Source organism: Clostridia bacterium (assembly GCA_017554615.1).
In the GTDB taxonomy this organism is placed as follows: Bacteria; Bacillota; Clostridia; order UMGS1840; family HGM11507; genus SIG450.
The window spans coordinates 1-115,343 of the sequence record JAFZHY010000013.1; the positions used below are offsets into that span (position 1 = coordinate 1).

At 33.7% G+C, this 115,343-nt stretch carries 113 protein-coding genes, 3 tRNA genes and 1 pseudogene (1 of these 117 running past the window's edge); 26 read left to right on the top strand and 91 right to left on the bottom strand.

All coding sequences use genetic code 11. From position 1 onward, the window contains the following. Both ahpC and IKZ35_02635 read right to left on the bottom strand, forming a co-directional pair. Positions 1-542 (bottom strand): peroxiredoxin (ahpC, locus tag IKZ35_02630; protein ID MBR4892859.1); only part of this gene is annotated, 542 nt, incomplete at its 3' end. A gap of 17 nt (positions 543-559) precedes the next feature. Continuing rightward, positions 560-937: a desulfoferrodoxin gene (locus tag IKZ35_02635; protein ID MBR4892860.1), complete on the bottom strand. Its 378-nt coding sequence runs from the start codon at positions 935-937 to the stop codon at positions 560-562. A gap of 94 nt (positions 938-1,031) precedes the next feature. On the opposite strand from IKZ35_02635, the gene IKZ35_02640 reads away from it, so the two are divergent. Both IKZ35_02640 and IKZ35_02645 read left to right on the top strand, forming a co-directional pair. After that, complete coding sequence (locus tag IKZ35_02640) at positions 1,032-2,447, top strand: MFS transporter (protein MBR4892861.1); 1,416 nt, start codon at positions 1,032-1,034, stop codon at positions 2,445-2,447. Then, positions 2,444-3,241: an SDR family oxidoreductase gene (locus IKZ35_02645; GenBank protein ID MBR4892862.1), complete on the top strand. Its 798-nt coding sequence runs from the start codon at positions 2,444-2,446 to the stop codon at positions 3,239-3,241. Before IKZ35_02640 ends, IKZ35_02645 begins: the two co-directional genes overlap by 4 nt. Positions 3,242-3,286: 45 nt before the next feature. Here the strand turns inward: IKZ35_02645 and IKZ35_02650 are convergent, their stop codons facing one another. The 12 genes from IKZ35_02650 to IKZ35_02705 all read right to left on the bottom strand — a co-directional run bounded on the left by IKZ35_02650 (position 3,287) and on the right by IKZ35_02705 (position 17,201). Next, on the bottom strand, positions 3,287-3,808 hold the full coding sequence (locus IKZ35_02650) for a nitroreductase family protein (GenBank protein MBR4892863.1): 522 nt from the start codon (positions 3,806-3,808) through the stop codon (positions 3,287-3,289). 2 nt (positions 3,809-3,810) lie between these two features. Then, entirely contained in the window at positions 3,811-4,671 is an 861-nt protein-coding gene (locus tag IKZ35_02655) for a diacylglycerol kinase family protein (protein ID MBR4892864.1), read from the bottom strand. 94 nt (positions 4,672-4,765) lie between these two features. Next, positions 4,766-6,031 (bottom strand): O-acetylhomoserine aminocarboxypropyltransferase/cysteine synthase, encoded by a 1,266-nt coding sequence (locus IKZ35_02660; GenBank protein MBR4892865.1) that lies wholly within the window; start codon positions 6,029-6,031, stop codon positions 4,766-4,768. Between the two features lie 120 nt (positions 6,032-6,151). Next, positions 6,152-7,564 (bottom strand): pyruvate kinase, encoded by a 1,413-nt coding sequence (gene pyk, locus IKZ35_02665; GenBank protein MBR4892866.1) that lies wholly within the window; start codon positions 7,562-7,564, stop codon positions 6,152-6,154. 122 nt (positions 7,565-7,686) lie between these two features. Continuing rightward, complete coding sequence (locus tag IKZ35_02670; protein ID MBR4892867.1) at positions 7,687-9,459, bottom strand: phosphoenolpyruvate carboxykinase (GTP); 1,773 nt, start codon at positions 9,457-9,459, stop codon at positions 7,687-7,689. A gap of 374 nt (positions 9,460-9,833) precedes the next feature. Then, positions 9,834-10,670, bottom strand: coding sequence for a ParB/RepB/Spo0J family partition protein (locus IKZ35_02675; protein ID MBR4892868.1), 837 nt, complete (start codon positions 10,668-10,670; stop codon positions 9,834-9,836). A gap of 147 nt (positions 10,671-10,817) precedes the next feature. Further along, positions 10,818-11,522 (bottom strand): 16S rRNA (guanine(527)-N(7))-methyltransferase RsmG, encoded by a 705-nt coding sequence (gene rsmG, locus IKZ35_02680; GenBank protein ID MBR4892869.1) that lies wholly within the window; start codon positions 11,520-11,522, stop codon positions 10,818-10,820. A 21-nt stretch (positions 11,523-11,543) separates the two neighbouring features. Next, entirely contained in the window at positions 11,544-12,428 is an 885-nt protein-coding gene (locus IKZ35_02685) for a YitT family protein (protein MBR4892870.1), read from the bottom strand. A gap of 204 nt (positions 12,429-12,632) precedes the next feature. Next, complete coding sequence (rpoD, locus tag IKZ35_02690) at positions 12,633-13,715, bottom strand: RNA polymerase sigma factor RpoD (protein ID MBR4892871.1); 1,083 nt, start codon at positions 13,713-13,715, stop codon at positions 12,633-12,635. A gap of 57 nt (positions 13,716-13,772) precedes the next feature. After that, positions 13,773-15,518, bottom strand: coding sequence for a DNA primase (locus tag IKZ35_02695; protein ID MBR4892872.1), 1,746 nt, complete (start codon positions 15,516-15,518; stop codon positions 13,773-13,775). Positions 15,519-15,627: 109 nt separating this feature from the next. Further along, positions 15,628-16,620, bottom strand: coding sequence for a deoxyguanosinetriphosphate triphosphohydrolase (locus IKZ35_02700; protein ID MBR4892873.1), 993 nt, complete (start codon positions 16,618-16,620; stop codon positions 15,628-15,630). Beyond that, positions 16,617-17,201, bottom strand: a complete 585-nt coding sequence (locus IKZ35_02705; GenBank protein MBR4892874.1) for an XTP/dITP diphosphatase — start codon at positions 17,199-17,201, stop codon at positions 16,617-16,619. The genes IKZ35_02700 and IKZ35_02705 overlap by 4 nt, the downstream gene beginning before the upstream one ends. A 125-nt stretch (positions 17,202-17,326) precedes the next feature. Here IKZ35_02705 and IKZ35_02710 point away from each other — a divergent pair, with 125 nt between their 5' ends. After that, entirely contained in the window at positions 17,327-18,163 is an 837-nt protein-coding gene (locus IKZ35_02710) for a cell wall hydrolase (protein ID MBR4892875.1), read from the top strand. 82 nt (positions 18,164-18,245) lie between these two features. On the opposite strand, the gene IKZ35_02715 is transcribed toward IKZ35_02710, so the two are convergent. From IKZ35_02715 to IKZ35_02785, 15 genes are all read right to left on the bottom strand, one after another. After that, positions 18,246-19,076, bottom strand: coding sequence for a DegV family protein (locus IKZ35_02715; protein ID MBR4892876.1), 831 nt, complete (start codon positions 19,074-19,076; stop codon positions 18,246-18,248). Between the two features lie 12 nt (positions 19,077-19,088). Next, on the bottom strand, positions 19,089-19,535 hold the full coding sequence (locus IKZ35_02720) for a MarR family transcriptional regulator (GenBank protein MBR4892877.1): 447 nt from the start codon (positions 19,533-19,535) through the stop codon (positions 19,089-19,091). A 165-nt stretch (positions 19,536-19,700) separates the two neighbouring features. Continuing rightward, entirely contained in the window at positions 19,701-23,210 is a 3,510-nt protein-coding gene (gene nifJ / locus IKZ35_02725; protein ID MBR4892878.1) for a pyruvate:ferredoxin (flavodoxin) oxidoreductase, read from the bottom strand. Between the two features lie 92 nt (positions 23,211-23,302). Further along, a complete protein-coding gene (locus IKZ35_02730) occupies positions 23,303-24,625 on the bottom strand; it encodes an oligosaccharide flippase family protein (GenBank protein MBR4892879.1) in 1,323 nt (440 codons plus the stop codon). Between the two features lie 372 nt (positions 24,626-24,997). Next, positions 24,998-25,774 carry a hypothetical protein gene (locus IKZ35_02735; protein ID MBR4892880.1) on the bottom strand — a complete coding sequence of 259 codons (777 nt, stop codon included), beginning with the start codon at positions 25,772-25,774 and terminating at the stop codon, positions 24,998-25,000. 74 nt (positions 25,775-25,848) lie between these two features. Further along, a complete protein-coding gene (gene rsmI / locus IKZ35_02740) occupies positions 25,849-26,682 on the bottom strand; it encodes a 16S rRNA (cytidine(1402)-2'-O)-methyltransferase (GenBank protein ID MBR4892881.1) in 834 nt (277 codons plus the stop codon). A 51-nt stretch (positions 26,683-26,733) separates the two neighbouring features. Then, the gene (locus IKZ35_02745; protein MBR4892882.1) at positions 26,734-27,390 is read right to left on the bottom strand and encodes a protein jag; all 657 of its coding nucleotides are present in this window, start codon (positions 27,388-27,390) and stop codon (positions 26,734-26,736) included. Between the two features lie 12 nt (positions 27,391-27,402). Beyond that, positions 27,403-28,269, bottom strand: coding sequence for a YidC/Oxa1 family membrane protein insertase (locus tag IKZ35_02750; protein ID MBR4892883.1), 867 nt, complete (start codon positions 28,267-28,269; stop codon positions 27,403-27,405). A 23-nt stretch (positions 28,270-28,292) separates the two neighbouring features. Next, positions 28,293-28,502 (bottom strand): membrane protein insertion efficiency factor YidD, encoded by a 210-nt coding sequence (gene yidD, locus IKZ35_02755; GenBank protein MBR4892884.1) that lies wholly within the window; start codon positions 28,500-28,502, stop codon positions 28,293-28,295. Next, positions 28,474-28,836, bottom strand: a complete 363-nt coding sequence (rnpA, locus tag IKZ35_02760; protein MBR4892885.1) for a ribonuclease P protein component — start codon at positions 28,834-28,836, stop codon at positions 28,474-28,476. The genes yidD and rnpA overlap by 29 nt, the downstream gene beginning before the upstream one ends. 133 nt (positions 28,837-28,969) lie before the next feature. Then, a complete protein-coding gene (gene rpmH / locus IKZ35_02765) occupies positions 28,970-29,104 on the bottom strand; it encodes a 50S ribosomal protein L34 (protein ID MBR4892886.1) in 135 nt (44 codons plus the stop codon). Positions 29,105-29,234: 130 nt separating this feature from the next. Further along, a complete protein-coding gene (locus IKZ35_02770; GenBank protein ID MBR4892887.1) occupies positions 29,235-30,140 on the bottom strand; it encodes a hypothetical protein in 906 nt (301 codons plus the stop codon). Next, a complete protein-coding gene (gene hemZ, locus IKZ35_02775; GenBank protein ID MBR4892888.1) occupies positions 30,121-31,527 on the bottom strand; it encodes a coproporphyrinogen dehydrogenase HemZ in 1,407 nt (468 codons plus the stop codon). The genes IKZ35_02770 and hemZ overlap by 20 nt, the downstream gene beginning before the upstream one ends. Next, the gene (locus IKZ35_02780; GenBank protein ID MBR4892889.1) at positions 31,518-32,147 is read right to left on the bottom strand and encodes an MBL fold metallo-hydrolase; all 630 of its coding nucleotides are present in this window, start codon (positions 32,145-32,147) and stop codon (positions 31,518-31,520) included. The genes hemZ and IKZ35_02780 overlap by 10 nt, the downstream gene beginning before the upstream one ends. Positions 32,148-32,149: 2 nt before the next feature. Beyond that, positions 32,150-32,686, bottom strand: coding sequence for a DUF4364 family protein (locus tag IKZ35_02785; protein ID MBR4892890.1), 537 nt, complete (start codon positions 32,684-32,686; stop codon positions 32,150-32,152). A 138-nt stretch (positions 32,687-32,824) separates the two neighbouring features. Between IKZ35_02785 and IKZ35_02790 the strand changes: the two genes are divergently transcribed. After that, on the top strand, positions 32,825-33,319 hold the full coding sequence (locus IKZ35_02790; GenBank protein MBR4892891.1) for an ECF transporter S component: 495 nt from the start codon (positions 32,825-32,827) through the stop codon (positions 33,317-33,319). Here IKZ35_02790 and IKZ35_02795 read toward each other — a convergent pair. Together IKZ35_02795 and IKZ35_02800 are read right to left on the bottom strand one after the other, a co-directional pair. Then, positions 33,316-33,843, bottom strand: coding sequence for a spore maturation protein (locus tag IKZ35_02795; protein ID MBR4892892.1), 528 nt, complete (start codon positions 33,841-33,843; stop codon positions 33,316-33,318). The two genes, IKZ35_02790 and IKZ35_02795, sit on opposite strands and share 4 nt — an antisense overlap. Next, positions 33,844-34,407: a spore maturation protein gene (locus IKZ35_02800; GenBank protein MBR4892893.1), complete on the bottom strand. Its 564-nt coding sequence runs from the start codon at positions 34,405-34,407 to the stop codon at positions 33,844-33,846. It abuts the gene before it with no gap. 135 nt (positions 34,408-34,542) lie between these two features. On the opposite strand from IKZ35_02800, the gene IKZ35_02805 reads away from it, so the two are divergent. Continuing rightward, the gene (locus IKZ35_02805) at positions 34,543-35,529 is read left to right on the top strand and encodes a diaminopimelate dehydrogenase (GenBank protein MBR4892894.1); all 987 of its coding nucleotides are present in this window, start codon (positions 34,543-34,545) and stop codon (positions 35,527-35,529) included. A gap of 26 nt (positions 35,530-35,555) precedes the next feature. On the opposite strand, the gene recG is transcribed toward IKZ35_02805, so the two are convergent. The 7 genes from recG to IKZ35_02840 form a co-directional block, all read right to left on the bottom strand. Then, positions 35,556-37,580: an ATP-dependent DNA helicase RecG gene (recG, locus tag IKZ35_02810; GenBank protein ID MBR4892895.1), complete on the bottom strand. Its 2,025-nt coding sequence runs from the start codon at positions 37,578-37,580 to the stop codon at positions 35,556-35,558. Between the two features lie 8 nt (positions 37,581-37,588). Beyond that, a complete protein-coding gene (locus tag IKZ35_02815) occupies positions 37,589-38,242 on the bottom strand; it encodes a helix-turn-helix domain-containing protein (GenBank protein MBR4892896.1) in 654 nt (217 codons plus the stop codon). Positions 38,243-38,369: 127 nt separating this feature from the next. Continuing rightward, complete coding sequence (locus tag IKZ35_02820; GenBank protein MBR4892897.1) at positions 38,370-39,185, bottom strand: polysaccharide deacetylase family protein; 816 nt, start codon at positions 39,183-39,185, stop codon at positions 38,370-38,372. Between the two features lie 230 nt (positions 39,186-39,415). Beyond that, positions 39,416-41,683 (bottom strand): hydratase, encoded by a 2,268-nt coding sequence (locus IKZ35_02825; GenBank protein ID MBR4892898.1) that lies wholly within the window; start codon positions 41,681-41,683, stop codon positions 39,416-39,418. A gap of 60 nt (positions 41,684-41,743) precedes the next feature. Then, the gene (locus tag IKZ35_02830) at positions 41,744-43,126 is read right to left on the bottom strand and encodes a glycine--tRNA ligase (protein ID MBR4892899.1); all 1,383 of its coding nucleotides are present in this window, start codon (positions 43,124-43,126) and stop codon (positions 41,744-41,746) included. 21 nt (positions 43,127-43,147) lie between these two features. Continuing rightward, entirely contained in the window at positions 43,148-43,660 is a 513-nt protein-coding gene (locus IKZ35_02835) for a hypothetical protein (GenBank protein MBR4892900.1), read from the bottom strand. 21 nt (positions 43,661-43,681) lie between these two features. Further along, a complete protein-coding gene (locus IKZ35_02840; protein MBR4892901.1) occupies positions 43,682-44,413 on the bottom strand; it encodes a 16S rRNA (uracil(1498)-N(3))-methyltransferase in 732 nt (243 codons plus the stop codon). 192 nt (positions 44,414-44,605) lie between these two features. Between IKZ35_02840 and IKZ35_02845 the strand changes: the two genes are divergently transcribed. Further along, the gene (locus IKZ35_02845; protein ID MBR4892902.1) at positions 44,606-45,436 is read left to right on the top strand and encodes an Mrp/NBP35 family ATP-binding protein; all 831 of its coding nucleotides are present in this window, start codon (positions 44,606-44,608) and stop codon (positions 45,434-45,436) included. Between the two features lie 3 nt (positions 45,437-45,439). Next, complete coding sequence (locus IKZ35_02850) at positions 45,440-45,877, top strand: C_GCAxxG_C_C family protein (protein ID MBR4892903.1); 438 nt, start codon at positions 45,440-45,442, stop codon at positions 45,875-45,877. Positions 45,878-45,917: 40 nt separating this feature from the next. Here the strand turns inward: IKZ35_02850 and IKZ35_02855 are convergent, their stop codons facing one another. Continuing rightward, positions 45,918-46,478 (bottom strand): adenine phosphoribosyltransferase, encoded by a 561-nt coding sequence (locus IKZ35_02855; GenBank protein MBR4892904.1) that lies wholly within the window; start codon positions 46,476-46,478, stop codon positions 45,918-45,920. A 74-nt stretch (positions 46,479-46,552) separates the two neighbouring features. Further along, complete coding sequence (locus IKZ35_02860) at positions 46,553-47,908, bottom strand: NCS2 family permease (protein MBR4892905.1); 1,356 nt, start codon at positions 47,906-47,908, stop codon at positions 46,553-46,555. A 358-nt stretch (positions 47,909-48,266) separates the two neighbouring features. On the opposite strand from IKZ35_02860, the gene IKZ35_02865 reads away from it, so the two are divergent. The 4 genes from IKZ35_02865 to IKZ35_02880 are packed head-to-tail and all read left to right on the top strand — an operon-like array spanning position 48,267 to position 52,587. Beyond that, positions 48,267-48,719: a CtsR family transcriptional regulator gene (locus IKZ35_02865; protein MBR4892906.1), complete on the top strand. Its 453-nt coding sequence runs from the start codon at positions 48,267-48,269 to the stop codon at positions 48,717-48,719. A gap of 4 nt (positions 48,720-48,723) precedes the next feature. Continuing rightward, positions 48,724-49,197, top strand: coding sequence for a UvrB/UvrC motif-containing protein (locus IKZ35_02870; protein MBR4892907.1), 474 nt, complete (start codon positions 48,724-48,726; stop codon positions 49,195-49,197). A 3-nt stretch (positions 49,198-49,200) separates the two neighbouring features. Further along, positions 49,201-50,169: an ATP--guanido phosphotransferase gene (locus IKZ35_02875; protein MBR4892908.1), complete on the top strand. Its 969-nt coding sequence runs from the start codon at positions 49,201-49,203 to the stop codon at positions 50,167-50,169. Then, positions 50,170-52,587, top strand: coding sequence for an ATP-dependent Clp protease ATP-binding subunit (locus IKZ35_02880; GenBank protein ID MBR4892909.1), 2,418 nt, complete (start codon positions 50,170-50,172; stop codon positions 52,585-52,587). Positions 52,588-52,623: 36 nt separating this feature from the next. Here the strand turns inward: IKZ35_02880 and IKZ35_02885 are convergent, their stop codons facing one another. The 15 genes from IKZ35_02885 to mraZ form a co-directional block, all read right to left on the bottom strand. After that, on the bottom strand, positions 52,624-53,844 hold the full coding sequence (locus tag IKZ35_02885; GenBank protein MBR4892910.1) for a tyrosine--tRNA ligase: 1,221 nt from the start codon (positions 53,842-53,844) through the stop codon (positions 52,624-52,626). Positions 53,845-53,905: 61 nt separating this feature from the next. Continuing rightward, a complete protein-coding gene (gene ftsZ, locus IKZ35_02890; GenBank protein MBR4892911.1) occupies positions 53,906-55,066 on the bottom strand; it encodes a cell division protein FtsZ in 1,161 nt (386 codons plus the stop codon). 14 nt (positions 55,067-55,080) lie between these two features. Further along, positions 55,081-55,467: a small basic family protein gene (locus IKZ35_02895; GenBank protein MBR4892912.1), complete on the bottom strand. Its 387-nt coding sequence runs from the start codon at positions 55,465-55,467 to the stop codon at positions 55,081-55,083. A 12-nt stretch (positions 55,468-55,479) separates the two neighbouring features. Further along, on the bottom strand, positions 55,480-56,217 hold the full coding sequence (locus IKZ35_02900) for a DUF881 domain-containing protein (protein MBR4892913.1): 738 nt from the start codon (positions 56,215-56,217) through the stop codon (positions 55,480-55,482). An 82-nt stretch (positions 56,218-56,299) separates the two neighbouring features. After that, positions 56,300-57,076, bottom strand: coding sequence for an FtsQ-type POTRA domain-containing protein (locus IKZ35_02905; protein MBR4892914.1), 777 nt, complete (start codon positions 57,074-57,076; stop codon positions 56,300-56,302). A 16-nt stretch (positions 57,077-57,092) separates the two neighbouring features. Further along, entirely contained in the window at positions 57,093-58,346 is a 1,254-nt protein-coding gene (gene murA, locus IKZ35_02910) for a UDP-N-acetylglucosamine 1-carboxyvinyltransferase (GenBank protein ID MBR4892915.1), read from the bottom strand. Between the two features lie 65 nt (positions 58,347-58,411). Continuing rightward, positions 58,412-59,518 carry an undecaprenyldiphospho-muramoylpentapeptide beta-N-acetylglucosaminyltransferase gene (gene murG / locus IKZ35_02915; GenBank protein MBR4892916.1) on the bottom strand — a complete coding sequence of 369 codons (1,107 nt, stop codon included), beginning with the start codon at positions 59,516-59,518 and terminating at the stop codon, positions 58,412-58,414. A 5-nt stretch (positions 59,519-59,523) separates the two neighbouring features. Then, positions 59,524-60,621: a putative lipid II flippase FtsW gene (gene ftsW, locus IKZ35_02920; GenBank protein MBR4892917.1), complete on the bottom strand. Its 1,098-nt coding sequence runs from the start codon at positions 60,619-60,621 to the stop codon at positions 59,524-59,526. A 12-nt stretch (positions 60,622-60,633) separates the two neighbouring features. Continuing rightward, entirely contained in the window at positions 60,634-61,590 is a 957-nt protein-coding gene (locus IKZ35_02925; protein ID MBR4892918.1) for a phospho-N-acetylmuramoyl-pentapeptide-transferase, read from the bottom strand. A 4-nt stretch (positions 61,591-61,594) separates the two neighbouring features. Then, the gene (locus tag IKZ35_02930; GenBank protein ID MBR4892919.1) at positions 61,595-62,932 is read right to left on the bottom strand and encodes a UDP-N-acetylmuramoyl-tripeptide--D-alanyl-D-alanine ligase; all 1,338 of its coding nucleotides are present in this window, start codon (positions 62,930-62,932) and stop codon (positions 61,595-61,597) included. A gap of 5 nt (positions 62,933-62,937) precedes the next feature. After that, the gene (locus tag IKZ35_02935; protein ID MBR4892920.1) at positions 62,938-64,368 is read right to left on the bottom strand and encodes a UDP-N-acetylmuramoyl-L-alanyl-D-glutamate--2,6-diaminopimelate ligase; all 1,431 of its coding nucleotides are present in this window, start codon (positions 64,366-64,368) and stop codon (positions 62,938-62,940) included. Positions 64,369-64,402: 34 nt separating this feature from the next. Beyond that, positions 64,403-66,574, bottom strand: coding sequence for a PASTA domain-containing protein (locus IKZ35_02940; GenBank protein ID MBR4892921.1), 2,172 nt, complete (start codon positions 66,572-66,574; stop codon positions 64,403-64,405). Positions 66,575-66,659: 85 nt separating this feature from the next. Beyond that, on the bottom strand, positions 66,660-67,136 hold the full coding sequence (locus IKZ35_02945) for a cell division protein FtsL (GenBank protein ID MBR4892922.1): 477 nt from the start codon (positions 67,134-67,136) through the stop codon (positions 66,660-66,662). Next, positions 67,126-68,076, bottom strand: coding sequence for a 16S rRNA (cytosine(1402)-N(4))-methyltransferase RsmH (gene rsmH / locus IKZ35_02950; GenBank protein ID MBR4892923.1), 951 nt, complete (start codon positions 68,074-68,076; stop codon positions 67,126-67,128). Before rsmH ends, IKZ35_02945 begins: the two co-directional genes overlap by 11 nt. After that, positions 68,073-68,498 carry a division/cell wall cluster transcriptional repressor MraZ gene (gene mraZ / locus IKZ35_02955; GenBank protein ID MBR4892924.1) on the bottom strand — a complete coding sequence of 142 codons (426 nt, stop codon included), beginning with the start codon at positions 68,496-68,498 and terminating at the stop codon, positions 68,073-68,075. Before mraZ ends, rsmH begins: the two co-directional genes overlap by 4 nt. A gap of 254 nt (positions 68,499-68,752) precedes the next feature. Between mraZ and gdhA the strand changes: the two genes are divergently transcribed. Next, on the top strand, positions 68,753-70,102 hold the full coding sequence (gene gdhA / locus IKZ35_02960) for an NADP-specific glutamate dehydrogenase (protein ID MBR4892925.1): 1,350 nt from the start codon (positions 68,753-68,755) through the stop codon (positions 70,100-70,102). Positions 70,103-70,292: 190 nt separating this feature from the next. Here gdhA and IKZ35_02965 read toward each other — a convergent pair whose 3' ends face one another. The 8 genes from IKZ35_02965 to IKZ35_03000 form a co-directional block, all read right to left on the bottom strand. Then, on the bottom strand, positions 70,293-71,159 hold the full coding sequence (locus tag IKZ35_02965) for a DegV family protein (GenBank protein ID MBR4892926.1): 867 nt from the start codon (positions 71,157-71,159) through the stop codon (positions 70,293-70,295). Between the two features lie 84 nt (positions 71,160-71,243). Then, positions 71,244-71,645 (bottom strand): hypothetical protein, encoded by a 402-nt coding sequence (locus tag IKZ35_02970; GenBank protein ID MBR4892927.1) that lies wholly within the window; start codon positions 71,643-71,645, stop codon positions 71,244-71,246. Further along, on the bottom strand, positions 71,645-71,977 hold the full coding sequence (locus IKZ35_02975) for a hypothetical protein (GenBank protein ID MBR4892928.1): 333 nt from the start codon (positions 71,975-71,977) through the stop codon (positions 71,645-71,647). The genes IKZ35_02970 and IKZ35_02975 overlap by 1 nt, the downstream gene beginning before the upstream one ends. Positions 71,978-71,994: 17 nt before the next feature. Continuing rightward, the gene (locus IKZ35_02980; protein ID MBR4892929.1) at positions 71,995-72,216 is read right to left on the bottom strand and encodes a hypothetical protein; all 222 of its coding nucleotides are present in this window, start codon (positions 72,214-72,216) and stop codon (positions 71,995-71,997) included. Between the two features lie 184 nt (positions 72,217-72,400). Then, on the bottom strand, positions 72,401-72,673 hold the full coding sequence (locus IKZ35_02985; protein MBR4892930.1) for an HU family DNA-binding protein: 273 nt from the start codon (positions 72,671-72,673) through the stop codon (positions 72,401-72,403). A 257-nt stretch (positions 72,674-72,930) separates the two neighbouring features. Next, positions 72,931-74,526 (bottom strand): polysaccharide biosynthesis protein, encoded by a 1,596-nt coding sequence (locus tag IKZ35_02990; GenBank protein ID MBR4892931.1) that lies wholly within the window; start codon positions 74,524-74,526, stop codon positions 72,931-72,933. Positions 74,527-74,716: 190 nt separating this feature from the next. Beyond that, a complete protein-coding gene (locus IKZ35_02995; protein ID MBR4892932.1) occupies positions 74,717-75,079 on the bottom strand; it encodes a DUF4180 domain-containing protein in 363 nt (120 codons plus the stop codon). Positions 75,080-75,418: 339 nt separating this feature from the next. Further along, positions 75,419-77,059 carry an IS1 family transposase gene (locus IKZ35_03000; GenBank protein ID MBR4892933.1) on the bottom strand — a complete coding sequence of 547 codons (1,641 nt, stop codon included), beginning with the start codon at positions 77,057-77,059 and terminating at the stop codon, positions 75,419-75,421. Positions 77,060-77,734: 675 nt separating this feature from the next. Here IKZ35_03000 and IKZ35_03005 point away from each other — a divergent pair. From IKZ35_03005 to IKZ35_03030, 6 genes are all read left to right on the top strand, one after another. After that, on the top strand, positions 77,735-78,772 hold the full coding sequence (locus IKZ35_03005; GenBank protein MBR4892934.1) for a rod shape-determining protein: 1,038 nt from the start codon (positions 77,735-77,737) through the stop codon (positions 78,770-78,772). Between the two features lie 75 nt (positions 78,773-78,847). Next, positions 78,848-80,719, top strand: a complete 1,872-nt coding sequence (mnmG, locus tag IKZ35_03010) for a tRNA uridine-5-carboxymethylaminomethyl(34) synthesis enzyme MnmG (protein ID MBR4892935.1) — start codon at positions 78,848-78,850, stop codon at positions 80,717-80,719. Between the two features lie 2 nt (positions 80,720-80,721). After that, positions 80,722-81,429, top strand: a complete 708-nt coding sequence (locus IKZ35_03015; protein ID MBR4892936.1) for a response regulator transcription factor — start codon at positions 80,722-80,724, stop codon at positions 81,427-81,429. A gap of 8 nt (positions 81,430-81,437) precedes the next feature. Beyond that, on the top strand, positions 81,438-83,258 hold the full coding sequence (locus tag IKZ35_03020) for a HAMP domain-containing protein (protein MBR4892937.1): 1,821 nt from the start codon (positions 81,438-81,440) through the stop codon (positions 83,256-83,258). 76 nt (positions 83,259-83,334) lie between these two features. Continuing rightward, the gene (locus IKZ35_03025) at positions 83,335-83,613 is read left to right on the top strand and encodes a hypothetical protein (protein MBR4892938.1); all 279 of its coding nucleotides are present in this window, start codon (positions 83,335-83,337) and stop codon (positions 83,611-83,613) included. 2 nt (positions 83,614-83,615) lie between these two features. Continuing rightward, positions 83,616-83,867, top strand: a complete 252-nt coding sequence (locus tag IKZ35_03030) for a pro-sigmaK processing inhibitor BofA family protein (GenBank protein MBR4892939.1) — start codon at positions 83,616-83,618, stop codon at positions 83,865-83,867. A 281-nt stretch (positions 83,868-84,148) separates the two neighbouring features. Here the strand turns inward: IKZ35_03030 and IKZ35_03035 are convergent, their stop codons facing one another. From IKZ35_03035 to IKZ35_03065, 7 genes are all read right to left on the bottom strand, one after another. After that, positions 84,149-84,724: an ECF transporter S component gene (locus IKZ35_03035; GenBank protein ID MBR4892940.1), complete on the bottom strand. Its 576-nt coding sequence runs from the start codon at positions 84,722-84,724 to the stop codon at positions 84,149-84,151. Positions 84,725-84,785: 61 nt separating this feature from the next. Next, entirely contained in the window at positions 84,786-85,559 is a 774-nt protein-coding gene (locus IKZ35_03040) for a type III pantothenate kinase (GenBank protein MBR4892941.1), read from the bottom strand. A 21-nt stretch (positions 85,560-85,580) separates the two neighbouring features. Continuing rightward, positions 85,581-86,423: a haloacid dehalogenase-like hydrolase gene (locus IKZ35_03045; GenBank protein MBR4892942.1), complete on the bottom strand. Its 843-nt coding sequence runs from the start codon at positions 86,421-86,423 to the stop codon at positions 85,581-85,583. A 14-nt stretch (positions 86,424-86,437) separates the two neighbouring features. After that, positions 86,438-87,016 carry a hypothetical protein gene (locus IKZ35_03050; protein MBR4892943.1) on the bottom strand — a complete coding sequence of 193 codons (579 nt, stop codon included), beginning with the start codon at positions 87,014-87,016 and terminating at the stop codon, positions 86,438-86,440. 254 nt (positions 87,017-87,270) lie between these two features. Then, complete coding sequence (locus tag IKZ35_03055; protein MBR4892944.1) at positions 87,271-87,522, bottom strand: peptidoglycan-binding protein; 252 nt, start codon at positions 87,520-87,522, stop codon at positions 87,271-87,273. Position 87,523: 1 nt separating this feature from the next. After that, positions 87,524-88,963, bottom strand: a complete 1,440-nt coding sequence (locus IKZ35_03060) for a peptidoglycan-binding protein (protein MBR4892945.1) — start codon at positions 88,961-88,963, stop codon at positions 87,524-87,526. 14 nt (positions 88,964-88,977) lie between these two features. Beyond that, positions 88,978-89,364, bottom strand: coding sequence for a hypothetical protein (locus IKZ35_03065; protein ID MBR4892946.1), 387 nt, complete (start codon positions 89,362-89,364; stop codon positions 88,978-88,980). A gap of 289 nt (positions 89,365-89,653) precedes the next feature. Between IKZ35_03065 and IKZ35_03070 the strand changes: the two genes are divergently transcribed. From IKZ35_03070 to IKZ35_03085, 4 genes are all read left to right on the top strand, one after another. Beyond that, a complete protein-coding gene (locus IKZ35_03070) occupies positions 89,654-90,013 on the top strand; it encodes a four helix bundle protein (GenBank protein ID MBR4892947.1) in 360 nt (119 codons plus the stop codon). A gap of 11 nt (positions 90,014-90,024) precedes the next feature. Beyond that, positions 90,025-90,381, top strand: a complete 357-nt coding sequence (locus tag IKZ35_03075) for a hypothetical protein (GenBank protein ID MBR4892948.1) — start codon at positions 90,025-90,027, stop codon at positions 90,379-90,381. 175 nt (positions 90,382-90,556) lie between these two features. Further along, complete coding sequence (gene recO / locus IKZ35_03080; protein ID MBR4892949.1) at positions 90,557-91,303, top strand: DNA repair protein RecO; 747 nt, start codon at positions 90,557-90,559, stop codon at positions 91,301-91,303. A 1-nt stretch (position 91,304) separates the two neighbouring features. Further along, on the top strand, positions 91,305-91,604 hold the full coding sequence (locus IKZ35_03085; GenBank protein MBR4892950.1) for a hypothetical protein: 300 nt from the start codon (positions 91,305-91,307) through the stop codon (positions 91,602-91,604). Between the two features lie 37 nt (positions 91,605-91,641). Here the strand turns inward: IKZ35_03085 and IKZ35_03090 are convergent, their stop codons facing one another. Both IKZ35_03090 and IKZ35_03095 read right to left on the bottom strand, forming a co-directional pair. Next, positions 91,642-92,268 carry a flavodoxin family protein gene (locus IKZ35_03090; protein MBR4892951.1) on the bottom strand — a complete coding sequence of 209 codons (627 nt, stop codon included), beginning with the start codon at positions 92,266-92,268 and terminating at the stop codon, positions 91,642-91,644. Position 92,269: 1 nt separating this feature from the next. Continuing rightward, on the bottom strand, positions 92,270-92,683 hold the full coding sequence (locus tag IKZ35_03095) for a DUF523 domain-containing protein (protein MBR4892952.1): 414 nt from the start codon (positions 92,681-92,683) through the stop codon (positions 92,270-92,272). Between the two features lie 116 nt (positions 92,684-92,799). On the opposite strand from IKZ35_03095, the gene IKZ35_03100 reads away from it, so the two are divergent. Next, a complete protein-coding gene (locus IKZ35_03100) occupies positions 92,800-93,966 on the top strand; it encodes a cation transporter (GenBank protein ID MBR4892953.1) in 1,167 nt (388 codons plus the stop codon). A gap of 14 nt (positions 93,967-93,980) precedes the next feature. Then, positions 93,981-94,850 carry a hypothetical protein gene (locus IKZ35_03105; GenBank protein ID MBR4892954.1) on the top strand — a complete coding sequence of 290 codons (870 nt, stop codon included), beginning with the start codon at positions 93,981-93,983 and terminating at the stop codon, positions 94,848-94,850. 31 nt (positions 94,851-94,881) lie between these two features. On the opposite strand, the gene IKZ35_03110 is transcribed toward IKZ35_03105, so the two are convergent. The 9 genes and pseudogenes from IKZ35_03110 to scfA all read right to left on the bottom strand — a co-directional run bounded on the left by IKZ35_03110 (position 94,882) and on the right by scfA (position 104,948). Beyond that, positions 94,882-96,213, bottom strand: coding sequence for a phosphomannomutase/phosphoglucomutase (locus IKZ35_03110; protein ID MBR4892955.1), 1,332 nt, complete (start codon positions 96,211-96,213; stop codon positions 94,882-94,884). A gap of 18 nt (positions 96,214-96,231) precedes the next feature. Continuing rightward, on the bottom strand, positions 96,232-97,095 hold the full coding sequence (locus IKZ35_03115) for an LCP family protein (protein MBR4892956.1): 864 nt from the start codon (positions 97,093-97,095) through the stop codon (positions 96,232-96,234). A gap of 325 nt (positions 97,096-97,420) precedes the next feature. Then, a pseudogene (locus IKZ35_03120) lies at positions 97,421-98,078 on the bottom strand (site-specific integrase). Between the two features lie 74 nt (positions 98,079-98,152). Further along, complete coding sequence (locus tag IKZ35_03125; protein ID MBR4892957.1) at positions 98,153-101,224, bottom strand: leucine-rich repeat protein; 3,072 nt, start codon at positions 101,222-101,224, stop codon at positions 98,153-98,155. A gap of 390 nt (positions 101,225-101,614) precedes the next feature. Beyond that, positions 101,615-103,156, bottom strand: a complete 1,542-nt coding sequence (gene lysS / locus IKZ35_03130; GenBank protein ID MBR4892958.1) for a lysine--tRNA ligase — start codon at positions 103,154-103,156, stop codon at positions 101,615-101,617. A 23-nt stretch (positions 103,157-103,179) separates the two neighbouring features. After that, positions 103,180-103,653, bottom strand: a complete 474-nt coding sequence (greA, locus tag IKZ35_03135) for a transcription elongation factor GreA (GenBank protein ID MBR4892959.1) — start codon at positions 103,651-103,653, stop codon at positions 103,180-103,182. Between the two features lie 59 nt (positions 103,654-103,712). Then, positions 103,713-104,423 carry a hypothetical protein gene (locus IKZ35_03140; GenBank protein MBR4892960.1) on the bottom strand — a complete coding sequence of 237 codons (711 nt, stop codon included), beginning with the start codon at positions 104,421-104,423 and terminating at the stop codon, positions 103,713-103,715. A gap of 67 nt (positions 104,424-104,490) precedes the next feature. Then, entirely contained in the window at positions 104,491-104,670 is a 180-nt protein-coding gene (locus IKZ35_03145; GenBank protein MBR4892961.1) for a hypothetical protein, read from the bottom strand. Between the two features lie 131 nt (positions 104,671-104,801). Beyond that, positions 104,802-104,948 (bottom strand): six-cysteine ranthipeptide SCIFF, encoded by a 147-nt coding sequence (scfA, locus tag IKZ35_03150; protein MBR4892962.1) that lies wholly within the window; start codon positions 104,946-104,948, stop codon positions 104,802-104,804. Positions 104,949-105,143: 195 nt separating this feature from the next. On the opposite strand from scfA, the gene IKZ35_03155 reads away from it, so the two are divergent. Then, the gene (locus IKZ35_03155; GenBank protein MBR4892963.1) at positions 105,144-105,593 is read left to right on the top strand and encodes a YhcH/YjgK/YiaL family protein; all 450 of its coding nucleotides are present in this window, start codon (positions 105,144-105,146) and stop codon (positions 105,591-105,593) included. A gap of 52 nt (positions 105,594-105,645) precedes the next feature. Here the strand turns inward: IKZ35_03155 and safA are convergent, their stop codons facing one another. From safA to IKZ35_03185, 6 genes are all read right to left on the bottom strand, one after another. Continuing rightward, a complete protein-coding gene (gene safA / locus IKZ35_03160; protein ID MBR4892964.1) occupies positions 105,646-106,245 on the bottom strand; it encodes a SafA/ExsA family spore coat assembly protein in 600 nt (199 codons plus the stop codon). A gap of 212 nt (positions 106,246-106,457) precedes the next feature. Continuing rightward, positions 106,458-106,679, bottom strand: a complete 222-nt coding sequence (locus IKZ35_03165; GenBank protein ID MBR4892965.1) for a four helix bundle protein — start codon at positions 106,677-106,679, stop codon at positions 106,458-106,460. A 189-nt stretch (positions 106,680-106,868) separates the two neighbouring features. Next, positions 106,869-106,953, bottom strand: a tRNA-Tyr gene (locus IKZ35_03170). Further along, a tRNA-Thr gene (locus IKZ35_03175) sits at positions 106,954-107,029 on the bottom strand. A gap of 74 nt (positions 107,030-107,103) precedes the next feature. Then, positions 107,104-107,180 (bottom strand) — tRNA-Pro (locus IKZ35_03180). A 79-nt stretch (positions 107,181-107,259) separates the two neighbouring features. After that, a complete protein-coding gene (locus IKZ35_03185; protein MBR4892966.1) occupies positions 107,260-107,919 on the bottom strand; it encodes an ABC transporter ATP-binding protein in 660 nt (219 codons plus the stop codon). A 167-nt stretch (positions 107,920-108,086) separates the two neighbouring features. Between IKZ35_03185 and IKZ35_03190 the strand changes: the two genes are divergently transcribed. Continuing rightward, positions 108,087-110,294 (top strand): ATP-dependent Clp protease ATP-binding subunit, encoded by a 2,208-nt coding sequence (locus tag IKZ35_03190; GenBank protein MBR4892967.1) that lies wholly within the window; start codon positions 108,087-108,089, stop codon positions 110,292-110,294. A gap of 55 nt (positions 110,295-110,349) precedes the next feature. Here IKZ35_03190 and IKZ35_03195 read toward each other — a convergent pair whose 3' ends face one another. From IKZ35_03195 to IKZ35_03210, 4 genes are all read right to left on the bottom strand, one after another. Further along, entirely contained in the window at positions 110,350-112,410 is a 2,061-nt protein-coding gene (locus tag IKZ35_03195; protein ID MBR4892968.1) for a hypothetical protein, read from the bottom strand. 322 nt (positions 112,411-112,732) lie between these two features. Next, positions 112,733-113,488, bottom strand: a complete 756-nt coding sequence (locus IKZ35_03200) for a ZIP family metal transporter (protein MBR4892969.1) — start codon at positions 113,486-113,488, stop codon at positions 112,733-112,735. 9 nt (positions 113,489-113,497) lie between these two features. Continuing rightward, positions 113,498-114,280 (bottom strand): pyrroline-5-carboxylate reductase, encoded by a 783-nt coding sequence (gene proC / locus IKZ35_03205; GenBank protein MBR4892970.1) that lies wholly within the window; start codon positions 114,278-114,280, stop codon positions 113,498-113,500. A 67-nt stretch (positions 114,281-114,347) separates the two neighbouring features. Continuing rightward, on the bottom strand, positions 114,348-115,343 hold the 3' portion of the coding sequence (locus IKZ35_03210; GenBank protein MBR4892971.1) for a pyridoxal phosphate-dependent aminotransferase. Its footprint extends 207 nt past the window's final position; the window shows 996 of its 1,203 coding nt (coding positions 208-1,203); its start codon lies off the right edge, out of view; it ends in the stop codon at positions 114,348-114,350.

Genomic DNA, 115,343 nt, shown 5'->3' on the forward strand with positions numbered 1-115,343 from the left:
AGGCTTGGTTTAAGTGTTTCTGCTCCCGGTTGCCAGTTAGCAGGACAAACCTGATCTCCGTGAGCGTGTACAAACTGACATGCCTGAACTTTACGGAAAAGTTCTTCAGCATTTCTACCCACATTTCCTGCTGTTACCTCATAGCCTACAATTTTACCTTCAGGATTTATGATAAAGGTACCACGCTCTGCAAGACCGTCTGATTCGATTAAAACCTCAAAATCTTTTGAAATTTCATGAGTAGGATCGGCAAGCATAGGATAATTGATTTTTTTAATTCTTTCAGATGCGTCGTGCCATGCTTTATGAACAAAATGTGTGTCAGTAGATACAGAATATATCTCACATCCGACATTTTTAAAATCTTCATACTTATTTGCCAAGTCTTCTAACTCTGTTGGACATACAAAAGTAAAATCTGCAGGGTAGAAAAAGAATACACTCCATTTTCCTAAAATATCTTCTTTGGAAACCATCTTAAAATCGTCTCCGTGAAATGCGTAAGCTTTAAAATCCGAAATTTCTTTGTTAATTAAAGACATAATTATTTTCTCCTTTTTTATTTTGTTTTCCAAAGACTATGTTGATTACAAAAGGCATATACTGCTTTTATGTTATCTCCTTTGTGTAATAAAAAATTCGCCTTTGGAGGTGTGTTTGGTTTTAGTTGCTTGTAAGAAAAACCATCGTCGCTTTCAATACATACCCACTCAATATAATGTTCGGGTTCCATAGGATGTTCGACTGAACCGACTGAAACGATTACCGTATCGTCTTCTCTTTTATATACAGGAATATGTTTTTCTTCGGATGCTTCTTTAGTACCCGGAATTATTTTTTCCATATTTTCGCCGCAACATTGTATAGGAACACCACTATCCCTTATCATAGCAATAATATTTCCACAATGCTTACAAGTAAAAAACAGTTCCTTCAATACGATTCCTCCTTTCTATATAAAAGTATAACCAAATACTTTAAATAAATACATAAATAATGGTTATACTATGGATTGATTGGAGTGATATCTTATGGAAGTTAATGTTTCAAAACCCTATTTAAAAGATTTTGTACCATATGCACTTGCTGCATTTTTGGTAGGTGCTGTTGGTGGCTTTACTGCTGTACTCGGCCCTGCATTTGTCAGCAATTTAAATTTACCATATAACAATACAACATGGACCGCTTTATCTATGGCAGCCTCGACTGCAGCATTTGCTCCCATTCTTGGCAAACTGGGCGATGTAATAGGCAGAAGGATAACATTATTTATTGGTATAGCAATCTTTACTCTTGGCAACATTCTCACAGCAGTAGCACCATCATTATTTTTTATGATTATTGCCCGTTTTATTGTGGGAATAGGAAGCGCGGCTATTGCACCTGTTGTAATGTCCTACATTGTTACAGAGTTTCCGCCTGAAAAAATTGCAAAGGGTTTTTCATTATATATGCTTATTTCAAGCAGTGCAGTAATTTTTGGACCTACACTTGGTGGTTTGCTTATTGAATTTTATGATTGGCGAACAATGATGTGGGTATGCGTTGCAATTTCAGTAATTATTTTATTGCTTTGCATTGTTACACACAAAAAAGACGGAATAAGGTTAAAACCACTTACACATTTTGATAGCATTGGTTCTTTTTGGGTTTTAATTTTCTTTACTCTTATGCTGTGCCTACCGTCATTTGGTCAGAATTACGGAATAAGATCGGTATGGTTTATAATTATTTTAATCGCATCAGTTATCTCGTTTGCCGGTCTTATTTATGCTGAAAAAAAGGCTATAAATCCAATTCTTAGCTGGAAATTTATGAAAAGAAAAAAGTTTTTTCTTTCAGTTCTTGCTCTTTTTTTAACTCAAGGTCTTATGCAGGCAAATATGACAAATATAATTGTATTCATTAACTATACCCAGCCTGACAATACTATTATATCCAGTTATGCAATTTCAATTATGTATATTGGTATGTCTCTTGGTTCTGTTATTTTAGGACCATTGGCAGACCGTACAGAACCAAAAAAGATTTTAGCAGTTTCACTTGCACTTACAGGAATTGGCTGCGCAATAATGCTTTTATTTACTGCAAAAGCCTCAGTAATTTTACTTGCTGCTTCTCTTGGCATATTAGGCTTTGGGCTTGGAGGAAACGCTTCAATTTTTATGAAAATTGTACTGTCGGGTGTACCTAATGAAGTTGCCGGAGCAGGAACGGGAACATACGGGTTATTCCGTGATCTTGCCGCACCATTTGGAGTAGCAATATTTGTCCCTCTTTTTACAAACAGAGTAACAAATATTGTAAATAGTGGTGCAAATGAAATTACTGCTGCAATAAAATCGATAAAGTTTCTTGCAATAGCAGAAATTCTTTGCGTTATTGCAGGTATTACGATAGTATTGTTCCTACCTAAAATTTATATTAAAAAAGGAGAAAAAGCATGAAATTAAAAGACAAAGTTGTTTTAATCACTGCCTCAACCAGAGGAATAGGTCTTGCCATTAGTAAAGTCTTTGCCAAAGAAGGTGCTATAGTTTATATGGCGGCAAGAAATTTAGAACTGGCAAAAGAGGAAGCAAATAAACTTAATTCAGATGGATGTAGAGTAAAATATGTTTATAACGATGCAAGTAACCCTGAGTCGTATACAACTATGACTGATGAAGTAATAAAAGATGCAGGGCGTATTGATGTTCTGGTTAACAATTTCGGAACTTCAAATCCAGGGAAAGACCTTGACTTTTCAAACACTGATACAGATGTTTTTTTTGATATTGTAAATATCAACTTAAGAAGTGTATTTATGGCAAGTAAAGAAGTTGCCAAGCACATGGCAAAAAACGGTGGAGGAAGCATTATAAATATATCATCTGTGGGTGGTCTTGTTCCTGATATCTCCCAGATTGCTTACGGAACAAGTAAGGCGGCTATCAATTATCTTACAAAACTTATAGCTGTACACGAAGCAAAAAATAAAATACGATGTAATGCAATCTTGCCGGGAATGACAGCAACAGAAGCAGTATCAAAAAATCTTACAGAAAATTTTAAAGAACTCTTTATGCGACATATTCCCTTTAAAAGAATGGGTACTCCCGAAGAGATTGCTGCCGCTGCCGTATATTTTGCATCGGATGATTCTAAATATACCACAGGGCAGATATTAACCGTTTCGGGTGGTTTTGGTTTGGCAACACCATTATATGGAGATTTATCAGATAAAATTAACCGTAGATAGACAAAAAATATCCACCTTTACTCAGGTGGATATTTTTCTATTATTCTACAAATTCGATATTTCTTCAATCGTTTTTCTTTTTTTATTAACCTTTACATCTTCTTTTGCATAGCCTAATAAAATTACAAGGCGGACTCTGTCTTTAATTCCTAAAATTTGCTGCACTTTGTCTTCTTCAAACCAACCTAATATACATGAGTCGACGCCTTCATTTGCTGCGGCTAATGTAAGATGGGCAGTTGCTATTCCTATATCTATTGAACGGTAGTCGTTATTTTTAAGTTTTGAGCCTAAAAGGGCAGATTTAACATACGGCTTTTCGCTTACAACAATTAAACATGGGGCATCTAAAGAGAATTTATTCATACCCATTTTTGTTGTGGCTTTTGCTACTTCTTTTGCCATATCCCCTTTTAAGACTGTGAAATAATACGGTTGACCGTTACAAGCAGACGGAGCCAACCTTGCCGCTTCTATTATTTTTTTTATTATTTCATCACTTACTTCTTTGGTATTATCAAAATTTCTGCAAGAATATCTTTTGTTTATTACTTTTTCAAATTCCATATTTACACCTCGATATATTCCTTATTTGCTTCCAAATGACAGGAGGATATATTAGTATGAGTTTCTCCGTCTATCTGAAGATATGACGGTTTATCAAACTCTACTTTTATATCATAACCTTCTAAAATGGTAACGCTTTTTTTAAGTTTCGTATGCTTACCTTTAAAGACAAGCAAAAATGCATATAAAATTTTAAGTTTAGGAGCATTATGCACAACAATCAGTGAGAGTTTTCCGTCTTCTTCTAATCTGTTTTGCTTGGGTGTTAACATAAACCCTCCGCCGCAAAATCTTCCTTTCATTGTTGCTGCAAACCAAACATTTTTAAAGTTATGTTCTTTCCCATCTACCAAAACTTTAGCATTAGTTGTTTTATATTTTCCGAAAACTCCTTTTAATGCTACGCCTACATAATTAACTGACTTTTTAGTTTCCTGTCTTAAATCGTTTACTTTGGAGCAGACATATGCATCAAAGCCCATCCCCACTCCGTTTATAAATTTATAATTTTTACCGTTTATCATACAAACGGGAAGTTTTTTAGTATATTTTTTTATGGGTATTAATTTGTTATCCCCTTTTATATCCCTTGCAAAATCGTTTCCGTTTCCGCATGGGAAATAATATGTATTGTCGGTATAATTATCACACTCATTTACAAAATGGTTTAGCGTTCCGTCTCCGCCTATTATAATAACACTGTCCGTTTTATTTATATTATTAAAAAATGAGTTCCAGTTATTAACTGTTGTAATATCACAAATATCAAGGGTTTCGTTCTTTAAAATTTCCTTTACTTTTTCTAACCCCTTTATTCCCGTTTCGTTATTTGATTTTGGATTATAAAATACATACACTCTCATAATTTATCCCCTTTTTTATAGATTAGTGCAGTGTATCAACTTCTCATTTATATAAAGAAAATCTCAAAGAATTGAGATTTTCCTTTCGTTTTATTTATAGTAAATTAAGCGCCTGTTCAAAATCTGCGATTATATCTTCAACATTTTCAAGCCCAACTGAAACTCTTATAAGACCTGCATCAATTCCTGCTTCTTTAAGTTGTTCATCAGAAAGTTGTCTGTGAGTTTCACTTGCAGGATGAAGAACGCAAGTTCTTATATCTGCAACATGGACAACATTTGAAGCAAGTTTAAGATTATCCATAAATTTAACTGCTTTTTCTTTTCCGCCCTCGATTATAATTGCTATAACGCCACTTGCCCCGTCAGGAAGATATTTACTGCATAAATTATGATATTTATCTTCTTTAAGGCCAGGATAACTAACACTCTTAATTTCTTTGCGGGTTGTGAAAAATTCGGCAACTTTAAGAGCATTTTCACAATACTTAGCCATTCTTAAAGGCAAGGTTTCAATACCTAAATTAAGAAGAAAAGCACCGTTGGCGCTCTGGCACATTCCGTAATCTCTCATCATCTGCGCTCTTGCTTTTGCTATATATGCTGCCTTTCCAAAATGGTCGGTATATATTAATCCGTGATAAGATTCGTCAGGCTCATAAAGTTCTGTAAATCCGTTTTTCTTCCAGTCAAAATTACCTGAATCTATAATTGCTCCACCCACCTGGATAGCATGACCGTCAAGATACTTGGTTGTAGAATGAATTACAATATCTGCACCGTATTCTATCGGTCTGCATAAAATAGGGGTTGCAAATGTATTATCTATAATAAAAGGAACATTGTTATCGTGTGCAAGTTTAACAAACTTTTCAATATCTAAAACATTTATTGTAGGGTTAGAAATTGTTTCTCCGAAAACTGCTTTGGTATTAGGCTGAAACTTTTTCTGAAGTTCTTCTAACGGTAAAGACGGATCAACAAATGTAACATCAATGCCAAGTTTTCTAAGTGTTACATTAAACAGATTATATGTTCCACCGTAAATTGTGGCAGAACTAATAAAATGGTCTCCTGCTTTTAAAATATTAAGAAGAGAAATAGTAGTTGCTGCCTGACCTGAAGAAGTTAAAAGAGCGCCTATACCTCCTTCTAAATCTGCAAGTTTATCTTCTACTGCTGCAACGGTTGGGTTGGATAATCTTGAGTAGAAGTGAGCAGATGCGCTAAAGTCAAACAAATCACCTATAAACTCTGTTGAATCAAAGGTAAAAGTTGTACTCTGATATATAGGAAGAGCACGTGCTTCTCCGTTTTTAGGCTTATAGCCGGAATGTAAACATTTTGTTTCTATTTTCATTTTTAATTCCTCATTTCAATATAAATTCTCTAAATTTTATTTTAAAGCAACTATCTTTAAAAGTCAACAGTTGGCATAAAAAAACTGCTTTTACATAAAAAGCAGTTTTTCCCATTATTACTATATTTCTTCAACTTTTATAAGACTTGTATTACCCGACTGACCTGTTGTATTTCCGCCTGTAATAACAATTCTGTCTCCTTCTTTTAAATTAAGAGTCTCGGTTGCTATTTTTTTAGCATTATAAAATAATACATCGGTAGATGTGAATTTTTCACACATAGCAGGAATTACTCCCCAGGAAAGTGCAAGTCTTCTCCATGTGTTTTCATTGGTTGTAAGACCTATAATAGGCACTGACGAACGGAATCTTGATACCATTCTTGCTGTCATCCCTGAAATTGAACAAGCGACAATAACTTTTGCGTCAAGGTCGATTGCCATACCACAGGTGGAATGAGAAATAGCATCAACAGCATTTTTGATTTTAAACTCAAAATTATGAAGCCTTTTATTATATTTAATATTATTTTCGGTTGTTTCTGCTATTTTTGACATTGTTTCAACTGCTTTTACAGGATATTTTCCGACTGCAGTTTCTCCTGATAACATAATTGCACTTGTACCGTCATACACAGCATTTGCAACATCTGATATTTCTGCTCTTGTAGGGCGTGGGTTATAAATCATAGTTTCTAACATTTCGGTTGCAGTGATTATTCTTTTGCCGAGCAGTCTGCACTGAGTTATAAGTTTTTTCTGAATTGCAGGAAGTTCATTAAAAGGAACTTCAACACCCATATCTCCTCTGGCAATCATAATACCATCACACCAGTCGCAAATTTCTACGATATTATCTATCCCTGCCTGATTTTCAATTTTTGCTATAAGTTCAATATTTTTTGCATCTATTTCTTTTAAATATTCGTGGATATCTATTAAGTCCTGTTTGCTTGAAACAAAGGAACAGGCTATATAATCTATTCCGTTTTTTATCCCGAAGGCTATATCTTTTTTATCCTGCTCAGAAAGATATTTCTGCTTCATAACTTTACCAGGAAAACTCATACTTTTTCTGTCTGAAAGTTCTCCGCCTATTACAACCCTGCAGATAATATCTGTGTTATCCACTTCTTTAACTTCAAAACTTAAAAGACCGTTATTAAGAAGGACTGTGTCTCCTTTTTTAAGTTCATCTTTAAGGCCTTTATAACTAACAGAAACTATACTTTCATCCCCTATAATATCTCTTGTTGTAAAGGTAAATGTATCCCCTTCCAAAAGAGTTATTTTACCATCCTTAAATGTTTTTATCCTGTATTCAGGGCCTTTGGTATCAAGCATAATAGCGATAGGCAAATTAAGTTCTTTCCTGACACTTTTTATCATATCAATTCTTCTTTGGTGGTCTTCATAAACACCGTGAGAAAAATTTAATCTTGCAACATTCATACCCGCTTTACACATACCTACTAAAACTTCTTTTGTTTCACTTGCAGGGCCAACGGTACAAACAATTTTTGTTTTGCGCATAACTTTACTCCTTATTATAAAAACTGTTATACTTATTATATCAAAAATGCCTTTTAGTGTCAATCACACACTAAAAAAAGGACTGATATTCATTAAGAATATCAGCCCTGTTTTAAAAAATATTATTTTAAGTTTGATTCAAGTTTTGCTAACTGTTCAGCCATTTCTTTTGGAAGTTTATCGCCGAACTGTGCGAAGTATTCTTTGATGTTTTCTACATCTTCAAGCCATACTTTGTTATCGATTGAAAGTAATGCTTCGATTTCAGCAGTTGTCATATCAAGACCTGTAACGTCAACATCGCTAACGTTAGGAACGTAACCGATAGCAGTTTCCTTAGCGTCAACTTTACCGTCGCATCTGTCTAAAATCCAGTTAAGAACTCTCATATTGTCGCCGAAACCTGGCCACATAAAGTTATCATTTTCGTCTTTTCTGAACCAGTTAACATGGAAGATTTTAGGTGCTTTGTCGCCTAATTTTTTACCCATGTCTAACCAGTGCTGCCAGTAAGAAGCCATATTGTAACCAACGAAAGGTTTCATAGCCATTGGGTCACGTCTAACAACACCAACTGCTCCTGCTGCTGCTGCAGTAGTTTCAGATGCCATTGTAGCACCAACGAATGTACCGTGTTCCCAATCTCTTGACTGGTATACTAATGGAGCACATTTAGCACGTCTGCCACCGAATACGATTGCAGATACAGGAACTCCCATTGGATTTTCAAATTCAGAAGAAATACATGGGCAGTTAACTGCAGGTGCTGTAAATCTTGAGTTTGGATGAGCAAGTTTGTTACCTTCAGCAGTAAATTCTTTACCGTTAACAACTGAACCTTTCCATTCTGTTGCATTTTCAGGAGGGTTCTTATCTAAGCCTTCCCACCAAACTGTATTGTCATCGTTATTTATAGCAACGTTTGTAAAGATTGTATTTTTCTTTGTAGCTGCAAGAGCGTTAAAGTTTGTTTTTTCGCTTGTACCAGGAGCAACGCCGAAGAAACCTGCTTCAGGGTTAATAGCATATAATCTTCCGTCAGGACCGATTCTTAACCAAGCGATATCGTCCCCAACTGTCCATACTTTATATCCTTTTTCTTTTAGATATTCAGGTGGAATTAACATAGCAAGGTTTGTTTTACCACATGCTGAAGGGAAAGCAGCACAGATGTACTTAACTTCGCCCTGAGGGTTTTCTAAACCTAAGATAAGCATATGTTCAGCCATCCAGCCTTCCTGCATACCAAGGTATGAAGCAATACGTAGAGCAAAACATTTTTTACCAAGTAAAACGTTTCCGCCGTATGCTGAGTTAACAGACATAATTGTTTTATCCTGTGGGAACTGAACGATATATCTTTCTTCAGGATCAACATCTTTTTTAGCGTGTAAACATTTAACGAAATCAGGATTTTCGCCTAATGCTTCTAATACTTTATTGCCAACTCTTGTCATAATAGCCATGTTTAATACAACATAGATACTATCTGTAAGTTCTACACCGATTTTAGAGAATGGAGAACCAACAGGACCCATTGAGTAAGGAATAACATACATTGTTCTTCCTACCATAGAATCTTTGTATAATTTGTTTAATTTTTCATACATTTGGGAAGGTTCCATCCAGTTATTGATAGGACCTGCTTCTTCTTTTGTAGGTGTACAAATAAATGTTCTGTCTTCAACACGGGCAACGTCGTTTTCTGCTGTTCTGTGATAGTAACATCCAGGTAATTTTTCCTGGTTTAATTTAAGAATTTCGCCTGTTGCACATGCTTCTTCTCTTAAAGCTTCAAGTTGAGCTTCTTCCCCTGTAACCCAAACAATCTGGTCAGGATTACAAAGAGCTTTCATTTCTTCTAACCAAGTTAATACTGCTTGATTTTTTGTCATAATATTTTCTCCTCTCAAAAATATATTATAATTTTTAAATTAAATTGCATTATAAAATATTACAATCGTAATTATTATACAATAGTTTTTCAAAAAAATAAAGTATTTTTTTAAAATATTCATATTAAATTTACTTTTACTTATTTTTTGATAACTTATGCAAAAAACTCCGGCAGGCTGACCGGAGTTTTTTGTAAATAGATTTTTTCACCTGTTACGGATATTATATAAGGGGATTTACAATATCTTACAATTAAGAACACAAAAGGGGGTGTATTCTTAATTTAAACAGGTGTAATGGAGAATGGGGTTTTTTTAAATATTCCGTTTAGTTTAAAAGTTAAAACTAAAGATGCAAAAACGGAATATTTAAGTTATTTATTATTAGGTAGATTTTTATCTACTCTAATGACATATTCAATAAAGTCATCCGTTTCTTTCTTGTTTGACTTTATAAGCAGCCCTGACTGTCTTATTAAATCAACAGTCTGATTTATGGTGCTTGAAAAAATTCTTAAATCTTTAAACAGGCTTACACATCTTAATTTAGTGTGATTTTTTTTATTTTCTCTTTTTACCTCGCCCAAAAGTCCTAAAATAAGGCTTTCGGTCTGGGCTACATTTAAGTTTTTGCTTATTATTTCATTTATTGCTTTTTCTCTTAATTCATATTCATCAAGTTTAATTAAACATCTTGCATGGCGCTCGGTAAGGTTATTATCAATTATTATCTGCTTAAGGTCAGGCTCAAGTTTTAAAAGCCTTAATTTATTTGCAACGGTAGATTGGTTTTTGCCTAATTTTTTTGCAAGTTCTTCCTGTGTCAGATTACATTCTTCAATTAACTTTCTGTAACTGTCTGCTTCTTCAAAAAAGGTTAAATCATGCCTTTGTATGTTCTCTATAATTGAAAGAACCATTGATTCTTCTCTTGAAAATTTCTTAACAATAACAGGAACGGTTGCCAAACCTATAAGTTTTGCTGCCCTTAATCTTCTCTCTCCTGCTATTAATTCATATAAATCTTTTTCTATCTGCTTTACGGTTAAAGGCTGGAGTATTCCGTGCTCTTTTATTGAACGGGATAATTCATAGAGTTTGCTCTCGTCAAAATCTTTTCTCGGCTGATATTTATTTGGAACTATCATATCAGGCGAAATAAACATTAAACGAGGCTTGTCCACAACTTTTGCACTTATCATATTAAGCATAAAAAAATAACACCGTCCTTTCTTCATGGTACAGTGTTATTATATCCATTTTTTTCCAATTTGTAAAGAAAAAGCGTTCGCCAATTTGCGACAAACCCTGTCATATCTAAGGCTTAAGCTTAGATATGACAGGGTTTTAGATTTTTATTATAGTGGATTTTTAGTAGGTTTACCTGCCTGACGAGGGTATTTATCAGGTGTAGATTTAATCTTTTTAAATATGTAAATTTTTCTTTGATTATCCGTGCCAGGAAGAATAAACTCTTCTTTTTTAACAAGTTCGATATTTAAAATCTTCATAGCATTTTTCGCATTATCAAGTTCAATATCCCCGTCCTTTCCTTTAAGGGCTATAAAATAGCCATCACATTTAACAAACGGAGTGCAGTATTCCATAAGCACATTAAGCGGTGCTACTGCACGGGCAACGCATATATCATACTTTTGCCTGTAATTTTCCATATGCCCTGCGTCTTCTGCGCGGGAATGAAATGTTGAAATATCGGTTAGCCCTAATTCTTCAATTAATATATTTAAGAAGTTTATTCTTTTATTAAGGGAATCTAACAAGGTAAATTTAAGAGAGGGATTATAAATTTTAAGAGGGACAGAGGGAAATCCTGCGCCACACCCTACATCAATTACACTCATCCCATCTTTAAAGAAGCCTGACAGTACAGGCAGAACACTGTCTAAATAATGCTTAAGATTTATTTCGTCAGGGTCTAAGATAGAGGTAAGATTAACCTTATTGTTATAGTCTGTAAGAAGTTTTGTATATTTTTTAAACTTCTCTTCTTTAGTGTCATCTATTGTTAAACCCATTAAAGAAAATAGTTCTTTTAAATTCATAATTTATCCATTCCTTTACAATTAGTCAATATTAAATTTAAACACATCTGCGACTTCTGTAATAGTTATAAAAGCGCCTTTATCAATATTATGAACAATATTTCTCATTTTTGCAATCTGGAAACGGTCAAGGATAAAATAAATCATAGTTTTATCTTCATCCGAATATCCACCCCTAACGGATATTTTAGTTGCGCCACATTCAAATTCTTTCATAAGTTCATAGCAAATCTGTTCCGGCTTTGTGGTTATAATCATTGCTGCTTTTGAACGGTCAAGACCCTCTACGATAAAGTCTATTGTTTTAAGCCCTGCTCCGTAAGTAACGATTGAATACAAAGGAAGTATCCAGTTTTTAAGCACTATTCCGCATATAACATAGAGTATAACATTATACACCATTACAAATGTGCCAACTGTAACGCCCAATCTTTTGGCAAATACCACAGACATAACTTCTACACCGTCAATAGCGCCACCGAAACGGATAGTAAGACCGCTTCCCACCCCTGAGATAAGTCCACCAAAAAGAGCGCATAAAAGCAAGTCTTCCCCCGCAAGAGGAGATGCGAAAGACACATCTAAAGGCAATATATCTGTAATAAGCCATGCTCCCAATGCATACATAGAAATTGTATATAAAGAATAAATGGTAAAAAGTTTTCCTTGCTTTTTATAACCGAATATAAATAAAGGAATATTAAGTAAAAGCAGACATAAAGGCAAAGAAAGCCACTCGGGCGAAATCTGGGAAATAAGCATTGAAGTCCCTGAAATTCCACTGTCATATAACTTAACCGGAGTTAAAAAAACCGTAATACCGAATGCGTTTATAAAACCTGCTATTGTAAGCAACAATAACTTTGTTGCTTCAATTCCTCTAAAAAATTTTTTAATTAAATTCATTACCTTGCTCCTAAAACAATTACAATCTATTTATGTAATATATATTTATACACTTATTATAATTATAATTTAAAATCTTATTTTTTTCAAGTGATTAAACTTTAAAAATGCGAAGTGTTTTTTAAAAACACTTCGCTTTGATTTGAATTAAGGAAATCTTTTAACTTTTTGCGTTCCAGACTTTTTTAACATACCCACATCATTTTAATTAAGGAAATCTTTTAATTTTTTGCTTCTGCTTGGATGTCTTAATTTTCTTAATGCTTTTGCTTCAATCTGTCTTATTCTTTCACGGGTTACATTAAATTCTCTGCCCACTTCTTCCAATGTGCGCATCTGACCGTCTTCTAGGCCGAAACGAAGTTTTAGAACTCTTGCTTCTCTTGGGGTTAGGGTGCTTAGAACTTCCTGGAACTGTTCTTTTAAAAGAGTATATGCGGCAGCATCAGCAGGAGATTGAGCATCTGAATCCTGGATGAAATCTCCTAAGTGGCTGTCTTCTTCTTCGCCGATTGGAGTTTCTAAAGATACAGGGTCCTGACTGATTTTCTGAATTTCTCTAACCTTTTCAACTGACATATTAAGATGCTTTGAAAGTTCTTCAGGTGTAGGGTCTCTTCCAAGTTCCTGTAAAAGTTGTCTTGATACTCTTAACAGTTTATTGATAGTTTCAACCATATGAACAGGAATTCTTATAGTTCTTGCCTGGTCAGCAATAGCACGGGTAATCGCCTGTCTTATCCACCATGTTGCATATGTGGAAAATTTAAAGCCTTTTGTAAAGTCAAACTTTTCTACTGCTTTGATAAGACCTAAATTACCTTCCTGAATAAGATCTAAGAAAAGCATTCCTCTTCCTACATATCTTTTGGCAATAGAAACAACAAGCCTTAAGTTTGCTTCTGCAAGCATTTGCTTGGCAGTTTCATCCCCCTCTGCCATACGCTTTGCATACATAATTTCTTCTTCTGTTGATAAAAGAGGAACTTTACCTATTTCTTTTAAGTACATTCTGACATGGTCATCTATTCCAACACCGTCCTGAAGAATTATCTCTTCAACCTCGTGTTCTTTAAAGTCCATATCCTCAGGGTTTTCCCCTTCCCCATCATTTACGATTTCAACTCCCATTTTTTCGAGTTTTTCGTAAATCTTTTCGATATCTTCAACATTTAAGTCGATTTCACTAAGACGGTCATTAAGTTCTCCCAATGTGATTTTACTGTTGGCTTTGCCAAGTTCTAAGAGTTCTTTAATAACCGCTCTTTTACTCACTACTTCAGACATCTATTTTCTCCTTTCGGTATACGGAAAAATCTTTCCCATTTTATTATATATAATTTTTTATTTTTTATCTGTTTTTTCTTTCAATTTATGAAGTTGAGCGTTTAATTCTTCCAAAGAATCTGCTTTTACGACATTAAACTGATTTTTAAGATAATTTATTCTCTTTAAAAGGTCGGACACATTCTTTTCGTTAACTTCATAATTTAAACTTTTCATTTTAAGTTTTGCTATTTTTGATTTTTCTAAATCGGGCAGCCTGTCCAACACCATATTGACATCATATCCGCCTTTTTCCAAAAGAAGTTCGCCCAGTATTTTTACTGTCTTATTATAAAGGTCAAAAGAAAAATAGGAACAGGCAACATGGTCTTTTAATCTTTTAAACCAGGTTATACTGTTTATTAATATATTGATAAGTTCCCCCTCGCACACATCAAGGTTATTTCTTATCTTATCTTCGTTTGATTCGTTTCTTCTTTTTATGTTTTCTTTAACCTCGGTTTTTTTCTCTTCAAACTTCTTGTTTTTCGATGTAATCTTTTTAAGTTCGCTATAAATTAGTTCTTCGCTTATATCAAGTTCTCTTGACAGTTTTTTTATGTAAAGTTCACGTTCTAAAGAATCGGAAAGTTTGCTAAGATGCACGGTTGCAATTCTTGCGTAATTAATTTTCCCTTCGATAGATGTGATATCCACCTTTTCTTTTTCTATATCTAAAAGATATTCCATATATGTCGGCGCATCTTTTAAAAGTTTTAAAAAATATTCGCTTCCTGATTTTTTTAAAATTTCGTCAGGGTCTTTCCCACCTTTTAAAATAGCAACATTAACATCTATCCCCTCAAAGAGAAGATACTCTGCTGCTTTGGTTACAGCATTCTTTCCTGCCAAGTCGTTATCATAACAGATTATAACCTTTTTGGCATATCTTTTAATAAGTTTAGCGTGGTCTTCACAAAATGCAGTGCCAAGCGATGCAACTGCACTGTTAAAGCCGAATTTATGAAGTGCTATAACATCCATCTGCCCTTCGGCAAGAATGATATAATCGGCTTTGGAATTTTTAGCAAGGTTTAAGCCGAATAAGTTCTGCCTTTTTTTAAAGGCTTCGGTTTCGCCTGTGTTTAAATATTTAGGAAGACTATCGTCCATAACTCTTCCGCTGAATGCTATAACATTTCCCCTTAAATCTATAACAGGAAAAATAATTCTGCTTCTGAAAAAGTCATAAACTCTTGATTCCTTTTTAGATATAACTCCTGCCTTTAACATTGCCCATTCGGAAAACTTATTAAGTTTAAGATGATTATAAAGGTCGTCATATGTACTTTTGGCATAACCTAACCCGAAATTCTTGATAGTTTTCATATCAAGGCCCCTGTCGGTAAGATACTTAAGGGCATTTTCATCTTTCATTAAGTTATTATGGAAATAGATAGCCGAAGTTTTATTGATTTCATATATATCTTTTTTTAACTGATGTTCTTTGGATATTTCTCCGTTTTCTTCAGGGAGAGGAACTCCGCCTCTTTCTGCAAGAAATTTTACTGCTTCTATAAAATCAAGATTATTGATTTTTTCAACAAAATTGATTATATTTCCGCCCTCGTGGCAACCGAAGCAATAGTATAACTGGTCGTCTTTATTCACAAAAAAAGAGGGGGTTTTTTCCTTGTGGAAAGGACACAACCCCAAAAATCTATTACCGCTTTGCTTTAAATCGGTATACATAGAAACTAAATCTATAATATCATTTCTCTGCCTGATTTCTTCTAAAAGCATATCGTCGAAATACAGCGCCACTAACTATCACCCACATTTCTACTTTTTTATTTCGACAAAAAAAATAAAATTCCTTTTTTTAATATGATTTTGGTGCAAATTTAATCTAAACTCGTTTTGTAATTACAAATTATAAGATTTCTGATTTTAAAAATTTTTCTTCATATGTCGTTATTGCATACCTGTCTGTCATACCTGCAATATAATCACAAACGGTTACTGCCTTGCCGTCAGAGTCAAGTCTTTTTAAATATTCTACAGGGAGCAGGTTAACATTTTTATAAAAATACTCGTATAAAAATTTTACTATCCCTTTGCATTTATCCTCTTTTTTTCTTACTGCCTGTGATAAATAAACATTTTCAAACATAAAGTCGCGAAGTTCGTCGGTAAGTTCAGATATAGACTTACTCATTTTTATTTCTCCGTTTTCTGAGTTTGACAAAACATCTAAAATCATTGTATTTATTCTTATGCTGTGTTTACTGCCAAGGCTTTTGATAAACTTTTTTGGAATTGAGTCTTTTGATAAAATACCTGCTCTTATTGCATCGTCAATATCGTGATTTATATATGCAATTCTGTCTGCCAGACGCACAATGTTTCCCTCACTGGTTTTGGGAATATTTTTCCCTGTATGGTTAACTATTCCGTCCCTTACCTCATAGGTTAAGTTAAGACCGTTTTCCTTTTCAAAATAGTCCACCACTCTTAAACTCTGCTCATTATGGCAAAACCCGTTTTCGCATATTTCGTTAAGCACTTCTTCGCCTATATGCCCGAAAGGTGTATGCCCTAAGTCATGAGCGTATGCTATGGCTTCTGTTAACGCTTCGTTTAAAAAAAGACCTCTTGCAATAGTTCTTGCAATCTGGGAAACCTCCAATGTGTGAGTAAGCCTTGTTCTGTAATGGTCGTCTGACGGAGATATAAACACCTGTGTTTTATGCATAAGACGCCTGAACGCTTTGGAATGTGTTATCCTGTCTACATCCCTTCTGTATTCCGTTCTTATTTCGCATAAAGGCTCTTTTATTTGTCTGCCAAGAGTTTCTCTTGATTTTGCAGCGTATAAAGATAGAAGTTCATATTCTCTTTCTTCGGTCATTTCTCTTATATTCATAGTATCTTTTCAAGTTCCTCTTTTAGTTTATTCATTGCCTTTCTTCGATGGCTTATTTCATTTTTTTCTTCCTTGGATACTTCGCCGAATGTTTTTTTATACTTTTCAACATAGAACATAGGGTCATAGCCAAAACCGTTTTCGCCGACTATTTCACAAAGGAGTGTTCCTTCACATTCGCCCTCTGTTTCTATTACGGTAAAATCATCTAAAATACAGCATATTGCACTTTTAAAACGCGCTTTTCTGTTTTCTTTATCTTTCATTTCTTCTAAAAGTTTTAAGCATCTTCCGTGGTCGTCAAGCCCTTCTCCTCCGTATCTTGCAGAGTACACTCCCGGAGCACCGTCAAGTGCATCCACGCAAAGACCTGAGTCGTCGGCTATGGTAGGCATTTTTACATAATCGTAAATTGCTTTTGCTTTTATATAAGAATTTTCTTTAAATGTAGTTCCTGTTTCCTCTACATCTATTTCTATATTCATATCTTTTAAAGACACTGCCTCATGCCCCATTAAAGATAAGATAAGATTAAAGTCTTTTACTTTACCCGAATTATTGGTTGCTATTACAAATTTCACAAAAAACCACCTCACTATAATTTTATCATATTTTGTAGTATTTTGTAAAGGAAATGATTAGGGATTGATATTTTTTTTAATCTATGTTAAAATTGGTCTTGTATTTTTTTAAAAAGGAGGTTATTATGAAAAAATTATTACTTACTCTTATACTTATATTTACTTTAACATTACCTGCCAATGCATATTATACTACAGATTATTTAGTTCCATACACACTTAGTGTTAACGGAAATGTTATAGAAACAGAAGACAACAGTTATATAATTGATAACACTGCTTATGCACCCATAAGATTTGTTTTAAACGCTATCGGGATTTACGAAATGGAATGGGATAATTCTGAAAGAAGCGTTACATTTTCTCATAACGATACTGTGGTTAAACTTTATGAAGGATATGATTATGCTTTTATAAACGATACACAAGTTAAACTGGATAATTTAGTTCTAATAAATAATGACCGTACACTTGTTCCTGTTCGTTTTGTATCAGAACTTTTTGGTTTTTATGTAGACTGGAATAACACTTTTTATATTGTAAACCTTGTTAAAGACGAACTTAAAGTGGACGAGGGTATAATAGAGAAAGACTACAATTTAGATGATGTTATGTGGCTTTCAAGAATTATTGAGGCAGAAAGTTCAGGAGAACCTTTTTCAGGAAAAATTGCAGTAGGAAATGTTATTTTAAACCGTGTTAAATGTGATGAATTTCCTGACACTATTTCAGAAGTTATATTTGACAGGAAATTCGGCGTACAATTTCAGCCTGTGGCAAACAATAAAATTTATAATACCCCCTCTAACGAAAGTGTAATGGCAGCACTTCTTGCTATAAGGGATGTTAATCTGGCAGGAGACAGTTTGTATTTTCTAAACCCTGTTATAGCAACTAACAGATGGATATTAAATAACAGAACATATTATACAACTATAAATAACCACGATTTTTATTTATAACATTTAAAAGGTGTAAAAACAAATTTGTTTTTACACCTTTTTTTGTCTGTTCTAACTAACACAACAAGAGTCTTAGAAATTATTAATTTTTAAAAAATGCTACAATAACTGCACCAGGACCTGCATGAGTACCGATAACACTTCCGACAGAAGTATAAGGGACATCTCTTCCACCGAAAAGATTTTTGGAATCTTCTTTAAACTTTAATAAATGTTCATCACTTACGCCGGAATAACCTAACAAAACAGGTTTATCAAGGTTTACTCCACCTGCATTTTCTATTTCTTTTATAACAAGTGCATTACCCTGTTTATTACCTCTTGCTTTTCCTATTGATGTGATTTCTCCGTCTACTACTAAAAGAACAGGCTTTAAATTAAGAAGTGTACCTGCAAAAGCGGCAGTTTTGGAAATTCTTCCTCCTCTTTTTAAATACTCCAATGTGTCAAGAAGTGCAAATATAACTATTTTTTCTTTTTCCTTTTCTAATATTTCTTTGATTTCCTTTGCACTATGCCCTTCGTCTACAAGTTGCAGTGCTCTCTCAACAAGTATTCCGCCGCCAATAGTAACGCTTCCTGTGTCTACTATATGTATATTGTTATAGTCCTCAGAGGCAATATTAGCGCTCTGGAATGTTCCTGATAATTTATGAGATAAAGTTATAACAACTGCTTCTTCGTCTTCGCTAACAGTATCAAAAACTTTCATAAATGCATCAGGAGATGCCTGGCTTGTTGACGGATGAAAAGATGATGTTTCTAACTTTTCATAAAATTCGTTGTGCTTGATGGTTACCCCGTCGATAAATTCCTCATCTCCGAAATGCACCATAAGAGGAACAACTGTTACTTTTTCTTTAATTTCTTTTGTTAAATCCATTGTGGAATCCACTATAATTCTTGTTTTCATATTTACTCCTTTTTATAACCCTTCTTTAGTTATTTCTATAAGATTTTGAGAAATTTTTTCCAAGGCAAAGTAAAAATTCTCCCTTTGCTCTTCACTTAACCCTTTACCGCCTTTTTCAACTGCCAATTTAATTCTTTCTCTTAATGCGTATGTTGATTTGTTGCCTTTATCAGTCAGGCTTATAAGCGCACGATATCCGTTGTCGGTTACATTTTTTCTTTGTATAAGGCCCTTTTCTTCAAGTGCTTTAACTGCTCTTGAAACCTCGCCTTTATCCCTGTTACACATTTTAGAAAGTTCGGCACAGGTAAGACCGTCAGGATGCTTATAAAGAGCAATAAGATATATGACATATGTTCCTTTTAACCCATATTCTTTCATCTCATCACTTGCTATTTTATTCCAACTTGACAGTATTTCACTAAGCGATAGTGTAAATGTTTCAAATCTTCCTATCATAAACTTTTCCCCCTTGGAAAGATGTTGAAAAATCAACATCTTTATTCTATCAAAAAATTGTTGAGTTGTCAACATTTTTTTAGGAATTATAGTATTAGTTAAGTTATTATTTATTAAAAAAAAAGCGAAGTGTAAAAACACTTCGCTTTTTAGATAAGGCTTAAATTATTCAGCCATTTTTTTGTAAGTTGCAAGTCTGTCTGCTAAATCTTTTTCAGCTTTTGCAAATAATTCTTCAGCGATTTCAGGGTATGCTTTCTTAAGCATCAAGTATCTGTTTTCGCCTTCTAAGAATTCTTTAACAGTGCCGGTAGGGTCTTTAGAATCTAAGATGAACGGATTCTTTCCTTGTTCTTTAAGTTCAGGGTTGAATCTCCATAAGTGCCAGTAGCCTGTTGCAACTGCTTTCTTTTCTTCAAAGATTGTGTTAGCCATACCTATTTTAATACCATGGTTGATACAAGGAGCGTAAGCAATGATTAGAGATGGTCCTGGATATGCTTCTGCTTCTCTTATTGCTTTTAATGTCTGGTTCATATCTGCACCAAGTGCAATCTGAGCAACATATACATAGCCATAAGTTGTAGCAATCATACCTAAGTCTTTCTTCTTGGTTCTCTTACCTGCTGCTGCGAATTTAGCAACTGCACCTGTAGGAGTAGATTTAGAAGACTGACCGCCTGTGTTAGAGTAAACTTCGGTATCAACAACAAAGATATTGATATCTTCGCCTGATGCGATAACGTGGTCTAAACCACCGTAACCGATATCGTAAGCCCAACCGTCTCCACCGAATACCCACTGAGATCTCTTAACTAAGAAGTCAGTTCTGTCAGCGATTTCTTTAATAGCAGGGTTAGACATATCTGCATCTTTGATAAGAGCAATAATATCTTTTGCTGCTTTCTTAGATGCTTCTGCATTGTCTTTACCAGCGATCCAAGCCTGGAATGCTTCTTTAAGTTCAGGTTTAACAACATCCATTACAGATTCCATTCTGTTAACTAATGTCTTTCTGATTTTGTTGTTTGCCTTAACCATACCTAAACCGAATTCAGCATTATCTTCAAATAGAGAGTTAGCCCATGCAGGACCTTTGCCTTCTGCATTTTTGCAGTATGGCATTGAAGGTGCAGAACCACCCCAGATTGATGTACAACCTGTAGCGTTTGCAACAATCATTCTATCGCCGAATAACTGAGTGATAAGTTTGATATATGGTGTTTCTCCACAACCTGCACAAGCGCCTGAGAATTCAAGCATAGGCTGAGCAAACTGAGAATTTTTAGTAGTTTTTGAAATATCTATCTGATCCTGTTTTGATGGAATGTCCATAGCAAAATCCCAGTTAGATGCTTCAATTTGGGAAACTTCGTCTATTGGTTTCATAACAAGTGCTTTTGTTTTTGATGGACATACATTAGCACATACGCCACAACCTAAACAGTCAAGCGGAGAAACCTGGATACGGAATGTCATACCGTTAAAGCCTGTTGCTTTTAATGTTGCAAATGATTCAGGTTTAGTGCTGTCTTCTTCTTCTGTTAAAAGAACAGGTCTTATAGCAGCGTGAGGACAAACAAGTGAACACTGGTTACACTGAATACAGTTTTCTTCAAGCCATACAGGAACATTAACTGCAACACCTCTTTTTTCAAAACGGGATGTACCTGTTTCGAAAGTACCGTCTTCCATACCTAAGAATGTGCTTACAGGAAGTTTGTTACCAGCCTGAGCATTAACAGGTTCAACGATATTTTTGATAAATGCAGGAATGTCTTTATCTTCTTTAACTTCGTCTTTAGCATCTTTCCATGAAGCAGGAACATCTATCTTCTTAAGAACGTCGATAGCACCGTCAACTGCTGCACAGTTCATATTAACAATTTCGTCTCCTTTTTTGCCGAATGTCTTTTTAATTGCGGCTTTGATTAGGGCAACTGCTTCTTCAAAAGGAATAACGTTTGCAAGTTTAAAGAATGCACTCTGAGTTACCATGTTGATTCTGTTTGGACCAAGACCAACTTTAACAGCAACTTCAACAGCGTTGATTGTGTAGAAGTTAATGTCATTTTCAGCAATGTATCTTTTAACTTTTGCAGGTAATTTTTCATCTAATTCTTCAGGAGACCATACACAGTTAAGAAGGAATGTTCCTCCTTTTTTAAGACCTTCTAAAACATCATACTGATGAATGTATGCAGGTTTATGACAAGCAATATAGTCTGCCTCGTCAAGAAGGTAAGTAGATTTGATAGGATCTTTACCAAATCTTAAGTGAGACATTGTTACGCCGCCTGATTTTTTAGAGTCGTAATCAAAATATGCCTGAGCATAAAGGTCAGTATTGTTACCGATGATTTTGATTGCGTCTTTATTAGCACCAACAGTACCGTCAGAACCGAATCCCCAGAATTTACATCTTGTAGCACCTTTAGGAGCTGCATTGATTTTTTCTCCTATTGGAAGAGAAAGGTTTGTAACGTCATCGTTGATACCGATTGTGAAACCGTTTTTAGGTTCTTTTTCGTCAAGGTTATTAAATACAGCAACAAGTTGTGTAGGAGTTGTATCTTTTGAACCTAAACCGTAACGTCCGCCAACGATTAAAGGAGCATTTTCCTTACCGTAGAACAGATTACATACGTCAAGGTATAATGGTTCACCTAATGAACCAGGTTCTTTAGTTCTGTCTAAAACTGCGATTTTCTTAACTGTTGAAGGTAATACATCAAAGAAGTATTTAGAAGAGAAAGGTCTGTAAAGGTGAACTTTAACAACACCCACTTTTTCGCCTTTGTTAACTAAATAATCAACAGTTTCTTCCAATGCTTCACAAACAGAACCCATAGCGATAATAACTTTTTCAGCGTCTGGAGCACCATAGTAATTAAATGGTTTGTAATCTCTGCCTGTGATTTTTGTAATTTCTTTCATATAGTCGTTAACTATATCAGGAATTGCTTCATAGTATTTATTTGATGCTTCTCTGCCCTGGAAGTAAATATCAGAGTTCTGAGCTGTACCTCTTAAAACAGGGTGTTCAGGGTTTAATGCATTATCTTTAAATGCTTTAAGAGCATCGTAATCAACAAGACCTTTTAAATCTTCATAATCCATAACTTCGATTTTCTGAATTTCGTGAGAAGTTCTGAAACCGTCGAAGAAATGTAAGAAAGGAACTCTTCCTTTGATAGAAGCAAGATGAGCAACACCTGCTAAGTCCATAACTTCCTGAACGGAACCTGTAGCAAGCATAGCAAAACCTGTCTGACGGCATGCCATAACGTCCTGGTGGTCCCCGAAGATATTAAGAGCGTGAGCAGCAAGGGCTCTTGCACTTACATGGAATACGCATGGTAATAATTCACCTGCGATTTTGTACATATTAGGAATCATAAGAAGTAATCCCTGAGATGCAGTAAAAGTAGTTGTTAAAGCGCCTGCCTGTAATGAACCGTGAACTGCACCGGCTGCACCGGCTTCAGATTGCATTTCGACAACTTCAACTGTTTCGCCAAAAATATTTTTCTGGCCTTTTGCACTCATTTCATCAACCACTTCTGCCATTGTAGATGATGGAGTGATAGGATAGATAGCAGCAACTTCAGTAAACGCATATGAACAATACGCAGCAGCGTTGTTACCATCCATGGTCATCATTTTTTTTGCCATTTTTGTTTCCTCCTTAGTAATCTATATTTATCTTACGTAGATAATTAACCTTATACAGTATAACATATATCTTTTCAATTTTCAAATGATTTTTAACATTTTAGATAAAATTTATTTTTTACACCTTTTTTTGAGTAAATTTTAGTATAAATCAATGTTAAAAATACTAAAAAGCCTGTTCCCTCGCTTAAAATATAACCTAAAAGATAACCCTTTATACCAAAATAAGGAACAACCAGTATAACAAACATAAGTTTCACTACACCTGAGAAGATATTTACTGTCATTGTAAGAAACTGAAGCCCCATTCCGTTAAGGATACTTGATGATAAAATATTAAAGAATAAAAACGGAAGGACTACGCTCATTGTTTTTATATAATAGGATGGCTCTAAACTATCGTATAAAACACCTGATATACAGTCTGAAAACATACTTAATAAAAAGAAAGATAATATGCCTGTAATAACCCCTGAAAAAAGAGTTTTAAATGTAAGATGCTTTATTCTTTTAAAATTACCGTATGCTTCCACCTTTGATATTTCAGGCAGAGTAAGAACGGACACAGCACCGATTATAACCGTTGGCAAAAATACCACAGGGGCTGCCATACCTTTTATTATACCAAGTATGCTTACCCCCTCTCCCCTTGTAAGACCGTATTCAATAAGTTTTGTGGGCATAAGCACATTTTCCATAGTATGAATTAAGGAAGCAATATATCCCCCTGAAGCAATAGGAAGACTTATTTTCATTATATCCGTAAAAAAGGTTTTCTTAATGTATGTATCCTGTCTTTTTGACGCAAAGAAACGGTAGGAAACATAGATATAGAGCATAGATACATATTCCCCTATAACTATTCCAAGGCTCATAACTTTTATTCCGTTTTCAAGCCCGTATTTTAACCCCTCTTTTGCAAATAAAAATACAAAGAGTATTCTTGTTATCTGCTCTATTATCTGACCGTTTGCGCAGTATTTAACCCTTAAAAGTCCGTTGAAATATCCGCTTATTGACGAAAAGACTGCAATAGCAGGAAAGGAAAAAGAAATAACTCTTATACTTTTTAAAACTCTTGAATCTTTTAATATACTGTATGCTATATATTCACTGTTTATATAGGTTATAACAAACATAAGTAAGGAGATTGAGCCTGTTATTACGAGGGCAGTTTTTAAAATTCTTTTTGAATATTTTTCTTTCTGGGCAACAAGTTTGGATAAGGTCTCTCTTATACCGAATGCCGAAATTCCTGCCCCAAAAGCATATACGGATAAAACAAGTTGGTAAAGCCCACATCCCTCTGCCCCTGAAACTTTGGACAGATAAATTCTGAATACAAAACCTAAAATTCTTATAAAGAATGCAGAAAAAATGAGCCTGAAAATTTTTGATATAATACTTTTTCTCATAAATACACCTCGTATTTATAAGTTTATTATCTTTTTATATCTTATATGACGCGTACACATTATTTAATCTAACTAACAAACTAAAATTTAAGTTTTTTTACATAATGATATAATCCTTTTCATATCTTAACTTATTACACTGTAATATAGTTTTTTTAGTTATATTCTGTACCTTGTACAGAGTGATATTTTTAATAACTCAAAAGTGTTATTAAAACCTGCAGTTTTAGTGCTATTTTATCCGCCTGTAAACTACCGTAGATAATACAACTGCTAAGCAATAACACTTGTTAAAAACAAATATCACTCGCCATCAGGCGAATAAAACTGCCGAGTGCTCCTAAGAACACTCGGCATACAGGGCTTTATTTTTTACATAGGCGGGAAGAATTCTTCCACAGGGAAGCATAAGTTTTTAAAGATATTGCAAGGGTCTTCGTCGGTTGAGCCTTCGCATTCTTTTTCAGGTATACAGAAATCGTATACAGGAATCATTAACTGAACGCTTCTTTCAAGTTTTATGATAGTGAATATACCGATAGTTACATAAACTGTTTTAGAATCGCCTGAAGAAACCAAGTCGTCATCAAAGCAACGACAGATGCATCCAGGAACTGATGTGATATCAATATCACAGCAGGAAGAACATTTTTCTTTTTCCACTAATTTTGCGCTTAGAACAACAGGGTCAACAACTTCTACAACTGAACGAGGAAGATTTGTTTTAACTGATTCTAATACGTCTTGTTCGTTTGGTCTGTACGCCGATGTATAAATTCTGGCATTACCCTCTGAACCATATAAAATAATTTTCTTATCAAATGTTGCAAGACCTTCTACAACGGTTGGTCTTCCGCAACCTGTGAAAAGTTCCAAAGTGATTTTAAAGAAATATTTAACGCTTACTGTGTAGTAACCTTTATTAAAAGCAACAGGTTCAACATCAGAATATACCCATACAATTTCAGCACCTTTTATTCTTACGCTGATTGCTCTATCTGCTATTTCCTGAGCATTTCTTGTTAAATAAACTCTTAAATCCTCCAGACAGTCTTTTTCACGGCAGGAATCATACACTTTATCGGTATGAATACAAACTTTATCTTTTACTGCGTTATTATTACAGTTACATTTATCTGCCATTTTCATAACCTCCATAAGTTATTTAGAGACTTTATATCTCAATAACATACTATGACGGAGGATAAAAAATGTGAAAATCTTTAGTCCTTTTTCATTATAAGATTATATACTTCTCTTTTAGGGATATCACGCTCTAAGGCACATTTTTTTATGGCTTCTTTCTGGTCAAACCCTTTATTTATATAGTACTCTACATGCTCATATATACTCATATCAGCAAACGGGTTGTCATCTTCGCAAATTTTTGCACCGCTTAGAACGATTACATATTCCCCTTTAGGCTCTTTTTCTTCATATATTTTTTTTGCACCTAAAACATCACATCTTAAAACTTCCTGATGAATTTTGGTAAGTTCTCTTAAAAGCGAGATTTCTCTGTTGCCCATAACTTCTTCTATACATTCTAAGGTAGATTTTAATTTATGGGGCGCTTCGTAAAAAATCAGGGTTTGCTTTATATCTTTTAAGTCGTTTAACTCTTTTATTTTTTCCTGTTTTTTATGGGATAAAAAGCCATAAAACATAAAACGACGAGAGTCAAGTCCGCATAAGGTCATCGCAGTTATAGCGGCACATGCACCCGGCAAAGATTCTATTTCTATACCGTTTTCTATACACTCTTTAACAAGTTGCTCTCCCGGGTCGGATATGACAGGAGTTCCCGCATCGGAAACAAGTGCCACATTCTTTCCTGATTTTAGTTCGCTTATTATTTTTGCACCTTTATATTGTTTATTATGCTCATAATAGCTTATAAGAGGCTTTTTAATTTCAAAATGGTTAAGAAGTTTTAAGGTGTGCCTTGTATCTTCGGCAGCAATTAAATCAACTTCCTTTAATGTTTCTATTACTCTTAATGTGATATCTTTTAAATTACCGATAGGAGTTGCACAAATAAACAATTTGCCTTGCATATCTTTCCTTCTTTCTAAAAAAAGCAAGTGGCTACACTTGCTTTTTATAAATTATTCTTCTGTGTTTTTCTTAGGAGGATATTTAAAAGAAACAACAAGTTTTCTGTTTGGATCTTCTCCTATTGAATGAGTTTTGATTTTAGGATAGTTCTGAAGGGCTGTATGTATAATTCTTCTTTCATACGCTTTCATAGGCTCTAAAACAATTTCTTTTCTTGTTTTCATAACCTTTTTTGCAAGACCCTGAGCAAGACCGATAAGTGCTTCTTCTCTTTTTGCTCTGTAATCTTCTGTATCTATATTTACTTTATAGAAAGTTTCAAACTCTTTGTTTACATAAAGCTGAACGATATGCTGAAGAGCATCTAATGTTTCCCCTCTTCTTCCTATTACCATTCCCATATTTTCGCCTTCAAGTTTAACTAAAACACGGTTGTTTTCTCCAACATTTATTTCACAGTCTGCTATAATGCCCATTTTATTTAAAACATTTAATACAAACTCTTTTGTTTTACCGATAACATCATCATCGTTTTTTTCTATAGTTATTCTGACCTTGGCATCTTTCTGACCGAAAATTCCAAATAGTCCTTTATTGCTTGTTTCAATTATTTCTATATTAACATCTTCTCTTTTAGCATTAAGTTCTAAAAGCCCTGATTCTATTGCTTCTTCTGTATCTTTTCCTGTTGCAATAATTTCTCTCATTAAAGTTTCCTCCTATCTTATTTTCTTGTTGGCAACTGTTGCTCCTTTAACTGCAATTTCACCAGCAAGTCTGTCTTTAATTACTTTATCCAATGTGAAAAACTGAACTATCTGTAACACGCTGTTAATACACCAGTATAAACTTAACCCTGCAGGAACACGCGCACCAAACATTAAAATCATAAGAGGCATAAGCATTGTCATAACTTTGCTTGTCTGCTGAGCTTCTGAGCTTGTCTTATTCTGTGCCTGCATAAAATAACTGCTAAGCCATGTTAGCGCTGCGGCAAGTACAGGCAGTATCCACGCTAAGATAACAAAGCCTTCATTACCAGGTATAACAGATAAATCAAGACCGAAGAAATTAAAGTCAAACCCACTAAAACCAGGTAAAATATCCTGAATTTTATCGATAAGTTCAGGCTGACTTATTTTATTTGCAATCTCAATTTCATAACTGTATGGGGAAAGACCTGCTATTTTAACCCCTGCAACTTCAGCAAGTTGCGCTATTTTTTCTGTGCTAAGACCAAGAATGAATTTAAGAGGTCTTGCGATAGCACCGTATAAACCGATAAGTATAGGAAACTGAAGCAAAGTAGGAAGACAACTTGCAAAAGGACTTATATTATAGTCCTGATAAATCTTCATCATTTCTTTGCTTTGTTTTTCTTTATCGTTTTCGTATTTTTTCTGAATGTCTGCAATAAGCGGCTGAATTTCCTGCATTGCAACCATTGATTTTTGCTGCTTAATAGTAAGCGGTAAGATAATAAGTTTGAATAATATTGAAATAACAACGATTGTAAGACCATAGTTTGACAATACGCTGTAAATTAAATTCATAATATATCCTATAGGAGCACCTAAAAAGTCCATATAATCACTTCCTTACTAATGTTTTAAGGATAGTCAATTCCTCCTTTAGAGAAAGGATTGCACCTTAAAATCCGATAAACTGCCTTAAAACCACCCTTTATAACCCCGTATTTTTCAATGGCTAAGAGCGCATATTCCGAACAGGTGGGAATATAACGACAGGTAGGGTATCTTTTAAGACCTGACAAATGTTTGCGATAAAATTTAATTATCCCTATCAGTATTCTTTTCATAACTTAAAAGTCCGGCTTTTTTAAATAAATATTTAAGAGCCGATAATATTTTTTTATAGTCTGCCAAAGAAGCACTGCTTCTTGCAACAATTACAAAATCATAAGATAAAGGAAGCATATTTTCAACTTCCCTGTAACTCTCTTTGATTCTGCGCCTTACTCTGTTTCTTATAACCGCTTTCCCTACTTTTTTGGAAACGGTAATTCCAAGCCTGTTTTTATTAAAACGGTTGGCACGAAAATAAATTATAAGACAGTCGGAAGATATAAACTTCCCACGCCTGTACAGATAAGAAAACTCTCTGTTTTCCTTAATAGACACGGTATTTTTCATACAAATTCCTATCTTAAATGTTAAAAAAATGCCGCAATGCTAACGGCATTTATTTTACTAAAATCAATATGACAAAACTACTTGAAAAGATTTCTTATCAAGTATTTTTATGCCACATATTAAAAAATTAAAATTACGCGCTTAATCTTTTTCTGCCTTTTAATCTTCTTCTTGCTAATACTTTTCTTCCGTTAGAAGTTCTCATTCTTTTTCTGAAGCCGTGTTCTTTGCTTCTCTGTCTTTTCTTAGGCTGATATGTTCTCTTCACGCTTACGCACCTCCTTAATATGATACCGTTAAAATGAAGACATAATCTGACATTTTAACTTACAACATAGTAATTATATATAAAAAGACCAAAAAAGTCAAGATAAATTTTTAAGAATTTATTTTGCCTTTTATTTTTTTATAAATTCATTAAGAAGCGAATCTTTGCCCACATTCTTAGTATCTATATTTAAAAAACATTCGAGTAGATTTATAAGTCTTCTTGCTCTTAGGTAATATTTGTTATCTTTATTTACTGTATAAAGCATTTTAAGAGCCTGACTTTTAAGAACACATGTTTCATAATCGAGATAGGTGTTCTCTACAATATCTGCGTTTAATTTATAGCCTTTCATAAACTGCCTTTCTCCTGCACGAACATAGTCCCACAGTAAGAAACTGTTTAAAACATCCGAATTCCTGTAATTTTCGTCCCTTACAAGACGCCTTATAAACCTTAAATCAATATTAGAGAGTTTCTTTCCCTTATGCTCTATATGAGGGGTCGGGCATATGAAAATTCTAAGAATTTTTTCCCCTTTAAAAATTCCTGTTATTTTTTTATTCAGAGCGTGAAGCCCCTCTATTAAAACAATATTGTTATCCTCTATTTTAACATTTCTATTATTTTCCACCCACCTGCCTGTTTCAAAATCTAAAAGAGGAAGTTTTACTTCTTTTCCCTCTTTTAAAAGATTAAAATCTCTTTTTATAGCGTCAAGACGAAGAGAGTTTATTGTTTCATAGTTTGGGTGGTTATTTTTCCAAAGGGGCATATTTTCTATTGATTTATAATAATCGTCAAGAGAGATACAAAAACTGCCCTCTAAATTTATATCCTTTGTTAAAAGTGAAGAAAAGGTTGTTTTACCTGATGAGGTAGGTCCGCATAAAAACACATATTTAATCTTTTCTTCTTTTATCCTTCTTGCAATTTTATCAACGGTTTTTTTAAATTTTTCTTCGCTTTTATTTATAAAACTTTCAAGATTATCTTTTGCATTTTGATTGATATAATCAACAGTTAAAATACTCATTTAAAAACTCCTCTTTTTTTGTGATAATCTTATTGATATTTCTTATGTATTCCACAGAGTCTTTAGGATTTCTAAGCCTTACTATTTCATCTTTCAAAATGGCTTTTGACACACTGCCTCCGCCAAAGGCGATAATACTTTGCACTTCACGCATCATATATACATTATATAAACACTCATGCCCTTTTTTGCAGTAGCCTGTATTTTCCAGACCGTCGAGGGTGTTCTTCTGCCTGTATATATAATATGGTATATAATCTTTTAACTTTTCGAATGTGTAATCCTGCATCAGACGGGCAATATTATTGGTTGCTTGATTCTCGGTATAATCTGCGCTCCTTTTTATTGAAAGAGTATGAACGGTTATATTCTCAGGGTTTAAAGAGTAAATTTTGTCAAGAGAATATTTAAAGTCATCTATACTTTCTTTATATAGCCCTGCTATAAGGTCGCAGTTAACAGTTTTAAAACCTGTTTCTTTAGCAAGGTTAAAAGCAGCAAAAAAATCTTCTTTAGTATGGTTTCTTTTAATTTCTCTTAGTGTTTTATCATTAAGAGTCTGTGGGTTTATACTTATTCTGTCCACACCCATATCTTTTAGTATTTTTAATTTTTCTTTATTTATACTGTCCGGTCTTCCCGCTTCAACGCTGAATTCTCTTATTTTTGATAAATCAAGTGTATTATTTATGGTATATAAGAGTTTTGAAAGTTGATTTTCATTAAGTACTGTTGGTGTGCCGCCGCCAATATAGACAGTTTCTATATTTTTAATATTTTTTGCAGTTTCTATTTCCTTACATAGATTTTCAAGATATACTTGAAGTTCCTTATCGTCTAAAAGTGGTTTTGATATAAAACTGCAGTAGGCGCATCTTGTTTTACAAAACGGAATTCCTATATATAAAGAAACACCGTTTTTCATCTTACATTTTTCTATCTCTTCTTCAAAACCGTCAGCCTTTATCATAAGGTCTGCTCTTTTTTCGCTTATTAAAAAATCGTTTATAAGTATATCTTTTATTTGATCTTCAGAATAACCGAATTCTTTTAACTGGCTTACTTTCTTTTGCGGCCTTATACCTATAAGTATTCCCCATGCAAGATTAAAAGGCGTATATTTTTTATACGCATCAACATAGGAAAGATTTATAATAAGCCCTAACTTATTAAGATAGGGCTTATCAGGGTTAAAAGAACTTATCCCTACATATTCTGTATTTCCTAAACGGATAGTGGTTATAACTTCTCTTTCTTTTAGTTCGCTTATAACCATATTCTCACAGTCTATATCAAACACGATTTTTACACCTTTAAAGGTGGCTCTTACTATATTTTCAAGTTCATAAATTCTTTCGTGGCCGATAAGTTTTATTCCTATATCCATCCTACAACCTCATTGTTCATCTTTTCATATGCTATGGTTGTTTTATCTTCGTGCCCCGGGTATACAACCGTATTATCAGGAAGTTTAAAAAGTATGTTTTTTATTGAGTCTATTTCTTTTTTTATACTTCCACCAGGAAAATCTCCTCTTCCTATTGAGCCCTGAAAGAGCGTATCCCCCGAAAATACAACACCATGACCGTAAAGACAGATACTGCCCTCGGTATGCCCCGGAGTTTCTAATATTTCAAACTCCATATTTAAAAACTTAAGAGTGTCTTTATGTTTTTTTACAGTATAATTTTTAATTGGCAAAAACGGTTCGGAAACATAGCAAAGAAGACTTTTTCTATTATCGCTAAGCGCATCCACTTCTTTTTCCGATAAAATCAACTCGCAAGTTTCAAATGCATCTTTTACCTTATGATATGCTAAAATATGGTCAAAATGGACATGGGTAAAAACGATATATTTAATTTGAAGACCCAGACTTTTAACTCTTGCTATAATATCTTCTGCGTTTCCGCCAGGGTCAATAATCATTCCATCTTTTTCATTCTCGTCATACACTATATAACAATTAACAGACAAACTGCCGACCTTTATTACCTCTATCTTCATTTTTACACATCCTGCATTACATTTTTCGTAGTTTCCATATAAATTTGCATAGCATTTTTTAAAAAATGCTCCTTGGTGCGAAGTGCCAGATCTCTTGAGCCTACATTTATATTAAGTTCAAACAGCAAATCGCCCTTTTCGTATATTTTAAGATATACATTAAATTCTCCGTTTTCAGAAACTATAATATCCGATTCGATTTTAGATTCGGGAAGTTCTGCATGAAGACGTTTTTTTACGCTAAATAAAAGTTTCTGCCTTATAACATAAGGAATTTCCTTTTCAAAATATTCAGCCGATTTTACGGGCTCTTTATTCATTTCGTATTTATTTTCGCCCTCTTCTTTAAAAACCCTTATCCAGCCGATATTTATAATATCAAACAGGCATTTTTGCATAAGGTAATAATCTATATCCACATCTTCTAAAGTTATCTGTGTAAGCACCTGATTAGTGATAGGTTTATTATAATTTTTAAGCACAAAAAGTATTATAAGTTTTATAATAAATTCGTTATTTAAAAGCCCTTTATATGCCATAATTTTCCCTTTCTTTTTACAATTTTCTGACTCTTTTTATTATATATAAATCTTAAAATACTGTCAACAATTTATTGATTTTTAAAAACATAAGTGGTATTATATTCCTTAGTTAAAATAAAAAAGGAGAATGAAAAAATGAAAAACAAAACAAGACAAATTATTATCGCGGCTCTTTTAGCCTCATTAACCTGCGTTGCAACTATGATTATAAAAATTCCATCTCCGCTTAACGGTTATATAAATCCCGGGGATGCGATAGTTCTTGTTACAGGATGGCTTATGTCTCCTCTATATGCATTCTTTGCAGCAGGGATAGGTTCAGCCCTTGCAGACGCTTTTTCAGGATATGTTACATATATTCCTGCCACATTTATTATAAAAGGTTTAATGGCAGTTATTGCATACTTTATACCAAGGCTTTTTAAAGATAATAAAAATCTTTTGCCCAAAATTACAAGCAGTGTAGTTGCTGAAATTTTTATGGTTGCAGGATACTTTATATTTGAAGGCTTTTTATACGGTTTTATTCCGTCTATGGTAAACATTCTTCCAAACTGCGTTCAGGGTACATTAGGAATAGTATTGGGAATTATAATTTATAAAATATTTAAGAAAAGCAATATTATTTAAAAAAGCATATTGCATACGATTATACCTGATGCGATGCATACAAAATCGGCTATAAGCGCACATTTTATTGTATGCCTTGTATCAGTTATACCGACGCTTCCAAAATATACAGCCACTGTGTAAAAAGTGGTTTCGGTTGAACCGCATATTACCGATGCCATAAAACCTATTTTGGAATCTGCGCCGAAGTTTTTTATAATATCGGTAAGCATGGCAATACCTCCGCTTCCTGACATTGGCCTTAAAATTGCCATTGGAATAATCTCACAGGGGATATTTAAAATATCTGTTACAGGTTTTAGAGAAGTCATCAGAAAATCTAAAAGGCCTGATGCACGAAATATTCCTATTGCTATCATTAAGGTTGCAACGGGAGGAAAGATATTTAAAACTGTTTTAAGGCTTTCTTTTACGCCTTTTATAAACGCCTGATATACATCAACTTTTTTTATAAACCCTACCGTTACAGTAATCATAAGCATAAGGGGAATTAAAAATACTGATACTTGTTTAATTATTTCCATCTATTTTCTCCTCTCGCTTATTTTTGCACATACTATACCTGTTACAAGGGCTAAAAAACTGCATATCCAAATAGGCACTATTACGGAAAAAGGCGTTTTTGACCCTCCCAAAATTCTTATTGCAAGAATGGTTGAGGGGATAATCTGGATAGATGCTGTATTCATAACTGCAAAAAGGCACATTGAGTTTGTTGCCTTTTTTTCATTTCCTTTTAATTCTTCCATTGTTTTTATGCCAAAAGGGGTTGCGGCGTTGCCTAAGCCTAAGAGGTTTGCAGTTATATTCATACTCATCACGCCGAATGCTTTATCGTTTTTTACATCCTTAAAAAGAAGTTTTAAAGGCTTCTTTAAAATATTTGCAATTTTTTCTGTTACCTTACTCTCATTTAAAACATTCATCATTCCGCTAAATACACACATTGTAGAAAGAATGGAAACCATAAGTTCCACAGTTTGCAACACTGAATTTAGCCCACCCTCAAGAATTTTACTTATGGTTCCTAAAAAGCAGGAATAGATTATAGAAAAAACTATCATAACTGAAAAAATACCGTTTAACATACCTTGCTCCTCCTTATTTAAGTTTATGATTTTAATTTTTTAAAATGCTCACAATAAGTTTTTAAAAAAATATTTATTTTTAAAAAGAAGTGTGGTATAATATCTCGGTAAATAAAAAAAGAAAGAATGATGAAAATGACAATTAAAATAGGTATTTTAGGTTACGGAAATCTTGGAAAGGGCGTAGAACTTTCTGTGATGAAAAATCCTGATATGGAACTTAAATATGTTTTTACAAGAAGAAACCCTGAGAGTTTAAATATTCTTACAAAAACTGCTAAAGTTAAGCATATCGATAACATTTTAGATTACAAAGATGAGATAGATGTTCTTATTCTTTGCGGAGGAAGTGCTACTGACCTTCCTTATCAGACTCCACAATATGCAAAATATTTTAACGTAGTGGACAGTTTTGATACTCACGCAAAAATTCCTGAACATTTTAAAAACTGTGATATATCTTCTAAAAATTCAGGTAAGATAAGCATTATTTCTGTTGGCTGGGACCCTGGAACTTTCTCTCTTAACAGACTTTATGCAAACGCTATTTTACCTGACGGAAAAGATTATACTTTCTGGGGCAAAGGAATAAGCCAGGGCCATTCAGACGCTATAAGAAGAATAGACGGAGTGCTTGATGCAAAACAGTATACAATACCTGTTAAAGAGGCTATTGAAGAAGTTAAAAAAGGCAACTTCCCTGAACTTACAACAAGACAGAAACATATAAGAGAATGTTTTGTTGTTTTAAAAGAGGGTGCTGATAAAGAAAGAATAGAAAATGAAATTAAAACTATGCCTAACTACTTTGCCGATTATGACACTACTGTTTACTTTATTTCAAAAGAAGAACTTGACAGTGAGCATAAGGGAATTCCTCACGGTGGAAAGGTTATAAGAACAGGCAAGACAGGGATAGATAATGAAAATAATCATACTATTGAATACAGCCTTAATTTAGACTCTAACCCTGAATTTACTTCAAGCGTTATAACTGCTTATGCAAGAGCAGCATACAGATTAAATAAAGATGGAAAGTCAGGATGTAAAACTGTGTTTGACATTGCTCCTAAACTTTTATCCCTAAAACCATACGAAGAACTTATTAAAGAAATGTTATAAATTGACATAAAAAAACCTTGTAAAATTTACAAGGTTTTTTGTTTATTATTTACGCTTTGTTTTAAAAGTTTATTTTCTTCTTTATCTAAAGTCGGGTCATCTTTAAGGATATTTTTTGCTTCTTCAATAACGATATTAAGAGTTTTAACATCTGTTAAGAAGTTTGCAATTTTCATATCTATAAAGCCTGACTGCGCTGTGCCGAAGAAATCTCCAGGGCCTCTTAATTTAAGGTCTTTTTCGCTTATTTTAAAACCGTCATTAGTTTCTGCCATTATTTTAAGTCGCTCAAGGGTGGTTTTACTTGGGTTATCAGTAAGAAGAATATTATATGCCTGTTTTTCCCCTCTTCCTACTCGTCCTCGAAGTTGATGAAGTTGGGATAAGCCAAACCTTTCTGCATTTTCTATCATCATAACAGTTGCATTAGGAACATTAACCCCTACTTCAATTACAGTTGTAGAAACAAGAATCTTAATATCCCCTTTTTTAAAGTCAAGCATTATTCTGTCTTTTTCTTCATTTTTCATTTTACCATGCAAAAATGCAACTTTATAATCGGGGAATTTACTTTCAATAACTTTTGAATACTCGACTGCGTTTTTCAAACTGTCATCCGAATTTTCGGTTTCTTCAACTAAAGGACATACTATATAAATCTGGTCGTTTTCCTTTAATCTTTCCAACAAAAATTTATCTATACTTTTTCTGTCCTTTTCTTTTGCAGCAATAGTTTTAACCTCTTTTCTTCCAGGAGGAAGTTCGTCAATTATTGATACATCAAGGTCAGAATACATAATAAGCGCGAGAGTTCTTGGGATAGGAGTTGCGCTCATTACAAGAAAATGAGGGTTATTTCCTTTACTATATAATTTCCCCCTTTGATTTACACCAAAGCGATGCTGCTCGTCTGTTATACACATGGCAAGATTTTTAAATTCAACATCCTTTTCTATAAGAGCGTGAGTGCCTATTAAGACATGAAGTTTCCCTTCCTTTAATTCTGATAAGATAACTTCCTTTTCTTTCTTTTTTGTGCTCCCTGTAAGAAGACCTACCTTAAAGCCGAAATGCTCAAAATATTTTGACATTTCTTCATAGTGCTGAAGGGCAAGAATTTCAGTAGGCGCCATTATCGCTCCCTGATACCCTGAATTTACTGCCATAAGCATACTTAAAAGAGCAACCATAGTTTTCCCAGAGCCTACATCCCCCTGAACAAGCCTGTTTAACTGCTTCCCATCTTTTATATCTTTTGCTATTTCCCTTACTACTCTTTTCTGGGCATTAGTAAGTTCAAAAGGAAGAATTTCTGCTAATTTTTCCACTATTTTAAAATTGCGAAATTCTATACCTTTATTGGTATTATTCTTATTTTTTCTCTGAAGAAGACCTAACTCGAAAATAAGAAGTTCCTCAAAAACAAATCTTTCCTTTGCAAGTTTTAGCGCATATTCACTTAAAGGAAAATGAATGTTTTTATATGCAAATAAAATATCGCAAAGGTTATATTTTTTCTTTATGTAATCAGGCAGGGTTTCCTCTGTCTGAAAGTCTATGGCAAGTATTGCAGATTTTACAAAAGATGAAAAAACATTCTGGCTAAGCCCTTTGGTAAGAGAATATATTGGAGTAATTCCTCCTGTGTTTTTCTCTTCCTTTTCGGTAACGGGGTTTACCATTTCTATTTTGTTAAAGCCTCGCTGAACTTTTCCAAAGAAAAGGTATTCTTCCCCCTCAATTAATTTTGAAAATAGATATTTCTGGTTAAAATATGTTATTTCCATTTTGCCTGTTTCATCATAAACTGAAAGTTTTATAATATCTAAATTCTTTCTTATCATTCTGTAATTTTTTGACTTAACCCTTGCCCTTACAAGTGCTTTTTCACCGTCAAAACATTCTATTATATTTTTCTTTTTACTTCTGTCTTCATAACCTTTAGGAAAATGGTTTAAAAGGTCATAAACAGTGGCAATGCCCATTTTTTTAAGCATTGCTCCTCTTGCTTTTTTTATATTAGCAAGTTTTTCCAAAGATAGATCAAGCATACTGTCTCCTAAAAATAATATTCTACTTTTACCACTTTGCCTAAAATTCTAAAATCTTGCTCTTTAAGGTTGACTATTATAGGCATATTATTAGGGTTTGAACTCTGCGGAATAAGGTTTGCTATATCTCCGTTTATAAATACTCTTTTTACTGTTGCATCTTCATTATCTATAAGCACAACTGCTATATCACCGTTGTCTACATAGTCCTGTTTCGACACAACTACAACAGAACCCTCTTTTATATTTACAAGGTCCATAGAGTCGCCTTTTACTTTAAGTGCAAAATAATTTTCATAATCGTTATTGCTTACATAAGTGTAGCCTAAAATTTCTTCGTCGGCAATTACAGGCTTTCCTGCTCTTATTACTCCTAAAATCGGTATAGGATGATTTTTTTTAGCAGGTTTTAATAGAGTGTTTAAAGAGGATGAGTCCTCCTCTTCCCCCTCCATAAGATACAGAATACTGGTATTAAGAATTTTTGCAAGTTTTTCATATGTAGCAATAGTTATTCTTCTTGTAACTCCGTCTTCATATCTTTTTATGGTAGATTTATTAACCCCAAGGCTTTTGCCGACCTCTTCCAAAGTAAGCCCTAATGATTCTCTTCTTTCTTTAATTCTTTTTCCCGATTCGGCATAACAGATTCTATCATCCACTGTTAAACCCTCCTCACATATACTGTTGTTACCTTTATTTTATCACAGTATATATGCAAAATGCAACAATTTTCGTCAAATTATACTAAATTTGACAAGTTTTGTTGCATTTTGTTTTTAAAATATTTTAAAATGTGAGTTGTTCAAGGCTTAAAAATGTATAGCCTTCATTTCTTAAATTATCTATAATTGTACCGAGAGCGTCTGCATTATCTTTTGACACTGCGTGAAGAAGAATTACTGCTCCGTTATGGATATGGTTTGTTACCTGATTTACTGCGTAATCTATACCGTTTACAACTCCTGCTTCCCAGTCTTTATAAGCAACACTCCAGAATGCAGTTTTATATCCTAAGTCTTTTGCCATTGCAAGTGTTCTTTCACTGAATTCTCCGTTAGGGTATCTTAGATATTTAACTTCATATGAAAAATTTTCTTTCATATAGTCATCTATTTTTTTAAGTTCTTCCTTAAATTCGCTAGAAGACAAAGTTGGCATACTTTTATGATTCCAACTGTGGTTTCCCACAATATGCCCTTCATCAACCATTCTTCCTACAAGTTCTTTATTTCTTGTTACATAATCGCCTGTGCAAAAAAATGCTGCAGGAACATTTTTTTCCTTTAATGTATCAAGAATTATGGCAGTATATCCGTTTTCATAACCTTCATCAAAAGTTAAGTAAATATTTTTTGAGTTTGTATCCCCTATATAACAGGCATTCATCCCCTCCATAAGATTTTTATAAAAACCGATAGGCGGGATTTCTCCTTTTGCCACCCTTGTAAAGCCAAAACCATAACATGTATCCGAATATTTTGAATATTCGGATACATTTTCATTTTTTACTTCTTCAGTTTTATCAGTAGTTGTTACAGTGCCGGTAGGAGTATCGTTTAATATAGTATCGTTGTTGTTGTCTTTAACTGTACTGTCATTCATATTATTAAAATCTTCAGTTACATCCGGCATAACATCTTCTGCCTCGTCTTTAACTGCATTACAGCCTGAAAAAGAAACTAATAATAAAACTGCTAATAATAAATACAATGTTTTTTTCATTATAATCACTCCTTCGATTTTATTATGACACTGTTTTTTTTTTTTATAATTGAAAATTTTTTACAAAAAAATCAAGAATTTTAAAATTCCTGATTTTTAAGTTTAGTAAGTTATCTTCTGTAATAATTTATTAAACAACCTGAAAGAATTATATCTCTTTCATCATCGGTTAAATCTTTTAATACAAAAGTTTCTTCTTTTACACCGCATTTGCCGATAACATAAACTTTTATATTATCCTGTTTTTCTTTAACCATCTTTTTAATATCAGGAATGAAAATATAATCGTCTTTTTCAACAAAAAGTTTATCACAAACAAATGGCAGCATACCCCAGTTTATAAGATTGCTTCTGTATCGTTTTGTGGCATATTCTATTGCTATATTTGCCCAACCTCCAAGAACTTTCTGGCAGGATGCCGCCTGTTCTCTTGCTGAACCGTCTCCAGGTTTATTGGCATATACCACACTGCCTATTCCTGTGTTTAACACATCAATATCTTTAATTGCCTTTATTTTTTCGTAAACGTTTTTTAGTTCCTCACATTCTTCAAACGGATTTTTACCATCAAGTCTTAATTTTTCATAAACTCCAACTTCTTTTGCCTTTTCAACATACTGAGGGTCTTTTCTTGAAAGTGTGAATTCTGCAAGTTTTAAAGGGTTTGATCTGTAAGAAGATGTTTCGCCTGATGGTATAAGTTCATCAGTTGTAGTAACAGGGTCGCATATAACGGATACAACTTTTAAAAGCAAGTCGTCAGTAAGATTTGACATTTTAGGCCAGTCTGCAATATTAGGACCATATTTTAATTCTACATCTTCCTGTGCTTTGCCTGAGCCGAAATAAACTCTGCTCTGGTACACTGATTTATCAAAATAATACTTAGGTTTTGTAAAGTTTACATCTATATCAGTTGCAGGGGTTAAGAAACCACCGTTTATTGCAGTTGCAGCGATAGACCTTGCATCCATAAGAGCAACAGATGAAATCTGGCCGCCTGACGGTTTTGAACCTTCTCTGTTAGGGAAGTTTCTTGTTGAATGTCTTATAGACAATGCATTATTGGCAGGAACATCCCCTGCGCCAAAGCATGGGCCACAGAAAGCAGTTCTTATAGATACACCTGCTCTTAGAAGTTTAGATGCTGCACCGTTTTTAATAAGTTCAAGATATACAGGCTGACTTGACGGATATGCAGAAAGCATAAATTCATCGTTACCTATATTTCCTTTTTCCAAAATATCTGCAGCGTCAATTAAGTTGTCATAAGTACCACCTGCGCAACCTGCGATGACACCCTGGTCAACCTTTAATCTACCATTTACTATCTTTTCTTTAAGGCTGAATTTAACATCAGGGTTATCCATTTGTTTTGCGCCTTTTATTTCAACATCTCTTATTATATCTTCTAAGTTTTTATTAAGTTCTTCAATAGTGTAGACATTACTTGGGTGGAATGGCATAGCAATAGACGGTTTTATAGTTGATAAGTCTACAATAACTGCTCCGTCATAATATGCAATATTATCAGGGTTAAGTTCTCTAAATTCGCCTATTCTTTTGTGCATATCATAATAGTCTTTAACCTTTATATCAGTTCTCCAGATAGATGATAGACATGTAGTTTCAGTCGTCATAACATCAATACCATTTCTGAAATCAACATCAAGATTTGATATGCCAGGCCCAACAAATTCCATAACCTTATTTTTAACAAAGCCATTGTCAAACACTTCTTTTATAATGGATAATGCAACGTCCTGAGGGCCTACACCTTTGTTAACATTACCTTTAAGATATACCATTATAACCCCAGGATAAGTTATATCATAAGTACGGCTTAAAAGTTGCTTAACAAGTTCAGGGCCGCCTTCCCCTATCGCCATTGTTCCAAATGCTCCGTATCTTGTATGACTGTCCGACCCTAAAATCATAGCGCCGCATTCTGCCATCATTTCTCTCATATACTGGTGGATAACTGCCTGATGGGCAGGAACATAAATTCCACCGTATTTTTTCGCAGCAGATAAGCCGAACAGATGGTCGTCTTCATTAATTGTTCCCCCTACTGCACAAAGAGAGTTGTGGCAGTTGGTTAAAACATACGGTATAGGGAACTTGGTAAGCCCTGATGCTTTTGCAGTCTGAATAATGCCGACATAGGTTATATCGTGAGACGCCATTTTATCAAACTTTAATTTAAGGCTGTCCATATTATCCGATGTATTATGGCTTTCTAAAATTTTATAAGCCATTGTTCCCTTTTTAAAAAGTTCGGTATCACTTTCTATATTAAGTTTATTTTTAAGTTCTTCTTTATTTAAAATTTCTTCACCGTTTATTAAATAAACGCCGTCTTTAATTAGTTCAATCATTTTTTATTCTCCTGTTTTAGAAAACCTAAACCCAAAGGATAATTGGGTTTAGGTTATGTTTTAAAATTCTAATTTTTTATCAATATAACTTTCAAGTTCAGAAATTTTTATTCTTTCCTGAGCCATAGTATCCCTGTCTCTAATTGTAACTGAATCGTCATCTAAAGATTCAAAGTCAAATGTGATACATAAAGGAGTACCGATTTCGTCCTGTCTTCTGTATCTTTTACCTATGCTTCCGGATTCGTCATATTCACAGTTATACTTTTTGCTAAGTTTTTCATAAACGCTAAACGCACCGTCTGATAACTTTTTGGAAAGCGGTAAAATAGCACATTTAACAGGCGCTAAGAACGGATGAAGTCTTAAAACTGTTCTTACATCGTTCTTTTCTACATCGCAGATTTCTTCGTCATACGCTTCAACTAAAAGAGCAAGTGCAACCCTGTCTGCCCCAAGAGATGGTTCAATACAGTAAGGAATGTATTTTTCGCCTGTTTCAGGGTCAGAATATTCAAGATTTTCTCCTGAATGTTCAATATGCTGTTTTAAGTCAAAATCTGTTCTGTCGGCAATACCCCAAAGTTCTCCCCAACCAAATGGGAAAAGATATTCTATATCAGTTGTAGCATTGGAATAGTGAGATAATTCTTCCTGCTCGTGCTGTCTTAGTTTGATATTTTCTTCCTTCATATTTAAGCTTAATAAAAAGTTCTTACAGAATTCCTGCCAGTAGTCAAACCATTTTAAATCTTCGCCAGGTTTACAGAAAAATTCAAGTTCCATCTGTTCAAACTCTCTTGTTCTGAAAGTGAAGTTACCAGGTGTGATTTCATTTCTGAAAGATTTTCCTATCTGACCGATACCAAAAGGAAGTTTTTTTCTTGCAGTTCTTTGAACATTTTTAAAGTTAACAAAGATACCCTGCGCAGTTTCAGGTCTTAAGAAAAGTTCTGCCTTACTGTCTTCAGTTACCCCCTGAAATGTTTTAAACATAAGGTTAAACTTTCTTATATCTGTAAAATTTTGAGAGCCACAGTCAGGACATTTGATATTTTTTTCTTTGATAAATGAAAGCATTTCTTCATCTGACCAGCCGTTAGGGCTTACGCCTTCTGCTTCTTCTATCAAATGGTCTGCTCTGTGTCTTGTTTTACAATCTTTACAGTCCATTAAAGGGTCGGAAAAACCTCCCACATGCCCTGAAGCAACCCATGTTTTAGGGTTCATAAGTATTGCGGCATCAAGGCCCACATTATAAGGACTTTCCTGAATAAATTTTTTCCACCATGCTTTTTTAACATTGTTTTTAAATTCAACGCCCAAAGGACCGTAGTCCCATGTATTTGCAAGACCACCGTATATTTCGGAACCGGAATATACAAAACCTCTTCCTTTACACAGTGCAACTATTTTTTCCATTGTTTTTTCTGAGTTATTCATTTATAAAACCTCGCTACAAATTTATTTGCTTTTTATTTTATTGCCTTTAACAGTATAGTAGATAAACATACCTATAACATATATTACAAGACCTATTAATATAACTTTTATTGCTTTTGTGCCCATAATATTAGAAAGTTTAACTGCTAACACTCCGCCTTTATTAGGTAAACCTATAAGAGAAAAGAAACTGCTTACAATATCTATCGGATAAACAAAAAACGCGCCTGTTCCTATAACAAGGGAAACTATACTCCAGTTTCTTAAACTTACTTTTATTTTTTTATTTACTATAAATGATGAAATAAGAAGTGCTAAGAAAAGTATAAAACCCAAAGTTGAGATAAATGTAACAAACCCCTGCACTTTTGGAATATGAGAGCCATACCCCATAAAAGCACTGTGTAAGAATATAAGAACTATACCTAAGATAAGGGAAATGGTAAACATCATCAATAATTTATTTGAAAGAATGTCCAATTCCTGTTTTATTTCTTTTCTTTTCTGAATTCTCTTAATGTCGTTTCTATTCATTTTGTAAATATCCTTTCTCTTTTAAAGTTCTAATTCATACAGTATATTAAATATAGAAGCAAGACCTGCTGTTTCAGTTCTTAAAATTCTATTACCTAAAGTTACACTTTGTATGCCACAGTTTTTTATTTCTTCGCTTTCTTCTTTGGAAAACCCGCCCTCAGGGCCGATAATAATTGCAATTTTTTCTCCCTTAAAATCTTTTAATGCACTCTTTAATGTATGTGATTTTTCTTCTTCGTAAGGGAAAAGCACCAAATCATAATCATCAACAAGGTTTTTAAATTCGCTAAAATCAATAAGATTATTAACCAAAGGAACTATTCCTCTGCCCGACTGTTTGGCAGCAGATAAAGAAATTTTATTATATCTTTCTTTTTTCTTCTCAAAATCTTTTTTTGAAATTTTTAAAACGCATCTTGCCATATTGACAGGAGTAATATCATATACACCTGCTTCCACACACTTTTCAACAATCAAAGAAAATTTATCTCCCTTAGGAAGCCCCTGAAAAAGTGATATTTTAACCAAAGGCTCACCCTGACTTTTTTTCTTATCTAAAATTTTAAGTGTTACATCGGTTTTTGCAATACTTTCTATCAAACAATCATAATCAAAACCCGAACTGTCTGACACAGTAACATTTTCGCCTGTTCTACAGCGTAAAACGTTAGCAAGATGATGCATATTTTCACCGGTTAAAATAATCTTATCCGATTTAATAGCATCGATACTGACAAAAAATCTTGGCATAAATAAATTGTCCTTTCATACAGGCTATAATAATGCCAACACATTATTAGTTATTATACCAAAATTATTTAGATTTTTCAAGAGTTATCTTTATAAAAAAAGCATAAATGTTACAAAAAGAGTCAAAAAAGTTGATTTAATAATAAGATTGTATTATAATACTAAAGAGCAAATGAGAAAGGATGAAATAAAATGAGCGAATGTACACACGACTGCAGTACTTGTTCTTCAAAATGCAGTAATCAGAAACCTGAAAGTTTTTTAGAGGCGCCAAACGAACTTTCGGATATTAAAAAAGTTATAGGAATTGTGAGCGGTAAAGGTGGAGTAGGCAAATCTATGGTTACTTCTCTTATGGCTGTTATGTTAAATAGAAAAGGCTATAAATCTGCAATTTTAGATGCAGATATTACAGGTCCGTCTATCCCTAAGGCTTTTGGCTTAAAGGAAAAGGCTATGGGAAACAAATTCGGGCTATACCCTGTTACATCCAAAACAGGAATTGATATAATGAGCCTTAACCTGCTTCTTGATAACGATACCGACCCTGTTGTATGGAGAGGGCCTGTTATTGCAGGAACAGTTAAACAGTTCTGGACTGATGTTATATGGTCTGATGTTGATTTTATGTTTATTGATATGCCACCTGGAACAGGCGATGTGCCTTTAACAGTTTTTCAGACTATTCCAGTTGACGGAATAATTGTTGTTACATCTCCGCAAGACCTTGTTTCAATGATTGTTAAAAAGGCTCTTAATATGGCTAAACTTATGAATGTGCCTGTTATCGGCATTGTGGAAAATTACAGTTATTTAGAATGTCCTGACTGTAAAAAACAAATCAAGATGTTTGGCGAAAGCCATATTGACGAAATTGCAAAAGAACACGGTGTTAAAGTTCTTGCAAAAATGCCTATTGACCCTTATCTTGCAGAAAATACAGACAGCGGTCTTATAGAACTATACAGTGGCAAGCATCTTGACGAATGTGCAAACGAAGTTGAAAAACTTCTTAAGGTGTAGGTTATGAAGAAAGAAGAATATGCCCAGAAACTTTTTACAGACGGATATAACTGTGCTCAGGCAGTTGTCGGTGCTTTTTCGGATATTATTCCCTTAGATTTTGATACTTTAATAAAACTTGCGTCCCCTTTTGGCGGAGGAATGGGAAGATTAAGAGAAGTTTGCGGTGCAGTAAGCGGAATGTTTATTGTACTTGGCTTTTTAGACGGATATACCGATTCGGATAATCTTACAAAGAAAAAGGAAGTATACGAAAAGGTACAACTTCTTTCAAAAGAATTTGAAAAGGAAAACGGTTCCATTATTTGCCGAGAACTCTTAGGGTTAAGCATAAAAAATGACAACCCCGAGCCATCAAAAAGAACAGAAGAATACTACCAAAAAAGGCCGTGCGTTGAAATGGTTAAATCTGCAGTTAGAATACTTGAAAATAATATATAACAAAAAAAGCCGAAACTTTTTAAAAGTTTCGGCTTAAATTTTATTCTAATATATTTCCGTCTTTATCAAATAACGGTAATTTTTCGAGCGCGATAATATCTCCTCTGTCCATCGCATCTCCTTCTGCAAGGACAGCCATTTTACCTACAATGTTGCCCCCTGCTTCTAAAACGAGTTTTTCAAGGGCTAAGATGGACTCTCCTGTGCTTATAACATCGTCAACTATAAGTACTCTTTTACCTTTTAAAAGATTAATATCATCTTCGCCAAGATAAAGGCTTTGTTCTCCGTGAGTGGTTATTGAATTAACCGTTACAGAGATAAGATTTTTCATATAAACTTTTGGTTTTTTTCTTGCTATAACATAATTGTTTGCGCCTGCCTGTTTTGCCATTTCGTAAATAAGCGGAATGCTTTTTGCCTCTGCAGTAACTAATATATCATATTCGGGTGCTTTTTCAAGAAGTGCTTTTGCACAGCACTCGGTAAGTTCCACATCCCCGAACATAATAAATGCAGCAATGGTAAGTTCTTCGCTTACTTTAAAGAAAGGAAGTTCTCTTGTAAGGCCTGCAACTTTAAGAGTATAAGAATTTTTCATAGTTTAGCCTCTTTCATTAATGATGCCCGCCATTAATAGCGGGCATCAAATTATAAACTAAATGGTATTTATAATTACATAACCTGTGTGCCGATATAGATTGCAAACAGTGCAACTGATACCCACATAATAGGGCTTATATCTTTTACTTTACCGCATAAGATTTTTAAAACAACCCATGAAATCATACCGAACATAATACCGGTTGCTATTGAATATGCAAAAGGCATCATAACGATTGCTAAAAATCCACCGATTGAATCTGCAACATCGCCATCAAAGTCCATCTTAGTAACTGCTGAAAGCATTAGAAGACCAACGAATAACATTGCAGGAGTTGTAGCAAATCCAGGAATTGCAAGGAATATTGGTGCAAGAGGAATTGCTATAAGGAATAAGATACCTGTTGTAAGCGCTGTTAAACCTGTTCTTCCGCCTGCTGCTACACCTGCTGAAGATTCAACATAACTTGTAACAGTAGAAGTACCAAGACATGCACCTGCAACTGTACCAACAGCGTCTGCCATTAAAGCGCCACCTGCTCTTGGAAGAGAACCGTCTTCATCAAGCAAATCGCCTTTCTGAGCAACACCGATTAATGTACCAACTGTATCAAAAATATCAGTATATAAGAATGTGAATAATACTACTGCAAAAGATGCAAAGTTTTTCGCAACAAACGCAAAATCAAACTGGAATAATGCAGGAGCAGCAAAGTTTGCTTTAATTGCATCCCATGAAAGATTAGGAATTAAAGAATAAACACCTGCATCTGGGTTAACCTGATACCAGCCAACAAGTTCAGCAATAATGCCAAGCACCCATGTTGCCAAGATACCTATTAAGATATCGCCTGTAACTTTATAGTGATGAAGCACTCCGATAATAAGTAAACCAACGATTGCAAGAACAACCTGTGGAGAACCTAAACTACCAAGACCAACTAATGTAGAATCGTTATTAACAACGATACCTGCGTTGATAAGTGCAATAATTGTAATAAATAAACCAATACCTGCTGTAATACCAAGCTTTAAGTTTGCTGGAATTTTGTTTACAAGTGCTTCTCTGAACTTAAATATTGAAAGAATCATAAATATAATACCTTCAAATAAAATAGCAGTTAAAGCAACTTTGTATGAATATCCCATACCTAAACATACTGTGTAGGTAAAGAAAGCGTTAAGACCCATACCTGATGCCAATGCAACAGGATAGTTAGCAAAAAACGCCATACAAATTGTTCCGATAGCAGCAGAAAGAGCAGTAGCCATAAAAATAGCAGCAGCGCCAGGACCGTCAGGAATAATACCTAACATACCAGGGTTAACAGCTAAGATATAAGCCATAGCCAAAAATGTGGTTATACCTGCTATAATTTCTGTTTTAACATTTGTGCCATGTTCTTTTAATTTGAAAAGTTTTTCCATTTTCCCCTCTCCTTTTTTGGTATATTTCATACCTTATTTTCTTTTAGCACACATTTATTATACAACTTATACAAACTTTTTTCAAGATATTTTTAACATTTTGTTTAATTTTAATAACCATTTTTTTCTAAATTGGCTTTAAATATTTAAGCCATTATTTTTAAAAATAATTTTGTTTAAAAAAGAGAATATTAAATATTTTAATAGAAACTCTTAATTTTTAAACCCTTTTATTCCAAAAACGCCCCATTTTAAGTAAAATCGACAAAAAAATATTAAAATTGCCTCTTTACAAACTTAAAAATATGGTTTATGATAAAACAAAGGTCAAAGATAGTCAAAGTCAAAAAGGGGTGTAATTATGGCTATATCAGATATAATAGAAAGATATATAAAGGAACTTTTAAATAATGAGGGCGAGGTAGAGATTAAAAGAAACGACCTTGCGGCGTATTTTAACTGCGTACCGTCTCAGATAAATTATGTTATATCCACAAGGTTTACAAACGAGCATGGTTTTATCGTTGAGTCAAGACGAGGCGGAGGAGGCGGAATAACTATAAGAAGGGTTAAATTAAATGAAAGCGATTATATAACCACTCTTATTAACTCTATTGGAAACTTTTTAAAACAGAGTGATGCATATTCATATATAAAGGCACTTTATGAATATGGAAAGATTACTAAAAGAGAAGCAAACATTATGTTTGCCGCAGTTTCAGACACTACACTTAACACTGATGCGCAACTTAAAGATTATTTAAGAGCGAGAATTCTTAAAAATATTCTTATAAATCTTAAAAGGAGTTGATTTTATGTTATGCGAGAAATGTAAAAAAAATCAGGCTTTAGTAAAAATTATAAAAAATTATAACGGAAATATTTTGGAGCAGTATCTTTGCAAAGATTGTGCATCTTATGAAGATATCCCGTCATTAGAAATTAAGCCTGACAATATATTATCTGATTTTTTAAATATGTTTTCTCCTGAGATAAGTTATAATCTTCAATGTGAAAACTGTCATACAACCTATTCTTCCTTTAAAAAACAAGGGAAATTTGGTTGTGAGAAGTGTTACACATCCTTTGGCAAAAATATTGATATGATGCTTAAAAACATTCATTCATCGGATGAGCACACAGGGAAACTTCCTAAAAAATACAGTGGGGCATTAAGGATAAAAAGAGAAAAAGAAGCATTAAGAAAAAAACTTGAGGCACTTGTTAAAGAAGAAAAATACGAAGAAGCCGCAAAAATAAGAGATAAAATTAAGGAAATGGAGGAATAAACTATGACGGAAAATATTGCACTATCAACAAGAATTCGTCTTGCGAGAAATTTTAAAGGTTATAAATTTATTCCCCAAATTGATAAAGAAGATGCCATAAAGATTACAAAAAAAGTTAAAGATGCTCTTTTTTCGTCTAATGAAAAGTCCCCTTTGATGTTTAGACAAATCAATCAGGAAGAACTTAAAATAAATGGGAAAAAACTTGTTGAAGAGCATCTTATAAGCCCTGACATTTTAAATTCCAAAGTTGAAAGTGCTGTTATAATTGATAACAATAAGGAAATAAGCATTATGGTAAATGAAGAAGACCATTTAAGAATTCAGGTTATAAAAAAAGGGTTCGATTTATCCTTGGCATACTCTCTTGCAAATGCCTGTGATGATTTAATTGAAGAGGGAAATGAATATGCATTTTCTGAAAAATTCGGTTATTTAACAAGTTGCCCTACAAATGTCGGCACAGGCTTAAGGGCATCAGTTATGATTCATATTCCTGCTATTTGTATGAGCGGGAGGCTTAATACATTTATAAGAAATGTTAACCGACTTGGAATGACACTCAGGGGTTATTACGGAGAAGGAACAAAGAGCCTGGGAAATATATTTCAGGTTTCAAACGAGGTTACTTTAGGAATATCGGAAGAAGAAATTATTTTAAGGCTTAAAAACATTGTATCAGAAATTATTAAAGAAGAAATTAAATTAAGAGAGGCTATAAACTCAGATTCATTAGCCGACAAAGTTTTAAGGTCGTTTGGAATTTTAAAATACTGTCATATGATCGGTTACAAAGAATTTTCTTCTTTATGGTCAGATGTTTTATTAGGGGCAGATATGGGTATAATTGATAACATAGATTGTGATTTGTTCAAAAAACTTATATCTTCTCTTGCACCTTACAGTATAGGCGAAGAAGATACTCTAAAAAGAGATAAATTAAGAGCAAAACTTATAAAGGAAGTGATTTAAATGCATGATAAAAGATTTACCAAAAAAGCCGAAACTGCAATTTCCCTTTCTGAAAAGTCGGCTATGGAATTAGGACATAATTATATAGGAAGCGAACATATTCTTTTAGGTCTTTTAAAAGAGGGGTCAGGAATTGCATATAATGCACTTATTGCAAACGGTGTTACTGAAGAGGGCGTTAACTTAATGATAGAAAAATATATAGGCAAAGGCACTCCTGACAATCAGAGAAAATACCCTACCCCAAGATGCAAAAGAGTGTTGGAAATTGCTCTTGAGGTAGCAGTTAATTTAGACCATAAATATATAGGAACAGAGCATCTTCTTTTAGCGCTTCTTAATGAAAACGATTCAGTTGCTTATAAAATTTTAACCACGCTAAAGGCAAACCCGCAAAAAATTGTAGAAGATATTTTTAAACTGTTTAATGAAAGTTCATCATCTTCATACAGCACTCAAAAGGAAGAGAGCAAGAATAACGAAAGTGATAAATTCGGTGTAGATCTTACAAAGGCTGCCAAAGAGGGTAAAATCGACCCTGTTATAGGCAGAGAAGAAGAAATTGCAAGAGTTATAGAAATTTTATCAAGAAGAACAAAAAACAACCCTTGCTTAATAGGTGAACCTGGGGTTGGTAAGACTGCTATTGCAGAGGGACTTGCTCTTAGAATATATGAAAACAAAGTTCCTGAAACTCTTAAAGGGAAAAAACTTGTAACCTTAGATTTAACTTCACTTCTTGCAGGGTCTAAATACCGTGGCGAGTTTGAAGACAGAATTAAAAAAGTCATAAAAGATGTTAAAGAAAAGAAAGACACTATTCTTTTTATAGATGAAATACACACTATTGTTGGTGCAGGGGCAGCAGAGGGAGCAATAGATGCTGCAAATATTTTAAAACCATCTCTTGCAAGGGGCGAAATTCAGTTGATTGGTGCTACTACTATTGACGAATACAGAAAGCATATTGAAAAAGACTCTGCCTTAGAGAGAAGATTTCAACCCGTAACAGTAGAAGAACCGACAGTTGAAGAAACCATTGAGATTTTAAAGGGTTTAAGAGATAAATACGAGGCACATCACAAGGTAAAAATTACCGACGAGGCGCTTGAGGCTGCTGCAAAACTTTCACATAGATATATAACCGACAGGTTCTTACCTGATAAGGCTATTGACTTAATTGACGAGGCATCTTCAAAATTAAGAATTAAAAACTTAACTTCTCCGCCAGATTTTAAAGAACTGGAAGAAAAAATTGAAAAAATAAAGGCAGAAAAGGAAGAGGCAATTCTTGCACAAGATTTTGAAACTGCAGCAAAATTAAGAGATGAAGAAAACAAATTAAAAGACGAACTTAAGATAAAGAAATTAGAGAGAGAAGAAGCAAACTCAAAAATTATAAACTGCGTAGGCGAAGAAGATATTGCTTTGGTTATATCCTCATGGACTAAAATTCCTGTTTCAAAACTAACCGAAGAAGAGGGAGAAAAACTTTTAAAACTTGAAGAGAGTATGCACGAAAAAGTTGTAGGTCAGGATGAAGCCATAGTTAAAATAGCAAAGGCAATAAGAAGAAACCGTGCAGGACTTAAAGACCCTAAAAGACCTATTGGCTCATTTTTATTCTTAGGGCCTACCGGAGTTGGTAAAACCGAGGTTGCAAAAACTTTATCGGAAGTTATGTTTGGAACAAGTGAATCTATGATAAGAATAGATATGTCTGAATATATGGAAAAGCACTCCGTTTCCCGACTTATCGGTGCTCCTCCGGGATATATTGGGCATGACGAGGGAGGTCAACTTACCAAGAAGGTAAGACAAAACCCTTACTGCGTTTTATTATTTGACGAAATAGAAAAGGCTCATCCTGACGTTTTTAACACACTCTTACAAATTCTTGAAGACGGAATTTTAACCGACTCGCAAGGAAGAAGAGTTGATTTTAAAAACACTGTGATTATTATGACATCAAATATCGGTGCATCAAAAATAACCGAAATAAAATCAAAATTAGGTTTTTCGCAAGAAAGCGAAGAAGACTCATCATACGAAGAAATAAAGAGCAGTGTATTAAAAGAATTAAAGAACTATTTAAGACCTGAATTTATAAACAGAATTGATGAGATTATAGTATTCCACAAACTTTCAAAGGATGATATAAAAAATATTTCCAAAATTATGATTAAGTCTTTAAAAGTAAGAGTTGAAGAAAAAAATATTACACTTAATATTGACGATTCGGTGTATGATTATTTAGCCCAAAAAGGTTATGATGCATCCTATGGTGCAAGACCTCTTAGAAGAACTATTCAGACAGATATTGAAGACTTACTCTCCGAAGAAATGCTTAAGGGAAATATAAAAGAAAAAAGCATAGTTTCTCTTAAAGCAGAAGACGGAAAAATCATTGTAGGTTAATTAAAAAAAAGCAGATTGAAAAATCTGCTTTTTTTTCTATTTAACAATTACTTTTATAAATGCTTTTTTACCTCTTCTTACCATAAGTTCGTTATTGTCAAACATATCTAAAGTAACGGTAAAGTTAATATCTGAAACCTTTTCTTCTTTAACTGAAACCCCACCCTGTGTAACATTTCTTCTTGCTTCGCTTTTTGATGGTGCAAGTTTTGTTAAAACAAGTAAGTCCATAATATTCATTCCGTCTTTTAACTCTTCCTTGCTTATTTCTACACTTGGAACTTCAGCAGCCTGACCACCTGCAAAAAGACTAAGCGCTGCCGCTTCGGCTTTTTGGGCTTCTTCTTCGCCATGAACCATTTTAGTAACTTCAAATGCAAGACGCATTTTTGCTTTGTTGATTTCGCTGCCTTCTAATTTTTCATACTCTGCAATTTCTGTAAGAGGAATGAAAGTAATAAGTTTCATACAGTTTATAACATCAGAGTCGTTAACATTTCTAAAATACTGATAGAATTCAAAAGGAGTTGTTTTATTAGGGTCAAGCCACAAAGCACCTTTGGCAGTTTTACCCATTTTCTTTCCTTCGGATGTTGTAAGAAGCGTAAATGTCATACCATAGGCTTCTTTTGCATCGCATCTTCTTATAAGCTCGATACCACCGATGATATTAGACCACTGGTCATCCCCACCAAGTTCTAATTTACAACCGTATTCTCTGTTAAGTTTTAAAAAGTCATAACTTTGCATAAGCATATAGTTAAACTCAATAAATGAAAGACCTTTTTCAAGACGGGTTTTAAAACATTCTGCAGTAAGCATTCTGTTTACTGAAAAATGAACGCCGATTTCTCTTAAAAATTCAATATAGTTAAGGTCTAAAAGCCAGTCTGCATTGTTTACCATAAGCGCTTTGCCTTCGGAAAAGTCAACTAATTTTGAAAGTTGGCTTTTAAAACAGTCTGCATTATGCTGGATGGTTTCTTTTGTCATCATCTGACGCATATCGCTTCTGCCTGATGGGTCGCCTACCATAGCAGTTCCCCCACCAATAATTGCAATAGGTCTGTGCCCTGCTCTTTGCATATGAGCCATTACAACCATCTGCAAAAAGTGGCCGATATGAAGTGAATCTGCTGTAGGGTCAAAACCTATATAAAAAGTAACTTTTTCATTATTTAAAAGTTCTTCTATTTCTTTTTCATGTGTCATCTGGGCGATAAGCCCTCTTGCCTTTAATTCTTCTAATAAATTCATTAAATATAAACCTCTCTTTTATATCATTAGAAGCACCTGTAATATCAGGTGCTTCTTAAGATTATTCTTCTTTCTTACCCATTGAATCAATAAAGGAAGGAATGTCAAGAATGTCTTTATCAAAAACATCTATCTGGTCTTCTTCTATCGGTTTTTTAGGTTCAGCAACATCTAAAACTGGCAGTTCTTCCTTTTCGGCTACCGGCTCTTCTTTCTTTTCTACAGGTTTTCTAACCATTGGTCTTATAACAGGACCGCCTTCAGCAGTGTCAAAACCTGTGGCAACAACAGTAACTTTAATATCATCGCCCATTGATTCGTCGGTAACAGTACCGAATATGTAGTTATCTGCATCAGCAGAGATTTTTTCCTGAATAATAGTATTGATAGTGCTGACATCGAACAGGTTAAGACTTGAACTACCTGTGATATTAACAAGGACACCTTTTGCACCTTCAATAGAGGTTTCAAGAAGCGGACTTTCGATTGCTGCTTTGGCAGCATCTTCTGCTCTGTTTTCCCCTGAACCGTAACCAATACCCATATGAGCAAAACCGTTATTTTTCATAACTGTTTTAACATCGGCAAAGTCACAGTTGATAAGACCACCGATAACGATTACATCGGATATGCCCTGAACGCCCTGTCTTAAAACATCGTCTGCAAGTTTGAATGAATCAAGCAAAGATGTGTTTTTATCTACCATATTAAGAAGTTTATCATTTGGAATAACCATTAAAGCGTCAACGCTTTCTTTAAGTTCCATTGTGCCTTTACTTGCAATTTCGCCTCTTTTTCTTCCTTCAAAAGAGAACGGTCTTGTAACAACGCCGACTGTTAAGATACCTAAATCTTTAGCAATACCTGCAACGATAGGGGCTGCACCTGTACCTGTTCCGCCACCCATACCGGCAGTGATAAACACCATATCAGCACCTTTTAAAATCTGAGCGATTTCATCGCTTGACTCTTCTGCTGCTTTTTTACCGATTTCCGGATTTGCACCTGCTCCAAGCCCTCTTGTAACTTTTTCTCCGATTTGAATTTTATGAGTAGCCAATGATGTTGAAAGAGCCTGCTTGTCCGTGTTTAAAGCAATAAATTCTACGCTTGACAAATTATTAAGTACCATATTATTAACTGCATTATTGCCTGCTCCACCGACACCAATTACTTTTATTACAGCATTTTCTGCAATTCCTGTTGGAATTTTAACTGACATTTTTTATGCCCTCCCTAATTTATATTATTTTCTTCTTTATCACCATTATTTTTTATTTTAACAGATTCTCTCCATTTATTCAATAGTAAACTTCTAATTATACCAAAATTTCTGAAAATTCTTATGGAAAACACAACAACAACTGCAGTGTATAAGTCAATTCCAAGCCTTACGCCAAGGAAGATAATAGATATTGATAAAAGTGCATTCAAAAAGAAACCTGAAACAAAAATTGTCAAATCAAATCTTTTGCTTAAGTTTGCAACTATTCCACCCATTATAGAGTCAAACGCTGCAAATATTGCAATGGCAATATAAACCGATGCTTCGGTTGACACATTTATATTAAGAAAATACCCAAGTAGCCCACCTGTTAAAAGGCATATAAGCGCAATAGTCATTTATCTCACCTCTTATTTCCCCAATGCTTCGTTTGCTTTAGCGTTAGTTATTATTTTAGAATGTTTATACTCAATTTTTCCTACATACGCAGGAACAACCATATCACTCTCAACTTTTTTTATCTCGATTTTAATCCAAGGGGAAAGTTCATCAAAAATTCCACCCCTCATTTTAAAACCACTTTCAAGCTGATCAGGGTCGCCTATTGCTTTTATAACAAATGGTGCTGCAACTTTTACACCGTTAATATTAACCACATTACCCACACAACGCACTTCGCTTGTAGCAAGAACTCTCTGGTCGTTAACCGATAAAGCCTCTGCCCCTGCTGCTCTTAGTTCATTCATTACCTTTAAAATATCTTCCTGATGAACTATATAAAGATTTTCGTTCATATTCTGGGTATTCGCACCTTCCCCATCGCTTAGGGTTATTTCAATACCAGGCCCTTCAACCGATACAAGACCTGCTAAAATTTCTGCATTTCTTAAATCTTTAATAAGCATTTCATCGGCATTGGCCTGGGTCTGATACTCATAAATTTCATCTTTATATTCCATAACCTGTTTATATAAAGCCTCATTTTTCTCTTTTTCCAGCCTTAAAAGTTCCTGAGTCTGCCCTACCCTTAACTGAGTGGGATAGGTTGCAACCGAAGTGTTTTTTACAGTTTTAAACTGCAACACTATAAAGAAACTTAAAATCATACAAACAAAGCCGATTGAAATCTGAGCGATTCCTTTTTTCATCTACATTTTCATCCTTTACCTTAGATATTTAAACAAGAAGCGACACATGAGGTTTAACCCAATGACGCTTCTTTTTTAACATTTACTCTGAAATATGACGAAGTTTTTTAGGATTTCTTGCATCTATCTTACCCGTTGCCCCATGAGGCAATTTCTCTAAAACTGCTTTTAGCATGGTAAGTTTACTGTTGATATTATCACTGTTTCCTACAATAACTTTAAGATCGTTATCCATATTAAAACATAATTCATCATTTTCAATAAATATGCTTGATACATTCTCAATAAGATTATTATTATACAAATCTTTTGCAATTTCAAGAGTTTTTTGCAAATTTTTATCGGAATTTAGGGTTATTTTTTCTCCCAGTATATATTTATCAAATTTAAAGTCTGATAGTTCTGGTAACTTATAGGAAATATCAGGTGTTTTTTCTGATAAAACCTTACCCTCATCATCAACTATAACCACCGTGTCTGCTACATTCACATATGCAACAGGGATACATTCTACTATACTTATCTCTATTTTTTGTGGTAATATTCTTTGAAGACTGACACTGTCAACAAACGGAATCTTTGCAATATTTTCTCCTGCGTCCTTTAGTCTGAACCTGAATATATTTTCACCTGCATTAAATCCGCTCGTACTGATAATTTCTTCACTTAAAATTACATTGTTTCCTGAGATATCTATTACTTTAAGATTAAAAACAGGTGTGAAAAGAAGACCTATACAGATAATCAGCATAAGTATAATCGCAAGAAAAATTTTTTTGGCTTTCTTTTTTCTTTTTCTTCTTTGGCGATGAATTTCAATTATATTCTTTTCTTCGCTTTTTCTTCCTTTTTCCCTCATTTTTATCTCCGTTTTATCATTTGTATATTATATCTGCTCCAAGACTTTGTAAATCTCTTACAATATCTTCATACCCTCTTTTGATATAATGGGTATTGGACACCTCTGTTACACCGTCTGCACAAAGACCTGCAACCACAAGACCTGCCCCGCTTCTAAGGTCAGGAGCATTAACCCTTGCTCCGTACAGTTTTTTCACACCTTTTATAACTGCGCATCTGTCAGAAATAGTGATATCTGCGCCCATTTTTTTGAGTTCTTCAACATGCTTAAATCTTGAATCAAAGATATTTTCTATAATCATTCCCGTTCCCTTTGCAATACTTAAAAGGGACATTATTATAGACTGAGCATCAGTAGGAAACCCAGGATAAGGCAAGGTTCTTATTAAGTTATTAGACTTTAACGCTCCGTTACCTTTTACCCTGATAGAGTGGTCAGCAATAAATTCAAATTCTACTCCCATTGCATCCATTACTGCTGCAACCGAACTTATATGATTATAATTAACATTTTCAAGAATTACATCTCCGTCTGTTATTGCTCCTGCAACCATATAGGTTGATGCTACAATTCTGTCAGGTATAACCTTATGGGTTACTTCATAAAATGTGTTAGTACCAACAATTTCTATAACGCTTGTTCCTGCGCCTGATACTTTAACTCCCATTTTACATAAGAACTTTTGCAAGTCTTCTATTTCCGGTTCTTTTGCCGCATTTATAATTTTTGTTTTACCCTTATGGGTTGATGCTGCAAGCATTATATTTTCTGTTGCACCTACTGACGGAAAATCAAGGTGTATTTCACTGTCTTTTTGCTTATTCTTCTTAAAATTGATATATCCGAATTTTTCTTCTACAAATATTCCCATCTTTTTAAAGGCTTTGATATGTAAATCTATGGGACGAAGCCCTAATTCACAGCCTCCAGGATAAGTTGTTCTTACCTCTCCCATTCTTGAGAGTACAGCGCCTGTCAAAATTATGGAAGAACGCATTTTATCCATCAGTTCTTCTTTTATATCAGTTTTTCTTATATCGGAAGAGTCTATTATAAGCAGGTCTTCCTCCCAGCTTATTTTGCAACCCAAGTCCTTTAAAATCTCTAAAGTGAGTTCAACATCCTTAATCTTGGGGCAATCTATTATTATACTTTTTTTACCGCTTATTAAGGTTGCCGCAAGAATGGGAAGCACAGTGTTTTTCGCTCCCGGAATTTTTATTCTTCCGCTTAGTTTTCTGCCTCCTGTGATTACTATCTTACCCACTTACACACCTCCTGATAATTATTCCATATTTATACTATGATTTTTTCAGGAAAGTGTGAATACTGCTATTTTTTTATTATTTTTTCTATTTCGTCTACAATTCGTCTGGAAGAATCAGGAACACTTAAAAGTTTTGCGTTTTCTCCCATTTCTTTCATTTTTTCTTTATCTTCTAAAATATCAAGAATTGTTTTTTCAAACAATTTCATATTAAGTAAACTTTCTCTTATTTTTATGGAAGCACCACCTGCTACAAATCTGTTTGCGTTTATCTCCTGATGGTTTTCCGCAACATTAGGAGAAGGAATAAGCACAGACGGTTTTCCAAGATATGCAATCTCGCTTAAAAATGTTGCACCCGAACGGCTTATAACTAAGTCTGCAGCACAAAGATAATCTTCCATATTGTGTGCATATTTTTTCACTTTAACAAAATCTGAGTCGGTATCTATTCCCCAGTTTTTTAAATCTTCTACTGCATTCATATAATATCTGTGGCCTGTTATTAAAACAACCTTAAACTTCTTTTCCTGATAGTGTTTTTTTATAAAGGAAACCATATATTGATTAAGTTGCGCTGCACCAAGGCTTCCGCTTACACACACTACAACTGGCAGACCCTCTAAAAACCCTATCTCTTTTAAAGATGTGTTTTTACGGACTGTTTCAAATGCCTTTCTTACAGGGTTACCTGTAACAACTGTTTTTTCGGGGCAATTTAAGATATCTATATCATTAAATGTAATACATACCCTTTTTGCAAATTTAGAGAGAAGTCTTGAAGTTTTGCCTCCCACTGCATTCTGCTCGTGAATAAGAGTAGGAATTCTTAGAAAATTGGCAGCCATTACTGCAGGTGCACTTACATACCCACCTGTTCCCACTACTACATCGGGCTTAAATTTTAACAATATTTTCATACATTTTAATATGCCAGACATAAATTTTAAAATAACTTTAATATCGTGGAATCTGCCTTTAGGCGTAAAGCCCTCCACATCGACATACTCAATGTTATAGCCTGCATGAGGAACAAGTCGGCTTTCCATGCCTTTTTTAGTTCCAATAAATAAAATTTCGTTTTTTTCATCTCTTCTTTGGACTTCGTTTGAAATTGCAATGGCAGGATTTATATGTCCCCCAGTGCCTCCGCCTGTTACAACTATTCTCAAATTATTCAACCCCTTTTATAACGAGATATATTTAGTACTATTCCCATTGCTATCATCTGGAAAACAAAACTTGAGCCTCCTGCCGAGAAAAACGGAAGAGGAATACCTGTTGCAGGAAGCAGGTTTATTGCAACGCCTATATTTAATATAACCTGTATAATAATAAGTGCGCCCATACCGAACGCCATATAAGTACCGAATGAATCAGGACAGTCCACAGCGATTTTTATGCATCTAAAAAGTAAAATTCCAAAAAGCACTATAACTAAAGTTGCACCTATAAGACCGAGTTCTTCACAGATAATTGAAAATATGTAGTCATTCTGAGGTTCAGGGATATATAAATGCTTCTGCCTGCTTCGGCTTAACCCCAAGCCAAAAATTCCTCCTGAACTTATTGCGTAAAGAGATTGTACTATTTGCCATCCGTCTCCTAATTTATCCTGAAACGGGTCTAAATACGCAGTTATTCTCTTTAATCTATACGGTTCGCTTATCGCAAGAAAACCTCCTGCGCCTAAACCTAAAAATATAAGAGGAACATAAAATTTAAATTTTATACCGAATGATAAAAGCATAGTAAATACTGTGCCGCAAATAATGATAATTACCGAAAAGTGAGGCTGCAATAGTAAAAGAGCACAAGGGATACCCACTATTACTAAAAGAGGCACATAAATATTTGAAAAACTCTGTTTACTTTTCTCCATACTGGTAAAATACATAGCAAGGAGAATAACTATTGACACCTTTGTAAACTCAGATGGCTGAAATGTACCTATCCCAAGGTTTATCCATCTTTTAGCACCCTTTGTTTCAACACCGATTATAAGAACTAATATTAAAAGAATAATGTTTAATACATACATTAACATTCCGAACTTTTTATATTTCTTATAGTCAAACGATGCACAAAAAAGCAATGCGCCAAAACCTAAGACAGTCCAGATAAGTTGCTTTTTAACAAAATAGAAACTGTCTCCGTGCAAAACAAATGCAGACGGTGCACTTGCAGAAAAAATCATTATCAAGCCAAACAGCGACAGTATAACTACTGTCGCAAACAATACTCCGTCAAAGGATGATTTTTTTATTTTTTCCATTTATACCACATCCTAAAAACTAATAGTTCCAATAAATCCCAAAACGCAGAACAAAAGCGTGGTTAAAGAAAATAAAACAACAATTTTATTTTCTGAAAATCCGCACATTTCAAAATGGTGGTGGATAGGAGACATTTTAAAAACTCTCTTACCGAATAATTTAAAACTTGCAACCTGAATAACCACCGATAAAGATTCTATTACATATACAATTCCTAAAATAACAATAAGTAGCGGGTCGCCTGTTGAAACGCATATTCCCGTAACAAGAGCGCCTAAGAACAGGGAACCTGTATCCCCCATAAATACTTTTGCAGGATGAAGATTAAAAATCAAAAATGCAATAAGCGCACCTAATGAAGCTGCACTAAGTAAAGATAATCCTACCATACCTTTTATAAACATGGTAGCGGTAAGAAATACCAGAACGGTTGAGGTAATGCTTGTTGCAAGACCGTCAATACCGTCGGTTAAGTTAACGGAGTTAACCATATAGAATATTCCCACCATAACAAGCGGATAGTAAAAATAATATAAATCAAAACTGAATTTAAAAAACGGTATAAAAATTTTTGTATCTGTTAGGTTAAAATATCTTAATAAAAGCACAAAAGTTACAATAACCAGTATTAAACAAAGAGTTTTCTGCTTTGCGCTAAACCCTTTGTTTCTTTTTAGTTTAACCTTAATAAAGTCGTCAACAAAGCCTACTACACCACAAAGAAGTGCAAAGGCAAACACAATATATCCTCTTAAATCAAGATGGATAAAAGAAATTGTAAGCGCTATTGCTATAATAAATGCAATTCCACCCATTGTAGGAGTGCCTGATTTTTTCTTATGCCAGTTAGGTCCGTCTTCTAAAATCTGCTGACCGAATTTCAACTTTCTTAAATAAGGAATAAGCACAGGCGAAATGATAACACATATAAAAAATGAAATAACAAGTGATATAAATAATAAATTCATAATTTTATTTTAATAAGCCCTCGCTTATTTCCTCCATTTTATATTTTCTTGAACCTTTGATTAAAATTACATCATCGTCCTTGATATTGGCTTTAAGGTAGTTTAAAACTTCCATATTATCTCTAAAGTTTTTTTCACATAAAAAGCCCGAATCTTTTGCACCTTTATTTATGCAAAGAGCATCTTCAGTAACTGTTATAAGTTCGTCTACATCATATTCTTTTACTTTTCTTCCCACTTCTTCTAAAAGTTCATCGCGGAATTTTCCAAGTTCTAATACCGAGCCAAAAACTGCAATTTTTCTTTTACCTTTAGTTTTCTTTAAAACATCTAAAGATGCAATCATTGAATTTGGGGCTGCATTATAACAGTCTGAAATAATTGTAAAATTATCTTTCTTTATAATATTCTGCCTTATACCCTCTGGCTTAAAGTTCATAAGCCCTTCTTTTATTTTCTCTTTATCGTCTGTTAACTGCATTCCTACAGTTATTGCACAAAGTGCATTATAAACATTATGTATGCCAGGCGTATTTATGGTATACGAAAAACCACCTATTTTAAATTTTACCTTTGAGTCTTCTTCTATTATATCTTCTGCTAAAATATCACAGTTTTTATTGTTTATTCCGTAATATATAGTTTTTATATTTATTAAATCACGCGCGTTATATAAAAGTTCGTCATCTCCGTTTAAAATTATGCAGGAGTCTTTATTCATTCCCTTTAATATCTCAAGTTTTGCTTTTAATATGCCTTCTCTTGAGCCAAGATTTTCTATATGCGAATGTCCTATATTGGTTATTACCGAAATATCAGGGCAGACAATTTCGGATAAATACTCTATTTCTTTAAAATGGTTCATACCCATTTCAAAAACTGCGACTTTTTCATCTTCCAATCTGAAAGCAGTAAGAGGCACACCTATATCATTATTAAAGTTTCCGTTTGTTTTAAGGGTTGGAAAAAGATTACATAGCACAGATGCTATCATATCCTTAGTAGTTGTTTTGCCCACGCTTCCTGTAACTGCAACTTTTACAGGGTTTAGTTTTTTTATATAGTATCTTGCTATATCTCCCAATGCTTTTTTAGTGTCTTCTACCTTTATTACGGTTAGGTTGCCCTTGTAGTCTTTGCTTGTAAGCACTGCTTTGCAACCGTTTTTCTCAACATCCTCTAAAAAATCATGAGCGTCAAAGTTTTCGCCTAGAAGGGGAACAAAAAGGCTTTTTTCATCTGTGAGTCTGCTATCTGTTACAATTTTTGTAACTTCATCTGATGATTTTGATATAATTTTCCCTTTTGTTGCTTTAACTATTTCATCAATTTTTAAAAGCATTGAATTTAACCCCTTTTTAAAATTTCGTGTACTATTTCTCTTTCGTCAAAGTGAATTTTCCCTGTGCTAAGAATCTGATATGTTTCATGCCCTTTTCCTGCAAGAAGCACTACATCATTCTCTTTTGCAATTTTTAGGGCGTATTCTATCGCTTTATGTCTATTTTCTATTACTGTATAATTTTCCCCCACGACCCCTTTTGTAATATCATCTAAGATTTTATAAGGGTCTTCAGTTCTTGGGTTGTCAGAAGTGATAACTGTAAAATCTGATTTTGAAGTTGCGATTTTACCCATAATACTTCTCTTTTTATTATCCCTGTCTCCTCCGCATCCGAATAATGTTATAAGTCTACCCTGTTTAAATTCGTTTATAGTATCTATAACATTATCAAGCCCGTCGGGAGTGTGAGCATAGTCTATAATAACTGTATAGTCGGTATCAGTATCAACTACTTCAAGTCTTCCTTTTACTCCTTTATGATTCTTAAGAGCCATTCTTATAAAAGGCATAGGAACACCTAAAGCGGTTGCAACACTTATTGCAAGAAGAGAATTATATACATTAAATTTCCCAGGTATGCCTACTAAAATTCTTGAACATTCGTCATCTTTTGACACATTAAAAGAAACACCGTTTCTGTTTAGGAAAATATCAAATGCTTTGATATCGCCTTTTTCTATTCCGTATGTTACAACTTTATCTTTTGCTTTTGTTGCCATAAGTTCATAGTAACTGTCGTCAATATTTAAAACTGATATTTCTGATTTTTCAAAAAGAATGCTTTTTGCCTTTGCGTACTCTTTAATAGTTTTATGAAAATCAAGGTGGTCCTGTGTTATATTTGATATTGCGCCCACCTTAAAGTCTATTTCGCTTACCCTGTCAAGAAACAGAGAATGTGAAGAAACTTCCATAACAACATAGTTGACATTCTCGTCTGCCATTTCTTTTAATAAAAGGTTAAGTTCAAGTGAATCAGGAGTTGTTCTCTCTGCCGGTAAAATTTTGTCGCCTATCATATTCTGGTTTGTGCCGATAAGCCCTACTTTATATCCACACCCTTCAAGAATACTTTTTATAAGATAAGTAGATGTTGTTTTACCGTTAGTTCCTGTTATTCCGATTATCTGCATTTTTTTAGACGGATAACCGTAAAATGCTGCAGAAATAAAACTTAATGCTTTTCTTGAATTCTTTACTTTGATATAAGGCACATCGGTTAAAACATCCTCTTCGCCGATTACTGCAACTGCACCGCTTTCTACTGCGTTTTTAAAGTATTTATGCCCGTCGCTTTCATAGCCTTTTATGCACACAAATAAGTCGCCTTTTTTAACTTTACGCGAATCATAGCAAATACCTTTTATTTCGGTGTCTTTTTCATTTGTAAAACTCAAGTAATCAATACTTGAGAGAAGTTCCTTAAGTAGCATAGTCTTATTCCTTTTTACAAAATAGTTTTTATATTTATTCTTCTTTAAATTTAATGGTTATAATATTACCCTGCTCAAAAAACTTTCCTGCTTCAGGGCTTTGAGAAATAACTTTAAGTGCTGTTTTTTCTTCTTCGTTTAGTGTATGCGAGGATATATTAAACCCTGCTTCAATTATTTTTTTATACGCTTCGTTATATGTGAGGCCCAAAACATCTGGCACAACTTTGGTAGTGTCATTCGGGGTTTCTTCAGTATAAAGTATTACTGTTGCCGATTCTGCAACCACAACTCCCGCTTCAGGCACCTGCCTTACCACCACATTCTGACTGCCTTCAACCTTATATTTTAATGATGTTGAATTAAGTATTGCACGTGCTTCATCAATGTTTTTACCTACAACTGACGGAACAGTGTATTCTTTTATCATTTCTTCTTCGGTTAAATCAGGTTCAACGCCAAGATATCTTAATGTGTCTTCCATAATACTTTTAACAACAGGAGCAGCAACCATACTTCCCATATACTGGTCTCCCCCAGGTTCATCTAATATTACAAGACAGGCTATCTGAGGGTCGTTTGCAGGGGCAAAACCAACAAAGGAAGCAATATATTTACCGTTACCCCTTGGCTGTTTTTCACTTGTTCCTGTTTTTCCTGCTATATGATACCCTTGAATAAATGCGCTTTTACCTCCACCGTCAACAACAACGTTTTCAAGAACCTGACAAAGAAGTTTGGATGTTTCTTCGCTTATAACCTGACGCACAACTTCTGTTTTAAATTCTTCTATAACATTTCCCTCGTCGTCAACATATTTTTTAACAACAAAAGGTCTTAATAACTTACCTTTATTTGCAACTGCTGAAACTGCTGTTATCATCTGGAGAGGAGTTATCTGAAAGCCCTGACCGAAAGATGATGTTGCAAGTTCTGTTGTATTGAAATTCTCAGGAGTAAAGAATATACCGTTTGTTTCTCCGTTTAACTCAATACCTGTTGTTTCGGTAAAACCGAATGCTTTATAAAATTTATAGAAATCTTCATGCCCCACTCTTTCGCCTATATCCATAAAAACAGGGTTACATGAATTTTTTATTCCTTCTACAAAATTTTCTGTGCCATGCCCTTCTCTTTTCCAGCAGTGAATTCTGTATCCTCCCACTTGTCTGTAACCGTTACAGTTAAAAGAATCGTTAAGGGATACTTTGCCTGTTTCAAGCCCCATTGCAGAAACTACTATTTTAAATGTAGAACCAGGCTCGTAACTGTCAACAACCGCTTTGTTTCTCCACATTGCTGACAATGCTTCGCTCTCTTTTTTTCTTCTTGTTTCTCCGTCGGTTATTGTTAAAAGTTCGCTTTTTACAGTTTCACTGTTAAGAGTAAAAGGATTGTTAAGGTCAAAATCGGGTTTAGTTGCCATAGCAAGTATTTCGCCCGTTTTTATATCCATAATAATTCCTGCGGCCCCATTTTGAATTTTATTGTCTATAACTGCAGTTTCAAGATGTTTTTCCAAAAAGTGCTGCATAGTCTGGTCAATGGTAAGAACTACATTTACTCCGTCTTCAGGGTTATAGTATCTTTCATATTTATATGGCATTTCATTTCCGTCTGCACTTTTGGCTGTAACTATTCTTCCCGATTTACCTTTAAGCACAGAATCGCAAATCATTTCTATTCCCCAAAGTCCCTGATTGTCAACCCCTGTAAAGCCTATTAAGTGAGATGCAAAATTTCCGTTAGGATAGTATCTTTTGGTGTCTTCATCAAGATACACTCCACTAAAATCTTTTTCTCTTATTTTATCTGCAACATCTTTTTCAACTTTCTTTTTTATAATTTCGTAAGATGTTTTTTTATCTATTTTCTTATTTACTTCTTCTTTATCAATTTCAAGTATCAAAGCCAGAGTTTCTGCTATTTCGTCCCTGTTTTCTGCTTTTCTTACGGTAGGAGGAGAAATACTTACTGTTTCAACAGATGCACTTACTGCCAGAGGTTTACCGTTTCTGTCATAAATAGTTCCTCTTTTAGGCGTTATAAGTCGGTCTCTTGTCTGCTGTTCTATTGCCTGTTTTTTATATTCGTCCCCTTTAACTATGGTAAGGTATCCTATTCTTACAACAAGAACAACAAATAAAAAAATTGCACAGGAAAACATAATAATTATTCTTTTTTTTATTTTATTTACACTTGCCATATTTCCCCTTGCTCCTCTTTTTATTTTGCCATAAAACTACAATTAGGGGAATGAAACCATCCCCCTACAAATTATATGTCAGTCTTTAATTAGAATATTCGTAATATCCGTTCAAAGCCTTTATCAATGACGCAAAGATATTTTTATCCTTTTTGGAATTTACATTCTGGCTCTTTACTTCTCCATAATCTTTAGGCTCGGTTGAAACATAGATAATCTGATTTTTCTTAGGCTGATTCATATTAAGTTTTGCAATAGCGATTTCTTCAACTTTTCTTAAGTCTATCTGAGAATTGATGTCTACTTCAAGTTTTTTATTACTGTTCACCATCGCACTGTATTCATTTTTAATTGCAGTAAGTTCTGCTTTCTGCTCGTTTATAGTCGCAGTTTTAATAAGAAGTGTTGCAATTATTGCTATCATATAAAAAGCACAGATTGCCACAAAAAAAGCAGAAGATTTCTTATTCTGGGTATTTTGTTTTTTAGCTTCCTTAATAAGATTGTCAACTTCGTTAAACTCGTCCACCTTATAGGCTAAACTTGTACGGTTATACCTCATTTTCTCCCACCTTTTCTATTATTCGTAATTTTGCACTTGTTGAGCGCAAGTTATATAAAACTTCATCTTCGTCTGCTGTAAGCGGCTTTCTTGTAATCAATTTACCCTGTGGTTTATTGTTACACACGCATACAGGAAAATCTTTAGGACATATACATCCTCTCTGATAGTCGTTAAACACATTTTTAACAATTCTGTCTTCCAATGAATGAAAGGTTATAACACATAATCTTCCACCTAACGACAGAGAAGCAAAAAAATCTTTTACTGAGTTTTCCAAAAGAGCAAGTTCTTCGTTAACCTCAATTCTTATAGCCTGAAATGTTCTCTTTGCTTTATGAGGCCCTTTAAGAGCAATTTTTGCAGGCATTGAACTGTTAATTATATCAACAAGTTCAAAGGTTGTTTCGATAGGTTTTATCTCTCTTCTTTTAACTATATTATTCGCAATGTTTTTAGCAAATTTTTCTTCCCCGTAATCTCTTATAATTCTATATAGGTCAGAAAAACTGTATGTATTTATTACCTCTTTTGCGCTTATCCCTGACTCCTGATTCATTCTCATATCAAGAGGGGAATCAAAACGATAAGAAAAACCACGTTTTTCATTATCAAGTTGATAGGAGGATACTCCAAGGTCTGCAAGAACTCCGTCAACCTTATCTATATTTAAATCTTTTAATACATTTTTAATTTCGCTGTAATTGGAATGAACAAGAATTACCCTGCATTTTAACCCTTCAAGTTTTTCCCCTGCGGCTTTTAATGCTTCTTTATCCCTGTCTATACCGATTAAAATACCGTTTTCAGATAATTTTTCGCCGATTAAGCGGCTATGCCCTCCGCCTCCCACTGTGGCGTCTACATATATTCCGTCTTCTTTTATATTAAGTCCGTCTATACATTGAGTAGGCATTATAGGTTTATGTTCAAACATCATAATCCTAAAATCTCCATCTGAGAAGTAATTTCTTCAACATTCATATTATCTAAACTGTTCATACCGTCAAACTCTTCGGCATCCCAGATTTCAAGGCGGTTACTTACACCTGCAATAACAATATCTTTCTTTAACTTTGCATAGTCCTTAAGATGAGAGGCAAGAAGCACTCTTCCCTGTTTATCGCAGGACACCTTTTCAGTATTGTTGAAGAAAAACCTCTGAATGTTACCTGCAGAACTCATAGGCAGTGAGCGTAGTTTTTCTTCTAACTTTTTCCATTCGTTTTCCGGATACACAAAAAGACAGTTAGAAAGCCCACGGGTAATATAAAAATACTCGCCAAGTTCCTCTCTGTATTTAGATGGAAATATTATACGACCTTTAGGGTCAATAGCATGTCTATTTTGTCCGTAAAACAAATTTTCACCTCGCTTTGAAAACCACTTTTCACCACTTTGATGCATTTTCAAACCATTTATATTGAAAATATACCATTTTTAAATTAAAAAATCAATAGTTTTTTACAAATTTATTAAAAATTTTTTTCATTTAGGAAACAGATTTGATAAAATCTCCAATATTAAAGTTTTTTAAATAAAAATATTGCAATAGAAATTGAAATATAGTATAATTTTTTAGAATGAATATTAATAATTTAATGGAGGGGTAGATTATGAATCTAAAAAATGAATATCTTTTAGGAATTTATGATTCTGTTGCTAAGAAAAACAGCACAGAGCCTGAATTCTTACAGGCAGTTGGAGAAGTTTTAGAATCTTTAGAACCAATTGTTAACAAAAATCCTGAAATGGAAAAAACAGGCGTTATTGATAGAATAGTAGAACCTGAAAGAACAATTATCTTCAGAGTATCCTGGGTTGACGATAATGGAAAAGTTCAGGTTAACAGAGGTTACAGAGTTCAGTACAACTCTGCAATCGGCCCTTACAAAGGAGGAATTCGTTTCCATCCGTCTGTTAACTTAAGCGTTATTAAATTCTTAGGTTTTGAGCAGATATTTAAAAATTCTCTTACAGGTTTACCTATGGGCGGAGGTAAAGGTGGTTCTGACTTTGACCCTAAAGGAAAATCTGACAATGAAATTATGAGATTCTGCCAGAGTTTTATGACTGAACTTGCTAAACACATCGGCCCTGACACAGATGTTCCTGCAGGGGATATCGGAGTTGGAGCAAGAGAAATCGGCTTTATGTTCGGTCAGTATAAAAGACTTCAGAACGAATTTACAGGAGTTCTTACAGGTAAAGGTTTAACTTACGGTGGCTCTCTTGCAAGAAAAGAAGCAACAGGTTACGGTCTATGCTACTTTACAGACGAAATGTTAAAAGCAGCAGGTAAATCTTTTGAAGGTAAAACAGTAGTTGTTTCAGGCTCAGGAAATGTTGCTATTTACGCATGTGAAAAAGCGACAGAACTTGGTGCAAAAGTTGTGGCAATGTCTGACTCTAACGGTTACATATATGATAAAGACGGAATTGATTTAGACCTTGTTAAGAAAATCAAGGAAGTTGAAAGAAAAAGAATTTCTGAATATGTTAACTATAAAAAAGACGCAGTTTATACTGAAGGTTGCAAAGGAATATGGACTGTTAAATGTGATATAGCACTTCCTTGCGCTACTCAGAACGAACTTGATTTAGAAGGTGCAAAAGCACTTGTTGCAAACGGATGCTTTGCAGTTAGTGAAGGTGCAAATATGCCTTCAACTCCAGAAGCAGTTCAGACATTCTTATCAAGCGGCGTATTATTCGGCCCTGCAAAAGCGGCTAACGCCGGTGGTGTTGCAACATCAGGTCTTGAAATGAGCCAGAACTCACAAAGACTTTCTTGGTCATTTGAAGAAGTTGATTTAAAATTAAAAGGTATTATGAAAAATATCTTCAAAAATACATACGAAGCATCAAAAGAATGTGGTTGTGAAGGCAATCTTGTTGTTGGTGCAAATGTTGCCGGTTTCTTAAAAGTTTATGAAGCAATGAAATGGCAAGGCGTTGCATACTAATTATAAATTTTAAGACATAAAAAAAGAATCAAGCAAATGCCGAGTGTTATTATGAACACTCGGCAGTTTTATTCGCCTTGCGGCGAGTGATATTTATTTTATAAGTGATATTTGCGAAGCAAAGAATATCACTAAAAAATTTAAAGCCTGAAACATTATTCGTTTCAGGCTTTTAAAATTTTTAATTTTATTATTTTCCGTAATATATAACTCCTATGGTTTCAGGACCTGTATTAGTAGTAATACAACAGCCAAGTTTAATTCTTTTAACACTTTTCGGATTCAGAACATTCTTAATTTCTTCTTCAATTTTTAATAAAGTTTCTTCACTGTTTGAGCCGTGAACTAAAATTATATCTTCGTCCTGAACATTAAAGGCATCTTCCTTAACAAGTTCAACAACTTTGGATATTGCTGCTTTCTCACCTCTGGTTTTAGCCATAACCTCAACCTTACGGTCATATATCTTCATTATAGGCTTTAATCCCAATGCATCTCCCACAACAGCAGAAAGAATAGATATTCTTCCGCTTTTTTTTGCAAATTTCAGAGTGGTCATATAAGCATATGCTTTCATTCTGTGAATTCTGTTTTCCAAGAATGCAGAAACTTCTTCAAAACTTTTTCCTTCTTTTATAAGTTTTGCACCCATTAGAACAGGCACTCCGTACAGTGCTGTATAACATTTTGAATCTATGAATTTAAACTCTGCTTTATTCGGATATTGCTCATTAAACATACCAGCGGCAAGGTTGGCACTGTTAAACGTACCACTTGCAGTACCGTTTATTGTAACTACAATAAACTTATTAAACCCCTTGTTATAGTTTTCTATATAACTATCAAGAAATTCTTGCGGACTGACCTGCGATGTTGTAGGAATTTCGTCGCATTTATTTAAAACTTCCCAATATTCTTCTTTAGATAAATCATATTGCTCTTTATACACCTTAGAATCTATCACGATTGAAAAAGGAATGAGAACGATATCATTTTCTATTGCCTCTTTAATATCAATATCCGATGAAGTATCTGTAATAATTTTAATTTTATCCATAACGCCCTCCACCATAATTTTATATGAATATTGTATCAACAATATACTTAAAAATCAAGGGGTATTTGCATTATTAAAAATTTATTAACAATTCAAAAGACACATTAAAGGGTTTATAATACGGGCACATTTTAATAAATCATAATAAAAATATAAATCAAATTTTTTTAAAATTCTGTAAACTCCCGCTTCGCTAAGATAGTTGTCCATAGAAACCCTGCACACCTTCTTTCCTTTCATATATACTTCTTTTGCAATATATGAATCAAAAGAATCTAATCTTTGGCAGGTTTTTATAAATACTGCTTTGTATATACTTATGTATTTTTTAAGTTTTGTAAGGTTTCTTTTGGATGTATCAATTCCTTTTGATTTTAAAATATCTAAATAATAACTTTTCCCCAAGAGTGCTTCTTCAATATAATTACTATATTTATTTATTTCAAAGTATTTCTTGGCAAGTCTTTTTATTCTTACAGCGTTCATTACAGTAATATCACCTCGAATGTTATTGCAGCAAATTCCTTTAAAATTTTATTTTTAAGATTATATATGTGAGCAACACTGTACATATTCTCCCCTGCAATCTCGGTTAAAGTTTTATCCCCTAAAATATTTTCATAAAGAATTTTCCCCTTTAATGTATCCTTTTTATAATCATCATTTAATTTAATATGTTCTATAAGTTCCTTAAAGGCTTTATTCTCAAATTTATCCAAAATTCCAAATTTAATTGAACTTTTATAAAGTTGAAATGTGCAGGATATATCCTTTATGTACTTTTTTATCTCTTTTTCATCTCTTATAATCTTAATCATATGTATTCCTCCTTACTTTAGTTGCGTTTTGCAACAAATGGTGCAAAAATTTTTATGGTCTGGTCAGTTGTAAGCGATAAAATTCGCTTGATTGTTACAATTTCCCCTAAAGTAAACTTTCTTGGGTTATAGAGTTTATACTTTAGTTGATTAGCGCTTAACCCACACTCCCTGCAGATTTCCTCCCTCTCTTTGAGGTTTCTTCTCATCCTTTCTCTTAAGTGAATCAGTTTTGTCATATTAACCTCCTTTGTTTTGTTGCGTTTTGCAACTTTAATGTAACATAAATGGAAGTAAATGTCAATATTCTTTTTTTATAAGAAAATGGGTAAAAATTTTATTAAAGAAAAAAATATATACAATAAAAAAATCCGAACGAAATCGTTCGGATTTTTTTATACTATTAAGAAACTTAATACTAAATTATTTAACAGCGTCTTTTAAAGCTTTACCAGCTTTGAATACAGGAATCTTTGTAGCAGGAATAGTGATTTCCTTCTTAGTCTGAGGATTTCTGCCTTTTCTTGCTGCTCTTTTTCTAACTTCGTAAGAGCCAAAGCCTACTAACTGAACTTTATCGCCTTTTTTAAGAGCTTCAGTAATAGCATTGATAGTAGCATCTAATGCAGCTGTAGCATCTTTCTTAGAGATTTTTGCTTCTTCAACGATAGCGTTGATTAATTCAGTTTTGTTCATAAGAGTATACCCCTTTCATTAATATAATATTATATTTTAATTAAGTGTTTGCATATATGTACTTACACTTAGTTAAATGCTTAAATTGGTTGTCCTACTTTAGTTTAGAATATTTTGACATATTAACTAATAGACACACCATTATTATCCAACATTTTATTCATTTTGTCAATACTTTCTTTGCTAAAAGATTATGAAATTTAAATTTTTTTTATTTTTTTATTCGTTTTATACGCTAAATTACCATTAATTTACTTTTATATCAGTTTAAACCTTTCAAGCACCTTTGTTATCTTATCCCCTTTAGGAAGCATAGACAAATCATATCTATTAAGTGCTTTAATAAGAAGAAAGAATATTACATAAATAATTGCAGCAATACTTATTGCACCCAGGGTTGATATAAAATTTCCACACAAGGAGGAAATAAAAGAATATGAATAAATGGCAACCGCTGCCGTTACAATACCTAAAGATAAAGGTTTAATTATAAAATCTTTTATTCCGAATTTAAGCCCTGTTATCTTCTTTATCTGATAAAGATTAAGGGACATAACAGTTATATAACATAAAAGAGTACCAATAGGCGCACCGTTTATGTTAATTTCGGGACGGGATACTAAAACATAATTTACGCCTATTTTAACTATTCCGCCAATCAACATATTAACAACAGGAACCCATGGACGATTATACGCCTGAAGTATAGCATTGGACACCTGCACAACAGTAACAAACAAAACAGATATACCCATAACATTAAGTAAAAATGAATGGTTCGGATCACTGTATACAAGTTCAAGAATAGGACTTGCTAAAGCACTTAAACCAACTGCACAAGGCATAGCAATAAGAATTGTTACTTTAAGAGCAGTTTTAACATTTAAAATGGCTTTTTTGTTATCTTTTAGGGCAATATTAGAAGCAATGGCAGGGACAATAGAAATTGCAATAGCAGAAATTATTGTAGGCGGAAAGTTAAACAAAGTGATAGCCCTGTTTAAATATCCGAAAAGTTCATCCCTTTTCGCTTCCATAAAGCCGATTCCCTCAAGTTGCCTTAATACTGTGGCAGCATCAATAACCGATGTTAAAGTAAAAACAGAAACTCCCAGAGTAATAGGAATTGCAAGTTTTATAAGTTTAGCTAAAATTTCTTTGCTTTTCTTAGCGTCGTAAGGTGTATAAACTAAATTCTTTTCTCTTTTTTTGCTATGATAAATCATAAGAAAAATCATACTGAAAAAAGTTCCTACTGTAACACCTAAAATTGCACCTGCAGCACCTATATAATAAACCTTGTATATTTTAATAGCATAATAAGCAAAGAGAAGTCCGAAGACCAGTTTGCAAAAGGCTTCTATAACTTCTGAAACTGCAGTGGGCATCATATTTTCTCTGCCCTGATAATACCCTCTGTAACTACTTGAGAGGCACACGAAGAACAAACTTGGAGCCATAAACATAAGCGCTATTTTGCTTGTGCCCGAACTGTTTATTTTAGATAACAGCCCCGCTCCGAAAAACAGAATTAAAAAGGCAATAATTCCGACAACTAAAAGAAGTTTACGCGATATTTTAAATATCCTTTCTCCCTCAGTAAAATCGTCGTTTGCTATTGCTTCCGATACCATTTTGGAAATAGCAACAGGAAGCCCTGCAGTAGATACAACGAAAAGCCAACTGTAAATAATATAAGCCTGAGAATAAACGCCCATCCCTTTTGGCCCTAAAATATATGTGTCAAGAGGAATTTTATAAAGCGCACCTATAAACTTAGCCAATATATGTGCTACTGCTATAACAAATGCACCAACAACAAAATTTGAAGCCTGTTTCTTTATTTTTTCCAAAATAGCCCCTCCGTTCATACTACATATAAGTATTTTATACCAACAAACAATATTAGTCAACAACAACCCTAAAATCCTATAACTTTATTTTCTGTGGAATAATTTTTTTGTTGAGATTTCGCAGAATAATTGATTTTGGTGTATAAGAAAAAATGGATAAAGCGTATCCGCTTTACCCACATAAAATAACTTATTGTGTCAACATATCAATTGCATTTTCCTTTGTAGAAACAAAAAATATATCATTCCCTTTATTACTCTCATATATAAAATCTTTAAGCGGTTTGCTTGTGTAGCGGGAGTAATCACCATAAATTGCTATGCGACCACCATAATTGATATATTTTTGTAAAATCTCCCCTGCAAGACCTGTGCTAAGTATAAAGAAATCTTCTACAATTAACCTTTTATCAATAACAATGTTCTTGGTTCCTATATCATATTTTGCACTCATAAGTATGTCAAGTGCTGATTGTGTATCTTCAAAAACCTTTTTCTCACTATTCAACACCGCACATACTACATTATTTTTTTCGATTTTCTCAAATTGCATTTCTTATTCCTCACTAAAATCCAAGTTCATATATTGAGAAATAAGACCTATTTCCGCAAAATATACAAACAGAGTAACTATATTAATCATTTTCTGCTTATATTATAACACCTTTTCATAGTTCCGTCAATGGGTTTACTGCATTTTCAGCAAAGTGCCCTGTTTGGGTTATCTCCTTCTGGCGGATATCCCCGAAGAAGGTAAAAACCGACACTTTTATATATTTGCCTATTAATTTTCCTAAAAAACTATGCTTTTTAGGGGGTAAAATCAACAAAAAAAGTGCGGTCGGAAAATCTTCCGCAATTTTCCGACACTTATAAATGACACTTTTGAGATCTAGTCAAGTTCTTCTGCTTGTTGTATCATTAGTTGTATATCTTCCATAAATTGAGAGTGCAAGTGGTCTGCGGCAACAAGTCCAAGAAAAATGTCATTAACTTGTGGTAATTCACAGATTAATTTTGCTAATCTCTCTTTACTGTCAATGGCAGTATATCCTTTTATATGGTATTCCTTGCATATCTGCTTTAACTTTGTTATTCCGCAATTCCTGAAATATTTTCTCTTGTTAAATGTCAAAAGCCTGTCATTTTCGTCAAAAGTAAAGCCCATAATATTTGATTTTCTTCTCATTTCTTCTGTCAGTTCTTGCAGATTGTTTATATAATGGGTGGTTGGCTTTACATAATCAAGAATATTCCCACCCTTTATATCCTCACTTCGGTATGCTGTCCCTTTGCCTTGTAGCAAGTCAGTCAATATGTTTTCAGCGTCATGTCGGGAAGTGGGGTGTTGTTTATTGTGGCTGATACTCCAATTATGCTTGAATACATATAGTGCAAGGTATAAGGGCAAATACACAGTAGCAACACCAGTCAAGTTTTTGTTGATATGTCTCTTTAATTGAATGTGAAAACTATCAATATTATTCAATGACAAGTGTTTTTCGTCTTTTAATCTCTCAAACTCTGTAAAACTTAATCTTCCGTAGTTTTCCACTCTGTCAAGCCCTTGTGTTTGATAATATTTTTTAAGGATTGTTTCTTCTGCCAATTCTCTGCCATTATGTTTTTCTGCCCAATCCTTTTGCTCTTTTCTAACTATTTTCTTCATATCAGAAGGTTGTATGTAGTGGGGAATTGCATTATTATCACAATACCGAGTGTAGGCGTCATAATCGTCACTACAAAGGAAGGTTATATCCCCTAAATAATCACTAAAATAATCTTCAAGGATTTGAGAACTACTTTTCCCTAATCCTGATAAAACTGCGGCAACATAGCCATTACTGTCAATTCCCGTAACTACACAGGCAAACTCTGGTCCGAAAATCCCAAGTTCGGAAGGGATATGTGTATTTTCAAGTCGGGGTTTTCTCTCTTTTACTGCGGTTGGTGCAACATTGACTAATTCCATTACACCCTTTTGATTTTCCCTGAAATATGTTTCGTCAACTTGAACTACACCCGATAATTTCGGCATTCCGTAGTGTTCTAAAAGGGCTTTTAAGAACTTATGTCTGTATAGCAAGATTGTGCCTTCTGAGGTATGCCACCCGTAGTCAACCTCTAAATTACGCCGACAAGCGGATAAGGATAACCCCATTAAAGTATAGTTAATTACTGCAATCTGCACAGGTAGGGGGAATGTAGATTTATCTGCAAATGTATCTGTCATTATGGTATAAGTTTTCCCGCAGTTTCTGCACTTATATCGGGGTTTTCCATAATCGTCCAATCCGTGTGGCTGATATAATCGACTTTCACAGTGAGGGCAGGCAGGTTTTAAGCCATACTTATTTATAAAGATTTCATAATCTGTTAATGCTCGGGTTGGTTTTTCCTTTTTCTCGGGTGGTAAAAATCCCTTTAACACCCAAGCCAAGTCTTCTTTTGATAAGGATTTTAATTCTCTTTTTAATTCTTTTAGCCTTTTATCTATTTTAGGATATTTTTCCATTAATTTGCTCAAGTGCATACCTATACACCCCCTTTTTCGATACCTATATTATATAAAAGTATGCAAATATTGTCAAATCGGCATTTCTAACAGTTTTTATAAAAAAACGGACATCTTTTATAAAACATCGGCAACTGTTTATAAAAGGGTAGGACAAAAATTATAAAACTCCGGAACTAAAATTATAAAAGATTACGGAAGGAATTATAAAACCTTTATGCTGAAATTATAAAATAATCAAGCAACCTTTATGAAATATCGGCATTAGTTTTATAAAAGGTTATACCTAAAATTATAAAAGGTCGGCGGTAAAATTATAAAAATCTGTATTTGATTTTATAAAAAGTCGGTCAATGATTTATAAAAGTCTAAATATTTTTTATAAATCATCTACAATCTTTTATAAAAGAGTAGGCATTTTTTATAATCGGTTTTATAAAAAACAAAAGAGATTTTATAAAACTTTTGACAGTTTTTATAAAACCTCTAATATTGTTTATAATGTGCGGAACTTTGCAACACAACCAATTATGCATATAAAAATGCCTTTACAATTCAATTTCTCTTTGAGATTTCAACGAAAAGTCCGTTCCACAGAAAATCGAGTTATAGGCCTAAAATTATTTGACAAACTATATAGTATGATGTATAATATTTTATAGTATTTTTTATGCAGAATAAGGAGATTTTATTATGTTTAATTTCAGGCAGAATATAGGTATAGATTTAGGTACTGCAACCGTTATAATTTATGTTAAAGGGCAAGGAATTGTTTTAAGAGAACCGTCCGTTGCCGCTATTGACAAAGTTACAGGTAAAGTTCATGCCGTAGGAAACGATGCTCAGAAGATGATAGGAAGAACTCCTGGCAACATTGTTGCTATAAGACCTTTAAGAGACGGTGTTATATCTGACTATGATACAACAGAAAAAATGCTTAAAACATTTTTATCAAGAGTAAATTTCTCTAAATTCTTCAAACCGAATATAGTAATCTGCGTTCCATCCGGTGTTACCGAAGTTGAAGAACGTGCTGTTTTAGACGTTGCTCTTCAGGCAGGTGCTAAACGCGCTTATGTTATAGAAGAGCCTATTGCTGCTGCTATCGGTGCAGGAATAGACATTTCAGAGCCTAACGGAAATATGATTGTTGATATCGGTGGTGGTACAACTGATATTGCAGTTATATCTTTAGGCGGCGTTGTTTGCTCAAGTTCTATTAAAATCGCCGGAGATACATTTGATGATGCGATTATTAAATATATAAGAAAGAAATATAACATTCTTATCGGCGAAAGAACAGCCGAAGAAATAAAAACAAAAATCGGTTGTGTATTTCCTCTTAATGAAACGCTCACAACCTCTATAAAGGGCAGAAACCTTATCACAGGTCTTCCTAACACATTGGAACTTACATCTGATGAAATCATTGATGCACTAAGCGAAGCGGCAAACTCTATTGCAGATGCAATTCATAATGTTTTGGAAAGAACTCCTCCTGAACTTGTCGGAGATATTGCTACTAATCACATTGTTTTAACCGGTGGCGGTGCTCTGATGCAGGGGTTTGATAAACTTATCGAAAAAAGAACGGGTATTCCTGCCAAAATTGCTGACGACCCTACTACCTGTGTTGCTATCGGAACAGGTGTGTCTTTAGAAAGTATGAATATTATCCAGTCTGCAGGATGCAGTGTTGCAGAAAGAAAAAATTATGAAAATTTAAATTAGAATTTCGAAGGGGTTGTAAAAACATATTGTTATTTTTACATCCCTTTTTGACTTTTGATAATAAGGAAGGTTTAAATGAGTTATATTGCAGATACATGTGATGTTGTTGTTATAGGCGGCGGCCATGCAGGGTGCGAAGCAGCACTTGCTGCAGCAAGGCTTAACGCAAAAACATATTTATTTTCCATAAGCCTTGATATGATTGCCAATATGCCTTGTAACCCTAACATAGGCGGAACTGCCAAAGGCCATCTTGTTCGTGAAATTGATGCTCTTGGCGGAGAAATGGGTAAAAACGCCGACAAGGCTTTTATCCAGTCAAGAATGCTTAATAAAAGTAAAGGCCCTGCTGTTCACTCTCTTAGAGTACAGGCTGACAGAAGAAAATATCAGAATGAAATGAAATTAACTTTGGAAAAGCAGGAGAACCTTTTTATAAGACAGGGAGAAATAGTAAAAATAAATCTTTCGGCTGATAACAAGGTTGAATCGGTAGAAACTGAGTCTGGTGCTGTTTTTTATACAAAGGCAGTTATTATCGCTACCGGTACATTTTTAAAAGGCAAAATTATTATTGGCGATTATGAAAAAGAAAGCGGACCTGACGGAATGTTTCCTGCAAATTCCTTATCCTCCTGTCTTTGTGATATGGGCATTGAAATTTTAAGATTTAAAACAGGTACACCTGCCAGAGTTTTAAAAAGAAGTGTTGACTTTTCTAAAATGGAAGTTCAGACAGGCGATGACATTATAGTTCCCCTCTCTTTTGAAAACGATTATATAGGCGAAAATAAAGACGATTGTTACCTTACATATACAAACGAAAAAACTCACAAAATAATACTCGAAAATCTTCATCGTTCCCCTTTATACAGTGGGAAAATTGAAGGGACAGGCCCAAGATACTGCCCGTCAATAGAAGATAAAATTGTAAGATTTAAAGATAAAGAAAGACATCAGGTGTTTATTGAGCCTATGGGAATGGATACTGAAGAAATGTATGTTCAGGGGATGTCATCATCTCTTCCTGAAGATGTGCAGGTGAAAATGTACCGTTCTATCAAGGGGCTTGAAAATGTTATTATTACAAGAAGCGCTTATGCGATAGAGTATGACTGTATTAACCCTCTTCAGTTATATCCCACACTGGAATTTAAAAATATAGAAGGTTTATACGGAGCAGGTCAGTTTAACGGTACTTCAGGGTATGAAGAAGCAGCGGCACAAGGGCTTATTGCAGGGATAAACGCTGTAAGAAAAATAGATGGAAAAGAAAGTATTGTTATAGGAAGAGACCAGGGATATATAGGAACACTCATAGATGACCTTGTTACAAAGGGAACTAACGAGCCATACAGAATGATGACTGCAAGAAGCGAATATAGATTACTACTTAGACAAGACAATGCAGATTTAAGGCTTACTCCGTTAGGCTATGAAATAGGCCTTATATCCGAAGAAAGATATAATAGTTTTCTTGACAAAAAGAAGAAAACAGAAGAAGAAATAGAAAGAATAAAGAGCGTTACAGTTTCTCCTTCAAAAGAGGTTAACAAATTTTTAGAGGAAAATAACAGTTCTTTAATTACAACAGGCATAAAATTAAGCGAACTTTTAAAAAGGCCTGAACTTGACTATGAAAAATTATCCGAAATAGACTTAAATCGTCCATCTCTTAAAAGGGATATATGGGAAGAAGCCCAGATACAGATTAAATATGACGGATATATTAAAAAACAGATTGCTCAGGCAGAGCAAGTGGCAAAAATGGAAAAGAAATTACTTCCAAAAGATATAAACTATGACGAAATAGTCGGTTTAAGATTAGAGGCAAGGCAGAAACTTAATCTTATAAAGCCTCAGTCTATCGGTCAGGCAAGTAGAATCTCAGGGGTATCCCCTGCTGATATATCTGTTCTTATAATTTATCTTGAAAGGAACAAATAATTATGAATGAAAAGTATATTTTAATTGTTGAAGATGAAAAACCCATTTCTGATATTCTAAAATTTAACTTAGAAAAAGAAGGATATAAAACAAAACAGGCTTTTGATGGCGAAGAAGGTCTTAACCTTGCCAAAAAAGAAGATTTTGATTTGGTTCTTTTAGATGTTATGCTTCCTAAAATGGACGGATTTCAGGTTTTAAGAGAATTAAGAAGTGTTAAAAAGAATATTCCTATTTTGCTTGTTACTGCAAGAGAAGACGAGATAGATAAAGTTTTAGGCTTGGAACTTGGGGCAGACGATTACATAACAAAACCATACAGCGTAAGAGAACTTATCGCCAGAGTAAAGGCTAACCTAAGAAGAACTATCTCTGAAACCTTTACTAATGACGAAGAAAATTCAAATATTATTAAAATGGGTCGTCTTATCATCAATTCTGAAAGATATGAAGTAACAAAAGATTCAAAACCTATCGACCTTACAAGGCGTGAATTTGAACTTCTTGAATTTTTAGCCAAGAAACCTGAAAAAATATTCTCCCGTGAAGCACTTCTTGAACAGGTGTGGGGTTATGAATATTTAGGCGATGTAAGAACTGTTGATGTTACTGTAAGAAGACTTAGAGAAAAAATAGAAGATAACTCTTCCGAACCGGAATATGTTGTTACCAAAAGAGGCTTGGGCTACTATTTCAAATCAATTAAGTAGGTGTTAAAATGTTAAAAGGCATTCAGCAAAAATTAGTTTTAATTTTTGTGCTTATAATAATTGCCATAATGTCGGTTCTGGGAACCTTTCTTATAAATAATATCAATGTGTATTATCACACGGAATTCAGAAACAGGGTTTCCTCTACATTTACCGGCGCATTTATTGAACAACTTAAAAGTGCAGGTATTAATGAAAACCCTGTATCAGAAATGGAAGTTATGTTAAATGCTTACAGTGCAAACTTAGGCATTGACTATTCTTACCGTAATTACTATATTCTTGACGCTAAAACAGGCTCTTTTTTATCAGGCACAGATACCGAAAAAGGTAAATCACTTATAAAAACTCCTGCCATTTCCGAAGCGATGGTTGGGAAAGTAAGTATTCAGACCGAAGCGGCAAATTCTATTATGGAATATGCTGTGCCTATCGGAGAAAAAGAAGGCAACCCTCAATATATTGTTTATATTGCAGACTCCAAAGATGCAATGAATGATGTTATAACAAATATGATTTCTATGGTTTTGCAATCTCTTCTTTTAGGGGTTATGATTGCTATACTTCTTGGTATATTCTTATCACGAACAATTTCAAAACCTATAATTTCTCTTACCAGACGTGCAGAAAAACTTGCAAAAGGGGAATTTGATATTGTTCCCACAGTTAAAGAAAAAGACGAAATCGGTATTCTTTCCAACACATTCAAATATATGTCCGATGCACTTGCTGCAAGTGTTAATGATTTAGGGTTTGAGAAAAATAAATTAGAAACTGTTATGCAATATATGTCAGACGGTATTATTGCGTTTGACTCAAACGGGCAGTCCATAGTTATAAACCCTGCTGCAAAGAAACTGCTTAATATAGAAGATGAAAAGGAAATAAACTTTGACGAATATTTTACCAAATTCTTTGATGATTTATATATAGGCGATTTTATATATCTTGATTCGCATAAGATAGAGCAAAGGGTTATTCAGGTGGGAGATTTGTCTTTAAGGCTTGAAGTAAGCCCATTTAAATTCCAGAATGAAAAAAACCGCGGAGTTATGGTGGTTATTCAGGATATTACCAAGCAGGAAAGCGTTGAAAACTCACGAAGAGAATTTGTTGCAAATGTTTCTCACGAGTTAAAAACTCCTATCACAACTATTAAAACATATATTGAAACAATAAGAGAAAATGACCTTGACAAAGAAACAGAAAATAACTTTTTAGATGTTGTAGACCGTGAGGCAGACCGTATGACAAGGCTTATAGGCGACCTGCTCACACTATCCAAACTTGACAGTAAGATTATTCTTGCAAACAGAGAATATATAAATGTATCAAAACTTATTGAAGATGTTATAGTTAAGATGTCGATTGAGGCTAAAAAGCACGGTCATGAACTTACCTATCACGAAATGAACGAACTGCCTCCTCTTTTTATGGATAAGGACAGATTAGAGCAGATTTTAATAAATATTATTTCAAACTCTATAAAATACACTCCTAAAGACGGGTTTATTGATGTATTTGTAAGAGCGATTTACGGTAATATTTATATTAAAATTAAAGACACGGGCATTGGTATTCCAAAGAAAGATTTAGAAAGAATTTTTGAAAGATTTTACCGTGTTGACAAGGCTCGTTCAAGAGAACAGGGAGGAACAGGGCTTGGCCTTGCAATCTCTAAAGAAATGATAAATGCCTTTGGTGGAGATATTTACATAGAAAGCGAAGAAAACAAAGGCTGCGAAGTGTGTATTGTTCTTCCTGTTGACGGAAAAAGAACTGATACAACAGTTGACGATAAAGAAATGTTTAAAGATATGTCTAAATAATTATATTTAAAATGGTATAAATTGCCCTTTATTGTGCATAAACTATAATACACATCATAATAAAGGACGAGATACTATGAAGGAATTTTACGAAGAAATTATTGCAAAATTTAAGCGCAGGGAAAATAAAGAAAGCGAAGAACTTACAAGAATTAAACATGCTCTGTATGAAGTAAAAAGGGCAAGGAGCAATTTTAATATGGTTGTAGGGGCAGATAATGTGGAACTTGCAATTTTAGAACTTAATGCAGCAGAAAAAAGATACCGTAATCTTATAAAAGAGTTAAAATCAAACAGCAATTTAAGATTTGGTGAAGAAGATACAGGCTTTGATATAAAGGCAACTGTTGATTAAAAATGTATTTAAAAGAAACTGTCATCTTAATTGCCTTTATCCTTATACTTTTATTTTTCTTTACACGCCCTGTTATACTTTTAGGAAAAATGCTTGTAAGAAGTGTGTTTTTTACCTTTATTATTTTCCTTTTAAATTTCATCACTACATCCTTTAATTTTAGTATAGGCTTAAACCCTGTAACTTCCCTTGTATGCGGAATGTTCGGAGTATACGGAGTTGTGATAAATTATATAGGTGCAATACTTTTTTAATACAAAACATAAAAACAGGTTCTGGAAATTCCAGAACCTGTTTTATTGTATTAACATAACAATCTTATCCTAAATTATCGAACTATTAGCTCGTTTTCGTAATATTCTTATTATGAGATAGGTAAAAATGTTTGTTCATAGCAAAAAGTTTTAAATTCCAAAGAATTTTAAATTTATTTAAAATTCTTTACCTTGTTAGTATCATTTCAATAGATTATAAGTATTGAAATAATTACTATTATTAACTTTTTGCGTTCCAGACTTTTTTAACATCTCATAAATTATACCTTTTTTCTGATGTTTATAAGTCTTATTATAACAGGTGTTAAAATAATATTAACTACCATTTCTGCTATAAAATTAAAGCCTATAAGTACAGTAAGAGTATAGTTTATTGCACTTATCCCCCCTGCCCATACTGCAATATGCTCCATAAAGAACAAAAGGCAACCTATAAAAAATACTCCTGTATTAACAAGTGGGCAGACAATAGATGTTAAAACTACTGCAAGATATGTATTTACCTTTTCAAGCAGTTTATACACAACCCCTGCAAAGTAACCGCTAAGAACGCCCTTTGCAAGAACTACAATTACAGTAGCCACAGGGTCTAAAACCATAAATCCTGCTGCCTGACCGCTTACAAGTATTATAAATCCTGCAGTAAGGCCAAGCCATGCACCTACTCCTACTCCGCATATAGCAGCACCGATAACAATAGGCACAAGTGCTAAATTAATAGTGAAAAACCCAAGTTTAACACCACCTGCAAACCATTCAAGCACTACTACCAACGCAGTGAGTAACGCTGCCATAACCAATGCCTTTACAGACATTTTTTGTTTAACTTTTGTCATAAAAATTCCTCCTTGCTGTCGTTCGATTTTTTCGATACAACGCATAAAATTATATATTGTTTTAAAAGTTACCCTGATTTTTCTTATAAAGAATATTTAACCCTTTAAGTAAAAGGTGTTCGTCTAAAATTATATCGTGTTTACAATGCCCCACAATTTTTGAACTAAGTCCGCCTGTTGCATATACTTTAACTTCCTTACCCATTTGTTCAAAGCATCTGTCTATCATACCGTCAAGCATTGAGGCATTGCCAAGAATTACGCCTGAACGCATACAGTCTATTGTGTTTTTACCAAGAACACAAGACGGTGCTTCCAGACTGATCATAGGAAGTTGAGCCGCGCCTCCTGAAAGCGCTCCCAAAGCAATCTTTACACCAGGAATAATTGACGCACCGCAAAAAGCACCCGTTTTATCCATTGCAAGAATTTTTGTGGCTGTGCCCATATCTATAATAAGAGCAGGACTTCCATATAAAAAATGCGTAGCAACGCAAACGGTTATAAGGTCTGCCCCAACTGAAGATGGGTCATCGCATTTAATATTTATCCCTGTTTTAATTCCGGGGCCAACCATTATAGGCTCAACGTCATATACCATTTTTATTGCCTTTTTCAGAACATTATTAAGAGGCGGAACTACAGAAGAAATTATAGCACCTGTAAGTTCGGCTTCACAAACATTATGAAGTTTTAACACACTGCGGATTTTCGCTGCATATTCATCTTCCGTTTTTAAAATATTTGTAGCAATACGGGCAACAAATTTAAGGTCATCTTCAAAAAAACCGCCAAGAACTATGTTGGTATTACCCACATCAACTGTTAAAATCATTCTTAGTCCACCACCTGTTTTTTAAATACTGTTTGTTTTATGCTCTTTATGAATATCGTCTAATTTATTTTCTATAACTATCTTATCTATAATGGTTTTAACTATCCTGTCAAGTTCACGGCCTTCGCAGTAATCTGCTTTAGTTATAAAATCAACTCTGTATTCCCTGATAAGTTTTTCAGCAGTTTCCTTATCTTCCCCATAAACTGCAATAGAATGGCCTCCGTTAACCTTGCAAAGTTTCATACAAGGAACATCAGTAAACCCGTCTCCAATATAAATCATATTTTTAAAAGGAATTCTTCTGTCCTCATGCGGAACATGTGAGTTTAATAATTTGTCATCACAAACGGACAACTCGCCTTTGTTTATTCTGTATAAATACTGGGTTTTAGTTGTAAAATTCACAACTGTTTTAGGCCAAATTGCCACCCCGTTTACATCATATATATATTCACAAGCATATGTCTTTTTAAAATATTCATAAACCTCAGACCCTTCAATTATTTCCTGAAGCCCTGAAGATATAACATAATGCTCAACATCTGCGCCGACACTTTTTGCATATTCGTTTATTCTTTTAAACCAGTTTTTAACCCCGGGGAAAAATTCAATGTTTTTGCCCAGTTTAACAAACTCGTCCCTTGTAATTCTTATGTCTTTGCTTCTTGCAAGTTTAAGCATAATATGCATATAACTTAAAAGCCCGTCCATCTCGTTCTTTATGGTAAAATCATTAACCATCTTCCAGAACTCTTCTTTGGAAATTTCAAGACTTGGAATAAACCCAAAATTCTGCATATCAGTTGTAATCAGGGTTTTATCAAAATCATACATCAGGGCAATTATCGGATTTTTTGGCATTTTAATCTCCTTCTTTATAAAAGCGCTGCAACCTTATCAAGATTGCCGAATAATATGTTTTTCTCTTCTTCTAAAAATTCAGGAATCCACTTTGAGTCAACTTTTTTAACCGTAACTTCAATATCTTTGGATATATATTTTATATCTTCTTTTTCGGCTATTTCTATGCATTTTTTAAACAGCACATTAACTACCTCTTCCTGAGGAATGTTTAAAAACTTTTCGCTGTGTTCTTTAACATAAGATATACTTCTTTCAATAATATCAGGGATATCCACCGTTGAAACGGATAATTTAACTATATAAAGTGTGTCATCCATTTTCTTTGCCGAGTTAATCTTATAGGTAAGTTTACCGCATACCTTTTTCATAAACTCATTGTATTCTTCGGTTATACCCTCAAACTCAGATTTATCATCAGAGAAAAACTCAGCCATTTTTTCGGTATCATACTCTTTAACCGCTTCAACAGCATCTATTACTGCCTGTCTTACGGGTGCTTCTTCCTTAGATAAGTTCCCAACATTTAAAGAGCATCCTGATATGCCAAGTATAAATATAAATAAAACAGTTATTATAATTACCTTTTTCATACTGTGTCCTTTCTTAGTAAAATAAGCCTACTTACACACATTTATTATACCATTACATTTGACAATAGTCAATGCGTTTGTTATACATAATTCAAGGATAAAACTGTGATGATAAAGCAGTCGTCATATGAGCTGATTAAGTATAATACAAAAGAGGATTATCTTTTAACAAAAGTTGAAATTTTTGTCAATGACATAATCAAATAATTTATTTAATTTAAAAAAATCTCACAGTGTGAGATTTTTTTATTTTCCTAAGAAATATTTTCATTGTTTATTGCTCTTTTATATTCTTCCACTATTTTTTCAAAAGTGATAATATCCACTTCTCCTGTTTCATTAAGATTAAATCTTTTTTGAAAGTCCATTACTGCTTTTTTTGTTATCTCGTCAAATATTCCGTCTACTATTACTTCAGGCAGAATATTATAGAAAAAATTTATTTCTCTTAGCATTGTCTGCAAATTTCTTACAGGTGTTCCGTTTGCTTTTAAAACTTCTATCATATTAACTGTACGGATAATTAAAATCCGAATCTCCTTCTACTATATTTCTTCCGGGAAACTGTGTGGTATTTACATTTATTTCATTTATTAAATTAAGATAAGTTTCCCCTATAAGATTCCATGTGGCTTCATCTACAACACCCGTTTGAGGCAGACCAAATCTTCTTTGAAACGAGGTTACAGAATTTGCAGTTTGCTCACCGTAATACCCCGTCGGACTTACAAACGGAATACCTCTGTATGAGAGGGAAATATAATTTAAATAATTTTGCAAGGTTACAACATTATCTCCGCTTGAGCCTACCGATAAAGGTGCACCGGGATAACTTACATATGTAGAAATATTTGCATCAAAATCAATGCCCAGCGAATTAACTATCCCTCTTACACCGTTATATAGTAAATTCCATGTTCTCTCCCCTGCTACACCGTCAGGCGTAAGCCCTGCGTATTCCTGAAAGGCTATAACTGCATTCCTTGTAGATTCGCCGAACACTCCGTCTATCGCAACAGGAGGAATATAATCTATAAATTCTGATAACACATTTAAAAAATACTGTAATATAAATACCTTTTCCCCTTGAGCACCTAAAGATAAGGTATCTGTAAATTTTAAATTTGAGCCATAATATGTCTGCCCCTCTGAACTTAGTTCAGAAAGCCTTGTTATTCCAACATACAGTGATATTATTTTATACCAGGTTGCCTTACCTACAATTCCGTCAGGCGTAAGGTTAAAAATACTCTGAAATCTTCTTACAGCATTTTCCGTCTGCTCTCCGAAAATACCGTCTACCGGATAAATTTTAGGTATAGACGGATAATTCTGGGATATACGGTTAAGCGCTACCTGGATAAGCGCAACATCCCTTCCCCCGTTGCCTCTTCTTAAACTAAAGCCAGGATAGGACGCCTCTATGTTTGCCACAGGAGTATCGGTTACAAGTTCTATATTATCTCCGTAGTAATACTGCAAAATTTCAAAGGTACTATATCCCTGATTTGCCAGATTTTCGCTTCCCCATTGAGAAAGTCCTTCGCAGGTTACAGTTGTTCCGTTACAGTATTTTGCAGCCAAAGGCTCTATAAACCCTATTCGCCTTATGTACGAATCAAAAATTTCATCAACAATCTGGTCGATATTTTCAAAAATATTTCTTCCGTAAATAAATTTCTGGTCAGTAGCAGTTGAATTGGTTATATCAAAATCATACCCCTGACTTCTGTAAAACTCGGTATATACTCTGTTTAAGGCATATGAAATCTGCGCATAAATATTAGCCCTGATAGCCGCTTCGTTCCATGTAGGATAAATCTCACTTGAAGCAACATTTTTTATATAGTCTATAAAATCAACTGTTACATTGGGTGCATCACTGTCCCTTGGCCCAAGATGCACGGTTATTTTTTCGGGTATTGTAGGAAATACAGGTGCCATAATTATTCCTCCCCCTTTTATAAATTCTGACCGGTTATTTCTATTACTTCCTCTTCACTTTCGTCTGCACCGTCGGCAAGAGGTATAAGCGATACATTTATGATACTCCTGTTATCTGCGAAAACCTGAACATTTTTTATAATTACAGTATAAGCCGCAGGGTGGTCCACCCTTATATCTACCGACGCATAAGGCTTTTGTGTGTCCTCTGGTGCAAGAGACAGTTCTATATCGGGAGTAGAAACTAAAATAGGAGTTGTTTTACCATTTTCATCAGTTCGCCTTACACCTAAAAGTTCCTTTGTTGTTCCGTTGTCTGTTGTCGCTGTTACCACTGCATCTTTAACAGGTATAGTGTCCCCTGCCAGTGTTACTCTTGCAACAATACTTCCCTCACTTGCCATAATGAAACCTCCGTTTTTTATATATATAAATTATATTGTAAAGTTACAAGATTTATGATAGAATAGATTTAACAGAGTTAAATCTATTTAGCTAAATTCGCGTTCCGCGAGCTAAATGTGCTAACGCACGCTAAATTACTTCGTAGCTAAATTGACCTTCGGTCAGCTATAAGGCGAATTTAATTTAGCTGTTTTGAAAAAACAATTTAGCTATCGAATGAAATGAGTTAATTTAGCTTTGCAACTTGTTGCAAAATTTAGCTAAAAGAAATTGATAGGATGTGAGTATATGGCTGAAAGCATAATGCTTGATAAAGCAAAAGATTTTGCAGTTGAAATTATAAATATGTGTAAAAACATCAAAGAAATGAAAAGAGAAAGTGTTTTAACAAATCAGCTTATGCGTTCAGGAACATCAATAGGTGCTAATATTCACGAATCAAAATATGCACACGGAACTGCTGATTTTATTTCAAAAATGCAGATTGCATTAAAGGAATGTTATGAATCAGAGTATTGGCTGGAACTTCTTAATCGAACAGGATATATTGATGATGAACAATATAAATCAATAATAAACAATTGCGGACAAATTCGTAGAATGCTAATTTCATCAATTAACACAGTGAAAGAAAAATCTCAGAAATGAGGTGAACGATAATGAAGAAAAACATTATACGCATAAGTATAGCAGTTGTTTGGCTTGTTACTGTTGTACTATCATTTTATGTTGGAATGGCATATCATTGGGCTTCGACAACAAAAATTGAAATGTCTAAGGATTATAATGAAATCGTAGTAGAAGAAAACGAAATAGCAGATTATACTGTTTTTATAGACATTCCGGAAAAGTATGGAGCATTAAAACAAATTGAAGAACCAATACGAAAGACTATTTCATTATATATGCAAGCGAACAATTTAAAATTGTCCGTGGGAACGCATAGATTTGATAGGATAGATGGAACGTTAGAAGAATATTTGAATGAAGAATTTAGGTTTGAAACTATTAGATAACTGGCATCTAAATCGTTCACTGATTCTATAATGATTTTAATTGTAAAACAATTAAAATCAGCGATATAAATTCCTTGATGGAATTTGCGATATATCTTCGATGCGATATATCTTCGGTGCGATATGTTGCCTTATTAAATTATAGTTAATTTTAAAAATTATTACGGTGAATTAAATGGAATATAAAAATATCAAGGGAATAATTATTAAAGAAACAAAATATAAAGAAAATGATAAAATACTTACGGTAGTTACCGACTCGCTTGGGAAAATAAATGTAATGGCAAAGGGTGTGGCAAAGACTACTTCCAAGTTGTCAGGAGCGTCTATGCTTTCTCTTTTTGAAATGGATTTAAAATCCTTTAGCGATGATATGTTTATTATAACAGGGGCATCAAAACTTATAGATTTTTATGATATTTCAAAAGACCTTGAAAGTTATGCTTATGTTTCTTACATTTTTAACCTTGCTTTTGATATGTTTTTACCAGAAGACCCGTTTCCTGAACTGTTTAAACTATTGATTAACACAGTTTACCTTTACTTAAAGAACACTAAAAATAAAGAACTTATTAAATGCATATTTGAACTAAGAGCCCTTATTCTTTCAGGATATGCTATAAATATTGATGAGTGTGCAATTTGCGGTAAGGAAGAAATAAATTATATAAATTTATACGAGGGAGAATGTTACTGTAAAAACTGTGCTGATGACAAAATGGGAAAACCTGTATCTTTTAGTGTATATTCGGCAATAAAACATATTACATACAGCGAAGATAAAAAGTTATTTTCCTTTACATTAAGCGACCAACTAATAAAAGAACTAAGCATTATATCCACAAACTATGTTAAAATATGTATGGAAAAAGAATATTCCAGCCTCAAATATTTAAGAACAATTCAGAAAGGAATAAATTAAAATGATTAAGGAAATAAGATATTCAAAAAAACCTGATTTTATTATCAATCTTGAGAAAAAAGGCGGAACTAACTATAAAACATATCAGAAAGACCACCTTACAATTTTAATAGGGCTTGAGCCAATAGGCAAAAAGAAAAGTATGATTTATCATATAATAGTTAATTCTAAAATGAGATATACTGCATCAAAAAAAGAACTTAACGAGATTGCTATAGACCTATTACCAAAAGGAACAAAATATAAAATTAAAAAAAGTTTCTTTATGAAAACTGTATCACATATATATCAGGTTATCTAAATTAAAAGGCGAAGTGTATAACACTTCGCCTTTTAATTTATCTTATAAAGTTAGTAGGAATTTGTGTTTCAGGTTCTGGTGGTAAAATTCCTGCTTTAAGCCCTGCTTCTTTGCATTTTAAAAAGAATGCCATATTTTTTGCAAGAATTCTTATAATCTGAACTCCCTCTTCATCCTTTAATATCTCATCTTTATTTGTTCCGTGGATAACATTCCAGTATCTTGACGAGATAACAGGCATATGAGCAAACAAAAAGTATTTATTTATCTGGTCAATAGTTGCAGTTGTTCCTGCACGCCTTGCAACTGCAATGGCAGATGCTGGTTTTAAATAAAATGCTCCGCTTTTATTTGCCGAGAAAAACAATCTGTCCATAAATGAGGCTATCTGCCCACCCATTGCAGCAAAGTGAACAGGTGTACCGAATATAAAACCATCAAACTCATGTGCAATTTTTGCAAATTGGTTAACCGAATCTTCTATAACACATTTGCCAAGTTTTCTACAGGCACCACAACCTAAACATCCTGATACAGGTTTATTTCCTATCCAGAAAATTTCGTAGTCTATTCCCTCTTTTTTCAAATTCTCTCCCGCAATTAAAAGTGCTCCATATGTTGACCCCATTTCATGAGGGCTTCCGTTTATAAGCGCTACTTTCATATTAAAACTCCTTTTCTGTTAAAACTTTATAACCATTTTCAATTAAAACTTTACATGTTATACCGTTGCCTTTTATAAGTTGGCCTTTAAAACTTCCGTCATAAATTTGCCCATAACCGCAAGACGGGCTTTTTGCCTTTAAAATAACTAAATCTACGTTATTTTCCTTGGCAATTTTTAATGTTTCTTCTGCTCCTTTTAAAAAATTTGAAGTTACATCTTTCCCCTCGCTGTTAAAAACCAAATCGCCTTTTATTTCTGACGGTGGCCTTGGAGTAGGTAGCCCTCCCATTGTTTCAGGGCATACTGTTATATACTCTTTATCTTTTAAAAATTCTATTATTTTTTCATTCTTATTATCTTCACCGTTATATTTGCATTTTTCGCCTACAAGACATGCGCTGACTAAAATCATATAATCCCTCCGTATATTCATATTATAATAAACCCCTTAAAATGTCAAAATAAAATATAATTTCTTTACAATCTATCGGCATTATGATAAAATTAAATTAACGAGGTTTTTATATTATGATTAAACTTTTAATTAACTTATTTATTAAAGATAATAATAACACTTCCGATTTTTATGTAAGAGAAAAGCACCTTGTTTTATCAGGTATACTGGGAATAGTATGCAACCTGATTCTTTTTATAATTAAACTTTTTATAGGCTTAATCTCAGGAAGTATTGCAATAGTGTCTGACGGTTTTAATAACTTTTCGGATATGGGCGCATCGGTTGTTTCCATTATAGGCTCTAAGATGAGTAATTTAAGTGCTGATAAAGAGCATCCTTTCGGGCATGGAAGAATTGAATATGTTTCGTCTTTGATTGTTTCTTTTATAATTATACTTGTAGGCTTTGAACTTTTTAAAGAAAGCATTTTTAAAATTATAAACCCAAAAGAAATCAATGTAACTTTAAGTATGCTCATTATCCTTATTTTGTCTCTTTTTATTAAAATATGGATGTTTTCTTATAATAAGTATATATATAAAAAGACTGGGTCCCAAATTACAAATGCAGTGGCAAAAGATTCCCTTAACGATGTAATTGCCACTTTATCGGTTATTATTGCAGTTTTTATATCTTCTTTTACTTTAGTATCTGTTGACGCATATTTAGGCGTTATAGTTTCTGTCTTTATTATGTATTCAGGTTATACCATTTCAAAAGATACAATAAGCACTCTTTTAGGCAAAGAGCCTGAGCCTGAACTTGTTAAAAAAATAGAAGATGTCTTTAACAGCGATAAAGATATAATAGGAATTCACGACCTTACTCTTCACGATTACGGTCCGGGGCGTGTAATGGGCTCGGTTCATGCAGAGGTTTCAGAAGATAAAAATATAGTTGAAATTCACGAAGCGGTTGACAGAATTGAAAATTATATTGAAGATACACTTGGTGTTCATCTTGTTATTCATATGGACCCAACTGATACAAACAGCGAACTTTTATCAGATTATAAAAATAAATTAAACTTACTTTTATTTGAAATTGACAAAGAACTTAGTTTTCACGATATGCGAATAACCAACCATAAAGAACAGGTTAACCTTATATTTGATTTATGCGTTCCTGTTTCTTATAAACAATATCAGAGAGATTATATTTTAGATGAGATTAGTAAAAAGTTAAAGGATGAAAAGGGGGAACCTAATCTTATCATTAAAATAGACAATAAATTTTAAAGGGGATTAAAATTATGTTTGGAAGAAGACCGGATGGCAGAGCCGATAAAAAAATTGACCCTATCGTCAGGGCTACATCTATGTTTATGCCTCAAAGATGTGATGCTCAGGTTATGGTTAAAGAAGAACTTTTATATGAGCCTATTTCAAATTACATCAAGAAAAAAAGAGCAGAGGGTGTAAAAATCTCTTTAATGAATGTTATAGTTTCTGCATTTGTTAAAACTGTTTGTGAATACCCCGAACTAAACCGTTTTATTATGAATAAGCAAATTTATCAGAGAAATGAAATCTGCGTGTCTTATGCTATGCTTAAAAACACGGAGGATAATACTATTAACGAAACTACCGTTAAACTTTTCTTTGATGAAAATGATGATATCTTTTCAGTTGCAGAAAAAATGAATAATGCAATTACTGAAAACAGAAAACCCGAAGCAGAGAACTTTACAGATAAACTTGCTAAGTTTTTCTTAAGTATTCCTCTTCTTCCAAGCCTTGCAATAGGCCTTGTAAGACTGCTTGACAGATACGGACTTTTACCAAAGGTTATTCTTGATGCAAGTCCTTTCCATACAAGTATGTTTATAACCAATATGGCGTCTATTAAAATGCCGTATGTGTACCACCATATATATAATTTCGGGACAACAAGTGTATTCTTCTCCATGGGTCAGCATGAATCAAAGGTGTGCCTGGAAAAAGACGGAAGTGTAAGTAAAAGGGTGTATATCCCTTTAGGCATTGTAATAGATGAAAGAATATGCTCAGGGGCAGAATATGCAAGAGCAGTAAAACTTTTATTTAAATATATGTCAAACCCTGAACTTCTTGAGAAAAAAACTGATAGTTTATCTTCTAAAAAAGAGTTGAGTCTTTTATAATATTTTAAAAAAACTGATAAGTAATTACTTATCAGTTTTTTATATATTTATCTTGTATGAACTTTAATTTTTCTTCCATAAGTTCTTTGTTTTTAGCCTCTAAAACAAGTCTTAAATACGGTTCAGTGTTAGACATACGGAAGTTAAACCACCAGTCGTCAAAATCAAATCTTATACCGTCAAAGTCATAAAACTTAATGTAATGTTCTTTCTTAAAGTCTTCCTCTGCCCTTTTTATTATTTCTTCCTTTTTATCAGTTTTAAAATTAATCTCCCCTGATGAACACCAGCTTGAAAACTCATCAATAAAATCAGATAAACGGATATTATCCCTTTTCCACTCGGCAACTGTATTTAAAACATAAATTGCAGCTAAAATACCACTGTCGCAATATGAAAATTCTTTAAAGTAGTAATGCCCTGCAAGTTCTCCGCCGTAAAGAGCACCGGTTTCTCTTAACTTGCTTTTGGCAAATACATGCCCTACCTTCCAGATAATCGGCTCGCCACCAAGAAGTTTAATATAATCACTGCAGGACTTGGAAGAACGGATATCGCATATTACCCTTTCCCCCTCATTTTCAATTAAAGCATATGCTAAAACATTTATCATAAGGTCAGGGGAAATAAATCTTCCTTTATTATCAATAAACATAACTCTGTCTGCGTCTCCGTCAAAAATTATGCCTATATCAGATTTGTTTTCCTTAACTTCCTTAATTATCATTTTCCTTGCTTTTTCTTCTAAAGGGTTAGGCGAATGCGCAGGAAAATTACCGTCTAACTCATCTAAAATAATATTTGCCTTTTTGCCAAAAATTTCTCTGGCAACAAGACCTGCCATTCCTGATGAACAGTCAATGGATATATTAAGGTTTGAAACTCTTTTAAGTTTCTTTTTCATATATAAAATGTATTCATCTTTTATATTAAAGTTCTTTTCTTCGCCCTTTTTATCACAGGGAACAGGAGTAATATTCTCTACCATTTCCTTTAATTTTAAAAGACCGCTTTCCTGCCCTACGGGAACTGCTCCGGGGCCTGATATTTTAAGACCGTTATATTCTTTAGGGTTATGGGATGCAGTAATCATAACAGTTGTTTTATACCCTTTGTTTGCTGCTATATAATAACTCATAGGGGTAGTTGATAAACCGAATGAGTGAACATCTGCGCCCGAATCTGTAATTCCTTTTTTTAGGTTTTCATAAATTTCAGGGGATGAAGTTCTTTTATCAAAACACACTGCAATCTCTTTTGCATCAAATAATTCTTTAAGGAAAAAACCTATTTTATATACTGTATCGCAGTTAAAATCTTTATTGTAAATTCCTCTTATATCATATGCTTTAAATGCTGACATAAAAGCCTCCTTAATTTTTTATCTTGACACTAATATTTCATTTACCAATGTATTGGTTGCCTCCTGGTCATGAATATAATCAGAAGAGGTAGAAGACGGAACACCAGGAAGAAGATAAGTTTCCATACTGTCCCCTGTCATTGCTTTTAAAACTGACATAAGCGAGGTAAGGTCAGTTACATCAATGTTTGTTTTAACGCTTGAGATAACCTCTGTATAAATATCGTCAATTTTGTCTATATTTGCAGCGTTTAACTTTTGTTTGAAAAGTTCTTCAATAAACATCTGCTGATTTTTAACCCTGTACACATCCCCTAACGGATGGCTTCTAAATCTGCAAAATTGCTCTGCCTTTGCTCCGTCAAGAATCTGCGGACCTGGATATAAGTCTATATATAAATCTTGATAAGGGTCAACATAATACATCCTGTCAGGAACATTGATAGAAACTCCGCCCAAAACATCTACTATGTTTTTAAAAATATCAGGGCTTATAACTGCATAGTAGTTAACAGGAAGACCGATAATTTCAGTAACCTTTTCAATCGCTCTCTGGTGGTTATTGCCACCGTATGCAGAATTTATTTTTGCATTTCTTCCGTTTATATTAACTCTTGTATCCCTTGGTATTGAGATAACACTTATTTTATTTGTCTTAGTGTTTATCGATGCAAACAAAATTGTATCTGTAAGTGTTTTTGTATGCTTGTCCGTAGCCATAATGAGCATATTCACTCTGCCACCCACAGCCTTAACAGTTCCAAGGTCATACTGATTGTTTGCTGTATATATATAAACTCTTGCAGACAATACGCCCATTAAAGACATCATGCACATAATAAGAACAAGAGTTATAATTCTAAAAAACTTCATTAAATTCAAAACCGTCTCATCTCCGTATTTTAATCTTAATATACTTAATTCTATCATATATATTATAAAATTTAAAGGGTTTTTTATTATAAATAGAATTAATTATATAAAAACTGCAATATCAGAAGTATATCGATATTGCAGTTTTAAAGTTTTTAATTTTTATTTATCAAGTGGCTTCATTGTTGGGAATACACTTTGCACATTCCCATAACTTCTTATAAGTTATTATAACCCATAAATTCAAGCCTTGTCAATACCTGATATTTCACATATCTCCTTATAATTTCTTATATCTCTGTCGTAAAATGTCGTAAAAGTTGTCGTAAAACCTCTAACAGATTTTGATTTTACCTTCCAATCTTGCAAAAGATGCCTGTTTCCGCTCCTTTGTCGCTTCGTTGTACACATTCATTGTTGTACTAATATCTGCATGTCCCATAATTTCCTGAATGATTTTCAGGTCTGTTTCATTCTCACAAAATCTTGTACAAAAGGTGTGTCTTAATGAATGACAACTAAAGTGTGGTATCAATATCGGCTCTCGGCGTTCCTTTGCTGCACGTTCAATTTCTTGCTTATTACAAGCTTCATAAATGCGTTTTATGGCTCTGTTTATTGCATGGGGATTGTGTACATATCCAAACCTGTTTTTGAATACAAAACCCAAATAACCATCTATAATCGTTGTGTTAGAGCCTGTTTGAAACTGTCGCATTTTCTCTTGTAATAATGCTTTTCGTACCGCTCCAAACATAGGCACAATTCTTTTGCCTGATTTCGTTTCGTCGTTGTAATGTGCATTTCACATTTACCATCATCTTGTTGCCAGTATATCAAATTATGATTGATATAATACCATCTTTGAAATCGCAATCTTCCCAAGTCAAACCAATAATTTCACCAACGCTGCACCCTGTACCAAGAAATACAGTAAACAAGGGTAGCCATTGCTGATACTCTTTTGAGTTAGCAACAAAATCAATAAACATTGCCTGTTTTTCAGCATAAAAAGAAATGTGCCAAAAACATTCGTTTTTGACACATCCATTTAATAAGGCTTCAATTATAAATCTATCTTTTTAGATAATGTTATAGGTTGTAAATGGGATGTCCAAACAAAAACCTTTGCATAAGATGCATCTGATTTTTTAGCCAACGACAGGCTTGTTATATCGTTTACAACAAAATTTTCCGAATTTATATCCAGCATCCTATCATCAGAATCATATGTGGCAACGTAAACAATAGCTTCACCTGAAAAATCTTCTACGATAACATCGAAATACCACTTTGTAGAGCTGGCAATAAAATCAACATTTAAATCCCACGTTTTTGTATTAACAAAAGGTATTTCGTTTTTCGCTGCATATGTTTGTGCATATGTTCCTGTTTCACCATAGATAGTCAATTCATCACAATTTTTAAATGCATTATCACCTATCGTTGTTACTGTATTAGGTATTGTTGCTTTTTGAACATTAATACAACCATAAAAAGTTTTGTCTCCGATATGTGTTATATTTTCGCTTATCACTATCTCTCTTACATTTGCTCTATTGCTATACCAAGGTATATCTGATGTTGTAGGATAGTTTGGCATTGCCCCCTTGCCAGTAATACTTAAAAGTCCATTATCATACAAAACCCATTCAATTCCGTTTGCATCAATTCCATTACCAAAAACCTTCTGAACCGTGACTAAACAAGATGTTTCATAACCACCATCTATTGTTTTTGCTGTAATCACTGCTTCGCCCTTTCCAATAGCGGTAACAACACCATTATCTACTGTTGCAACCTCTTCATTTGACGATATCCATTCTATGTTTTTGTTTGTTGCATTGGACGGAAATATTGTCGGAATAAGCGTTTCTGTATTGTTAACAAATATAGTTACGGAAGTTTTATTAAGAGAAATTCCATTAACAAATATTGGATAATGAACAGTAGCTGTGTCCAAAGGTGAATTATTTGATGCAATTAATATTTTTCCCCATTGCTCTTCAGTTCCGTTATAATAAATATCTTTTAGTTTTGCGCATCCATAAAAAGCGTACTTATCAACATCAATCAGAGTGTTTGGAACATTAATGCTTACTACATTAGAACACCCATAGAAAGCATACGTGCCTATGTGTGTTACTTTACTAGAAAGTGTAATGTTTTTTAAAGAAGTACATTTATAAAAAACATAGTCTTTAATTTCTGTAGCATTTTCTGGAACAACTAAATTTGTTAGTATTTCATCATTAATAATCAAATCTCCACCATTGCAAAGTGGATTTGCGGTAATACTTTCAAAATCAATATTAAACCAAGCGAGCAAATCTGTTATATATATTTTTTCTAAAGCAGAACAATTAGAAAAAGCATATGTGCCGATATTAGTTATGTTTTCAGATAGAACTATACTTTTTAAATTCTGACATTTATAAAATGTGTAATCTTTTATCTCTGTAACATTGTCAGGGATAGTTATATCATCTATTATGTCATTATTCAAATAAAAATCTGCGTCATTACATAATGGGTTTGAGGCACTACCACTAAAATCGATATTACACCATGCCGCAATATCTGATATATATACCTTTTCCAAATTAGAACAGGTAACAAATGCGAAGTTGCCAATGGTTACAACGCTTTTCCCTATTGTTATATTTTCCAAACTGCCACACCATGCAAAAGCATACGAACCTATGCTTTTAACACTATCTGGAATCACTATGCTCGTTATATTGCTGCAGCTTGCAAATGCAGAGTCTCCTATACTTATTACTCCATTTGGAATTGTTATATTATCTAAGTTGCCACAGTGATAAAAGGCATTGTTTCCAATTCGTGTAACTCCTGACGGCATAGAGATATATGTTAAGTTGTCACAATAAGAAAATACATAATCGCCAATGTCCGTAACGCTTTCAGGCAAGATATAAGTCTGTTCGCTTCTTCCAGCACCATACCGAATCAATGTTCTTTTGTTTTTATCATAAAGGACTCCATCAATCGAACAGTAGTTTTCATTATTTACATTTACATTTATGTTTTTCAACTTATCACAAGAATCAAACACATCACCCGAAATATTAGTTGCCCCGATTCCAATTTTTATATTGACTAAATCATAACAAGCAAAAAAAGCTGAACGCCCAATGTTAGTAACACTATCCGGAATTTCGACATCTGTTAAACTATGACAATTGGCAAATGCTTGAACTCCTATGTCGGTTACACTTTCAGGAAGCGAAAAATTAGATAAATTTCGACATGCCCAAAAAGCATTTGTCCGTATTTCCAATAATCCTTCTGGAAATGTAACATTAACTAAATTATCACAATTAGAAAAAGCAGAACTACCTATGATTTTCACACTATCAGGAATTTTATATGCTGCATCACTTTTTGCTATAGGATAATTAATTAATATTGTCTTATTTTTATCAAAAAGCACTCCATCTAATGAACTATAATTCTGATTGTTATCGTTGACAGTTATCTTGCGCAGTTTATCACAGCTATAAAAAGCAGTATCTGCGATATTTTCAACACCGCTACCGATTGTAATACTATCTATATTTTCGCAATAGGACAAGGTGCCTCCTTCTATATTTGTTACTCCATTAGGTATTACTATATTTGTCAAACTTTCACAATACGAAAACGCATAGTTACCAATATGTGTTACGGTATCAGGAATTGCCACAGCTGTTAAATCCCAACAATAATAGAATGCATATTCATCAATACTTTCAATGGTGTTTGGGAGTTCTATGTCAGTTAAATAATAACAATAAGCAAACGCAGAAGTTCCAATCCTTTTTACACTATTCCGAATAGTTACTTTTGTAATACTGAAACTATAAAAAGCTCTGTCTCCTATGCTGGTCACACCAACATCTATTACAACAGTTTTAATTTTACTGCGATTAGAATACCATGGGGTTGATGACACACTTGTGTAGTTTTCCATATCACCTATCCCGCTTATTGTAAGTGTTCCCGAGTCATCAAGAGTCCATGTCAAATTATCTCCGCATGTGCCACTTGAAGCTGCATTGACTGTAATAGGGATAAATGAAATAAGACTTGCCATAATACTAAAAATTAATATCAAGCTCAAAATGGTTTTTCTCATAATTATAAAGCCTCCCAACAAAAAATGCGTAGCCCATATTTCAGAGCTACGCACGAAAAACATACAACCCTGACGATAAGGCTGCTAGACACTTATACTTGCATTTCCTCGCAAGGTTATAAAGTTAGAGTGCACACTTTTGCCAAATTAGCGTACACCTTGCGACGAATAAATATACTTAACCCATTATAAGCATAGTATGTAGCATAACTATTATATCACTAAAAGTCAAATTTTTCAATATTTTTGATACAGTTAACATATCCTTGCCAAAAGTATATGTTAAGAAGTCCTGAAATTTTTGCTCTTTTATTATAAAGATATTACTTTTACATAAAAAACTGCAATATCAGAAGTATACCGATATTGCAGTTTTAAAGTTTTTAATTTTTATTTATCAAGTGGCTTCATTGTAGGAAATAATAAAACATCTCTTATTGCCTGAGAGTCAGTAAGGAGCATACACATTCTGTCGATACCAAAGCCGATACCGCCTGTTGGAGGCATACCGATTTCCAACGCGTTCATAAAGTCTTCATCGGTTGTATTTGCTTCCTGGTCGCCTAATGCAAGAAGTGCTTCCTGCGCTTTAAATCTTTCTCTCTGGTCAATCGGGTCGTTAAGTTCTGAATATGCGTTTGCCATTTCCCAACCGTTCATAAAGAATTCAAATCTTTCAACATATTCAGGATTTTCCGGTTTTTTCTTGGTAAGCGGAGAAATCTCAATAGGGTGGTCCATAACAAATGTAGGCTGAAGAAGATGCTCTTCAACATATGTTTCAAAGAAGAGATTTAAGATATCGCCTTTTTTGTGGTGTTCTTCAAATTCAACATGATGTTTCTTTGCGATTTCTTTTGCTTCCTCACAAGTTTTAATTTCGTTAAAGTCAACCCCTGAATATTTTTTAACAGCGTCAACCATTGTTATTCTTTCAAACGGTTTGCCTAAATCCATTTCTATACCGTTATATACAATTTTTGTAGTACCAAGAACTTCATTTGCAACATGACGGTAAAGATTTTCAGTTAAGTCCATCATACCGTGATAATCAGTATATGCCTGATAAAGTTCCATAAGGGTAAATTCAGGGTTATGACGGGTATCGAGGCCTTCGTTTCTGAAAACTCTGCCTATTTCATAAACCTTTTCCATTCCACCTACGATAAGACGTTTTAAGTACAACTCTAATGATATACGAAGTTTAAAATCTTCGCCAAGTGCATTAAAATGAGTTTCAAAAGGACGAGCAGCAGCACCACCTGCGTTTGATACAAGCATAGGTGTTTCAACTTCCAAGAAACCTTGCCCGTCTAAGTATTTTCTTATTGCAGAAATAATTTTTGAACGTTTGATAAAGGTATCCTTAACATCATTGTTCATAATAAGGTCGATATATCTTTTACGGTATCTTAAATCAGTATTTGTCATTCCGTGGAACTTTTCAGGAAGCGGCTGAAGAGATTTTGTAAGAAGAGTTATATTATCAACTCTAACAGAAATTTCACCAGTCTGAGTAGTGAAGACTTCGCCTGTTGCACCTATAATATCGCCGATATCAAGTTTTTTAAAGCGTTCGTACTCTTCGTCTCCCAATATATCTTTTTTAACAAAGATCTGAACCTGCCCGTCCATATCAAGTATATGGCAAAATCCAACCTTACCCATACCTCTTTTAGACATAATTCTGCCGGCAATACATACATTCTTTCCGTCAAGAGCAGAGATTTTGGCAGTTATGGTTTTTGTTTCTCCATGAACCTGAATTTCTCTTTCTTCGGTTGTATAACCTTCTGAAATATCTTTAGAGGAATGAGTTCTTGAAAACTTAGTGATTACAAAAGGGTCCTTCCCTTCTTTAACTAAATTATCAAGTTTTTCAATTCTAACTTTTTTAAGTTCGTTAATATCAGTATCAACGACATTCATCATCTGTTCGCTCAAGAGAATTCCTCCTATTTTGTGATCTCTAAAATTTTAAACTCCATAACACCCTGAGGTGCATCTACATAAACTTCGTCTCCCTCTTTTTTGCCAAGAAGAGCAGTTCCCAAAGGAGATTCGTTTGAAATTTTATACTGAGCCGGATTTGCTTCAGTTGAACCTACAATAGAATAAGTTATTTCTTCGTCAAACTCTTTATCAAAAAGTTTAACTTTACAACCTATGGTAACAATACCCTCGTTTAAGGAATCGTCTTCTATTACCTTTGCATTTTTTATAGTGTTTTCAAGTTTATTGATTTTTTCTTCAACTTCTGCCTGTTCGTTTTTTGCGGCATCATATTCTGCATTTTCGGATAAGTCGCCAAAAGAAAGTGCTTCTTTGATTTTTTCAGCAATTTCCTTTCTTTTTTCTGTTTTTAAGAATTCTAGTTGGTCTTTTAAACCCTGCAGACCGTCTGCAGTAAGTAATATTTCTTTAGACATCGCTAAATCCTCCAATTTACTAATCTATCAGTTTATTATATTACTTTAAAACTTTTATGTCAAGTGTTTTTTGATATGAAGAAGTCAACTTTGAATGGGTCTGAAATTATTTTATTATAAACTGCGTCGCTTATATTAAAAATATTGTCTTCTTCCTTAAAGTTTATCTTAATATCGCTTATTCCCTTTTTATTACAAGTTTCAAAAATATCAATGAGTTTGCCTGAGAGTGTGTTTAACTTTATTTCGGATGCTGATAGGTTTATAAGAATATCACAGTCAATATTTTTATACCCCTCTTTTATTACAACAGGCACACCTGTTGCTCTGTAAAATGCATCTGCATATCCCCTTATCTTTTCAGGACTTTTAGTATAGATACATAACATTTTAAGTTTGTTTCTTAGTTCAATAACTTTTTTTATTACAAAATCGGTTTTATAACCGTCAATAATTCCTAAAGTAAGGGTTCCCTCTTTTATACCTAAATAATTAGATAGTTTAAGGGCCATTTTATCCATATTATTTATAAGAATATTATTTTTTGTTACAACATTTATTTTACTTTCAAAGAAACTTATAAAGTTATGGGATATATTATTATCAAATGCAATATTAACTATCCTGTCTTTATTTAACTTTTTTATAAGTTTTTTTCTTGTTATTAAATACTCATTTGATATTTTATAAACTGATATTTTACCGTACATTTCTTTTTTTACCCTGAAGGGGAAATTACTGGTATTACTTTTTATTATAAGTGCGTTCAAAAAAACCACCCCTAATAATACCTATTAAAAAAAGCCCGGAATAATTCCGGACTTTCTTCTTTTTGTCTTATTTTCTTCTTTCCTCTTCGCTAACAATAGGTTCCTGAATAAAATTATATATCTCGTTATACCTTAAAAGTTCTTCCTCTGTTCCCATACCCGCAGCAACAAGACCTGTACAATCGCACAAAGCAGATACTTTAAAATCTTTCTCTTCCGGCAGTTCATTTTTTCTTTTTTCATTCACATTTTTCACCCCAAGATTATTTTATGCGTTTTTTTTATAGGTATTCTGAAAAATTTTAACATAAAAATTTAATTTATAAAAAAACAAGGCAATAATCTTTACGATTATTGCCCTTAACTTTTTAAAATATTTTATTTGTTAACTCTTTCGCATTTCTGGTTAGCAACTGTGCATGAAGTTTTACAAGCAGACTGACAAGAAGTCTGACATTCGCCACATCCGCCTTTTTTACTTGTTTCTTTTAAGTTACATGTTTTTAAAGTTGTAATATGTTTCATTTTTTATTCCCCCATTAATTAATTTTATTGTTTATATATTACCATATTATTCTTTTTAAGTCAACTACTTTTCTATCATTGTTTTTATTCCTGAATTTGTGAATATTTTAAGACAGTATAATCAAAAATATTCTTGATTTATTCAAAGGCTGTGATATAATAAGTTTAGCAAATTATTTTGAAAGGGTGGATAAAATGATTCTTGATAATATTAAGAACAAGGAACTTTATTTTAAATTAGGGGAAGGCTTTAAAATCGGTCTTGAATTTATCGAAAAATGCAGAAAAGAAGGAATAGAAACCGGAAAATATGAATTAGACGGAAAAAACGTTTATGCAAACGTTCAGGAATATAATTCCAAAGAAGAAGCTAAATTTGAAAACCACAATAATTATATTGACATTCAGTATATTCTAAAAGGTAACGAAATGATGTATTGGGAAGACCTTGCAAAATGCAGCGAGATGATCCCTTACAACCCTGAAAAAGATGTTACTTTCTATAACGATACTGACTCTGCAGTTGCACTTGAAGTTAACGAAGACGAATTTGCAATATTCTTCCCAAATGATGTACATAAACCAGGTATGAAAATCAATGAAAGTTTACCTGTTAAGAAAATTTTAATCAAAATTCATATTTAAAAAAAAGGTATTTCAGTCTTATGATTGAAATACCTTTTTTATATTGTTGCTTTTATCCTGTAAACATCTGTGTCCAATAGTTACCTTCCTTTACATATCCTACGCCAATTTTTGTATATTTAGAACTTAAAATATTTGCTCTGTGCCCTGAAGAATTCATCCACGACGAAACAACTGCTTCAGGTGTTCTCTGCCCTCTTGCTATATTCTCTGCCGCACTTCTATACGATATACCAAAGTTTTTCATCATATTAAACGGTGAACCGTATGTGGGCGATGTGTGAGAAAAATATTTGTTGTTTTTCATATCTTCTGATTTAATTCTTGCTACACGGGATAGTTGCCAGTCCATAGTAAGCGCTGATAGCCCATACTTCGCTCTTTCTTTATTTACAAGTTCTACAACTTTTCTTTCATAATCTGTAATCTCGGAATTTAGTGTTGGGATAGTTAATTTATCCCCCGGATATATTAAATCAGGATTTTTTATTTGCGGGTTAGCCCCTTTTATTTCGCTAAGGCCAACTTCGTATTTATTTGCTATTTTCCACATACTGTCCCCCGGTACTACCGTATGAGATACTAAGGCATATGCGTTGAATAAACTTAATGACAAAACAGCCGCAACAATACATATTCTTTTAATCTTCATATTCTTACCTCCTTTTTGAACACCTATTTAGGTTAACATAATATTTGAAATTATGCAAAGGAAGAAATTGGGGGGATGTGCAAAGCACAGTAATTATTAATTATTCATCAGCAGAGCGGCTTCATCATTCATTATTCATTAAAAAATCCTGTCAGACTTAATGAATGATGAATATTGAGTAATGAAAAATGAATAATACAAAACAAAAAATCCTATCTTTCGACAGGATTTTTGTTTTGGTGGGAGTTTGAAATAAAATCTGCTTTACTTTGTCCATAATTGGCTTCGTTTATATTTGCGCCAATACTTGTACCACTTCTAACTATTTGTTTAGATATTACACTCTCTTTTTTATCCTTAATTAAATATCTTTGTAACTTTATAATTCTTGCCGCAAAATCTATTGACTTTTCAATTAAAATGTTTTCCTTCATTATCATCACCAAGGATATTATATCAATAAAACTAAAGAAATTCAATTATTAATTATTCATTAGCGAAGCGGCTTCACCATTCATTATTCATTAAAAAATCCTGTCAAACTTAATGAATGATGAATATTGAATAATGAAAAATGAATAATACAAAACAAAAAATCCTATCTTTCGACAGGATTTTCGTTTTGGTGGGAGAGGGTGGATTCGAACCACCGAAGGCGGAGCCAACAGATTTACAGTCTGCCCCCTTTGGCCACTCGGGAACTCTCCCTGGAGCTGGTGATGGGACTCGAACCCGCGACCTGCTGATTACAAATCAGCTGCTCTACCAATTGAGCTACACCAGCAAATATTCAGTAACAACATTTCATATTATAAAATACTATTACCGATTTGTCAATACCCTTTTTTATCAAAAAGGTGGTCGAGGCGACAGGACTTGAACCTGCGGCATCTTGGTCCCAAACCAAGCACTCTACCAAACTGAGCTACGCCTCGAAAACAGTCAGTTTTTTACCAACGCAAAATATATTATACATATAATAGAGTGCTTTGTCAAGAATATTTTTAAATTTTTTTAAATTATTTTTCCGTTTCTTAATGTTATAAGTTTTGTAAAGTGTTTTTTGTAATCTAAGTTATGGGTTACCATAATTACGGTTACTCCGTTTTTATTGATTTGTTTTATTAAATTTATTATTACATCCGAAGAATCAGAGTCAAGATTGCCTGTCGGCTCGTCTGCTATAATTATCTTAGGTTTATTTATCATAGCACGGGCTATGGATACTCTTTGCATCTGCCCTCCTGACATTTCATTCGGCTTATGATATATTCTGTCTTCTAAACCTACTTTTAAAAGTTCTTCCTTTGCATATTCTATACGGTTTTTATGCTTTATTTTAGAATATGCCAGAGGAAGCATCACATTTTCAAGCGCTGTCATTCCTGGGATAAGATTAAAAGACTGGAATACAAAGCCTAAAGTTTTATTGCGAAATTCGCTTATTTTTCTATCCCCCAAACTCCATATATCCCTTCCCTCTATTTCCACTTTACCTCCTGTTGGTTTTAAAAGCCCTGCAATTATATTTGATAATGTAGATTTTCCGCTTCCCGATTGGCCTACAATACCCACAAACTCCCCTTTATTTATTTTTATGTTAATATCTTCCAGAACTTTGACCTTTGTTTTCCCTAAGATATATTCTTTGTTTATACCCTCTAACTTTATCATTTTATCCTCCGTTTTAAGTACAACACTAAATTATTCTAATAATAATTTTTTAGTTTTGTGCATTTATTAATAGTATGTAAATTATTTTAAAAAATATTGAAATTATTTGTTTTTTAGTATATGATTTATAATGTGATATGTTTTAAAACAAAAGGAGATTTATATATATGATATGTTGTAAATGCAAGAAAAACATGGCTGTTGTATTTATCAATAAATTTGAAAACGGTAAGCAGGTAAATGAAGGATATTGCCTTGCGTGTGCCAAAACTATGGGAATAAAACCGTTGGAACAGATGATGAATCAACTTGGTATATCCGATGCCGATTTAGAAAACTTAAACTCTGAAATGGGGGATTTTTTAAACGAAATGGGAGAGGGCAACAGTATGACACTTCCTCCTAACTTCGATTCATCCAAAAACGAAGCCTCCTCAAAAGGAGAAAAAATTGATTCAAAGAGTATGCTTGAAATTTATGGAACTTCCCTTACCCGTCGTGCAAGAGGTAACGAACTTGAAGTTGTTGTAGGAAGAGAAAAAGAAATTGAGCGTGTTCTTCATATTTTAAACAGAAAAACAAAGAATAACCCTGTGCTTTTAGGCGAACCAGGGGTTGGTAAAACTGCTGTTGCAGAAGGTGTTGCTATAAATATTGTAAAAGGCAATGTTCCTGAAAAACTGCTTGATTTTGAAGTGTATTTAATAGACTTTACTGCCCTTTTGGCAGGTACACAGTTTAGAGGTCAGTTTGAGGGAAGACTTAAAAAACTAATTGATGAAGTTAAGGCAAGAAAAAATGTTATTTTAGTTATTGACGAACTTCATAATATTGTGGCTGCAGGAGATGCAGACGGAGCAATGAACGCTGCAAACATTCTAAAACCTGCTCTTTCAAGAGGGGAAATAAGAGTTATCGGTGCTACAACCTTTAACGAATACCGAAAGCACATTGAAAAAGACTCTGCTTTAGAAAGAAGATTTGCCCCTGTTAATATTGACGAGCCAAGCGAAGAAGATTCATTTGAAATTTTAAAAGGGTTAAGACCGTTTTATGAAAATTATCATAACATCACTTTGTCTGATGAGGTTTTAAAAACTGCAGTTTCACTTTCTAAAAGATATATTCCTGAAAGATTTTTGCCTGATAAGGCTATTGACCTTATAGACGAATGCGGGTCTAAGAAAAACTTAGAGAACAAAAAACTTGCAGAACTTAACACTCTTAACAAAAAACTTTTAAAAGTTATAGAAGAAAGAGAAAACTTAGAAAAAGTGGAAGAAAATATTGATCCTGATTATCAGAAAATTTCTGAACTTAAAATGGAAGAATTAAAGATAAATGACAGGATAAAGGAACTTGAAAAAGATTCATTAAATCTTCCTGTTACGGTTGAAGATGTTGTTACGGTGGTTGAAAAGTTATCAGGCGTTCCTATCACCGACCTTAAGGAAAACGATATTAAACTTTTAAAAGATTTAAAAGAAAGAATGAACGAAAGAATTGTAGGACAGGATGATGCTCTTGACACAGTTTCTTCAGTTATAAGAAGAAACAGAGCAGGTCTTATAAAGAAGAAAAAACCGTCTTCCTTTATATTTGTCGGGCCGACAGGTGTTGGTAAAACCGAACTTGTAAAGACTCTTTCAAAAGAAATTCTCGGTACAGAAGATGCAATTATAAGATTTGATATGTCTGAATATATGGAAAAACACACAGTATCAAAACTTATCGGCTCTCCTCCTGGATATGTTGGATATGACAATGCAGGTCTTCTTACAGAAAAGGTCAGAAGAAACCCTTATTCAATTATTCTTTTTGATGAAATTGAAAAAGCACATACTGATATATTTAATATTCTTCTTCAGGTTTTAGATGACGGAAAACTTACAGACAGCCACGGAAAGACTGTTCATTTTGAAAATACAGTGGTTATTATGACATCTAATGCAGGGTCTGATTACCGAAGTTCATCATTTGGGTTTATTGAAAATGAGAAAGAGTCAAGCAAGGAAAAGGTAAAAAGCGCTTTAAAAGAATTTTTCCGTCCTGAATTTTTAAACAGGGTTGACGAAATTGTTATATTTAATCATCTATCTAAAGAAAATATCAAAGGGATTGTAGATATAATGATTTCTGATTTACAAAAAGACCTTGACGATAAGGAAATTAAAATAAGACTTACAGAAGATGCAAAAGATTATCTTGCCACTAAAGGTTATGACGAAAAGTTTGGCGCAAGGCCTTTAAGGCGACTTATTCAAAAAGAAATAGAATCAGTACTTGCAGATATGTATATAAACGAAAAATTAAAGTATAACGACTTGGTTGAAGTTGGTTGTAAAGACAGCAAACTTACATTTAATATTATTTAATTTAAAAAACTTCGGAACTTTAATTCCGAAGTTTTTTATATTCTTTTGGGCAATTCTATTTTGCAACATATTCTTTAACAATTTCTTCAATCATTGCTTTAACATCAGATTCAAACATTAATTTTTCTCTTACACCATTTCTTGTAAAGTAAAGATTAACACCATCAAATTCCAATGCTCCATCAGATAAAGTATTGCTAAGTGTTCCTGCGTTTATTAAAAGAGATGGATACTTTCCATTACTTGCAGCAATTTCAAGAATAGCATTTACTTCTGCACTGTTTTGTGTTCCTATTCCTACAAGTTTATTTTTCAAATCTCCGTATAGAGTATTACCAATATTTAACTCATTTGAACCGTTTGCTTTTGATGCATCCACTCTGTAGCCTATTAATATATTATTGTTTCCGCCTGTAAGATTAGCACCACTATATGCACCTATAAGTGTATTTGATGACCCTTTGTTATCCTTACCTGAGTGCATCCCTACATATACATTATTGGAAGTGTTTTCATTTGCATATCCTGCTAAATGCCCGATACCTACATTATATTTACCGGTAGTAGTATTTGATAATGTAGAATGTCCCACACCTACATTACTGGTTGCTTTATCTTCCTGTCCGTTTGCATTTTTTACAGAAGTCATTTTATTACCTGAACTTGTTCCGATAGAAATATTGTAGTCGCCACCGCCACCTTTATATTGAGCCATTTCTCCTATTGCTATATTGTTATTGTTGGTAGTTGATACTCCTTTTTGTGCGTAAGAACCTATTGCTATATTAGATTTTCCGCCAACACGGCCAGCCATACTTCCGTGACCAACCGATATATTGTCATTACCATTTGTAGTATCAGTTTGTGATGCTGAACCAAGGGCTATATTTCTCTGGCCAGAGGTATTACGCCATAATGCATCTGCACCTATTGCAATATTAAATCTTCCTGTTGTATTTCTGGTAAGTGCAAAAGTTCCTATTGCATAGTTTCTATCTCCGCTTATATTTTCAGCCAGTGCAAGTCTTCCCAATGCAACATTACGGCTTCCTACTGTATTATCACGAAGTGCTTCAGTGCCGATTGCGGTATTCCAGTACCCGCTTGTGTTATTAGCCATAGCATCTTTGCCTATACCGACATTAAGTTCTCCTGTTGTATTATACTGACCGACATTTTTCCCAAGATATACATTTCCTTGCGATGAATCTGAAAGTTGCATTTCTACTGTTTTGTTTCCGTTTTCGTCTAAAAATTCAACTTCTGCAGAATTTTCAGATATTATTTTTTTAATTGAAATGTTTTTTATAGTTCCATCAAAAATGCCTGACTCTTTAAGTGGGTCTGCAATATCTGTGAGTAATATTTTAAAATCACCATTTTCTTTAGAACGGATACCGAATGCATAATGTTTTGGGCCTCCGCCATTATAGGTTATAAAAGGTTCAGAATTTCCTATTACCACACTGAATGCAACCGAAGCATTAGGGCTGGATGCTTTAGAACAGTCAGTTACATCAAATTCTATCTGATAAAGGTTAGTTCCTGTGTTTTCAGGCATATTAAATACTAAAGGTGTTACTTCGCCTATGGTATGTTTAAATCCGTTTTTAAAATCACCTGTCCAGCCTTTAGATTCCCAACCGTAAGGACTGGCAAGTTCTTCGCCTAAAATAACACTATATGTATTCTCGTCATTAGAAGTAATTAAAACACTTTTATTTACATCATCCCATTTAACCGAAACATCAAGACTTTCTGCTACTGCTCTTACAGGGACTAAAGTTCTTCCGTCTATTATAACAGGTGCCACATCTAAAGATGACACACTGCTATCTTTAACTAACATTTTATCATCAACCTGCATAACAACTGTTTTTTCATTTTTTGTTCCTACTATTGTCTTAGTATCAGAAACCCATTCTACCGATGCACCAAGTTTTTCAAAAATGCCTCTCATAGGAACCATTGTTCGTCCGTCGATAATTTGAGGGTTTACATCAAATATAACTTCCTCTCCGTCTACATAAACCGATATATCGCCTTGTGCAGATACAGTTAAGGAAAGTGCAAAGGTTAAGGCAACCACCATAAATAAGATTTTTAATTTTTTCATAAAAAACATCCTTTCTGTCGGTTGGAATTAGTACACTTTTTAAAGGATATTTATCAAATTAAAAAAGTGTATGGCCGAGGCCATACACCGAAAAATACAGCTCCGGTCGCCAAACCAATTGCATCAGCCATAAGCACGCAAAAAAGAAGCTATATTTTTACCTATTGTAAAAATACGCACTTATGGCTAAAAATATTCAATTGGTTTGGCATTTTCTATTTTAACATAATATTTTTATTAATGCAATATAATATTATTATGCTTTTTTTGCAATAAAAAATGCAGTACCTAACAAGGTACTGCACTAAAAATAAACAAACTATTAAATTAAACCTATAAGTACAACCATTAAAATACCTGTAATTAAGGCAAAGGTTGCATTTTTTTGAAATCCGTGCTCATGAGATTCGGGTATAATTTCGTCTGACACAACATAAATAATTGCGCCGAATGTAAAAGCATTGAAAAACAAAAGAAGTACCGGTGGAAGTGTTCCTAAGATTATCCCCAATATAACACCAGGAAGCATCATAAGAGCGACAATTAGAGATATTAGAAATGTTTTAGCCTTACTCATACCTGACATAATAAGAGGAACTGCCACAATAAGCCCTTCAGGAATTTTCTGCACTACCATAGAAAGAGCAATAATAAGCCCTTCTTTAGTTAAACCTTCGGCAAACGAAAGACCTGTTGCCAACCCTTCAGGAATATTATGGATAGCGATTGCAATAATTAAAAGTAAGATTCTGTTGGTTGATTTATATTTTTTGTTATCCTCTTTTATTTCCCCGTCTGAATGGATATGTATATGAGGCACAAATTTATCAATAACACTTATAAATAAAGCACCCAAAAACACTCCCAAAACTGCCAGTAAGTTAAGTTTTATGGTATTTGTATCTAAAAAAGCAGACGGAAGCAAACCTAAAAAGGCAGCGCCAAGCATAACACCTGCTGCAAAGCCTAACAAGGCATCATTTGTTTTATGGGATATTTTTTTTACTAAAATTCCTAAAACAGAGCCTGATATACTGCTTATAATAACTGTAAGTCCGGCAAGAAATCCATACAACATAATTTTTCCCTACATTTCCTTTGTTCTTTTATAACATTTATCCATAGCACTAAGAAGAGTGCCTCTGAAATTCTTATCTTCAAGTTCTTTTACTGCACAAATTGTTGTTCCGTTAGGGGAACAAACCATATCCTTAAGTTCTCCAGGATGAATTCCAGTTTCCAACACCATTTTTGCAGAGCCTAAAACTGCTTGTGCTGCCATTTTAATCGCACTGTCTCTGGTAAGACCGTTTAAAACTCCCCCGTCTGCCAATGTTTCTATAAGCATATAAATATATGCAGGAGAGGAACTTGCAACTGCAATAGTTGCATCTATTAACTCTTCTTTTATAATCTGCACTTTGCCTGATTTTTCAAAAAGAGATTTTACAAAATTAAATTCTTCATCACTGACATTTTCGTCCTTTGCCATAACAGTCATACCTTCGCCTACCATTAAAGGAGTGTTTGGCATTGTTCTTATTATTTTATTGCTGTAATCAAGATATCCTTTAACTCTTTTAATAGTAATGCCAGGGGCAACGGTAACTATTACTTTATTTTTTATATCTTTCATATCGGATAAAACATCATTATAAAACTGAGGCTTTACGGTAAGAAAAATAATATCTGCCAAAAGGGCATCGGAAAAACTATCCATTAAGGACATACCATCATTCTTATATTTTTCATAAACATTTTTATTAACATCATAAATTAAAATATCTTCTTTTTTTACTGAGCCTTCTTTTACAATTCCACCGATTATTGCAGATGCAATATTACCTGCGCCGATAAATGCAATTTTCATATTTTTTCTCCTTGTTAAATATTAAAAAAGTTTATCAATCGCTGATTGATAAACTTTTTATTTATCTTTACTTTAAGTTATCTATGAACAGCGAAAGCCTTTTTACACCCTCATTTATGTTATCCATACTTGTAGCATAAGACCATCTTACATAGTTTGGTGCTCCAAACCCAGTACCCGGAACAAGAGCAAGTTTAACTTCTGATAAAAGAAGTTCGCATAATGTATCAACATTATCTATTACTGTATCATTATAAGTTTTGCCTAAAAGTGATGATATGTTCATCATTACATAAAATGCACCGTCAGGCTTAATGCAGGATACGCCATCTATATTATTTATTAAATCAACAAGATGGTTTCTTCTCTTAGAGAACGCTTCTTTCATTTTTAACATTTCATCTTTAGGACCGTTAAGCGCTGCAGTTGCCGCAACCTGTGCGATAGAATTAGGGTTGGATGTTGCATGGCTCTGGATATTGCTCATCGCTTTTGCAATTTTTATATTAGATGCAGTATAGCCTATTCTCCACCCTGTCATAGCATAAGTTTTAGAGACACCGTTTACAATAATTGTTAAGTCTTTTATCTGGTCATTAAAACTTGCTATGCTTACATAACTTTCTTTTCCGTCATAAACAAGTGCTTCATATATTTCATCAGAGATAACATATATGTTATTCTTTATAGCAAAGTCTGCTATTTCTTTAAGTTCTTCTTTTGTATAAAGCATCCCTGTAGGGTTTGACGGGTTGTTTAAAACAAGTGCTTTTGTTTTAGTGGTTAAAACCTTTTCTAAATCAGAAATAGAAAACTTAAAGTTGTTTTCTTCATAAGTTTCAACAAAGACAGGTTTACCGTCTGCAAGTTTAACCATTTCAGGATAACTTACCCAGAAAGGTGTTGGGATAATAACCTCGTCCTCAGGGTTAAGTATTGCCATAAATGCATTGACAAGCGAATGCTTTGCACCGTTTGAAACTACTATTTCTGAAATATCATAAGAAAGACCGTTTTCTTCTTTTAATTTATTAACTACTGCTTTTTTAATTTCAACTGTACC

Excerpts from the sequence above, each read along its gene's own strand:
- yidD (MBR4892884.1), bottom strand. The coding sequence starts at position 28,502 with ATGAAAAGAATACTGATAGGGATAATTAAATTTTATCGCAAACATTTG.
- IKZ35_02650 (MBR4892863.1), bottom strand. The coding sequence starts at position 3,808 with ATGGAATTTGAAAAAGTAATAAACAAAAGATATTCTTGCAGAAATTTT.
- IKZ35_02905 (MBR4892914.1), bottom strand. The coding sequence starts at position 57,076 with ATGAGGGAAAAAGGAAGAAAAAGCGAAGAAAAGAATATAATTGAAATT.
- pyk (MBR4892866.1), bottom strand. The coding sequence starts at position 7,564 with ATGCGCAAAACAAAAATTGTTTGTACCGTTGGCCCTGCAAGTGAAACA.
- IKZ35_03070 (MBR4892947.1), top strand. The coding sequence starts at position 89,654 with ATGGCTGAAAGCATAATGCTTGATAAAGCAAAAGATTTTGCAGTTGAA.
- IKZ35_03035 (MBR4892940.1), bottom strand. The coding sequence starts at position 84,724 with ATGACAAAAGTTAAACAAAAAATGTCTGTAAAGGCATTGGTTATGGCA.
- safA (MBR4892964.1), bottom strand. The coding sequence starts at position 106,245 with ATGAAGATTAAAAGAATATGTATTGTTGCGGCTGTTTTGTCATTAAGT.
- ftsZ (MBR4892911.1), bottom strand. The coding sequence starts at position 55,066 with ATGTCAGTTAAAATTCCAACAGGAATTGCAGAAAATGCTGTAATAAAA.
- IKZ35_02720 (MBR4892877.1), bottom strand. The coding sequence starts at position 19,535 with ATGATAGGAAGATTTGAAACATTTACACTATCGCTTAGTGAAATACTG.
- IKZ35_02970 (MBR4892927.1), bottom strand. The coding sequence starts at position 71,645 with ATGAACGCTGTAAGAATAAAAAGACTTGCCAAGAAATACTTTGAAATA.
- IKZ35_02870 (MBR4892907.1), top strand. The coding sequence starts at position 48,724 with ATGTTATGCGAGAAATGTAAAAAAAATCAGGCTTTAGTAAAAATTATA.
- IKZ35_03165 (MBR4892965.1), bottom strand. The coding sequence starts at position 106,679 with ATGAAGGAAAACATTTTAATTGAAAAGTCAATAGATTTTGCGGCAAGA.
- hemZ (MBR4892888.1), bottom strand. The coding sequence starts at position 31,527 with ATGGATATAGGAATAAAACTTATCGGCCACGAAAGAATTTATGAACTT.
- IKZ35_02685 (MBR4892870.1), bottom strand. The coding sequence starts at position 12,428 with ATGAATTTAATTAAAAAATTTTTTAGAGGAATTGAAGCAACAAAGTTA.
- IKZ35_02715 (MBR4892876.1), bottom strand. The coding sequence starts at position 19,076 with ATGAAAACAAGAATTATAGTGGATTCCACAATGGATTTAACAAAAGAA.
- IKZ35_02660 (MBR4892865.1), bottom strand. The coding sequence starts at position 6,031 with ATGAAAATAGAAACAAAATGTTTACATTCCGGCTATAAGCCTAAAAAC.
- IKZ35_02840 (MBR4892901.1), bottom strand. The coding sequence starts at position 44,413 with ATGCCAAGATTTTTTGTCAGTATCGATGCTATTAAATCGGATAAGATT.
- IKZ35_03155 (MBR4892963.1), top strand. The coding sequence starts at position 105,144 with ATGATTCTTGATAATATTAAGAACAAGGAACTTTATTTTAAATTAGGG.
- IKZ35_02820 (MBR4892897.1), bottom strand. The coding sequence starts at position 39,185 with ATGAATGACAGTACAGTTAAAGACAACAACAACGATACTATATTAAAC.
- IKZ35_03090 (MBR4892951.1), bottom strand. The coding sequence starts at position 92,268 with ATGAAAGTAGCGCTTATAAACGGAAGCCCTCATGAAATGGGGTCAACA.
- proC (MBR4892970.1), bottom strand. The coding sequence starts at position 114,280 with ATGAAAATTGCATTTATCGGCGCAGGTAATATTGCATCTGCAATAATC.
- IKZ35_03100 (MBR4892953.1), top strand. The coding sequence starts at position 92,800 with ATGATTAAACTTTTAATTAACTTATTTATTAAAGATAATAATAACACT.
- IKZ35_02675 (MBR4892868.1), bottom strand. The coding sequence starts at position 10,670 with ATGCTTAATATGATAAGTGCAAAAGTTGTGGACAAGCCTCGTTTAATG.
- IKZ35_02700 (MBR4892873.1), bottom strand. The coding sequence starts at position 16,620 with ATGAATATAAGAGAAATGACCGAAGAAAGAGAATATGAACTTCTATCT.
- IKZ35_02985 (MBR4892930.1), bottom strand. The coding sequence starts at position 72,673 with ATGAACAAAACTGAATTAATCAACGCTATCGTTGAAGAAGCAAAAATC.
- IKZ35_02855 (MBR4892904.1), bottom strand. The coding sequence starts at position 46,478 with ATGAAAAATTCTTATACTCTTAAAGTTGCAGGCCTTACAAGAGAACTT.
- IKZ35_03045 (MBR4892942.1), bottom strand. The coding sequence starts at position 86,423 with ATGCCAAAAAATCCGATAATTGCCCTGATGTATGATTTTGATAAAACC.
- IKZ35_02850 (MBR4892903.1), top strand. The coding sequence starts at position 45,440 with ATGAAGAAAGAAGAATATGCCCAGAAACTTTTTACAGACGGATATAAC.
- IKZ35_02925 (MBR4892918.1), bottom strand. The coding sequence starts at position 61,590 with ATGAATTTATTATTTATATCACTTGTTATTTCATTTTTTATATGTGTT.
- IKZ35_02875 (MBR4892908.1), top strand. The coding sequence starts at position 49,201 with ATGACGGAAAATATTGCACTATCAACAAGAATTCGTCTTGCGAGAAAT.
- scfA (MBR4892962.1), bottom strand. The coding sequence starts at position 104,948 with ATGAAACATATTACAACTTTAAAAACATGTAACTTAAAAGAAACAAGT.
- IKZ35_02975 (MBR4892928.1), bottom strand. The coding sequence starts at position 71,977 with ATGATTAAGATTATAAGAGATGAAAAAGAGATAAAAAAGTACATAAAG.
- IKZ35_03075 (MBR4892948.1), top strand. The coding sequence starts at position 90,025 with ATGAAGAAAAACATTATACGCATAAGTATAGCAGTTGTTTGGCTTGTT.
- IKZ35_02795 (MBR4892892.1), bottom strand. The coding sequence starts at position 33,843 with ATGGAAATAATTAAACAAGTATCAGTATTTTTAATTCCCCTTATGCTT.
- IKZ35_02940 (MBR4892921.1), bottom strand. The coding sequence starts at position 66,574 with ATGGCAAGTGTAAATAAAATAAAAAAAAGAATAATTATTATGTTTTCC.
- IKZ35_02825 (MBR4892898.1), bottom strand. The coding sequence starts at position 41,683 with ATGATTGAACTAATTAAAGACGGCGTTTATTTAATAAACGGTGAAGAA.
- IKZ35_02730 (MBR4892879.1), bottom strand. The coding sequence starts at position 24,625 with ATGAGAAAAAGTATTATATCAAAAATTTTCAGGCTCATTTTTTCTGCA.
- IKZ35_02895 (MBR4892912.1), bottom strand. The coding sequence starts at position 55,467 with ATGACTATTGCGCTTATATGCCTTTTAACAGGTGGGCTACTTGGGTAT.
- IKZ35_03000 (MBR4892933.1), bottom strand. The coding sequence starts at position 77,059 with ATGCACTTGAGCAAATTAATGGAAAAATATCCTAAAATAGATAAAAGG.
- IKZ35_02935 (MBR4892920.1), bottom strand. The coding sequence starts at position 64,368 with ATGCTACTTAAGGAACTTCTCTCAAGTATTGATTACTTGAGTTTTACA.
- IKZ35_02790 (MBR4892891.1), top strand. The coding sequence starts at position 32,825 with ATGAAAAACAAAACAAGACAAATTATTATCGCGGCTCTTTTAGCCTCA.
- gdhA (MBR4892925.1), top strand. The coding sequence starts at position 68,753 with ATGAATCTAAAAAATGAATATCTTTTAGGAATTTATGATTCTGTTGCT.
- IKZ35_02860 (MBR4892905.1), bottom strand. The coding sequence starts at position 47,908 with ATGGAAAAACTTTTCAAATTAAAAGAACATGGCACAAATGTTAAAACA.
- IKZ35_02945 (MBR4892922.1), bottom strand. The coding sequence starts at position 67,136 with ATGAGGTATAACCGTACAAGTTTAGCCTATAAGGTGGACGAGTTTAAC.
- IKZ35_02880 (MBR4892909.1), top strand. The coding sequence starts at position 50,170 with ATGCATGATAAAAGATTTACCAAAAAAGCCGAAACTGCAATTTCCCTT.
- IKZ35_03095 (MBR4892952.1), bottom strand. The coding sequence starts at position 92,683 with ATGATTTTAGTCAGCGCATGTCTTGTAGGCGAAAAATGCAAATATAAC.
- IKZ35_03030 (MBR4892939.1), top strand. The coding sequence starts at position 83,616 with ATGTATTTAAAAGAAACTGTCATCTTAATTGCCTTTATCCTTATACTT.
- ftsW (MBR4892917.1), bottom strand. The coding sequence starts at position 60,621 with ATGGAAAAAATAAAAAAATCATCCTTTGACGGAGTATTGTTTGCGACA.
- IKZ35_02750 (MBR4892883.1), bottom strand. The coding sequence starts at position 28,269 with ATGGACTTTTTAGGTGCTCCTATAGGATATATTATGAATTTAATTTAC.
- lysS (MBR4892958.1), bottom strand. The coding sequence starts at position 103,156 with ATGATGAATGTCGTTGATACTGATATTAACGAACTTAAAAAAGTTAGA.
- greA (MBR4892959.1), bottom strand. The coding sequence starts at position 103,653 with ATGTCTAAAGAAATATTACTTACTGCAGACGGTCTGCAGGGTTTAAAA.
- IKZ35_03040 (MBR4892941.1), bottom strand. The coding sequence starts at position 85,559 with ATGATTTTAACAGTTGATGTGGGTAATACCAACATAGTTCTTGGCGGT.
- IKZ35_02785 (MBR4892890.1), bottom strand. The coding sequence starts at position 32,686 with ATGGCATATAAAGGGCTTTTAAATAACGAATTTATTATAAAACTTATA.
- IKZ35_02780 (MBR4892889.1), bottom strand. The coding sequence starts at position 32,147 with ATGAAGATAGAGGTAATAAAGGTCGGCAGTTTGTCTGTTAATTGTTAT.
- IKZ35_02980 (MBR4892929.1), bottom strand. The coding sequence starts at position 72,216 with ATGACAAAACTGATTCACTTAAGAGAAAGGATGAGAAGAAACCTCAAA.
- IKZ35_02830 (MBR4892899.1), bottom strand. The coding sequence starts at position 43,126 with ATGAATAACTCAGAAAAAACAATGGAAAAAATAGTTGCACTGTGTAAA.
- IKZ35_02805 (MBR4892894.1), top strand. The coding sequence starts at position 34,543 with ATGACAATTAAAATAGGTATTTTAGGTTACGGAAATCTTGGAAAGGGC.
- IKZ35_02930 (MBR4892919.1), bottom strand. The coding sequence starts at position 62,932 with ATGCTTTTAAAAATTGATGAAATAGTTAAAGCAACAAAAGGGAAAATT.
- IKZ35_03125 (MBR4892957.1), bottom strand. The coding sequence starts at position 101,224 with ATGAGAAAAACCATTTTGAGCTTGATATTAATTTTTAGTATTATGGCA.
- IKZ35_03020 (MBR4892937.1), top strand. The coding sequence starts at position 81,438 with ATGTTAAAAGGCATTCAGCAAAAATTAGTTTTAATTTTTGTGCTTATA.
- mnmG (MBR4892935.1), top strand. The coding sequence starts at position 78,848 with ATGAGTTATATTGCAGATACATGTGATGTTGTTGTTATAGGCGGCGGC.
- IKZ35_03110 (MBR4892955.1), bottom strand. The coding sequence starts at position 96,213 with ATGTCAGCATTTAAAGCATATGATATAAGAGGAATTTACAATAAAGAT.
- IKZ35_03195 (MBR4892968.1), bottom strand. The coding sequence starts at position 112,410 with ATGAAAAAATTAAAAATCTTATTTATGGTGGTTGCCTTAACCTTTGCA.
- IKZ35_02655 (MBR4892864.1), bottom strand. The coding sequence starts at position 4,671 with ATGAGAGTGTATGTATTTTATAATCCAAAATCAAATAACGAAACGGGA.
- IKZ35_02885 (MBR4892910.1), bottom strand. The coding sequence starts at position 53,844 with ATGAATTTATTAGAAGAATTAAAGGCAAGAGGGCTTATCGCCCAGATG.
- IKZ35_03200 (MBR4892969.1), bottom strand. The coding sequence starts at position 113,488 with ATGTTGTATGGATTTCTTGCCGGACTTACAGTTATTATAAGCAGTATA.
- IKZ35_03015 (MBR4892936.1), top strand. The coding sequence starts at position 80,722 with ATGAATGAAAAGTATATTTTAATTGTTGAAGATGAAAAACCCATTTCT.
- IKZ35_03055 (MBR4892944.1), bottom strand. The coding sequence starts at position 87,522 with ATGATAGAAGTTTTAAAAGCAAACGGAACACCTGTAAGAAATTTGCAG.
- IKZ35_02770 (MBR4892887.1), bottom strand. The coding sequence starts at position 30,140 with ATGAGTATTTTAACTGTTGATTATATCAATCAAAATGCAAAAGATAAT.
- rsmH (MBR4892923.1), bottom strand. The coding sequence starts at position 68,076 with ATGATGTTTGAACATAAACCTATAATGCCTACTCAATGTATAGACGGA.
- IKZ35_02800 (MBR4892893.1), bottom strand. The coding sequence starts at position 34,407 with ATGTTAAACGGTATTTTTTCAGTTATGATAGTTTTTTCTATAATCTAT.
- rsmI (MBR4892881.1), bottom strand. The coding sequence starts at position 26,682 with ATGCAAGGCAAATTGTTTATTTGTGCAACTCCTATCGGTAATTTAAAA.
- IKZ35_02845 (MBR4892902.1), top strand. The coding sequence starts at position 44,606 with ATGAGCGAATGTACACACGACTGCAGTACTTGTTCTTCAAAATGCAGT.
- IKZ35_03025 (MBR4892938.1), top strand. The coding sequence starts at position 83,335 with ATGAAGGAATTTTACGAAGAAATTATTGCAAAATTTAAGCGCAGGGAA.
- IKZ35_02735 (MBR4892880.1), bottom strand. The coding sequence starts at position 25,774 with ATGAAAATGGCAGATAAATGTAACTGTAATAATAACGCAGTAAAAGAT.
- IKZ35_03005 (MBR4892934.1), top strand. The coding sequence starts at position 77,735 with ATGTTTAATTTCAGGCAGAATATAGGTATAGATTTAGGTACTGCAACC.
- IKZ35_02745 (MBR4892882.1), bottom strand. The coding sequence starts at position 27,390 with ATGAGAGAAATTATTGCAACAGGAAAAGATACAGAAGAAGCAATAGAA.
- IKZ35_02835 (MBR4892900.1), bottom strand. The coding sequence starts at position 43,660 with ATGAATAGAAACGACATTAAGAGAATTCAGAAAAGAAAAGAAATAAAA.
- IKZ35_03065 (MBR4892946.1), bottom strand. The coding sequence starts at position 89,364 with ATGGCAAGTGAGGGAAGTATTGTTGCAAGAGTAACACTGGCAGGGGAC.
- rnpA (MBR4892885.1), bottom strand. The coding sequence starts at position 28,836 with ATGAAAAATACCGTGTCTATTAAGGAAAACAGAGAGTTTTCTTATCTG.
- IKZ35_03105 (MBR4892954.1), top strand. The coding sequence starts at position 93,981 with ATGTTTGGAAGAAGACCGGATGGCAGAGCCGATAAAAAAATTGACCCT.
- IKZ35_02710 (MBR4892875.1), top strand. The coding sequence starts at position 17,327 with ATGAAAAAATTATTACTTACTCTTATACTTATATTTACTTTAACATTA.
- rsmG (MBR4892869.1), bottom strand. The coding sequence starts at position 11,522 with ATGAATTTAAAAGAACTATTTTCTTTAATGGGTTTAACAATAGATGAC.
- IKZ35_03085 (MBR4892950.1), top strand. The coding sequence starts at position 91,305 with ATGATTAAGGAAATAAGATATTCAAAAAAACCTGATTTTATTATCAAT.
- rpoD (MBR4892871.1), bottom strand. The coding sequence starts at position 13,715 with ATGTCTGAAGTAGTGAGTAAAAGAGCGGTTATTAAAGAACTCTTAGAA.
- IKZ35_02640 (MBR4892861.1), top strand. The coding sequence starts at position 1,032 with ATGGAAGTTAATGTTTCAAAACCCTATTTAAAAGATTTTGTACCATAT.
- IKZ35_03190 (MBR4892967.1), top strand. The coding sequence starts at position 108,087 with ATGATATGTTGTAAATGCAAGAAAAACATGGCTGTTGTATTTATCAAT.
- nifJ (MBR4892878.1), bottom strand. The coding sequence starts at position 23,210 with ATGGCAAAAAAAATGATGACCATGGATGGTAACAACGCTGCTGCGTAT.
- IKZ35_02645 (MBR4892862.1), top strand. The coding sequence starts at position 2,444 with ATGAAATTAAAAGACAAAGTTGTTTTAATCACTGCCTCAACCAGAGGA.
- recO (MBR4892949.1), top strand. The coding sequence starts at position 90,557 with ATGGAATATAAAAATATCAAGGGAATAATTATTAAAGAAACAAAATAT.
- IKZ35_02965 (MBR4892926.1), bottom strand. The coding sequence starts at position 71,159 with ATGGATAAAATTAAAATTATTACAGATACTTCATCGGATATTGATATT.
- IKZ35_03050 (MBR4892943.1), bottom strand. The coding sequence starts at position 87,016 with ATGAAAAAGGTAATTATAATAACTGTTTTATTTATATTTATACTTGGC.
- IKZ35_03185 (MBR4892966.1), bottom strand. The coding sequence starts at position 107,919 with ATGATAAAGTTAGAGGGTATAAACAAAGAATATATCTTAGGGAAAACA.
- IKZ35_02900 (MBR4892913.1), bottom strand. The coding sequence starts at position 56,217 with ATGAAAAAAGGAATCGCTCAGATTTCAATCGGCTTTGTTTGTATGATT.
- recG (MBR4892895.1), bottom strand. The coding sequence starts at position 37,580 with ATGCTTGATCTATCTTTGGAAAAACTTGCTAATATAAAAAAAGCAAGA.
- IKZ35_02670 (MBR4892867.1), bottom strand. The coding sequence starts at position 9,459 with ATGACAAAAAATCAAGCAGTATTAACTTGGTTAGAAGAAATGAAAGCT.
- IKZ35_02995 (MBR4892932.1), bottom strand. The coding sequence starts at position 75,079 with ATGCAATTTGAGAAAATCGAAAAAAATAATGTAGTATGTGCGGTGTTG.